The organism is Flavobacterium sp. 22659 (genome assembly GCF_052044235.1).
In the GTDB taxonomy this organism is placed as follows: Bacteria; Bacteroidota; Bacteroidia; order Flavobacteriales; family Flavobacteriaceae; genus Flavobacterium; species Flavobacterium johnsoniae.
On sequence record NZ_JBQEMU010000003.1, the window covers coordinates 288,358 to 386,043 of the forward strand.

82 protein-coding genes, 1 tRNA gene and 1 riboswitch (1 of these 84 only partly in view) are annotated in these 97,686 nt (G+C 32.9%); of the genes, 38 read left to right on the plus strand and 45 right to left on the minus strand.

Annotated elements, in window-relative coordinates:
* The 4 genes from ACTJIW_RS05045 to ACTJIW_RS05060 all read left to right on the plus strand — a co-directional run.
* A protein-coding gene (locus ACTJIW_RS05045; protein ID WP_440714595.1) for a SusC/RagA family TonB-linked outer membrane protein crosses the window boundary here: on the plus strand, positions 1–591 show its end. It extends 2,391 nt beyond the left edge of the window; 591 of the gene's 2,982 nt are visible here — the last part of the coding sequence; its start codon lies beyond the left edge, outside the window; it ends in the stop codon at positions 589–591.
* Positions 592–626: 35 nt separating this feature from the next.
* Positions 627–2,231, plus strand: a complete 1,605-nt coding sequence (locus ACTJIW_RS05050; RefSeq protein WP_121362500.1) for a RagB/SusD family nutrient uptake outer membrane protein — start codon at positions 627–629, stop codon at positions 2,229–2,231.
* A 19-nt stretch (positions 2,232–2,250) separates the two neighbouring features.
* A complete protein-coding gene (locus ACTJIW_RS05055) occupies positions 2,251–3,351 on the plus strand; it encodes a SusE domain-containing protein (RefSeq protein WP_121362499.1) in 1,101 nt (366 codons plus the stop codon).
* An 84-nt stretch (positions 3,352–3,435) separates the two neighbouring features.
* Positions 3,436–6,309 (plus strand): alpha-amylase family glycosyl hydrolase, encoded by a 2,874-nt coding sequence (locus ACTJIW_RS05060; RefSeq protein WP_440714594.1) that lies wholly within the window; start codon positions 3,436–3,438, stop codon positions 6,307–6,309.
* Positions 6,310–6,424: 115 nt separating this feature from the next.
* Here the strand turns inward: ACTJIW_RS05060 and ACTJIW_RS05065 are convergent, their stop codons facing one another.
* Positions 6,425–6,652: a DUF6814 family protein gene (locus tag ACTJIW_RS05065; RefSeq protein WP_044047562.1), complete on the minus strand. Its 228-nt coding sequence runs from the start codon at positions 6,650–6,652 to the stop codon at positions 6,425–6,427.
* An 11-nt stretch (positions 6,653–6,663) separates the two neighbouring features.
* Positions 6,664–8,160: an MFS transporter gene (locus ACTJIW_RS05070; RefSeq protein ID WP_440714593.1), complete on the minus strand. Its 1,497-nt coding sequence runs from the start codon at positions 8,158–8,160 to the stop codon at positions 6,664–6,666.
* A 241-nt stretch (positions 8,161–8,401) separates the two neighbouring features.
* Positions 8,402–8,593: riboswitch (cobalamin riboswitch) on the plus strand.
* Between the two features lie 279 nt (positions 8,594–8,872).
* On the opposite strand from ACTJIW_RS05070, the gene ACTJIW_RS05075 reads away from it, so the two are divergent.
* Complete coding sequence (locus tag ACTJIW_RS05075) at positions 8,873–10,192, plus strand: DUF5074 domain-containing protein (protein WP_440714592.1); 1,320 nt, start codon at positions 8,873–8,875, stop codon at positions 10,190–10,192.
* Positions 10,193–10,408: 216 nt separating this feature from the next.
* On the opposite strand, the gene ACTJIW_RS05080 is transcribed toward ACTJIW_RS05075, so the two are convergent.
* Positions 10,409–10,484 (minus strand) — tRNA-Phe (locus ACTJIW_RS05080).
* 103 nt (positions 10,485–10,587) lie between these two features.
* On the opposite strand from ACTJIW_RS05080, the gene ACTJIW_RS05085 reads away from it, so the two are divergent.
* The 7 genes from ACTJIW_RS05085 to ACTJIW_RS05115 all read left to right on the plus strand — a co-directional run bounded on the left by ACTJIW_RS05085 (position 10,588) and on the right by ACTJIW_RS05115 (position 17,554).
* Positions 10,588–11,322: a type III pantothenate kinase gene (locus ACTJIW_RS05085; protein ID WP_012023491.1), complete on the plus strand. Its 735-nt coding sequence runs from the start codon at positions 10,588–10,590 to the stop codon at positions 11,320–11,322.
* Complete coding sequence (locus tag ACTJIW_RS05090) at positions 11,315–12,544, plus strand: hypothetical protein (protein WP_440714591.1); 1,230 nt, start codon at positions 11,315–11,317, stop codon at positions 12,542–12,544. The genes ACTJIW_RS05085 and ACTJIW_RS05090 overlap by 8 nt, the downstream gene beginning before the upstream one ends.
* Positions 12,545–12,596: 52 nt before the next feature.
* The gene (gene lptC / locus ACTJIW_RS05095; protein WP_440714590.1) at positions 12,597–13,151 is read left to right on the plus strand and encodes an LPS export ABC transporter periplasmic protein LptC; all 555 of its coding nucleotides are present in this window, start codon (positions 12,597–12,599) and stop codon (positions 13,149–13,151) included.
* A 2-nt stretch (positions 13,152–13,153) separates the two neighbouring features.
* On the plus strand, positions 13,154–13,348 hold the full coding sequence (locus tag ACTJIW_RS05100) for a hypothetical protein (RefSeq protein WP_044047564.1): 195 nt from the start codon (positions 13,154–13,156) through the stop codon (positions 13,346–13,348).
* 2 nt (positions 13,349–13,350) lie between these two features.
* A complete protein-coding gene (locus ACTJIW_RS05105; protein ID WP_012023494.1) occupies positions 13,351–14,610 on the plus strand; it encodes a hemolysin family protein in 1,260 nt (419 codons plus the stop codon).
* A gap of 108 nt (positions 14,611–14,718) precedes the next feature.
* Positions 14,719–16,818 carry a peptidylprolyl isomerase gene (locus ACTJIW_RS05110; RefSeq protein ID WP_440714589.1) on the plus strand — a complete coding sequence of 700 codons (2,100 nt, stop codon included), beginning with the start codon at positions 14,719–14,721 and terminating at the stop codon, positions 16,816–16,818.
* Between the two features lie 289 nt (positions 16,819–17,107).
* Complete coding sequence (locus ACTJIW_RS05115) at positions 17,108–17,554, plus strand: hypothetical protein (RefSeq protein ID WP_012023496.1); 447 nt, start codon at positions 17,108–17,110, stop codon at positions 17,552–17,554.
* Positions 17,555–17,574: 20 nt separating this feature from the next.
* On the opposite strand, the gene ACTJIW_RS05120 is transcribed toward ACTJIW_RS05115, so the two are convergent.
* Entirely contained in the window at positions 17,575–18,489 is a 915-nt protein-coding gene (locus ACTJIW_RS05120) for a GYDIA family GHMP kinase (RefSeq protein WP_440714588.1), read from the minus strand.
* 92 nt (positions 18,490–18,581) lie between these two features.
* Positions 18,582–19,895 (minus strand): hydroxymethylglutaryl-CoA reductase, degradative, encoded by a 1,314-nt coding sequence (locus ACTJIW_RS05125; RefSeq protein ID WP_440714587.1) that lies wholly within the window; start codon positions 19,893–19,895, stop codon positions 18,582–18,584.
* A 180-nt stretch (positions 19,896–20,075) separates the two neighbouring features.
* On the opposite strand from ACTJIW_RS05125, the gene ACTJIW_RS05130 reads away from it, so the two are divergent.
* The 6 genes from ACTJIW_RS05130 to ACTJIW_RS05155 all read left to right on the plus strand — a co-directional run bounded on the left by ACTJIW_RS05130 (position 20,076) and on the right by ACTJIW_RS05155 (position 27,361).
* The gene (locus ACTJIW_RS05130) at positions 20,076–22,247 is read left to right on the plus strand and encodes a S9 family peptidase (protein ID WP_440714586.1); all 2,172 of its coding nucleotides are present in this window, start codon (positions 20,076–20,078) and stop codon (positions 22,245–22,247) included.
* A 37-nt stretch (positions 22,248–22,284) separates the two neighbouring features.
* On the plus strand, positions 22,285–23,961 hold the full coding sequence (locus ACTJIW_RS05135; protein WP_012023500.1) for a peptide MFS transporter: 1,677 nt from the start codon (positions 22,285–22,287) through the stop codon (positions 23,959–23,961).
* Positions 23,962–23,969: 8 nt separating this feature from the next.
* Complete coding sequence (locus tag ACTJIW_RS05140) at positions 23,970–25,454, plus strand: peptide MFS transporter (protein WP_012023501.1); 1,485 nt, start codon at positions 23,970–23,972, stop codon at positions 25,452–25,454.
* Between the two features lie 56 nt (positions 25,455–25,510).
* A complete protein-coding gene (locus ACTJIW_RS05145; protein WP_012023502.1) occupies positions 25,511–25,978 on the plus strand; it encodes a thioredoxin family protein in 468 nt (155 codons plus the stop codon).
* Positions 25,979–26,202: 224 nt separating this feature from the next.
* Complete coding sequence (locus tag ACTJIW_RS05150) at positions 26,203–26,655, plus strand: hypothetical protein (protein ID WP_012023503.1); 453 nt, start codon at positions 26,203–26,205, stop codon at positions 26,653–26,655.
* Positions 26,656–26,911: 256 nt separating this feature from the next.
* Positions 26,912–27,361 carry a hypothetical protein gene (locus tag ACTJIW_RS05155; protein WP_012023504.1) on the plus strand — a complete coding sequence of 150 codons (450 nt, stop codon included), beginning with the start codon at positions 26,912–26,914 and terminating at the stop codon, positions 27,359–27,361.
* A 7-nt stretch (positions 27,362–27,368) separates the two neighbouring features.
* On the opposite strand, the gene ACTJIW_RS05160 is transcribed toward ACTJIW_RS05155, so the two are convergent.
* Genes ACTJIW_RS05160 through surE form a run of 5 tightly spaced genes read right to left on the minus strand, consistent with a single transcriptional unit; the run spans position 27,369 to position 32,161 of the window.
* Complete coding sequence (locus ACTJIW_RS05160; protein ID WP_440714585.1) at positions 27,369–29,405, minus strand: ComEC/Rec2 family competence protein; 2,037 nt, start codon at positions 29,403–29,405, stop codon at positions 27,369–27,371.
* A 51-nt stretch (positions 29,406–29,456) separates the two neighbouring features.
* Positions 29,457–29,954 (minus strand): C40 family peptidase, encoded by a 498-nt coding sequence (locus ACTJIW_RS05165; protein ID WP_440714584.1) that lies wholly within the window; start codon positions 29,952–29,954, stop codon positions 29,457–29,459.
* A gap of 11 nt (positions 29,955–29,965) precedes the next feature.
* Positions 29,966–31,081 carry a lipid-A-disaccharide synthase gene (lpxB, locus tag ACTJIW_RS05170; RefSeq protein ID WP_012023507.1) on the minus strand — a complete coding sequence of 372 codons (1,116 nt, stop codon included), beginning with the start codon at positions 31,079–31,081 and terminating at the stop codon, positions 29,966–29,968.
* 35 nt (positions 31,082–31,116) lie between these two features.
* Entirely contained in the window at positions 31,117–31,389 is a 273-nt protein-coding gene (locus tag ACTJIW_RS05175; RefSeq protein WP_012023508.1) for a hypothetical protein, read from the minus strand.
* On the minus strand, positions 31,382–32,161 hold the full coding sequence (gene surE / locus ACTJIW_RS05180) for a 5'/3'-nucleotidase SurE (protein WP_073408040.1): 780 nt from the start codon (positions 32,159–32,161) through the stop codon (positions 31,382–31,384). The genes ACTJIW_RS05175 and surE overlap by 8 nt, the downstream gene beginning before the upstream one ends.
* Positions 32,162–32,373: 212 nt before the next feature.
* On the opposite strand from surE, the gene ACTJIW_RS05185 reads away from it, so the two are divergent.
* Positions 32,374–34,557: a carboxy terminal-processing peptidase gene (locus tag ACTJIW_RS05185; RefSeq protein ID WP_012023510.1), complete on the plus strand. Its 2,184-nt coding sequence runs from the start codon at positions 32,374–32,376 to the stop codon at positions 34,555–34,557.
* An 84-nt stretch (positions 34,558–34,641) separates the two neighbouring features.
* On the plus strand, positions 34,642–35,439 hold the full coding sequence (locus ACTJIW_RS05190; RefSeq protein ID WP_012023511.1) for a DNA/RNA non-specific endonuclease: 798 nt from the start codon (positions 34,642–34,644) through the stop codon (positions 35,437–35,439).
* Here ACTJIW_RS05190 and rpe read toward each other — a convergent pair.
* The 15 genes from rpe to ACTJIW_RS05265 all read right to left on the minus strand — a co-directional run bounded on the left by rpe (position 35,416) and on the right by ACTJIW_RS05265 (position 52,931).
* Complete coding sequence (rpe, locus tag ACTJIW_RS05195) at positions 35,416–36,078, minus strand: ribulose-phosphate 3-epimerase (protein ID WP_440714583.1); 663 nt, start codon at positions 36,076–36,078, stop codon at positions 35,416–35,418. The genes ACTJIW_RS05190 and rpe overlap by 24 nt on opposite strands.
* Before the next feature lie 366 nt (positions 36,079–36,444).
* Positions 36,445–37,308: a sigma-70 family RNA polymerase sigma factor gene (locus tag ACTJIW_RS05200; RefSeq protein WP_007804760.1), complete on the minus strand. Its 864-nt coding sequence runs from the start codon at positions 37,306–37,308 to the stop codon at positions 36,445–36,447.
* A gap of 163 nt (positions 37,309–37,471) precedes the next feature.
* The gene (locus ACTJIW_RS05205) at positions 37,472–39,199 is read right to left on the minus strand and encodes a hypothetical protein (RefSeq protein ID WP_440714582.1); all 1,728 of its coding nucleotides are present in this window, start codon (positions 39,197–39,199) and stop codon (positions 37,472–37,474) included.
* Complete coding sequence (locus ACTJIW_RS05210; RefSeq protein WP_121362482.1) at positions 39,187–40,359, minus strand: DUF4249 domain-containing protein; 1,173 nt, start codon at positions 40,357–40,359, stop codon at positions 39,187–39,189. The genes ACTJIW_RS05205 and ACTJIW_RS05210 overlap by 13 nt, the downstream gene beginning before the upstream one ends.
* A 79-nt stretch (positions 40,360–40,438) precedes the next feature.
* On the minus strand, positions 40,439–41,617 hold the full coding sequence (locus ACTJIW_RS05215; RefSeq protein WP_440714581.1) for a DUF4249 domain-containing protein: 1,179 nt from the start codon (positions 41,615–41,617) through the stop codon (positions 40,439–40,441).
* Positions 41,618–41,631: 14 nt separating this feature from the next.
* Positions 41,632–44,418: a TonB-dependent receptor gene (locus ACTJIW_RS05220; RefSeq protein WP_440714580.1), complete on the minus strand. Its 2,787-nt coding sequence runs from the start codon at positions 44,416–44,418 to the stop codon at positions 41,632–41,634.
* A 5-nt stretch (positions 44,419–44,423) separates the two neighbouring features.
* Positions 44,424–45,167 carry a hypothetical protein gene (locus ACTJIW_RS05225; RefSeq protein WP_121362479.1) on the minus strand — a complete coding sequence of 248 codons (744 nt, stop codon included), beginning with the start codon at positions 45,165–45,167 and terminating at the stop codon, positions 44,424–44,426.
* 187 nt (positions 45,168–45,354) lie between these two features.
* Positions 45,355–45,606 (minus strand): hypothetical protein, encoded by a 252-nt coding sequence (locus tag ACTJIW_RS05230; protein ID WP_073408031.1) that lies wholly within the window; start codon positions 45,604–45,606, stop codon positions 45,355–45,357.
* Between the two features lie 188 nt (positions 45,607–45,794).
* Positions 45,795–46,541 carry a LytR/AlgR family response regulator transcription factor gene (locus ACTJIW_RS05235; protein WP_440714579.1) on the minus strand — a complete coding sequence of 249 codons (747 nt, stop codon included), beginning with the start codon at positions 46,539–46,541 and terminating at the stop codon, positions 45,795–45,797.
* A 1-nt stretch (position 46,542) separates the two neighbouring features.
* Positions 46,543–48,198 (minus strand): tetratricopeptide repeat-containing sensor histidine kinase, encoded by a 1,656-nt coding sequence (locus tag ACTJIW_RS05240; protein WP_440714578.1) that lies wholly within the window; start codon positions 48,196–48,198, stop codon positions 46,543–46,545.
* 141 nt (positions 48,199–48,339) lie between these two features.
* On the minus strand, positions 48,340–48,744 hold the full coding sequence (locus ACTJIW_RS05245; protein WP_274252218.1) for a hypothetical protein: 405 nt from the start codon (positions 48,742–48,744) through the stop codon (positions 48,340–48,342).
* Positions 48,745–48,969: 225 nt separating this feature from the next.
* A complete protein-coding gene (locus ACTJIW_RS05250) occupies positions 48,970–51,114 on the minus strand; it encodes a polyribonucleotide nucleotidyltransferase (protein WP_274252219.1) in 2,145 nt (714 codons plus the stop codon).
* Between the two features lie 179 nt (positions 51,115–51,293).
* Entirely contained in the window at positions 51,294–51,560 is a 267-nt protein-coding gene (rpsO, locus tag ACTJIW_RS05255) for a 30S ribosomal protein S15 (RefSeq protein WP_012023524.1), read from the minus strand.
* A 185-nt stretch (positions 51,561–51,745) separates the two neighbouring features.
* A complete protein-coding gene (locus tag ACTJIW_RS05260; RefSeq protein ID WP_073408026.1) occupies positions 51,746–52,441 on the minus strand; it encodes a hypothetical protein in 696 nt (231 codons plus the stop codon).
* Between the two features lie 34 nt (positions 52,442–52,475).
* On the minus strand, positions 52,476–52,931 hold the full coding sequence (locus tag ACTJIW_RS05265; RefSeq protein ID WP_440714577.1) for a GAF domain-containing protein: 456 nt from the start codon (positions 52,929–52,931) through the stop codon (positions 52,476–52,478).
* Between the two features lie 71 nt (positions 52,932–53,002).
* Here ACTJIW_RS05265 and xrtF point away from each other — a divergent pair, with 71 nt between their 5' ends.
* The 6 genes from xrtF (at position 53,003) to ACTJIW_RS05295 (ending at position 57,774) form a co-directional block, all read left to right on the plus strand.
* Positions 53,003–53,539, plus strand: coding sequence for an exosortase family protein XrtF (xrtF, locus tag ACTJIW_RS05270; protein WP_121362477.1), 537 nt, complete (start codon positions 53,003–53,005; stop codon positions 53,537–53,539).
* Positions 53,529–53,975, plus strand: coding sequence for an exosortase F system-associated membrane protein (locus ACTJIW_RS05275; RefSeq protein ID WP_012023528.1), 447 nt, complete (start codon positions 53,529–53,531; stop codon positions 53,973–53,975). Before xrtF ends, ACTJIW_RS05275 begins: the two co-directional genes overlap by 11 nt.
* Positions 53,976–54,021: 46 nt before the next feature.
* Positions 54,022–54,420: an HYC_CC_PP family protein gene (locus ACTJIW_RS05280; protein WP_121362476.1), complete on the plus strand. Its 399-nt coding sequence runs from the start codon at positions 54,022–54,024 to the stop codon at positions 54,418–54,420.
* Between the two features lie 111 nt (positions 54,421–54,531).
* Entirely contained in the window at positions 54,532–56,538 is a 2,007-nt protein-coding gene (locus ACTJIW_RS05285; protein ID WP_121362475.1) for a TonB-dependent receptor plug domain-containing protein, read from the plus strand.
* Between the two features lie 82 nt (positions 56,539–56,620).
* The gene (locus ACTJIW_RS05290; RefSeq protein WP_012023531.1) at positions 56,621–56,965 is read left to right on the plus strand and encodes a heavy-metal-associated domain-containing protein; all 345 of its coding nucleotides are present in this window, start codon (positions 56,621–56,623) and stop codon (positions 56,963–56,965) included.
* Between the two features lie 128 nt (positions 56,966–57,093).
* A complete protein-coding gene (locus ACTJIW_RS05295; protein WP_012023532.1) occupies positions 57,094–57,774 on the plus strand; it encodes a DedA family protein in 681 nt (226 codons plus the stop codon).
* A gap of 249 nt (positions 57,775–58,023) precedes the next feature.
* Here ACTJIW_RS05295 and rodA read toward each other — a convergent pair whose 3' ends face one another.
* The 6 genes from rodA to purH all read right to left on the minus strand — a co-directional run bounded on the left by rodA (position 58,024) and on the right by purH (position 65,298).
* The gene (gene rodA / locus ACTJIW_RS05300; protein WP_121362474.1) at positions 58,024–59,259 is read right to left on the minus strand and encodes a rod shape-determining protein RodA; all 1,236 of its coding nucleotides are present in this window, start codon (positions 59,257–59,259) and stop codon (positions 58,024–58,026) included.
* Between the two features lie 15 nt (positions 59,260–59,274).
* On the minus strand, positions 59,275–61,248 hold the full coding sequence (gene mrdA / locus ACTJIW_RS05305; RefSeq protein WP_012023534.1) for a penicillin-binding protein 2: 1,974 nt from the start codon (positions 61,246–61,248) through the stop codon (positions 59,275–59,277).
* Positions 61,245–61,751, minus strand: a complete 507-nt coding sequence (locus ACTJIW_RS05310; protein WP_012023535.1) for a hypothetical protein — start codon at positions 61,749–61,751, stop codon at positions 61,245–61,247. The genes mrdA and ACTJIW_RS05310 overlap by 4 nt, the downstream gene beginning before the upstream one ends.
* Entirely contained in the window at positions 61,744–62,574 is an 831-nt protein-coding gene (mreC, locus tag ACTJIW_RS05315; RefSeq protein ID WP_012023536.1) for a rod shape-determining protein MreC, read from the minus strand. The genes ACTJIW_RS05310 and mreC overlap by 8 nt, the downstream gene beginning before the upstream one ends.
* Positions 62,575–62,685: 111 nt before the next feature.
* Positions 62,686–63,714: a rod shape-determining protein gene (locus ACTJIW_RS05320; protein WP_008466528.1), complete on the minus strand. Its 1,029-nt coding sequence runs from the start codon at positions 63,712–63,714 to the stop codon at positions 62,686–62,688.
* A 57-nt stretch (positions 63,715–63,771) separates the two neighbouring features.
* On the minus strand, positions 63,772–65,298 hold the full coding sequence (purH, locus tag ACTJIW_RS05325) for a bifunctional phosphoribosylaminoimidazolecarboxamide formyltransferase/IMP cyclohydrolase (protein ID WP_121362472.1): 1,527 nt from the start codon (positions 65,296–65,298) through the stop codon (positions 63,772–63,774).
* A 164-nt stretch (positions 65,299–65,462) separates the two neighbouring features.
* Between purH and ACTJIW_RS05330 the strand changes: the two genes are divergently transcribed.
* Positions 65,463–66,710 carry an ABC transporter permease gene (locus ACTJIW_RS05330; protein ID WP_121362471.1) on the plus strand — a complete coding sequence of 416 codons (1,248 nt, stop codon included), beginning with the start codon at positions 65,463–65,465 and terminating at the stop codon, positions 66,708–66,710.
* 165 nt (positions 66,711–66,875) lie between these two features.
* Here ACTJIW_RS05330 and ACTJIW_RS05335 read toward each other — a convergent pair whose 3' ends face one another.
* From ACTJIW_RS05335 to tamL, 4 genes are all read right to left on the minus strand, one after another.
* Complete coding sequence (locus ACTJIW_RS05335) at positions 66,876–67,418, minus strand: SMI1/KNR4 family protein (RefSeq protein ID WP_121362470.1); 543 nt, start codon at positions 67,416–67,418, stop codon at positions 66,876–66,878.
* Between the two features lie 322 nt (positions 67,419–67,740).
* On the minus strand, positions 67,741–68,595 hold the full coding sequence (gene accD, locus ACTJIW_RS05340) for an acetyl-CoA carboxylase, carboxyltransferase subunit beta (protein ID WP_026728501.1): 855 nt from the start codon (positions 68,593–68,595) through the stop codon (positions 67,741–67,743).
* Positions 68,596–68,706: 111 nt separating this feature from the next.
* On the minus strand, positions 68,707–69,774 hold the full coding sequence (fbaA, locus tag ACTJIW_RS05345; RefSeq protein WP_012023542.1) for a class II fructose-bisphosphate aldolase: 1,068 nt from the start codon (positions 69,772–69,774) through the stop codon (positions 68,707–68,709).
* A 60-nt stretch (positions 69,775–69,834) separates the two neighbouring features.
* Positions 69,835–72,390 (minus strand): translocation and assembly module lipoprotein TamL, encoded by a 2,556-nt coding sequence (tamL, locus tag ACTJIW_RS05350; RefSeq protein WP_121362469.1) that lies wholly within the window; start codon positions 72,388–72,390, stop codon positions 69,835–69,837.
* A gap of 37 nt (positions 72,391–72,427) precedes the next feature.
* Here tamL and ACTJIW_RS05355 point away from each other — a divergent pair, with 37 nt between their 5' ends.
* Positions 72,428–73,156 carry a TrmH family RNA methyltransferase gene (locus ACTJIW_RS05355; protein WP_012023544.1) on the plus strand — a complete coding sequence of 243 codons (729 nt, stop codon included), beginning with the start codon at positions 72,428–72,430 and terminating at the stop codon, positions 73,154–73,156.
* A gap of 9 nt (positions 73,157–73,165) precedes the next feature.
* Here the strand turns inward: ACTJIW_RS05355 and ACTJIW_RS05360 are convergent, their stop codons facing one another.
* From ACTJIW_RS05360 to ACTJIW_RS05375, 4 genes are all read right to left on the minus strand, one after another.
* Positions 73,166–73,879: a porin family protein gene (locus tag ACTJIW_RS05360; protein WP_012023545.1), complete on the minus strand. Its 714-nt coding sequence runs from the start codon at positions 73,877–73,879 to the stop codon at positions 73,166–73,168.
* Between the two features lies 1 nt (position 73,880).
* Positions 73,881–74,612: a bifunctional demethylmenaquinone methyltransferase/2-methoxy-6-polyprenyl-1,4-benzoquinol methylase UbiE gene (gene ubiE, locus ACTJIW_RS05365; RefSeq protein WP_012023546.1), complete on the minus strand. Its 732-nt coding sequence runs from the start codon at positions 74,610–74,612 to the stop codon at positions 73,881–73,883.
* 583 nt (positions 74,613–75,195) lie between these two features.
* A complete protein-coding gene (locus ACTJIW_RS05370) occupies positions 75,196–75,678 on the minus strand; it encodes a dihydrofolate reductase (protein ID WP_012023547.1) in 483 nt (160 codons plus the stop codon).
* Between the two features lie 12 nt (positions 75,679–75,690).
* Entirely contained in the window at positions 75,691–76,035 is a 345-nt protein-coding gene (locus tag ACTJIW_RS05375; protein WP_012023548.1) for a 2TM domain-containing protein, read from the minus strand.
* A 238-nt stretch (positions 76,036–76,273) separates the two neighbouring features.
* Here ACTJIW_RS05375 and ACTJIW_RS05380 point away from each other — a divergent pair, with 238 nt between their 5' ends.
* Positions 76,274–76,570, plus strand: a complete 297-nt coding sequence (locus tag ACTJIW_RS05380) for an isoamylase early set domain-containing protein (protein WP_012023549.1) — start codon at positions 76,274–76,276, stop codon at positions 76,568–76,570.
* 38 nt (positions 76,571–76,608) lie between these two features.
* Here ACTJIW_RS05380 and ACTJIW_RS05385 read toward each other — a convergent pair whose 3' ends face one another.
* The 4 genes from ACTJIW_RS05385 to ACTJIW_RS05400 form a co-directional block, all read right to left on the minus strand.
* On the minus strand, positions 76,609–77,460 hold the full coding sequence (locus tag ACTJIW_RS05385; protein WP_073408013.1) for a thymidylate synthase: 852 nt from the start codon (positions 77,458–77,460) through the stop codon (positions 76,609–76,611).
* A 119-nt stretch (positions 77,461–77,579) separates the two neighbouring features.
* Positions 77,580–78,203: a bifunctional nuclease family protein gene (locus ACTJIW_RS05390; RefSeq protein ID WP_012023551.1), complete on the minus strand. Its 624-nt coding sequence runs from the start codon at positions 78,201–78,203 to the stop codon at positions 77,580–77,582.
* Between the two features lie 164 nt (positions 78,204–78,367).
* Positions 78,368–79,336, minus strand: a complete 969-nt coding sequence (locus tag ACTJIW_RS05395; protein ID WP_012023552.1) for an electron transfer flavoprotein subunit alpha/FixB family protein — start codon at positions 79,334–79,336, stop codon at positions 78,368–78,370.
* Positions 79,337–79,474: 138 nt separating this feature from the next.
* Positions 79,475–80,221 (minus strand): electron transfer flavoprotein subunit beta/FixA family protein, encoded by a 747-nt coding sequence (locus ACTJIW_RS05400; RefSeq protein WP_012023553.1) that lies wholly within the window; start codon positions 80,219–80,221, stop codon positions 79,475–79,477.
* A 502-nt stretch (positions 80,222–80,723) separates the two neighbouring features.
* On the opposite strand from ACTJIW_RS05400, the gene ACTJIW_RS05405 reads away from it, so the two are divergent.
* The 6 genes from ACTJIW_RS05405 to ACTJIW_RS05430 all read left to right on the plus strand — a co-directional run bounded on the left by ACTJIW_RS05405 (position 80,724) and on the right by ACTJIW_RS05430 (position 90,033).
* Complete coding sequence (locus tag ACTJIW_RS05405; RefSeq protein ID WP_008466560.1) at positions 80,724–81,701, plus strand: pyruvate dehydrogenase complex E1 component subunit beta; 978 nt, start codon at positions 80,724–80,726, stop codon at positions 81,699–81,701.
* 70 nt (positions 81,702–81,771) lie between these two features.
* A complete protein-coding gene (locus tag ACTJIW_RS05410) occupies positions 81,772–84,273 on the plus strand; it encodes a DUF5686 and carboxypeptidase-like regulatory domain-containing protein (RefSeq protein WP_274252232.1) in 2,502 nt (833 codons plus the stop codon).
* A 252-nt stretch (positions 84,274–84,525) separates the two neighbouring features.
* The gene (locus tag ACTJIW_RS05415; protein WP_012023555.1) at positions 84,526–85,125 is read left to right on the plus strand and encodes a DNA-3-methyladenine glycosylase family protein; all 600 of its coding nucleotides are present in this window, start codon (positions 84,526–84,528) and stop codon (positions 85,123–85,125) included.
* Between the two features lie 133 nt (positions 85,126–85,258).
* Complete coding sequence (locus ACTJIW_RS05420; protein ID WP_012023556.1) at positions 85,259–85,789, plus strand: inorganic diphosphatase; 531 nt, start codon at positions 85,259–85,261, stop codon at positions 85,787–85,789.
* Between the two features lie 113 nt (positions 85,790–85,902).
* On the plus strand, positions 85,903–88,446 hold the full coding sequence (locus tag ACTJIW_RS05425; RefSeq protein ID WP_440714576.1) for a sodium-translocating pyrophosphatase: 2,544 nt from the start codon (positions 85,903–85,905) through the stop codon (positions 88,444–88,446).
* Between the two features lie 228 nt (positions 88,447–88,674).
* Complete coding sequence (locus tag ACTJIW_RS05430) at positions 88,675–90,033, plus strand: hypothetical protein (protein WP_440714575.1); 1,359 nt, start codon at positions 88,675–88,677, stop codon at positions 90,031–90,033.
* Between the two features lie 117 nt (positions 90,034–90,150).
* Here the strand turns inward: ACTJIW_RS05430 and ACTJIW_RS05435 are convergent, their stop codons facing one another.
* Positions 90,151–90,765, minus strand: coding sequence for a deoxynucleoside kinase (locus ACTJIW_RS05435; protein ID WP_012023560.1), 615 nt, complete (start codon positions 90,763–90,765; stop codon positions 90,151–90,153).
* On the minus strand, positions 90,765–91,568 hold the full coding sequence (locus tag ACTJIW_RS05440; protein WP_440714574.1) for a hypothetical protein: 804 nt from the start codon (positions 91,566–91,568) through the stop codon (positions 90,765–90,767). Before ACTJIW_RS05440 ends, ACTJIW_RS05435 begins: the two co-directional genes overlap by 1 nt.
* 232 nt (positions 91,569–91,800) lie before the next feature.
* Between ACTJIW_RS05440 and ACTJIW_RS05445 the strand changes: the two genes are divergently transcribed.
* From ACTJIW_RS05445 to ACTJIW_RS05455, 3 genes are all read left to right on the plus strand, one after another.
* Complete coding sequence (locus ACTJIW_RS05445; RefSeq protein ID WP_012023562.1) at positions 91,801–92,688, plus strand: GLPGLI family protein; 888 nt, start codon at positions 91,801–91,803, stop codon at positions 92,686–92,688.
* 59 nt (positions 92,689–92,747) lie between these two features.
* Entirely contained in the window at positions 92,748–95,435 is a 2,688-nt protein-coding gene (locus ACTJIW_RS05450) for a carboxypeptidase-like regulatory domain-containing protein (RefSeq protein ID WP_440714573.1), read from the plus strand.
* 93 nt (positions 95,436–95,528) lie between these two features.
* The coding region (locus ACTJIW_RS05455) for a hypothetical protein (RefSeq protein WP_440718440.1) at positions 95,529–97,686 on the plus strand (2,158 nt) is incomplete at its 3' end.

A 97,686-nucleotide genomic window follows, 5' to 3' on the forward strand; every position in this document is an offset into this window, starting at 1 on the left:
TTTGCTCCAAATTCATTTTTTGTTTACGAGCAATTGTATGATGCTAACAAAAAGCCTATTGCAGGTGCTTATGTAGACAGAAACGGAGATGGTAAAATTGATGCTAATGACCGTTACAGATATAAAAAACCAACAGCAGATTACACATTTGGTTTATTCTCTACTTTAAACTACAAAAAGTTTGATTTTACAATGAACTGGAGAGCAAGTTTAGGAAATTACATTTTTGACAACGTAAATTCTAATATGGGTTATTCAGATGCTGCTTTAAGAAGACAAACAGACTTGTCTAACGTAAGTTCAGATTACTTAAACACAGGCTTTACTTTTGAAGATAATGGAACACAACGTTATTTATCTAACTATTATGTTAAAGATGCATCTTTTATTAAATTAGATAACGTAACTCTGGGATATACTTTGGATAAATCTTTATTAAAAGATATTTCTTTAAGATTCTCTGCTGGTGTTCAGAACGTTTTTGTACTTACAAAATATGATGGGTTAGATCCGGAGAAATTCAACGGAATCGATGGTAACGTTTACCCAAGAGCAAGAACTTTCTTGTTTGGAGTAAATGCAAGTTTCTAATAGTACATTGAAAAACAAAATTTAAAACATACAAAATGAAAATATCATTTAAATATATATCTTATTTCTTCCTATTTATCTTAGGAATAAGTATGACGCTTACTTCGTGTACTGACGATTTAAACGTGACACCAAAAGATGACGATGAGTTTTTATCTGAGACCTTTTTCCAGGATCCAGCATCTTACAAACAAGTTTTAGCAAAATTATATGCTGGTTTATATGTTGGAGGTAATGACGGTGACGGACAAGCTGATATTGCAGGTCTTAGCGGAGATTTCAGCAGTTACTTACGTCTTCTTTTTGTAACTCAGGAATTTACAACAGATGAAGCTATTATTGCGTGGGCTGATGGTACTTTACCAACATTAAACACGCAGACTTGGTCTCCTCAAAATGAGTTTTTATACGGAACTTATTCAAGAGCATCTTATCATATCAGTTTAGCAAATGAGTTTTTAAGACAAACTACGGATGAGAAATTAAATGCTAGAGGTGTTGATGCTAATTTAAAAGCTGAAATTGCAACTTTTAGAGCTGAAGCACGTTTCTTAAGAGCTTTTTCTTATGTTAACTTAATGGACTTATTTGGTAATGTGCCTATTACTACAGAAGCAGATCCAGTTGGCTTCTTTTATCCAGTTCAAAAATCAAGAGCAGAAGTTTTTGCTTTTGTTGAGTCTGAATTAAAAGATTTAGACAGCAGTCTGCCAAATGCAAGAACTAATGAATATGGTAGAATTGATAAAGTTGCTGCTAAATTTTTATTAGCTCAGATTTATTTAAATGCTAAGGTTTACACTGGAACAGAAAAAAATAATGAAGTAGGTACTTTATGTACGGAAATCATTAACTCAGGATATACTTTTGCAAACGTTCCTTATGCGTATTTGTTTTCTGCGGATAATGACAAAAATGGAGCGCAAAACGAAGTTATTTTTCCAATTGTAAGTGATGGAAATGCTATTAGAGCAACTGGAGGTGGTATGAGTTTTATTCTTCATGCCTCTATTGGAGGAAGCATGGATGCCGCTTCAAGAGGAATGGATGGAGGATGGCAGGGTATCAGAACTCGTAAAGAGTTTGTGGCTCTTTTCCCTGATGCAACAGCAACAGGAGATAAAAGAGGAACTTTCTATACTGATGGACAGGCTTTAGATATTACGAATGTATCAACATTTACAGATGGTTATGCTGTAACAAAATATATAAATAAAAAAGCTGATGGTTCACCAGCACAAAGAACTGATATTCCTGATACTGATTTTCCAGTTTTTAGAATTTCTGATGCTTATTTAATGTATGCAGAAGCGGCAGTTAGAGGTGCTAGTACAGCAAATATTGGAACTGCAGTAAATTATATTAACCAAATTAGAACAAGAGCGGAAGCATCAACAATATCTGCAGCAAATTTGAATCTTGATTTTATCCTTGCAGAGAGAGGTAGAGAATTGTTTTGGGAATGTCACAGAAGAACGGATTTAATTCGTTTTGGTAAATTTACAGGAGGATCTAAAATCTGGCAATGGAAAGGCGGAACAATGAATGGTGTTGCGACAGAATCTTTTAGAGATTTAATGCCTATTCCTGCGAAAACAATTCAGGCTAATCCAACTTTAAAACAAAATCCAGGATACTAACACCTAATAGAACTTAAAAATGAAAAATATATATAAAGTTTTAATCGCATTTATTGGTGTATTGGCAGTGTCATGTAATGCAGATGCTGTAGACGAAAGACCAGTTCTTAATGTTGTTTCAACACCAGAAATTACTGCACCTGCAACAGGACAAAATTATGTTCTAGATGTTGAAAAAGCAGCAGAAGAGGCTGCTAAATTTACATGGTCAGCTGCAAAATATTCAACAAATGTTGCTGTAAAATACACCTTGTTAATTGATAAAAAAGGAGGTGATTTTAGTGCTGCAAAAACATTGCAGACTACCACAAACAGTATTACTGAAGTATCTGTACTTGCCAGAGAATTGAATCAGGCAGCGATTGATCTTGGAGGAAAACCTGAAGAAGCTGCTCAGTACGATGTAAAAATTAAATCTGATGTTTCTGGAGGATTTCCTCAGGTTTCTAAAGGTTTAATTACAATTACAGTTACTCCTTACACAGGAAAAGTTCCTTATGATTTTAACGACTGGTACTTAGTTGGAGACGCAACCGTTTCTGGATGGGATAACAATAAAGGGAACCAAATTTTATTTAGAAGCGCTGCAAATGCTAATGAATATAAATTTACAGGATTCTTCAAAAAAGGTGTATTCAAGGCTATCAAAAACCTAGGAAGCTGGGCTCCAATGTATGGAGGGAAAGATGGATCTTTAGCTTATAGAGCAACAGAAGGAGATCAAGATCCAGCAAGTTTTGAAATTCCTGCAGATGGATATTACACTTTTGTTATGGATGTTCAAAAATTAACCTACACATTAGCTCCATATGCAGCAGGTGCCGGAGCAACAGTTTATAACACAATTGGTATTATTGGAGATGCAACTGCTAAAGGGTGGGATGCTTCAACGCCAATGGTTAAATCTGCTTTTAATGCTCACATCTGGACTTTAGGCGTGACATCTCTAAATGATGGAGGAATGAAATTTAGAGCTAATGATGCTTGGGATGTGTCATGGGGAGGCAAAACAGCTTTCTCAGGTGGAGGAACTGGTGATAACATACCAGTTGCAAAATCTAAATATGTTATCTATTTCAATGATTTAGACGGAAGTTATTTGATGATTCCAAATCAATAATAAACTTTCTTCATAATAAAATGGGGCTATCTGCTAGATAGCCCTTTTTTAATCAGACTGACTAACCGAAATAACCACACTATTATGAAAAAAACTTTACTATCAATATTTTTATTGATGGCAGTAACTGTTTTTGCCCAGCAGCAAACCGTTACTTATTCAATAAACCCTCCCGCTTTTGAAGATACTACGCCAATTACAATAACAATTAATGGTACCAGTATTAATGAAAGCACTTGGGGAGTTACAGGTAATGCATTGTATCTTTGGTCATGGTCTTATGATGTAAATGATACCAACCAAATGGATTCTCCGTCTAACGGATCATGGACTTCTTCAAATGAAGCTGCAAAGTTTACCTATAATGCAGGTACTGATACTTATACTAAAACTTTTACACCGTCTGTATATTTTGGACGAAATGGAATTGGCAGAATAGGATTTTTGGTTAAAGCAAAAGACGGAAGCGGCAGCAAACAATCTCAGGATATTGTTGTCGAAGTTGGATCTTTTCAGGTAAACCTAACTTCACCTGTAGAAAATAGCGCTTCAATTATAGCGTCTGGTTCCAATTTTAATATTGCAGCCACAAATACAAACGGAGCGGCAAGTTATTCATTAAAAGCAAACGGAACTGTTATAAATACCAATGCAAGTACTGCAAGTTATTCTTATTCTCATATAAATGTTACCAATAATCAAACGTATGAATTGAGTGTAACTCAGGGATCGACTACAATTGTAAAAAAGTTTTCAGTTGTGGTAAATCCAAACACAGTTTCTCAAACAATGCCTGCAGGATTAGTTGATGGAATTAATTATAATTCCAATGATACTTCAAAAGCAACATTGGTTCTTGATGCTCCTTTAAAAGATTTTGTTTACGTTGCCGGAAGTTTCAATAACTGGCAGCCAACTTCGGCGTATGCCATGAAAAAAGATCCTGTTTCGGGAAAATTTTGGTTAGAATTAACCGGATTAGTTTCGGGAGTAAATAATACCTATCAATATTGGGTTGTAGATGCTTCACCTCTTGCCGGTTCTCCGTCTTTAGTAAAAACAGCCGACCCTTATTCTACTTTGGTTTTATCTCCGTATGATGATCCGTGGATTCCAGCATCTTCTTATCCAAATTTACCAGCTTATCCAGCAGGACAGCAGTTTGAAGTTACGGTTCTTAAAACTGGTCAGACTCCTTATAACTGGCAGGTAACTAATTTTACAAAGCCCGAAAAAGAAAAACTGGTTATTTATGAAGTTTTGGTTCGCGATTTTGATGCAGCAAGAAATTACCAAAGTATAATTGATAAAATCGATTATTTCAAAAACCTGAAAATTAATGCTATCGAATTAATGCCGGTAATGGAATTTGAAGGTAATGAAAGCTGGGGTTATAATACTTCTTTTCACATGGCGTTGGACAAATTTTATGGAACATCGGATAAATTAAAAGAACTAATAGATGTATGTCATCAAAACGGAATTGCTGTTATTCTTGATGTTGCTTTAAATCATGCTTTTGGAAGAAATCCAATGGTTAGAATGTGGATGAACGATCCTGACGGTGATGGTTTTGGCTCGCCAACAGCCGAAAATCCATACTTTAATACAGTTGCAAAGCATACGTTTAGTGTTGGAGAAGACTTTAATCATCAGTCTACAAGAACACAATATTATGTAGAGCGCGTAATTAAGCAATGGATTCAGGAATATAAAATTGATGGTTTTAGATGGGATTTAACAAAAGGTTTTACACAGTCTTGTACAGCCTCAGATCAATCTTGTACAAATGCATACCAGCAAGACAGGGTAGATGTTTTAAAGAAATATGCTGATTATTCTTGGAGTCTGGATCCAACGCATTATACCATTTTTGAGCATTTAGGAACTGAAGCCGAAGAAAAACAATGGGCAGATTACAGAGTAACAGAAACTCCAAGTAAAGGTGTTATGATGTGGGGTAAAATGACAGATCCTTACAATCAATTGTCTATGGGGTATGCTTCTGAAAGTAATATTTCGAAAATGTCAAGTGCCAATCGTGGTTTTGCTGCAAACCGTTTAATAGGTTATGCCGAAAGTCATGACGAAGAACGTTTGATGTATAAAAATGTGCAATACGGAGCCTCAAACGGAGCTTATAATGTAAAAACATTAAATACGGCTTTATCAAGAATGTCGGCAATTGGAGCAGTTTCATTATTAGTTCCAGGGCCAAAAATGATTTGGCATTTTGGAGAACTGGGCTGGGAGAGTTCAATTTTTACCTGCAATGATAATTCAGTAAATACTGATTCAGATGCCACAGGAGGAGATTGTAAACTTGATACCAAACCACAGCCTCAGTGGGTAGATAACTGGTTAGGAAATTCAAATCGTAATAAAATTTACAACGATTGGGCTAAGATGATTACACTAAAAAAGGCCGAACCTGTTTTTTTAGGAACTTCAACAATTCCAGATTCTAATTCGCTTACAGTAAACATTAAAATAACCAATGCAGGTTTAACTTCGGCACAATTAAAAGAGGTTTTGATTTTAGCCAATTTTGATGTTACGGCGCAAAACGTTTCGACAGGTTTTCCGTATGCAGGAACTTGGTACAATTTAATGGACAATACTGCAATAAATGTTACCGATGTAAATGCTCAGATAAATTTACCTGCAGGTGAATATAGAATTTATGGAAACAAAACAGCCAATTTAGCTATTGAAGATTTTGAAAAAGGAAGTACGGTGAATTTATATCCAAATCCGGTTTCGAATCATTTCACTTTAAGTACCGCAGTTTCAAAAGTTCAGATTTATTCAGTTTCAGGACAATTGGTAAAAAGCTTTGCTTCAAACGGAAATGTTGATTTTCAATTTGGCGTAAGTGAATTACAAACAGGTTTGTATATCGTAAAAGCTTCAGATGAAAATGGTAAAACACAGGTAATGAAGTTTATCAAAAAATAAACATTGAAAATATATCTCTAAACAGATTAAAAATTTGGTTTGGTTAGTAATGTGAAAGGGCTGTTCTATTGAAAAATAGACAGCCCTTTTCTGGTTTAGTTGTTTATTGTTTCTGTTATTTCTTTTTATGGTTATACTCTCCAATAACAGCAAAATAACCAAATGTTCCTAAGCCTAAAACAATAAGAGGCGTGAGGATAAAAAGAATAATAATACCAAAGACTAAATCATCTTGCTGATCTGATAATAATTTAGGTAAGCCAAATTCAAACACGCAGAAGTAAGCGGCCGCAACTGCCAAAATAACCCATAAAACGCCTAAAGCTTGTTTGATTGTATTCATGTTCTTAAATGTTAAAGATGATTAATTTTGTTTTTGTTGTCTATGTAAATCATTCCTATAACGAAACAGATCGACGCAATAATAATAGGATACCAAAGTCCGTCAAGATAAAAATCGTTTTTTCCGGCTGCTTTTGCATGAGTTACAAAATAAGTCGAAATTGCCGGCAGCAGACCTCCAAAAATTCCATTTCCTACATGATAAGGAAGTGACATAGAAGTATATCTGATTTTAGTTGGAAACATTTCAACTAAAAACGCTGCAATTGGACCATAAACCATTGTAACAAATAAAACCTGAATGAAAACTAAAAAAATTAATGTCCATTTATCGCCAGAATTGATATTTATAGTAACACTGCTTTGAGATTTTTTCTTATCAGCAAAATCTGTTTTCTTTTCGATATACGTAGTTCCATCAGTATAGGTTTTTGAAATAGTGGTAATTACGTCATTATTTTTTGCTTTTTCGATCTTTTGAGAGGTTTGTTCTACAATTTCGGTTTTGTAACTCACATCAGTTGTGTTGTACATCATTTTATATATAGGCCTGTAGAATAAAATAGCGAGTAACATACCGAACATCATAATGTATTTACGGCCGACTTTGTCACTCAGCCATCCAAAAACAATAAAAAACGGCGTTCCTATCAATAATGCAATTCCAAGTAAACTGTCAACCTGAGAAGAATCTACATTCATAACCGTTTTCATAAAACTCATGGCATAGAATTGTCCGGTATACCAAACAACACCCTGTCCCATTGTTGCGCCAAATAATGCCAAGAGAACAAACTTTAAATTGTATCGGTTTCCAAAACTTTCCTTTAAAGGATTTGCACTTGTTGTTCCTTCCTTTTTAGCTTTTGCAAATACAGGTGATTCGTCCATATTTTTTCTAATTAAATACGAAACTCCCACCATTACAATAGAAACCCAAAAAGGAACACGCCATCCCCATGAATCAAAAGTTTCGGCCGAAAGCACATTTTTGGTAGCCAGAATAACCATCAAAGAAATAAATAAACCAACCGTTGCAGTAGTCTGGATCCACGATGTCCAATATCCTTTTTGCCCAGCCGGAGCATGTTCGGCAACATAAGTCGCTGCACCGCCATATTCTCCGCCAAGAGCCAAACCTTGCAATAAACGCAGAATCAAAACTAACAGAGGCGCGAGAAAACCAATAGTTTCATAACTTGGGATACAGCCTATTAAAAAAGTAGAACCTCCCATTAATAATAAAGTAGCCATGAAAGTATATTTTCGGCCGATAATATCTCCCAATCGTCCAAAAAATAAAGCGCCAAAAGGTCTGACAACAAATCCGGCAGCAAATGTGGCTAATGTGGATAAAAATGCTGCAGTTGGATTATCACTCGGAAAGAATTTAGTTGAAATTACAACGGCCAAACTCCCAAAAATATAGAAATCGTACCATTCAATCATTGTTCCCATAGAAGAGGCCGAAATTACTTTCCAAATGCCTTTAGTAGAAGTTTTGCTCATAAAACGTTCTGTTGATTTAATAATGAATAAAAAATTAAAATACGATTTTACGAATATATAAGATATTTTTTTATTTAGTTGATACTTTTTTAACAAAAACTAATTAATTGTTGATAATACATTTTTAATCAGTCAATCCTTAATAATTCGGAATATATCACAGAATGCAGATGTGCCTAAACCCTTATATAGTTTAAGTATGCATGGATTTCAAAAAAGAAAACACTAGTTTTGCAACTCAAAATTTAAATCAGAAAATGGTTGTCATGTTTGATTAAATATGACATTAAAAGGGAATTTGGTGCAAATCCAAAACTGTCCCGCAGCTGTAAGCTCATTAACTGAAACCCTTTAATATGTCACTTTTCAATTCGAAAGGGAAGGCTGGGTGTAGGGAGCAAGTCAGAAGACCTGCCATTTTTATAGTAATAACAGCTTTCGGGGATTGAAGCTTGAATTAAGAATAATACTTTTTCACTCTAAGTGAAATGGTATTGTTTTATCATTCTATTCTCGTAAGCTAAATAAGTTTATGAGATTTTTTTTCTGTAAATGCGATGTCTTAAAAACAGTTTCTTTTTGGGTGTTTTTTCTTCTTGACGTTTCCTTTTCTCTATCAAAAAATCATTAAACATGTCATTGCTCCAGAAACGTAGTTTTAGTGCGCTGGATTTAAACATTTAAGTAATATAATTTTTTTAAATATTTAATAATGAGAAACAATTTTTTTTCCAAGCAATTAATCGCCATTGCTTCTTTAATGATGCTGGCAACTTCATGTAATAATGATGATGATTTTACGGCGCCGCCTGTTATCAAGGGCGAACAGCAGTTAAAAGATACTTTGACAATTGGAAAAACACTTCAGCTGAGTTCAAAAATAAAAGACAGAAATAATGTTTCATTTGAATGGGCAGTAAACGGAAATGTTGTAGGATCTGATTCGACATATACTTTTAAACCAGAAACAAGAGGAGATTTTAAAATTACGATGACTGCCAAAAACAATGGCGGAAACGTATCTCTAACTTACGATATTCACACATTTGGAGCTTATGAAAACGGATTCTTTATGATTAATGAAGGATGGTTTGGACACGGAACAGGAACAGTTGGGTTTTACAGATACGATACAAAAGCAATAGAAGACAGTGTTTTTGTAAAAGTAAATCCAGATAAAGATCTAAAACCAGAATCATCAACTTTAGAGTTTGGAACTGTCTTTAATAAAAAGCTATTCTTGGTGTCTAAAGTCGGCGGACCAGTTGTAGTTGCAGATGCTTATTCGCTTAAAGAAGAAAAAAGAATTCCGGCTCAGGGCGGAAACGACTGGCGTGCAATAGTTGGAATTGATGAAAATCAGGCTTTGCTTACTTCTGGAAAAGGAATATTCAAACTTAATTTGAATACAATGGAATTAAACGGACAAGTTGAAGGAATTACAGGTCAGGTAGGAGACATTGTAAAAGCTAACGGATATATCTTTGCATTGTCGGCATCAAAAGGGGTTATTGTAATTAACGCTTCAACATTAGCAGTCGAAAAAACAATTTCAGGAATGGTTCTGGGATTTGCTGTTACTGATGATAAAAAAGTATGGGCTGCAGGCGGAACAAAACTTATCAATATAGACTCTAATACTCTTGAGGTAAAAGAAATCGCATTAGGTTTTCAGGCTTACGGAAGCTGGGGAGCCTGGCATCCGGGATCTATTACAGCTGCAAAAAATGCTGTTTTCATTGCCAAAAATGGAAGCTGGAGCGGTGGTAAAGAAATTTATAAATATAACGGAGATGTTTCTTCATTAGCTTCGCCTTTTGTTACATTAACAGATTCTAATATATTATATGGAGCAGGAATTGGTTATGATAAAAAGAAAAACACTTTAGTAGTTAATACAGTAAACGAAGGATATGGAGTAAATTTTGCGATCAACAACCTTTATTTATTCAATGCAGATTCTGGAGCTAAAACAGGAACAGTAAGTTTTTCAGGATATTATTTCCCGGCGGTTTCTGTATTTCATCAATAAGATTTTAGACTAGGTTTTTTAACCGCTAAGACCGCAAGGTAAAAACGCAAAGTTCGCAAAGCTTTATCGATATAAAGTCTTGCGAACTTTTTTTCAGCCACAGATTAAAATGATTTTTAAAATCTGTATAATCTGCGGGTTATTCTTCTTTATTTTTGATTAAAAATTTTCCGAAAATAATAAAAACAAAAAGCCCGAATATTGCTATTCGGGTTTTGGTGGTACCTCCAGGGATCGAACCAGGGACACATGGATTTTCAGTCCATTGCTCTACCATCTGAGCTAAGGTACCGTCTTGTGCTCAATGCGGGTGCAAAGATAGAATCATTTTCCGTTTATCCAAAACATTTTAGAAAAAAAATCAATTCGTATCTTCGCAAAAACAAAAAAGAAAAATGATTTTAACTGTCGATGTTGGAAATACCAGAATTAAAGCTGCTGTCTTTGAAGGGAGTAGTGTTTTGGAGTATTTCGTTTTTGAAAAAAATGAGCTTGAAAAAAGAATTGAAAAAATTTTAGAAAAATTTCCAAACTGCTCAGATTTGGTTGTTGCCTCGGTTGGGGATGTCGAAAAACAATCTTTTTTGAGTTTTGAAAAACAGTTAAATGTTCATTTTTTTACACACGAAGATATTTTCCCGTTTCATAATAAATATGCAACACCAAAAACTTTAGGAATCGACAGAATGATTTTGGCTGCCGGAGCAACACTGCAGTTTCCGAAACAAAATCGATTAGTTATAGATGCCGGAACCTGCATTACCTACGATTTTATCGACGAAAACGATAATTATCTGGGGGGTGCAATCTCTCCAGGGCTTCGTTTGCGTTACGAAACCTTACACAATTACACTGCCAGACTGCCTTTGCTTACTTTAGATCAGCCCCATTCTTACATTGGAGATTCAACCGCACAGGCGATTCATTCTGGTGTTGTGAATGGTTTCGTCTATGAGATTGACGGTTTTATCGATGAATATAGGTCGAACTTTTCAAATTTTATAATAATTTTAACGGGAGGCGATGCAGAATTTTTGGCTAAACGATTAAAAAATACCATATTTGCCAATTCAAATTTCCTTTTAGAGAGTTTGAGCCAAACATATCAATATAAAATCGACAATGATTAAAAAAATTATAATAAGCGCTTGTTTGCTTATATCGTTCGTTTCATTTGCTCAGCAAGGTACTGCATCGCCATATTCTTTTTATGGAATTGGAGATATCAAGTTTAAAGGAACTTTAGAGTACAGATCTATGGCGGGCGTTGCTGTTGAGCAGGATAGTATTCACTTGAATATTGAAAATCCAGCAAGTTATGCCAGTTTAATGCAGACTACTTTTACAGTAGGAGGAACTTTTGGAACTTCGACATTAAAATCGAATACTGGATCTGCAAAAGCACAAAGAACAACTTTTGATTATTTAGCTGTTGGAATTCCAGTTGGAAAATTTGGAGTATCGTTTGGTTTAATTCCATTATCATCTGTTGGATATAAAATTTTAGATGATAATACTGCTACAGAAGGAGCTGTAAGTTCTCAGTTAAGCGGAAAAGGCGGTATTAATAAAGTATATTTTGGTGTAGGTTATAAAATTAAACCGCATTGGACTATTGGAGCTGATGTTCAATATAACTTTGGGAAAATCACAACAACAAGTATAGAGCAGGTAACCGGTGTTCAAAATGGTACATCAGAATCAAATGCTTCAACTTTATCCGGGGCTAATTTTGATTTAGGTACAATGTATCAGACAAAGATTTATAAAAAAGTAAACCTGTTTACAAGTTTGAGTTATACATTTTCAAGTAATTTAAATTCTGAAAATGTGAGAGAAATTAATGTAAGCGGTGATCCGGACCCTTATGCATATCCTGCATCAACTACTAAATTAAAACTTCCGAGCAGAGTAATTATTGGAGCGGGTATTGGTGAGTCAAGAAAATGGTTAATAGGTACTACATTAGCTTTTCAGGGAGAAGGGCAGCTGGCAAACTATTACAATTCAATGGATAACGTTCGATACGAGAATTATGCTAAATATGCAATTGGAGGTTACTACATTCCAAATTACACCTCTTTTACAAGTTATTTAAGCAGAATTACATATCGTGCTGGTTTGAAATACGAGAAAATTGGTTTAATTGTTAACAACGAATCAATTAAAGATGTAGGGATGACTTTAGGAGCAGGAATTCCAATTCCGGGATATTTTTCTAATGTAAACATAGGAATCGAATTTGGTAAAAAAGGAACAGTTTCTTCAAACCTGGTTCAGGAAAATTATGTAAACTTTAGCGTAGGATTCTCATTTAATGATAAATGGTTTGTGAAGAGCAAATTCAACTAAACATAAAAATATATGTTTTTATAAGCTCATTACAATTTATTACATTTGGCAAATGAATTTACCAAAGAGATATATTAGCGTTGTCACAGTTATTGCTGTGACACTGTTTTTTGGATGCGAAAGTAATTTTAAAGAAGTTCAAAAAATTAACTTCTCAGAGTTTGTTCCGGCAAGTGATGCCGATACTGTGAATATCAAATACACAGATTCTGGTAAAATAACAGGAGTTTTGATAAGCTCAAAAATGCTTGATTATTCTAATCTTGAATTCCCTTTTACAGAATTTCCAAAAGGAATTGATGTTACTTTATACGACAAAAAACAAAAGCGTACCTTTATTAGATCAAATTATGCTGTATCTTATAAAAATACAAGTATAATAGATTTACAGGGAAAAGTTAAAATTACCTCAGAAGCAGGACAGGTTTTGGAAACAGAACAAATGTTTTTTGATCAAAAAAATGAGTGGTTTTATACAGAAAGAAAATTTAAACTTACAGATGCTAAAGGAGTTTCTTTTGGTCAGGGAATTGATTTTAGCAAAGATTTTAAAGTGATTAATTCGCAGCGAATAAGCGGTGAATTTGAATCAGACGAAGAATTATAATTATGGGATATTTAAAATACACACAATACGTTTACATCTTATTTGCAGTTTACTTTATCTATGATGGAGTAATAAAGCTTACCGAAAATAACGAAGCCTACCCTTTAAGTTTTGTTATTGCAGGAATGGCTGTTTTTATGTTTTTCTTCAGGAGAAGGTTTCTTAATAAATATAACGATCGAAATAAAAAACAGTAAAAATGGAAATTAGTATTATAATATTGTGTTTAATACTATCAGCATTTTTTTCAGGAATGGAAATAGCTTTTATTTCCTCAAATAAAATTTATCTTGGAATTGAAAAAAAACAAGATAATTTTCTGTCTCAAATTCTAACAAAACTTACCGAAAATCCTTCAAAATTTATAGCTTCAATGCTTATTGGAAACAATGTAGCACTTGTAGTTTATGGATTTTATATGGGAGATGTTGTCCTGAAATGGATAACAGGTCTTGGATTTCATTTTTCAGACGTAACCACTATTTTAGTTCAAACTTTAATTTCGACTTTTATAGTTCTGATTACAGCAGAGTTTTTTCCGAAAGTTTTTTTTCAAATCTATGCCAATTCCTTAATTAAGATTTTTGCCGTTCCGGCTTATCTTTTTTACAGGCTGTTTTACTACGTCTCTACGTTCTTTATCTGGATATCTGATTTTATTTTAAGGAAGTTTTTTAAAACAGAAGGCGATCAGGTACAATTGTATTTTAGTAAAGTTGAACTTGGTAATTATATTACAGAACAAATGAGTTCAGTTGAAGATGATGATGAAGTCGATTCTGAGATTCAGATTTTTCAAAATGCCTTAGAGTTTTCAGGAGTAAAAGCGCGTGATATTATGACACCGCGAACAGAACTTGTAGCAATAGATTTATTTGACAGTGTTACAGATTTAAAAGAGCTTTTTATAGAAACCGGATATTCAAAAATTGTAGTAAGTCAAAACTCCCTTGATGATATTGTAGGTTATGTGCATTCATTCGATTTATTTAAAAAACCGCAGACCATAAAATCTGTTTTAATGACTGTTGAATTTGTTCCGGAAACGATCTTAATAAAAGACGCTTTAAATATTTTAATTAAAAAGCGAAAAAACGTTGCAGTAGTTTTAGATGAATATGGAGGAACTTCCGGAATTGTAACAATTGAAGATATCGTTGAAGAGCTTTTTGGTGAAATTGAAGATGAGCACGATTTAGATGAAGAATTGATAGAACAGGATTTAGGTGAAGGTAAATATTTGTTTTCTACACGCTTAGATGTCGAATATCTAAATGAAACCTACAAACTCATGATTCCCGAAGAAGATTCATATGGAACATTAGGAGGCTTTATTGTAAATTCTACCAAAGAAATACCCCAAAAAGGAGATAAAATTGTGATTGACAGGTTCCATTTTAAGATAGAACAGGCTTCAAACAAGAAAATTGAATTGGTCAAAATGACAATAAAAGAGTAAATTTTTAAATAATTAAAAAAAATTGTGTAAAATAAAACGCTAGTTGTATTGTTATTAACTAGATAATTGTATTTTCGCAAACTGAATATAAAATTAACGATAATAAAAATGGCAGTTTTAGCAAAAATTAGACAGCGTTCCGCTTTATTGATAGGAGTTATTGCACTTGCATTATTTGCATTTATAATACAAGATCTAATCGGTAAAGGAACATTTAGTCAAAGTTCAAAAGATGTAGGAAGCATCGATGGAAAAGATATTTCATTTGAAGACTTTAGAGTTAAAGTTAGTAATCTTGAAAAAAGTGGTCAAGGAATTACTTCCACTGAAGCTGCAAACAGAGTTTGGGATCAAGAAGTTTCAATCGCATTATTATCAGCTCAGTTTGATAAATTAGGATTGAGAGTTGGTGAAAAACACTTAATTGAAGTTTTAAAATCAGACCCAAATATTGGTAAAAACCCTATGTTTTTAAACGCAGCAGGAGTTTTTGATGTAGTTAAATTTAAAGACTACTTTAAAGCAAATCCTGAAGCAGCACAATATATTTCTGATAAAGAAAAAGATGCTGAATTAAACGCAAAATTTCAAATCTATAATACTTTAGTAAAATCTGGACTTTACACAACTGCTAGTGAAGGAAAGTTAAAGTATGAAATGGAAGCTAACAAAGTAAACTTTGCTTACGCTGGAGCTTTATACTCTTCTATTAAAGATAGTGAAGTAAAAATTTCTGATTCAGATATCGTAGATTATATGAAGAAAAACGAGAAAAAATTCAAAGCTGATGAAACTCGTGAAATTCAATACGTTTTAGTTGAAGATAAAGCATCAAAACAAGATGAGGCTGATATTAAAGCTAAAATTACTGCCTTATTATCTGGAAGTGTTGTTTACAATGCAAAAACAGGTAAAAACGATACATTACCAGGATTTAGAAACGCAACAAACATTGCTGAATTTGTAAACGCAAATTCTGATGTTCCTTACGATTCTACTTATGTTCCTAAAAATGCTCTTCCAGCTGTAGATGCTGATAAATTATTCAGCTTACCTGCTGGTGCAATTTACGGTCCTTATGTTTACGGAAAATACTATGCAATTTCTAAATCTTTAGGATTTAAAGCTGGTGTTAACGCTAAAGCAAGTCATATCTTAATTGGTTACGAAGGTTCTCAAACACCTAACCAAAAAGAAAAAAGAACTAAAGAAGAAGCTAAAGCTAAAGCTGAAGAAATTTTAGCACAAGTTCAGTCAAACCCTGACAGCTTCATGATGCTTGCTTTTACAAGTTCTGATGATTCATCTGCTCAGCAAGGTGGTGATTTAGGATATTTTGGTCAAGGCCAAATGGTAAAACCATTCAATGATTTTGTATTCAACAACGGAATTGGAAAAGTTGGTTTAGTAGAAACTCCATTCGGTTTCCACGTTATTAAAATTACAGACAAACAAGACGGAATTCGTTTAGCTACAATTGCTCAAAAAATTGAGCCTTCTGAAGCTACTTCTGATAAAGTATTTACATTAGCTACTAAATTCGAAATGGAAGCTGCAGACAAAGACTTTGCTGCTACTGCAAAAGAATTAGGTTTAAAAGTTGAAGGTCCGGTTTCTGCAAAAGCTATGGACGAGCAGTTTGGACCATTAGGAGCTCAAAGAAACATCGTTAGATGGGCATTTGATAAAGAAACTGATAAAGGTGATGTTAAACGTTTTGAATTAGCTAATATCGGACACGTTATTGCTCAATACAAAGGAGAAAACAAATCTGGTTTAGTTTCTGTTACTATGGCAAGACCTTATGTTGAGCCAATCTTGAAAAACAAGAAAAAAGCAGAAATCTTAAAAGCTAAAATGACAGGTTCAAGCATCGAAGCTATTGCTAAAAGTGCTGGTGTAGCTGTACAACAAGCTGCTGATGTTACTTTAGATAACCCTGTTTTACCAGGCGGAGTTGGACAAGAGCCACAAGTTGTAGGTACTGCATTTGCTTTAGCTGCTAACAAACTTTCTGCTCCAATTGAAGGAAATACAGGAGTTTATGTAGTAAAAAATATCAAAACTGTAAAAGCTCCGGCTCTTACAAACCATGCAGAATATGTTGCTAAAGTAAAAGCTCAAAGCGCATCTGATGCAGGAAGAATTTTACCAGCGTTGAAAAACAATGCTAAAATTGAAGATAACAGATTACAATTTAATTACTAAGCGAAAGTTTTAGTAAAATAAATAAAAAAAAAACCCGAAACGTTCAATTGAATGTTTCGGGTTTTTCTGTATATAATGTTTTTGTAAAGTGCTTTTGTAGTAAATGTTTTATGTAATTTATCTAACTATATGGGAATTATGGAAATATAACCTTAAAAATTTGTGATTATAAAAATATTACAGTTAATTTGTCGGAATTTTTGTTCTAACAAATCTAAATTTTAACAAACATTTGTTAATGCAAGTTCTAAGAGAATTATAAACAAGTACTTTAATAATCAAACATTTAATGTTTTATAAGTTTAAATTTTTAAGAAGAAAACCAAAAGTATATTCTAAAATTGAAAATCACATTTTTGGAATAATTACGGAGCTTTTAAAAGTTAGCACTACCGACATCAATGTTGATGAATTGGGTGGTAAATATTATTTAAGTAACGAAGAACAACACTTTAAGGTGACAATTTTAAGTAACGATTACGTTATCAGGCTAACCAATACCCGTGACTCTGTAGCTGAAAAATACGATAAGGTTTTTGTAGAAGATGTTTTGAAAGCTGTAAAAGAAGAAAAACACCGCAGAATGGAGCTGGTGTACGACTCTATTACAAACAGTATTGAGAAAATGGCTGAACGTCTGCATAATACACTTATAGAGTCTAACGAACAGGAAAATGAAAAGGTAAGACGTTTAGAATCTGAACCAGTTGAAAATGATCAAAAAGTAAATTTTTAATTGTGCTTATTGATTGATAACTACTCCTGCAAAATCATTTCATCATAAGAGAGAATAACATCATATCCTTTTGATGTAAAATAATCCTTAGGATTTTCTTTTGAAACCACCATTACAAAGTCTCCTCCCCAAGCACCCAGACTTTTAACAGTACCATTAAAATCAGGAAACGCAATTTCTTTAATTGTTTTTATCTCCATAATGTTACTTAAATGAATTTCATGCTTTTCTACTGCATAAGCAAATTCTTTTAAGGTTTTAGCATTCAGGATAGCTTTAGTTATTTTATTGTTTTCGGCAACACTCTTTGCTAGATTTTGGTCTTTGTGTCTGTTATAAGCTTGTATAGCGGTTTTGCTGTTTTGTTTTTTGTTGAGATAAACAAAGTGAATGTTTTCTGTAAAGTCCGGATTGAAAATAACCGGTTCAACAAAATTGTTTTCTATCCTATATAAAATAGGAGTATTGTTCTGTGCGCAGGCTATATCATAACCGCTGCCTCCAAAGCTGTTTTTAAGCAGTGTAAAAGCATTAATTTTGGTCCACTGCGCAATATTATTAATCAAGGTCGAAGATGTTCCCAATCCCCAATTTCTCGGAAAAGTAAGATTCGTTGTTATTCTATATCCTTTTGACTGCTTGATAAATTCAGGATTTAAAAGATAAGCTTCGTGCAGGATATTAATTAAAGTGGTTTTTACAGTTTCAACTTCAGAATCTGCATTGTTTATGACTTCATCAAATGAAATTACATTTTCAAACCAAAGCTGTTTGTCGTAGTCATAACTTTTCCATTCTATGATTTGGTTTTCTCCTTCTGTTACAACTAAATCCTGACCAAACTTTGTTGGCAGTGCAAAAGCATCTGCGCCATCTAATACTAAATATTCTCCAGAGATGAATAATTTTCCGTTACTGTAAAAGGTTGTTGACATACGTATTTTTTAGCCCCGATAGAAGTGGAAATCCTTTTGCTTTTTTCTTTAAAAAGGAAAAGATTGCAGCGAATAGCGGGATCAGCTTCTAATTATTTTCTTAAACTTTCAATGAATTCAACTACGGCACTATGCGAAACGGCAGTTTTCTTAAAATGTGCTTTTATCAAATGACGTTCTTCGTCTGTAGCTTCAAACTGGTTGATGATATTATTTAAGTGCATTTTCATGTGTCCTTCCTGAATTCCTGTTGTGGTTAAAGAACGCAATGCTGCAAAATTTTGTGCTAAACCTGCTACGGCAGTAATTTCCATTAACTCTTTTGCAGAAGGTTTTTCAAGCATTTCCATGCATAATTTTACTAATGGATGCAGCGAAGTCAAGCCGCCAACGGTTCCTAGTGCTAAAGGAATTTCAAGCCAGAATGTAAAAATTCCATCCTCAATTTTAGCATGTGATAAACTTGCATATTGACCGTTTTTTGAAGCATAAGCATGAACTCCGGCTTCTACAGCTCTAAAGTCATTTCCTGTAGCCAGTACAACAGCATCAACACCATTCATAATACCTTTATTATGTGTTACAGCTCTAAAAGGCTCAATTTCGGCAATTTGAACAGCCTGAACAAAGCGTTCTGCAAATTCCTGTGGATTTTGGATATGTTTTTCTGCTAAATCTTCAATTGGGCATGAAACTTCGGCTCTAACTAGGCAGTTAGGTACGTAATTCGATAAGATACTCATGATAACGGTTAGTGTATCCTCTTCAGAAAATAAATCAGAATGCTGAAATTCTTCTTTTAAAGTAGATGCGAACTGCTCTAAGCATGAATTGATAAAATTAGCTCCCATGCTGTCTTTAGTTTCAAAAGTGGCATGAAGCTGATAGTAATTCTCAAGTAAATTTCGTTTGTCTTTTAATTGAATATCTAATACACCGCCGCCACGTTCCTGCATGTTTTTGGTAATGCTTTGTGTTTCAGAAAAAAACTTAGGTTTTATCTGCTGGAAAAACGATTGTAATTTTTCGGCATCACCATTAAAATTAAAATGAACCTGACCAATTTTTTCGGTATCAATTATAGTGGCTTTAAAGCCTCCGCGTGAAGCCCAAAATTTGGCTGCTTTTGAGGCTGCGGCCACAACAGAACTTTCTTCAATCGCCATTGGTATCGTTTTATACTTCCCATTAATCAAAAAATTTGGAGCAACCCCAAGCGGAATATATAAATTGGTAATCGTATTCTCAATAAATTCATCATGCAGCTGTTGGAGCTTTTCGTCTGAATTCCAGTAATTTCTTATAATATTTAAGGCTTCTTCAGGAGTCGAAAAATATTCATTGGCGATCCAGTTAATTTTTTCTTTTTTGGATAATTTAGAAAATCCGGCAACAGCGTTGTTCATTCTCAATATATTAAATAATAATGTTGCCGCAAAGATACTATTTTAAGAGTTTTGATTGCAATCTATTTCAGACATGAAAGTACGCAATCGTTATTTTTTTTAACATTTAACACTTAAAATGTGTATTATGTTTATTTTTTTTATTAAAATTGGGCTCTTTTTATATTTAAAATAATTCTAATGAATACAAGTAAATTTACTGCAGTACTTTTATTTTTAACTGCGGTCGTTTTTGGACAGCAAAAAATAACTGTCGAAAATGTTTTTGGCGGTACTTTCCGGGCTAAAGGGATGGATGAACTGCAATCGCTGAAAAATACAAATCAATATACTGTTTTAAATGTTGACCAGGCGAGCAGAAGTATGCAGATTGATTTATACGATTTTGCTACGCTGAAAAAAGTATCGAATCTTGTTGATACTAAAAACCATAAAGAACTTTCCGACGGAATTGACAGCTACACCTTTGATGCTTCTGAAAAAAAGATCTTAATTGCTTGTAATTCTACTAAAATCTTCCGTCACTCTTTTACTGCTGATTATTACCTTTACGATATTGCGGCAAAATCTCTGATTAAACTTGTTGATTTTCAAATTCAAGAGCCAACTTTCTCACCTGACGGAACAAAAATCGCTTACGCAAAAGAAAATAACTTATATGTATATGATGTAGCATCAAAAAAATCTACACCAATTACTACAGATGGAAAGAAAAATGCTGTAATTAACGGTATTACTGACTGGGTTTACGAAGAAGAGTTTGCTTTTGTGCGTGCATTTGACTGGAGCAAAGACAGTAAAAAAGTAGCTTACATTCGTTTTGACGAAAGTCAGGTTCCTGAGTTTTCAATGTCAATTTTTCATAAAGATTTATATCCAAAAATTGAAACTTTTAAATATCCTAAAGCTGGAGAAAAAAACTCAGAAGTTTCATTACATATATATGATGTAGCTGCAGGAACTGCAAAAAAAGTAAATTTAGGGAACTACAATGATTTTTATATTGCAAGAATGCAGTGGACAAATGATGCAAATGTACTTTGTGCACAGGTTTTAAACCGTCACCAAGACAATTTGGATTTATTGTTTATTGACGGAAATACAGCGACAGCAAAAGTAGTTTTGAATGAAAAAGATAAAGCTTATGTAGATGTAACTGATAATTTAACTTTCTTAAAAGACAACAGTTTTATCTGGACCAGCGAAAAAGACGGTTTTAATCATATCTATGTGTATGATAAAAACGGAAAACTTAAAAACCAAGTTACAAAAGGAAACTGGGAAGTGGTTTCATACTACGGTTTCGACGAAAAAACAAAAACGATTTTCTATCAGTCTACTGAAAATGGTTCTATTAACAGAGATCTTTACAGAATTGGTTTAGATGGAAAAAATAAAGTGCGTTTGTCTTCAAAAACAGGAACAAGTGAGGCTACTTTCAGTCCAAATTTCCAATACTTTATTACAACTTACTCAAGTAATACACAGCCTACAACTTATACTTTAAACGAGGCTAAAACAGGAAAAGAAATTCAGGTTATCGAAAATAATCAGGCTCTTGCTGATAAATTAAAAGCATATAACCTTCCTTCAAAAGAATACTTTGTTTTAAAAACAGCAAAAGGAAATGAATTGAATGCTTGGATTTTAAAACCAAAAGATTTTGACCCTTCAAAAAAATATCCAGTTTTTATGTTCCAATATTCAGGTCCGGGATCGCAGCAGGTAGCGAATCAATGGAATAACTCTAATGATTATTGGTTTCTTTCATTAACGCAGCGAGGTTATATTGTGGCTTGCGTTGACGGAAGAGGTACAGGTTACAAAGGGGCTGATTTCAAAAAGGTGACTCAAAAAGAATTAGGAAAATACGAAGTTGAAGATCAAATCGATGCAGCAAAAGTAATTGGTGCTTATCCATATGTTGATGCTTCAAGAATTGGAATTTTCGGATGGAGTTATGGTGGTTTCATGGCATCTAACTGTATTTTCCAAGGAAATGATGTGTTTAAAATGGCAATTGCTGTCGCTCCTGTAACAAACTGGAGATTCTATGATAGTGTTTACACCGAAAGATACATGCAGACTCCACAAGAAAATGCAAGCGGATACGATCAAAACTCTCCTATAAATCACGTTGATAAATTGAAAGGAAAGTTCTTATTGATTCATGGTTCTGGCGATGACAATGTTCACGTTCAAAACACAATGCAGATGATGGAAGCTTTAATTCAGGCAAATAAACAATTTGATTCTCAAATCTATCCAGATAAAGATCATGGTATTTATGGCGGAAAAACAAGAGTTCAGCTTTACAATAAAATGACCAATTTTATCAAAGAAAATTTATAATCTAAAACAATATTAACCTAAAAATAATAATGAAAATATGGGAGAAACTCAAGTAAAAACTGCGCATCCAAAAGGTCTTTGGGTACTATTCGGAACGGAGATGTGGGAGCGATTCAATTTTTATGGAATGCGCGCTTTATTAACTTTATTTCTTGTGAATTCATTATTGATGAAAGAAGAAGAAGCGTCTCTAATTTATGGAGGTTTCCTTGGACTTTGTTATTTAACACCAATGCTGGGTGGTTTTGTTGCTGACCGTTATTTAGGAAACAGAAATTGTATTCTATTAGGCGGATTATTAATGGCAATAGGGCAAATGCTTTTGTTTACCAGCGGAAGTGTTTTTGAGTCAAATTTAGATCTGGCAAAAATTATTATGTACTCTGCATTAGGAGTAATTGTTTTTGGAAATGGATTTTTTAAACCAAACATTTCTAGTATGGTTGGAAGTTTGTATCCAAAACAAGAAAAAACAAAATTAGATAGTGCTTTCACTATTTTCTATATGGGGATTAACATTGGGGCATTCTTAGGTCAGTCTATTTGTCCTTTGTTAGGAGATGTCAAAGATGCGGGCGGTATTAGAGATATCCATGCTTTTAGATGGGGATTCATGGCGGCTTCTGCAGCAATGTTGTTAGGTACAATTCTTTTTTACTTCTTAAAAAATAAATATGTAGTTTCTCCGGAAGGAAAACCACTAGGAGGACTTCCTTCAAAAAATGATGCTTCAGATTTTGAAGAAGGAGAATCACAAAAAGCAAACTTTTCTAATAAAGCTCTTGCTATGGCAGGAGTAGCATTTATTGCTTTAGGATTCTTTTTCCACTATGTTGTAGGTCAAAACTTAATTTATACTTTGATTTACTCAAGTGGTCTTGCATTGGCAGGATTGATCATTTCTGATACTTCTTTGACTAAAGTAGAAAGAGACAGAATTATTGTAATTTACATCGTATCGTTCTTTATTATCTTCTTCTGGGCGGCGTTTGAGCAGGCAGGTTCATCTTTGACTTTTATTGCTGATAACCAAACAGACAGACATTTCTTTGGCTGGGCAATGCCGCCATCGATGGTTCAAATTTTTAACGGTATGTTTGTTGTGTTTTTAGCAGTTCCATTTAGTGTTCTTTGGGATACTTTAAGAGCTAAAGGCAAAGAGCCAATCTCACCTGTAAAATTAGCTGCTGGGTTAGTGATAATTTCTGTGAGTTTCTTTATGATTGCGACTCAGGTTTCTTATATCGGAACTTCAGGACTTTTATTAGTAAAATGGCTTATCTTATTATATTTCTTAAATACATGTGCTGAGTTATGTTTATCTCCAATTGGTTTGTCGTTGGTGGGTAAATTGTCTCCAAAACGTTTTGCATCATTGTTATACGGAGTATTCTTTTTGTCTAATGCATCAGGTTATGCTTTAGGAGGAACTTTAGGTTCTATCTTGCCGGCAACCGGAGATAAATTTGCAAAAGCAAAAGAACTTGGAATAGATCTTCAGGCGGTTTTAGATAAAAAAATCACATTGACAGCAGATCAGTTGTCTTTATTAGATCATCATCAAATTAGTGCTCAAAACCCAATTTTTGCAGGATTTGAAATCCATAATTTATATGAATTCTTTATGGTTTTTGTTGTCCTGACAGGTATTGCAGCAATTTTATTATTTGCTTTAACGCCACTATTGAAAAAATTAATGCACGGTGTTAGATAAAATATAAAATGGAAAACAATATTACTTTAGAAGAAATTCAAAATTTTAAAGGCAAGTACCCAAAACAATTGTGGTACTTGTTTTTGGTTGAAATGTGGGAACGTTTCTGTTTCTACGGAATGCGTGGTGTTTTAGCTTTCTTTATGGTAGACCAATTAGGTCTGGTGGAAGGAAAAGCAAATTTGCAATATGGAGCAATTCAGGCTTTTGTATATGCATTTACTTTTATTGGTGGAATTTTTGCTGATAAAATACTAGGTTTTAAGAAATCACTTCTTTTTGGAGGTATCGTCATGATTTTGGGGAACTTGCTTATTGCAGCTTCGCCGCATGATTTCTTTTATTACGGAATAACACTTTCTATTATTGGGACAGGTTTTTTTAAGCCGAATGTTTCTTCAATGGTAGGTGAGTTGTATCATGAAAATGATGGCCGCCGTGATGCTGGTTACGGATTATTTTATGCAGGAATTAATATAGGAGGAATGCTTGGGGGAGCGATTCCTATTTATTTAGGAAAGAACTATTCTTGGAGTCTTTGTTTCCTTTCTGCAGCAATTGTAATGATTATTGGTGTTATAACTTTTCTTTTAACAAAAAAGCATTTAGCGCCAATTGGGAATTCTCCATTAGAAAATCATACGCCTAAAAAACGTAATCTTTATGAGATCGCAGTATATGTAGGTTCTTTTATTGTTATTCCATTGGTTTATATAATGGTAATCAACTCTGATTTTACGGAGTATTTCATGTATACAATTGGAGCGGCGGCAGTAGGATATTTTCTATTTGAATTGATACAAATAAAAGACTCTAAACAACAACGCAAACTTTTAGCGGCATTTGTATTTATTTTTGGATACTTTATGTTTATGGCAATCTCAGAGCAATCTGGAGGGTCATTATCTTTGTTTGCTAAAGATAACTTAACAAACAAATTGTTATTCTTCAATATTGATCCAAACGTGGTAAATAATAGTATAAACTCGCTTTATGTTATTATTTTCAGCCCATTAGTAGGATTGTTGTGGATTTTCCTTTACAAGCGAAAAATTGAACCAAACACTGTTATTAAATTTGGTTTGTCATTTATCTTGCTTGCAGCTGGTTTCTTCATTTTTTACAGTGCCAGATTTTTTGTTGATGCAAATGGGTTGAGCTCTCTTGATGTATTTGCTTTAGGGTATCTTTTGTATACACTTGGTGAATTATGTATTGGACCAATCGGAATGTCTGTAATTACAAAATTGTCTCCTAAGCGTTTGTTTGGAATGATGATGGGATTATGGTTTTTATCGAGTGCGTTCGGACAGTTTGCTGCAGGGAAATTAGGTGCTGAAATGTCTGATGCCAATACAGGAACTACGTTAATGTCTAAACTTATTGCTTACACAGACGGATATTATCAACTAGCATTATATTCTTTAATTGCGGGTGTTGTCTTAATTATTACAACGCCGTTAATTAGAAGATTAATGCAGGAAGTAAAATAAGCAGAAACTGTTTTTTCAATACATTTTTTGTTTAAATTTGCGAAAAATAATACATTATGAAAAGAATATTATTAATAGCCTTTTTTGTAGTTGGAGCATTTGCTGGACAAGCTCAGGAACTAAAGTGGTATACTGATGTTAAAGAAGCAATCACAATAAGTAATAAAGAACAAAAACCAATGTTAATGTTCTTTACCGGAAGTGATTGGTGCGGATGGTGCATTCGTTTGCAAAATGAAGTTTTGAAAACGGCAGAATTCAAAAAATGGGCTGCTGATAATGTTGTTCTTGTAGAGTTAGATTATCCAAGAGGCGTGCCTCAGACTCCGGAATTAAAGAGTCAAAACAATGAATTGCAGCAGGCTTTTGGAATCCAGGGATTTCCAACAGTATTCTTTACAAGTGCTGAAGCAAAAGACGGAAAGATTAACTTTAAAGGCCTTGGAAAAACAGGATATGTTGCCGGCGGGCCATCTGCCTGGTTAACAGTTGCAGAAGGTATTGTTCATCCTAAAAAGTCTTAAAAAAGATATTTAAACTATAAATTCATATATAAACTCCTTACAGCAATGTAAGGAGTTTTTTTGTTTAGTAAGAAAAGGTTTTCATATAATGTTTTTGAAATTGTTATTTATATATTTATTTATGTATAAAAAAACATATAATGTATTTTTTAATGTGATATAATTTGGATAATTAAAATATTGTGTTAATTTCGTCATGCTATACTAACCAAAACCAATATAATATGACTAAAAAACTACTTATCCTACTGTTTTTTTTAGGTTCATTTTTCGTTCAGGCACAAACTCTTGCGTGGAGAACTAATATGACTGATGCAATAGCCATTAGTAATGAACAAAAAAAACCAATGTTAATCCTATTCACTGCCTCAGGTGTACCAGAAAATCTTCAAAACGAAATCTTTAAAACTCCAGACTTTGCTGTATGGTCGCGCGACAATGTTGTACTGGTAAAATTAGACTTATCAGATGAAACGGCTTCAGATGGAGATAAAGAGCAAAATGTTAGATTAAAAAATGCCTTTGGAGTTCAGGATCTGCCGGAAGTATGTTATGCTATTGCTTCGGTAAGAAAAAATAAAACGACTTTCAGTGCTCTTGGAAAAATCTCGTATAAACCAGGAGGAGCAAAATCGTGGATTGCAGAATCAAATAACATTCTGCATCCGAGTGAGTAATAAATTTAAATTAAGTTTCTTAGTTTAATTTGTAGAATCCCTTTTCAATGTATGTTGAAAAGGGATATTTTTTTAAATGTATATTGTACATTTAATATTTTAACAGGGTAATTTTTCCGATTTTTTCAAATATTAAACCTTAAAAAGAGAATTTCATTTTAATGTGTTTTTTTGTAACTATTTGTTTTAAAGACTCTTGTTTCATGTTGGTTTTATGTTAATTTAGTTCCTTTAACCCAAACCAAAACCAATATATATGAGCCGAAAACTACTTACCCTATTTTTATTTTTAACTGCCTGTATAGCAGAATCGCAAAATCTGGAATGGAAAACCGACATGACAGAAGCAATCAATCTCAGCAATGAACAAAGAAAACCAATGTTGATTTTATTTACATCAGCAGGTGCTTCAGATGCATTGCAAAATGAAGTGTTTAAAACTATAGATTTTGAGAAATGGTCTAGAAAAAATGTGATTTTAGTGAGACTTGATTTGTCTGATCCAAATATTGCCAGCGAGGTTCGAGAACAAAACATAAGATTAAAGAACGCTTTTGGAGTTGAAAATGTTCCCGAAGTTTGTTATGCAAGTGCCACTATTAGAAAAGAAAAAACCAACTTTAATACATTAGGAAAACTTACATATAGTTCAGGAGGTGTCAAAACCTGGATCACAAATTCAGATCTAATTTTAAATCCAGAATAAAAAAGATTTAATTTAATCGATAAAATCCCTTTTCGGCTGTGGCATGAAAAGGGATATTTTTTTTCTCACAGCTTATCTGCCAAATTCTTTGAAGTGTATATGAATTAGAACCGTCTGCAATAATAATTTTGGGTTGCAGCTGTGTTAAAACGCGATCCAGATTTATTTTGGGAGATTGAGTTAAAATTAAAATTTCAGGAGATATACTGTTTGCATAAATTCCGGTGCTGTCAATTATGGAAATTTTATGGCCTTTGAAAAACAATACGTTTTTAAGTTTTTGAGATTTATTTAAAACACTAAAATTACCAACTAAGTAAGAGTTAAAAACATTGCTTTTTGTGCTTTTGTTGCTCGTTGTATCGCTCGCAAAAAGCGTAATGGTATTTCCATTTCTTGAAGAAATTAAAGTGTTTTTTTTTACATTATAAACGATTAATTCCTTCTGATTTGAAATTTCTCTTTTAGTATAAATCAATGCAGATTGAAATAAAATTATTGATATAAATATTGCAATGAGTTTGTTGTAACTTGGTTTTTGAGACCACATTGTGGCGCTTATTATTACAAGATACAGCGTTATCAAGTGATAAAAATTAAAGCTGATGCCTTGAATGACAAATGATTCAAATGAAGCTACATAATGAATTAGTTGATTTAGAATGAAAATGCTTTTTTCAAAAATATAAACCAATATTTCGGGCGGACTTTTGAAAATGGCAAATATCATAACGATAATTCCTGCAATCATTATAAAAGACAAAACCGGCAGAATTATAATATTGGTTACAAAAAATAATCCCGGAAATTGATGAAAATAATACAGGCACAAGGGCAATGTGCCAATTTGTGCCGCAAAAGAAACCGTTAATGCATTCCAGATATATAAAATAAATTTATTTTTTGGTTTCCAGATTTTGTTTAATTCCGGCTGAAGCCAAACAATAAAAAACAAAGCTAAATAACTCAGCTGAAATCCAACATCAAATAAAAAGTACGGTTCAAAAAGCAATATCAATAAAAGGGAAACTAATAAAGTGTGATAAATATTACCGCTTCGTCGTAAATGATTTCCTATTGCTACAAACGAAAACATTACAACAGAGCGTAATACAGAAGGTGATAAACCAGAAATAACAGCAAAACCGGCCAGAGAAATTAAAATAGTAATTAATTTAATTGCAGAGCCTTTTCGGGTATTTGGAATTGGTTTTAAGATAAACATTATAAAAAGCATTATAAAGCCAACATGCAGTCCCGAAACAGAAAGTACATGTGTAGCTCCCGAATATTGATAATCTTTGATTATATCTGCTGAAATTTCCTGCTGCTGTCCTAAAATCAGAGCCAGAGCAACATTCATCTCGTCTTTATTAAAATGAGCGCTTTCTAAATTTTTGAGAATAGTAGAATGCAAACGTCCGGAATAATACCAAATATCTTTTGTAATTGTCCTGCTGACTTTTATTTCTGATTTTTTGCAATATAACTGTGCGTAAATCTGTTTGTCTGATAAATACTTTGCATAATCAAACTGATTTGGATTTTTGCTCGAAACGGTTCTTTGCAAAGTAGTTTTAACTCTAATTGTGTTTCCAATAATAAGAGGATTTTTTAAACTGTCTTTTTGAATATTGACAATAATTCTGCCTGAATAAACTTTGTCACCAATGCTGTTTATAAGGCCAATATATCGGTCATTATAATCATTGCTTTTGAGTTTTTCTCTTAAAGTAAAAGTGATGAACTGCTGGTTTTCAAAAACAGTTTTTGAGTACGTATAATTAGATTTGTCGAAAGTATCGGTGTGGAAAAGCAAAACGCATATCCCAACAAAAAAGGATATAAGAAAACTGTTGATGCTAAAAAAAGTTTTTGCTTTTTTATTTCTTTTTGAAATAAAATATAAAGCACAAAACAGGATTGTTGAAAAACCAAGAAAAATGAGAGATGCTTTTAGCGGCGGCTGGCAATAATAGGAAACTAAAAGCCCAAATATAAAGGGAATTGTTATTTTAACTAAAGGAAAATCTAATACTTTCATCAGGTAAAAGTATTAAATATTTGTAAGAAAATAAATATATTTTAGATATGATTATTCTAAAACCCTGTTTACTTGTTCAAACGAATTTTTATAATAAGGTTCCTTTGTAGAAGATATTATAACCCCTTTTGAAGTAGAAGAATGTACAAATTTTATTTCGTCTGAATTTACTTCCGTGATAAGTCCAACGTGATTAATCTGTCTGCTTTTGTTGGTTTTAAAGAAAATTAAATCTCCTTTTTTTGCATCATTAAGCGGAATAACTTTTCCAATTTTTGCCTGTTCAAAAGAACTTCTTGGCAGTTTTATATTTTCAGATTCAAAAGTAGTATAAACTAATCCGGAACAGTCAAAACCGCTTTTTGTAGTTCCTCCGGCCTTGTATTTTACACCAATATTATCTGTTGCAGTATCGATTAAATTCTTTACCAGAGATCTGTTTTCTTTTTTTGATTCACTTTTGCTCGTGCTTTTGCCTGCAACAGTTGAAGTCGATTTACAAGAAACGAATACGATCGATAGAAGAAGGAAAACGAATATTTTTTTCAAAACAGAAATATTTAAGATTTTAAATCGGCAACAATAAGTTTTGCAGTTTTTTTGCTTGCGCCTACACCACCAAGTTTTTGTTCTAAAATATCATAGTTTTTTAGCAGTTTTTCACGGTGAGAAGGTTCAAGCAGTTTGTTTAATTCTTCTTTGATGCGTTTTGTATTGCATTCGCCCTGAATTAATTCAGTTACAACTTCCTGATCCATAATTAAATTAACAAGAGAAATGTATTTTAAAGTAATAATTCGTTTGGCAATTTGATATGAAATGGCGCTTCCTTTGTAACAAACCACTTCGGGAACTTTAAAAAGTGCTGTTTCTAAAGTTGCTGTTCCAGAAGTAACTAAAGCTGCAGTTGAAGAACGCAGTAAATCATACGTTTTATTCGATACAAATGCGATGTTTTTGTTTTTTATAAACTGCTGATAAAATTCGTAATCCTGACTTGGTGCGCCCGCAATAACAAATTCATAATCCTGAAAATCATCAACAACACTTAACATTACGCTCAGCATTTTGGTAATTTCCTGTTTACGGCTTCCTGGTAAAACAGCAATAATAGGTTTTTCTCCTAATTTATTTTCTTCTCTAAAAGCTGCTTCATTAAAAGCGGGCTGATTTTGAATAGCATCAATAAGCGGATGCCCCACAAAATCTACAGGGAAATGATGTTTGTCTTCATAAAAACCTTTTTCAAAAGGCAGAATTACAAACATTCTGTCAACATCCTGTTTTATGGCGTTGATGCGATTTTCTTTCCAGGCCCAGATTTGAGGAGAAATATAATAATGAGTTCTGTAATTCAGTTCTTTGGCCCATTTTGCAATACGCATATTAAAGCCAGGATAATCAATAAAAATTAAAACATCAGGTTTAAATTCTGAGATATCTTTTTTGCAGAATTTTATATTGTTTAAAATGGTTTTTAAATTAAAAAGCACTTCAACAAAACCCATAAATGCAAGATCGCGATAATGTTTTACCAAAGTTCCGCCGGCTTTCTGCATTAAGTCACCACCCCAAAATCTAATTTCGGCCTGAGGATCTTCCTCATATAAGGCTTTCATTAAATTTGAACCGTGTAGATCTCCAGAAGCCTCGCCAGCTATTATGTAGTATTTCATATCAACAAATTTTTATTGCAGCACAAAGATAGGATTTAAATAATTATGGTTGAAACTGCCAGAACAATCACGGCTAAAATCACGCCTCTGGCCATCATTTCTTTATTTCGGTTTAAAAGAATTAAGAAAACAGCAAGATCTAAAGTGGTTCCAATTGTAATTATTTTTCCCAAATATCCCATTTCTTTTATAGTTCGAATTCCGGTAGAAATATCAAAATTTGTAAAGAATTTGATAAACAAATAACTGCCCAAAAGAGCTGTAAAGATTCCAACAAGAAACCCAATAATAAATTCTTTTTTATCCATTTAATTTCCATGTATTAAGTTGCTGCATAGTATGATGTGCCGTTAAATCAAACTGAACTGGAACGACAGAAATATATCCGTTTTCTAAAGCCCATTCGTCTGTATCTTCGCCATTGTCTTCATTTGTAAATTTGCCTGTCAGCCAGTAATAATCTTTGCCAAAAGGAGTTTGTCTTTTATCAAATTTTTGAGCATAATAAGCCTTAGCCTGACGGCAGACTTTTATTCCTTTAATTTCTTTTTCACTCAATTTTGGGAAATTGACATTTAAAACAACGCCGGGAGGCAGTTTATTTTTAAGCGTTTCTAAAGCTATTTTTTTTACAAATGCTTTAGCCGGTTCAAAATCGGCATTCCAGTCAAAGTCCAAAAGTGAAAAACCAATGGCCTGAATTCCTTCAATTCCTGCTTCGACAGCTGCACTCATAGTTCCGGAATAAATAACATTAATTGAAGAATTTGATCCGTGGTTAATTCCGGAAACACATAAATCTGGTTTTCTTTTTAAAATTTCATTTACTGCCAATTTTACACAATCAACAGGAGTTCCAGAACAGCTGTATTCTGTAATTGTGTCATCATCTTTAGAAATTTTATCTAAAAATAAAGTGTTATTTATGGTGATGGCATGACCCATTGCGCTCTGAGGTTTGTCTGGAGCAACTACAACAACATCGCCAATAGTTTCCATAACGCTTATTAAAGCTCTAATTCCCGGAGCCAGAATTCCGTCGTCGTTGGTTACTAATATTAAGGGTTTTTCGTCTTTCATGATAAGATTGCTATTTTTGATTTTTCAAAATTAAAGCTTGTAAAAGCAAATGTAGTAACAGATTTTGGTAGAATACTAACAAATAAATAAAAATTGTAAACTAAATTCAGGAACACTTTTGAACGATAAACATTTTTATATCTTTAACAAAAAATTATACTGATCTTGGCATGTTGGCATAGTTTTTACCGTAACTTAGATTAAAAAATTTGATGAATGCTATTATTAAGTTTATGAAAAGAAATTATAAAATACTTATAGCCGTATTATGCTTGTCTTTAACCCTGTTTGCTTTTAAGATAAATGCTGACAAGAATGATGATCCGGATCCAAATAGAGACAAGACACTTTTAGAATTACTGGCTTTTGTTATTGAAAAAGGGCACTACAGTCCAGCAGAAATAAATGACGATTTTTCAAAAGGTATTTTTAAGGATTATATCGATGCATTAGACCCTTCAAAGAGGTTCTTTCTGCAGTCGGATATTGATGAGTTCAAGCAATATGAATTAATGCTTGATGATCAGTTTTTAAACAAAGACTTAACATTCTTTAATTTAACTTATACAAGATTAATGAAAAGAATGGAAGAGAGTAAAAAACGTTATAAAACTATTTTAGCGCAGCCTTTTAATTATAGTACAGATGAGACTTTTAATGCAGATTATGAGACAATTCCGTATGCAAAGAATTTAAATGAAATTAATGAAAGATGGAGAAAACAAATTAAACTTTCGACTCTTTCTTCACTTGTAACAAAACAGAAAATTGAAGAAGAGAAAAAGAAAAAAGATCCAGCTTACAAAGAAAAATCATTTGAAACTTTAGAAAAAGAAACTCGTGAAAGTTCTTTAAAATCATTAGATGACAATTTTAGTGTTATTAAAGATTTAAATAAAGATTACTGGTTTTCTGTGTATTTAAATTCTATAATGGCTCGTTTTGACCCGCATACTAGTTATTTTGCACCAGAAGAAAAAGATCGTTTTGATGTAAATATCAGCGGAAAATTAGAAGGAATTGGAGCAAGATTAACGAAGAAAAATGACTTTACTCAAATTGATGAGTTAATTTCCGGCGGACCTGCATGGAAAGGAAAAGAACTTGAAGCAGGAGATTTAATTCTTAAAGTTGCTCAAGGTAATGAAGAACCGGTTGATGTAGTTGGAATGCGTCTTGACGATGTTGTTAAAAAAATCAAAGGACACAAAGGAACTGTAGTAAAACTTACAGTTAAAAAAGTTGACGGAAGTATTAAAGTAATTTCAATTGTAAGAGATGTGGTTGAAATTGAAGAAACTTACGCTAAATCTAGTATTGTTGAAAAAAACGGATTGAAATACGGCGTTATTTATCTTCCTAAATTTTATATCGATTTTGAAAACAAAGACGGTCGTGATGCCGGAAAAGATATTGCTCTTGAAGTAGAAAGACTGAAAAAAGAAAATATAAACGGAATCGTTCTTGATGTTCGCGACGATGGAGGAGGATCTCTTTCTACAGTTGTTGATATTGCAGGTTTATTTATTGAAGAAGGACCAATTGTTCAGGTAAAATCTGCTGGAAAAAAGAAAGAGGTTTTATACGATAAAGATAAAAAAATAGAGTGGGACGGACCATTGGTAATTATGGTTAACAGTTTCTCTGCTTCGGCTTCTGAGATTTTAGCAGCAGCTATTCAGGATTACAAACGCGGCGTTATCATTGGAAGTAAACAAACTTATGGTAAAGGAACGGTACAAAATGTACTTGATTTGAACCAATTTGTTCGTAACGCAAATTATGGAGATTTAGGTGCTTTGAAAATTACAGGTCAAAAATTCTATAGAATTAACGGTGGTTCTACTCAATTAGAAGGTGTTCACAGTGATGTTGTAATGCCGGATCGTTATGCTTATTTAAAAATGGGTGAGCGTGATATTGACAACGCAATGCCTTGGGATAAAATTGATCCTGCTGATTACAGTACGTGGACTTCTAACCAGAATTTTAGTAAAGCTATTGAGAAAAGCAGAACCAGAATTGCAGAAAATCCTCAGTTTAAATTAATTGAAGACAATGCAAAATGGATTGATGTTAAGAACAAAGAAAATACATACAGCCTGAACATTAAGAGTTTTAAAGAAACTCAGGAACAAGTTGAAAATGAAGGTAAAAAATACAAACCAATTTCTGATTACAAAAATAATCTGGTTTTTAAATCATTACCTTATGAAGTGCAGGAAATGAACAATGATGCTACATTAAAAGAGAAAAGAGAAGCTTGGCACCAAGCTTTATCGAAAGATGTATATGTTGAGGAAGCATTAAATGTTTTGGATGATTTACAGTCTCCTTCTTATGTAAAAACTACAGTTTCACCTAAAATGAAAAAGGAGAAATTAGTAAAATCTTAATTTTAGAAAATTTAATTTGTTATTCAAAAACGCTTCTTAAATAGTAATTTATGGAGCGTTTTTTTTAGATAAAATATAGTATTTATGAAGAATGCTTTAATTTGTTTTTTGGCTGCATTTATGGCCTTTTCTTGTAAAAAAGAAAATAATGTAATACATACAGATGATAAAGAAGAAATAGGGCAGAAACAAAGTTCATTTGTTTCTGATCAAAGTAATAATACAGGCTCATTGTATTCTGTTTCTTATGAACCAACTTCAACCACCAATCAAATCGTTAAACATAAATATTATACACTGTCTTATAATGAAAAATTTGAACAGGCAGAATGGGTTGCTTACGAATTAAAAAAGGAATATTTGAAAAATGGAAATTTTAAACGTCCTTATTTTATCGAAGATCCAAAAGTGACAACAGGTTCTGCTGATTGGAGAAATTATAAAAAATCGGGTTACGATAAAGGCCACCTTTGCCCGGCAGGCGATATGGAATTTAGTGAAGAAGCATACAACGATACTTTTTATACTTCGAATATTTCTCCTCAAAAACATGATTTCAACAGCGGAATCTGGAATAGAATAGAACAAAAAACACGTTATTGGGCAGGTAAATACAATGATATTTATGTTGTTACAGGTGGTGTTTTGAAAGATACAGATAAAAAAATAGGAACAGAAAAGGTTTCTGTTCCTAAATATTTCTATAAAATTGTTTTGGCAAAATCAGGAAAAGAACACAAAGCAATTGCTTTTTTAGTTCCAAATAAAGACAGCGACAAGTCTATTTATGATTTCGTAGTTCCTATTGAAACGGTAGAAAAAATGACAGGAATTGACTTCTTTCCGAATTTAAAAAATTTAAAAAACAGTAAGGACTTTTAAATCTGCGATTGTTTCAATTGGGTTTTCTGCTTTAAAAACAAAGCTTCCGGCAACTAAAACATCAGCTCCTGCTTCTACTAATTGTTTTGCATTTTTGTTCGTTACACCACCGTCAATTTCGATAAGAGTGGATGCGTTTTTGCGTGTAATTAAATCTTTTAGTTTTTTAACTTTTGCATACGTATTTTCGATAAAAGACTGCCCGCCAAAACCAGGGTTTACACTCATGATACAAACCAAGTCAATGTCGTTTATAACATCTTCTAAAAGATCAATATTGGTATGCGGATTTATGGCAACACCAGCTTTCATTCCTTCGGCTTTTATTGCCTGAAGAGTTCTGTGTAAGTGTGTACAGGCTTCGTAATGAACTGTTAATCCATTTGCTCCTAAATCGGCAAAAGTTTTAATGTATCGATCGGGATCAATAATCATTAAGTGCACATCGATATATTTTTTTGCATGTTTTGAAATGGCTTCTAAAACCGGCATTCCAAAAGAGATATTTGGAACAAAAACTCCGTCCATAATATCAATATGAAACCAATCAGCCAGACTGTTGTTTATCATTTCGACATCGCGCTGTAAATTGCCAAAATCGGCAGCAAGAACTGAAGGAGCAATAAATGTATTTTTCATTGTAGTGTGTGTTGTTTTTTTACAAAGATAAATTTTTTATACACTGCATGGTAATTTAACCGCAAAGCACGCAAAGATTTTTGGCTTCTAAGGTTCTTTAAAAAAACGCAAAGTTCGCAAAGCTTTGTTTGCTTAAAAAAACAATAAAAAAAACTTTGCGGACCTTGCGTAAATTTTAGCGTGCTTTGCGGTTAAATTTTCAAAATGCAAAATAAAAAACTCCGGTAATCAGCCGGAGTTTCAATCATCAATCAAAAAACGAACAGTCAATCAAACTGTTGTTTGCTTTAATATCCAAATTAAGAAATTTTAAATTAAACTCCAAGTAATTGGAATTTGTAATTTCTTTTGTCGGAATTTTGGTGATTAACCAAGATAAGTTTTAAGAATTTTACTTCTAGAAGTATGTTTTAATCTGCGGATTGCTTTTTCTTTAATCTGACGAACACGCTCACGAGTTAAGTCGAAAGTTTCTCCAATTTCTTCTAAAGTCATTGGGTGCTGATCGCCAAGTCCAAAATACAAACGAACAACATCTGCCTCTCTTGGCGTTAATGTTTCTAATGAACGTTCGATTTCAGTACGTAATGATTCGTGAATTAACTCTCTGTCTGGGTTTGGAGATTCTCCAGAACGTAATACGTCGTAAAGGTTAGAATCTTCACCTTCAACAAGAGGTGCATCCATTGATAAGTGACGACCAGAGTTTTTCATAGACTCTTTTACGTCATTTACAGTCATGTCAAGTTCTTTTGCAATTTCTTCAGCAGAAGGCGGACGCTCATTAGACTGCTCTAATAATGCATACATTTTGTTGATTTTATTGATAGAACCAATTTTGTTTAATGGTAAACGTACAATACGTGATTGTTCTGCAAGAGCCTGAAGAATCGATTGACGAATCCACCATACGGCATAAGAAATGAATTTAAAACCACGAGTTTCATCAAAACGCTGTGCTGCTTTGATAAGTCCTAAGTTTCCTTCATTAATTAAGTCAGGAAGAGTTAATCCTTGGTTTTGATATTGTTTAGCAACCGATACAACGAAACGTAGGTTGGCTTTTGTTAATTTTTCTAAAGCTCTTTGATCACCAGCCTTTATTCTTTGTGCTAATTCTACCTCTTCATCAGCGGTAATTAGGTCAACTTTTCCGATTTCTTGTAGATATTTATCTAACGATGCAGTTTCACGATTGGTTACCTGCTTGGTGATTTTAAGTTGTCTCATCTTATTTGTCTCCTCAATTTTTTAAGTGTACAAGTAGTTATACGTATGAGGTTTCAAAAAAGTTACAATTTAGGTCAAAAAAATTTTGTTTTTTTTCAAAAAATAAAAAACCTGTCTAGTTATAGACAGGTTTCTAGTAAGTTATGTTTTTTACAATTGTAAATTAATTTGCGCTTGTATTTTGAATTTCTATATTTTCTTTAATAGAAACCGGGATTCCGCTTCTCGTAAATCCTTCCAGTCTTATTTCAAAAGTTCCGGAAAGATCAGAAGTATAAAATGAAGTTTCTGAATCTTGATTTAGCTGTACATCAGGATTCCAAAACAACTGATTTCTAAAATCAGGGATTCTTTCGTTGTCAGCCATATTTTCGTATTTAACCTTGTTGTATATCTTTTTTGGCTGTGGTCTTAAAATAGTTGGTTTTGCAATAAAAGAGCCTGTTTGTGTGCTTTTGAAATCTTTATCAAATGTTGTAAAACTAATTAACCCGTTAAATGACTTTGCGCCAACATAATATCTTCCCACAATAATTTCAATTTTATATACATTCTTCATGTTATAAGTCAGCAGGTCATTTTGGTTTTCCAAATATAATCCGTCTACTAAAACAAGTGCAGGATTTGGCAGCTGAGGGAAAACACTTGGGTCGTTTACATGTAGATAAAGTTTGTCATCTTTTTGTTTAGAATAAGCTTCTACTGCAACCTCTGTTATAGTTTCTTTTAAGGTTTTAAATCGGGTATAATCATCCAGAATGTATTCTTTAGTCAGCGGGTAATAAAAAGGTTCCACTGTTGGAGTTTTCTCGATGTTATCTACTTTTTTATGGAAATAAGCATTTTCTACTTGACTTGAAATAGATCTTTCTAAAAGACTTTCTTTTATTGTATAAGACAATTTTGCATCTTTTTCAAAAGATACTTTTGTATAATCTATTTCTGGAGCGTTGTTTACAGTAAGCTCATAATTGTTTGCTTTTTCGTCTATAATTTGAAGAATTATATTTGGACTGTAAAATGTTTGATTAACGTTGAAAATGAAATTTCCGTTTTTATCAGTTTGCACAACTTTAAAAGCGAAAGATTTTCCTGGAATTGATAACCCAACAGAAATATTATCAATTTTATCGCTGTTGTTTTTTGCACTTATTTTTCCTGAAATTATTTCTCCTCTAACTTCTGGCAGGATTATTTTTTGATTTTCATTTTTTAAATCCAATACTACAGGATAAGCAGTCGCTGCAGCAAAATTTACAGCCGAAATTTGATTTTGAGCTGGAATGTTATCTAATTTTCGGACAGAAAGTGAATAGGTTCCGTTTGTATAATTTGCGTTTGAAGACTTAATTTTTAAGTCAACTAATTCACGATTTGAAAAAATCTTTTTGTTTAGATTTAAAGTTATATTTTCGTTTTTTAAACTTTCTGCTGTCGTATTTGTGTTTCCTGCAAAAATATTCTGAGAAGCCGTTTTCTCATCTACTTTATACGGATTGACAATATTAATATTTAACTGAAACAATTCAGAAAATGGTTTGTTCAGCATCCAGTTTGTATAGCCAATTAGTTTATACGTACCTGTTTTTAAAGTTGTCGGAATAAAATAATCGCCTTGCCCTGAAGCGTTTTCAAGAGCAATTTTTGTTTTAAAAATAGATTTTTTATTATCATCTACAAGTTCTACATAGGCTACTTTACTAATACCGCTTGGTGTTTTGTCGGATGATTTTAGACAATAAACTTTATATAATAAAGTTTCACCCGAAACAAGTGTTACTGCATTAGTATGAATAAAAATAGTTTCATCTAATGTTACAGTTTGTTGTGCGTTGCTTAATTGTGTATTAATTAATACAAACAATAATAATATGTGTTTTATTCTGTCCAAAATGAAGGTTTTACGTTAGATGAAAAAGATGTGCAGTCTCCGCATACAGCATCGACTAATATGTAATCTATACCGGCATTTGATATATAAGTCATGAGTTTACCGTTTACGTTATAAATCATGCTTTCTCCTGAGCAGTCATCACCTCCAAAACAAAATTTAAAAGGAATGTCGTCGCATGTACTAAAATAGGGCACAGGCTCGAAAGGGAAAAAATCATCGTAATTAAAAAACAATCTCATTTCTGAGTAAGATGCCACTTCAAAAAAACCAATGACTTTTGTGCTGGAGTCGTTGATGCATTTTATATTTCCTGAAATTAAACCAGGTTGTTTTGGAGATAAAATGCCAGATGAACTAGACATATCTCTAAGTGTTTTATTAAAGGTATATGCATCAAGGCTTTCTATATATTGTTTTACTAATATGCTGTAACGATGACCAATGATATAATTATTTTTTTCGATAAATCGGATAGGGAAATTTACACGATCTTCAGAAAGGTCGTTTGTGTTTACTAAAAGGATCTCTGTTGATTTTTTAGTTGAATAACAGGTTTTTGTAGTTGGATCGTTATTAATTAAAGCAACAGATTGTGGACTGGTTGAAATAAGTTTTAGACTGCTCCATCTCGGCACTACAACTTTATAGGTTTCGTCATACTCATATCTATAGTAGTTTGATGATTTTTGAGGGTCGTAATTGTTTACATTAATTTGAACTCCTGTTTCATTGTCCTTATTTGTTACAAGCGAAGGAACAACGCTTTTAATTGGGTTAACAGTAGTTAAAGTCTGTGGTGTAGACTGGTAAATTTTTCCGTCTTTAGTTTTTACTTCCAGAGTATATTGTTTATCAGCTTCAGCCTGAAAAGGAGTCACTGATTTGTAAACATTTCCATTTTCTTCAAATGGATACTCGTTATTTTGATTGTCTTTAACAACTACAACAGCACCCGTTTCAACTTTTACTTCTTCATCTTCAAACTTTGAAGTTTTAGTGATTTTTATTTCCTGATTTTTTAATTCATTAGTCAAAGTTGCTTCGATAACAATTATCTCTTCGTATGTATTTGTTAAAAGAGGAAATGTTTCTGTACAACCGCTAAAAAGGATTGTGAGAAGCGTTAAAAGGATTGTATTTTTTATATAGAGTTTCATTATTTAAAATTGCTTCATTTTTAATTTAGATAAATTATATTTTCCATTTCCCGAAAATGAAAAACCGTTTATCAGCTTTTTAATCTGTCCAGAATGTTGGTTTTATGTTCGAGGCTATCGTGGTGCAGTCTCCGCAAGGTGAGTTTACCCAGTAAAGGTATCTCCCAGTTAAAAAATATCGGACTTTATTCAGCGTTATATCATCTAATAAACCAGAAGGAGAATGTGTGCAGGGATCAGGATTGTTTGGATAATCATCATAGCAGTATTCTTGACAATCTGTATAATACGGGGGCAATACCTCACCATAAAATAATTCTGCATAATTAAAATAAATTCTTTCGGTTGATACTGATGCTACATCAAAATATCCAATAATCTTATCGCCTGAATTTTTTATAGATCTTATATTACCTAATACGATTCCGGGTTGTTTTGGAGATAAAATATTTTCGGTCCCAGACATTTTTTTTAATGTACTGTAGTAATTATAAGCCGCTAAACTTTCGACATACTGTTTTACTAATATACTGTATCTGGTGCTAATAATATAATCCTGATCACTTATAAAACGAACTAGGTAATTAATTTTATCTTCGCTTAAACCATTTGTATCTGTTAAAAGTAAAGTTGAGCTTTTTTTACTGCCATAACAAACTTTAGTGTCAGGAGAATTAGGGATAAATTTAATAAATCCGTCGTCACCTACGACTGCTTTAGTGTCTACCCATTTTGGAGTTAAAACTTTATAGGTTTCTTCATATACATACCTGTAAAATTTTGATTTGTTATCCGGATCAAAACTATGGGCTCTAATAGAGACTCCTCTTTCAGTATCGATTGTTTCAATTTCTGCTGTAACGCTCTGCATTGGATTTACAGGTGTAAGTGTTTCTGCAGATGATTCAAACGATCTTCCATCTTTTGTGTTAATATGCAGCTGATATTGGATTCCGGGTGCAGCCTGAAATGCAACGATTGACACATATCTGTCTGATTGGTCTTCAAAATCATATCTGTTTCCCGAATCATCAGTTATATAGACTTCTGCACCGTTTTCTGGTAAATAAACTTTATCCTCAAATCTGGCAGTTTTAACAAGTTTAATTTCCTGGTTTTTCAATTCATTTGTTATTGTAGTTTCAACAACCAGGGCTTCTTCGTAAGTATTTGTCAATAGCGGATACGTTTCCGTACAGCTGTTCAAAACAAAAGCTGACAAGAAAAAAATAATACTATGTAGTTTAAAATTTTTCATCCTATATATTGGGATTAAAATTTAAAATTATAAGTAATACTTGGTACAGGAATTGAGAAAATAGAAGTTTTGTATCCTTTTACTTTTCCGCTTTGATCTGTTACAAAATAAATTGAATAAGGGTTGTTTCTTCCTAAGACATTATAAATTGAAAAGTTCCAGAAGCTGTGTGCCAGTTTTTTAATTTTATGATTTCCTTCAATATTGATTCCAATATCTAAACGAATATAATCTGGGATTCTATAGGCATTTCTGTCGCTGTATAATGTATATTGTCCGTTTCCATACTGAAATGTTCCAATAGGATATGTTATTGGTCTTCCGGTTTGGTACATGAAGTTTGTTGATAAACTATAGCGTTTTGTAAATCTATAATTTAAAATAGCACTTAAATCATGTGGTTTGTCAAAGTTTGCCGGGAAAAAACTTCCATTGTTTACCTTTTCTGAACTGAATTGACTGTCAAGTTTAATAAAAGTACGGGAATAAGTATAACCAATCCATCCATTTAATCTTCCGGTTGATTTCTTTAACAATAATTCAACACCATATGCTTTTCCTTCTCCCTGTAATAATTCAGTCTCAACATTTTGATTCAATAAAAGCTGTGCTCCAACTTTGTAATCTAAAATGTTTTTCGATTTTTTGTAATATCCTTCAAGACTTATTTCATATTCTTCGTCTTGTAATGTTTTAAAAAGACCTAATGAAACCTGCTGTGCACTTTGAGGTTTTACATTTGAATCAGATAATTTCCAAGTATCAGTTGGAGACTGTGTTACATTGCTTGATAATAAGTGAATGTATTGACGAGTCATATCGTAACCTGCTTTGATAGAAAGATCTTCGGTAATGAAATAACGTGCTGCTAAACGAGGTTCAATTCCGCCATAAGTTTTTACAACTTCATTTTTGTCATAATGATTTGTTCCGGTTATAGTTTCGTTGCTCAAAGGTAATCCAGCCTGATAAGTATTTACATTAGCTTCTCCTAATGAAGCATAAAAGGAATACCTTAACCCTAAATCAAACTGTAATTTGTCATTAAATTTATAGCTGTCAGATAAATAAACAGCAGATTCAAGTGCTCTTTCTTTTTCAATATCAGTTGCAATTAAAGTTGCATCAGGATTTGTTGGGTGCTGATATCCAGGAGAAATATTGTATAATTTACTTGCAATACCATAAGACAAATTATGTTTTGGAGTCAGCTGGTAGTTCAATTTTGCTTGAAGCTGCGATTCGTTTACTTTGTATCCAAAATCAAATGAATTTACATCATCAGAATGGTAGTCAATATTGAACTTATATTCACTGTTTGTAAAAATTAAGGCTCCTTTGCTCTTTTTGTTAAAAGTATGATCCCATTTTAAAGAAGCCAGTCTGTTGCTGTATTTGTAAACAGAATCTGAACTAAGGCTGAAACGGTCATGGCTGTAGTAAGCAGTAGCTTCTAAGTTATTGTTTGCATTAATTGCATTATTATATTTAATGATTCCGTCATAAAAACCTGCCTGACTGTTTTTTAAATTTTCATCGTCAAGCGCTTTTAAGATCCAGTCAGAATAAGTTGCTCTTCCTCCAACAATAATACTCGATTTATTTTTTTGGATTGGCATGCTTAAGGTAAGATTTGAAGTTATAGGTCCGATAGCACCTTCACCTGAAAACTTTTCTGGATTTCCATTTTTTGTTGCAATATCAAATACAGAAGATAATCTTCCTCCAAAATCTGCAGGAATACTTCCTTTGTAAATATCAGCTTTCTTTGCTGTATATGGGTTAATTGCAGAAAAGAAACCTAAAAAGTGCTGCGGATTGTATAAAACAGCGTTGTCTAAAAGAATAAGATTTTGATCGTCTTTTCCTCCTCGTACGTTAAAGCCGGCAGATCCTTCTCCGGTAGTTTTAATACCAGGAAATGTTGTGGCTACTTTTAAAATGTCTCTTTCTCCAAGAATTAGCGGAACATTTTTAATTCCTTCTATATCAATAGAAACTAAACCAGAAACAGTCGTTTCGGTAGTTTTTTGTCCTTTCTTTTTAATTACAACTTCATCTAATTGATTTGATCTTTCATTAACATTGATATCAAAAGTTCCGTCATCATAAACCATTAAAGTTCTTACGACTTCTTTATGGCTTAACGATTTTATCTCAATAACATTTATTCCTCTAGGGAGTTGTAAAGTATAGTTTCCATCAGGATCACTTGATGTGCTGATGTTTTTGTTTCTTACTTTGATAAAGATGTTTGCTTCTGCTTTTCCTGTTTCTTCATTTTTAACAGAACCGGTAACAGTATAATTTCTTTTGACATTGTCTTTATTTTCTTTACCTATAAAAACTATCGAAGCTTTTTTGGTTACACTATAACTATTTAGAGAATCGTACTGCTGATAAAACACAGGATTGTCAGAATGATCATTTCCGTTGTTTTGATTCGTTTCAACAGGCGCATCAGTAAAATAATTTGATGGTAAAGTATTGTGAATTGTACTATTAAGGGTTAAAATTATTTTGTTTTTTATAATAATATAATTCAAATCAGTTTTACTGAAAACCGAATTAAGGATATCGTCAATTTTAGCATCATTGTAAACGCCGGAGATTAATCCCTTGTTAGAATTAACCCAGGTTGGGTCAAAATAAAATTTGTATGATGTTGCCGTTTCAATGCGTTTTAAGGCATTTTCTAAGGTTTCATCTTTAAATGTAATAGATAGTTTCTCACCTGCAGTTTGTGCTATAGACAATTGAAATGAGAATAAAATTATAATTGATAGTAAAATTTTTTTCATTTGTCTTATTTAGTTTGAATTAGAAGAGAATTAGAAATGTATTTCATCAAATTTTTCATAAATTGATTTAAATCAGATTGTTTTAACTCTCTATTCAGTAAATAAAACCCATTGATTTGCTTTTTTTGTTCCGGGAACAGTTTGATGATGTCATTTTTTCCTTTTATCAGGGAAATGTTGTTTTTGAGGTCAATAAAAAATAAACTGTTTTCTTTAAAGGAATATAATATTCCATTTTCTGAAACTGTTTTTTGAATGTCCTTGTGGTGTTTGATGTAAAATGTAAAATCTGGAGCAATTTTGCTTACTTCATAATATCCTGTTGCAAATTCAGGAATCGTCTCAATCTTTTTTTCAATTTTGACAAAATTCTTGTCCTGAATTGAAAAAGACTCGACTTTGTTTTGAGTAAGGTTTATGCCAATATTTTCAGGCTGTCCTGAAGGGTTTAAAACTAAAATATCTCTGTAGATATCGTATTTTAGTTTTACGTTGTAATAGTTTTGACCTTCATAACTAAGTTTTCCTAATTCATACTGATTAATTAAGTATAAGTAGTTGTCTTGCACACTTCTGTAGAGATTCGTGTGCGGTATTCCGTTGTTTATATCAAGATTATCTTCTCCAACTGTTTTATCATACCAGTTGTAAATATTAATATCGTTATTTGTTTGGGCTTGAATAACATAAATGTTTAAGAATAATCCAAATAAAATGAGGAAAATGATTTTTTTTTGATAATTTTTCAAAGGATTCGATGGTTTTTGATGATTGTTTTGGAAGCTCTAAAATTATCAAAAAAAGATTATAAACAAAGGGCAAAATTGTTAAAATGTAATAAAAAATTTATTTTTTGTGATAAAACCCCTATTCCATTAGTATGAAATAAGGGTTTTAGGTGAAATGTTTTTGGGCAAAAAGAGTTTCTATGGATACTTACTCAAAAGAATCATCTGAACTGTCTAAAATTTGATCAAATATTTTCTTTAATGATTTTATGTATAAAGGGAAAAAGATGGCAAGTAAAACATATTCTATTCTTAAAACAGTAACATCATCCAGAATTTTATATAAACTCGGAATTATTATAGCTAATGAAACTGCAACGCCAACCCAGGGATTGTTTATTATTTTTTTGAGAATTGGTAAAATTTTCATTTCTGGTTGTTTTATCGTGGCTGTTTTCATCTATCATTGTTTTGATTTAGGTAGGGTAAAAGTAAATTTCATCTAAGCAAATTGTTATGAAAATGTCATAAAAGCTCTTTTTTGTGTCATGAAAGATGTTGAAGACTCTGCCGCTTAAACTTTTTCTTTCAAAAACAAAAAAATCCCCTTATAGAAAGAGGATTTAGTTTTGTGTGTATTTTTTAGTATTATGACAAGATGTTCATGTTTTTTATGAAATCCTTATAAGTGTCACTTAGATTTATTCGATGGTTTCCCTTTAATATAATAAGATTGTCAGTAAGGAAAATTTCTTCAATTTTAGCAGAATTTACTATAGTGTTGCGATGTGTTTTTATGAATTTGTTTTTATCCAGCAGTTCACTAATTTTTGTCAATGAAATTAAGATTACAAATTTTTCTTTCTCAGTGATGATGTTACAATAACGTTCTTCAACTTCGATATAAAGAATATCTTCCAGGGCAACTTTCTTTAAGGAATTTTTCTTTTTGATAAATAATGAATCGTTGCTTATAACTGTGTTTTGTTCTTCGCTGAGAAATACATTGGTTTGTTCATAAAACTTTTCGACAGCCATTTCTATGGCATATAATATTTCCAGTTCATTAAAGGGCTTCATTAAAAAGCTAAATGGTCTGGTGAGTTTTGCTCTTTCGAAAATCTGCCTGTCTTGAGAACTAGTTAAAAACACAAAAGGCTTTGATGCCTGTGGAATTATATTAATAGATTCAGCAAAGGTTATCCCTTCTGGTTTTCCGTCTAGAAAAACATCTATAATTATTACATCAACAGCAGTCTCATAAAATAACTTTAGAGCATCTGTAAAGTTAACGGCAACTCCGGCTATATTATAATTGTTTTCGAGTAATACTTTTACAAGAGCATCACTTTGCTCCGGAGTATCTTCTATAATTAAAACATTAATATTATCCATTTCATTTTGTTTTTGGAAAAGTTAATATCATTTTAGTTCCTTTATTGAGTTCACTTTCTATTTCAAATGTACCGCTGTTTTTCTTAATCATCTGCTTGCATAACTGTAAACCCAAACCGGTTCCAATAATTTCTGAATTGCCTTTTTTAGCCAGTAATTCGCCTTCCTGGAGCAATTCATCGATGGTGTTTCTGCTCATTCCAATTCCTGTATCCTGAATTATGACCTGACAATAATCAGAATCGATTTCATTTGCAGAAAAGGTAATTTGTCCATTTTCTTTCGAAAATTTTATCGCATTGTCTAATAAATTTCTAAATACAATTTTTAGTGAATCAAGGTCTACAAACAAAAAGATGCTTTTTGAAACCAGATTTTCAAATGTAATGGCTTTTTCCAGTAATAAAGGTTTGTAATTGTATTCGATTTGTTGAATTACTGAATGCAGATGAATCGATTCTTTATGAAAATACAATTGCTTAGTCTGCAGTAATGCCCAATGTAATAAATTATCTAAAAGGCTGTAAGTGCCATTTGCAATACTGCTGTTTTGAACAATTAATTGATTTAATTCATCATAGTTTTTGGTTTCAAGCGTGGCAGATAATTTCGAATTACTGGATTTTAAAGCATTTACAGAGGAACGTAAATCATGGCTCACAATAGAAAATAATTGATCTTTAGTGGCATTTAATTCGTCAAGTTTGTTTTTTTGGCGTAAAATAATTTTACTGCTTTTTACTCTTTGTGCATATAAATAAACACCGCCGGTTAAAATTAATAAAAGGCCAATTGCAGAAAAAAACAAAGCATTGCGTTGCGTGTTTTTTAATTTGTTTTCGACTTGTAATACTTTGATTTCTTTTTGTTTTTGAGCTACTGTAAATTTTTTCTCAAAATCAGCAACTGCCCAAATTTTGTCCTGATTATTAATTGAGTCTTTCCATTGATCAGATTCTTTTCTATATAGTAATGCTTTTTTGTAATTGCCCCTGTTTTCTTCAACAACAGCCATATTTAGAGAAGTGTCCCATTTTTTATTAAAATCGCTTACTTTTTTTGACAATGCATATGATTTTTCAAAATAAGGAATAGCTTGATCATCTTTATATTGAAGATAATACAAATTGGCAATATTCATATATAAATTGATTAACGAAACGTTGTCATTTTCTTTCTCTTTTAAATCTTTGCTTTTAAAAAGATAAGTTTCGGCTTTTTTAAAATCATTTAAATGTAAATAACTAACACCTATGTTTTGGTAAATTGCACTTATTTTAAATCCTTGTTCTTTTGCTAAAGGAAATTTTTCTATTTCATTAAAATATTCAATTGCTTTTTTGAATTCTTTTAATTCAAGTGAAATTTCTCCAAGAGTTTTATTTACTAAAGGGTAGAAAGCAAATCCTTTCGAGATTAAATTTAATTCTGATTTAGCTTCTTTAAACAACTTTTTTTTCTTGAAACTAAACCCTCTAAAATAATGACAATAATCATTTAGTTCTTTGTTAGTACTAATATTCAAATGTTTCATTGAATGGACTAAAGTAGAATCCCAATTATTTGTTTGAAAATAATATTGAGCATCCTTAAAATGTAACTCTTTATTGAAGGCTAAAGCTTTTTTTTTGCTTTCAATATTCAACAAAGAATTCACTGTTTGATTTTGAGAATAAAAAAAAACAGGGTAAAAAAAAAGCAATAAAAAAATATAAAAAGTAATTTTATGCATCATTAAATTAAGGTTAAAAACATCATTTCTAATTTAATAGTAAATGATGTTTTTTAGTTATAGGTCTTATTCGTCAACTCCTGTTCTGGTTCCTCTAGAGGTTTCAGGATCAACATTTCTAAGATAAGTGATAACATTTTTTACCTGAGTTACGTCTGTAGAGTAGTAATCTATTTCGATATACCAAACATCACAAGTTTCGGGTGTATCTTCGGTATAGTCATAATCAAAGAAAACTTCAAGTGAAGAATCTTTTAAAGTAGGAACTGATACGATTGGTTTTTGAACGAATTCTGAGTTTATATATAAAGTAACTCTGATTTTTAATGTTGGCAGACCTCCAGGGCTGATGAAGTTTTCAACTGAAGCTAAAGGAGGAAGGGGATGCTGAAGATGTTTAGTGTCTTTAAAAACAAATGCTTTACTGTTGATTTTGGTGTTTTGGATAACTTTGTAACGTGTTAAGTCCATAGATAAGGTTTTTAGGGTTAATAATTTTATTTTTGGAGGTCTAAAGATATTTCATTTCTTTAAAAAAATGTAAGTTTCATCCTGTTTTTTTACAATTTTTACATTTTCTTTATCAAAGAATGTGTAATATTAAGATTACGCTATGATTTGGAAAACGAAAAACCCCAACTCAAATGCATGAGCTGGGGTTTTCTATGAATAAACCTTTAGTAAACTAAGATCTGATTACTCTTTTTTATCCTCACGCGGAGGTCTTGGAACAAGTGCTTTTTTAGACACTTTTTCTTTTTTAGTTTTAGGGTCAACTCCTAAGTATTTTACTTCGAAAATATCTCCCATTTTAACTACATCAGCAACGTTCTCAGTACGTTCCCAAGCTAATTCAGACACGTGAAGCAATACCTCGTTTCCTGGTGCAGCAGTATATTCTACAACAGCTCCAAAATCAAGCATCTTAATTACTTTTACTTCGTAAGCTTCTCCAACCTGCGGTTTGAAAGTTAATGCATCAATTTTAGCTAATACAGTTTTGATACCTTCTGGATCAGTTCCTAAGATTTCAACCACACCTTGCTCATCAACTTCGTTAATTACGATAGTAGTTCCTGTAGCTTTTTGTAATTCCTGAATTACTTTTCCACCAGGTCCAATTAATGCTCCAATGAAGTTTCCAGGAATAGTTCTGGTAATAATTTTTGGTGCATGAGCTTTAACATCTGCTCTTGGCGCTGCGATAGTTTCAGTTAATTTACCTAAAATGTGTAAACGTCCATCACGAGCCTGAGCTAAAGCTTGTTCCATGATGTCATAACGTAAACCATCAATTTTGATGTCCATTTGACAAGCTGTGATACCGTCAGCAGTTCCTGTTACTTTAAAGTCCATATCTCCTAAGTGATCTTCGTCTCCTAAGATATCAGACAATACAGCAAATTTCTCACCGTCAGTAATTAATCCCATAGCAATACCAGAAACCGGTTTTACCATTTGAACTCCAGCATCCATCAAAGCCATTGTTCCAGCACAAACTGTTGCCATAGAAGAAGAACCGTTAGATTCTAAAACCTCAGAAACAACACGAATTGTATAAGGACAATCTGCAGGAATCATATTTTTTAAAGCTCTTTGAGCTAAGTTACCGTGACCAACTTCTCTTCTTGAAGTTCCTCTTAATGGTTTTGCTTCACCAGTAGAGAAAGGAGGGAAGTTATAGTGTAAGTAGAATTTTTCTTCACCTTGTTCAGATGGAGAGTCGATTTGGTTAGCTTCTCTAGAAGTTCCTAAAGTTACTGTAGCCAAAGCCTGAGTTTCTCCACGTGTAAATAAAGAAGAACCGTGTACAGATGGTAAGTAATCAGTTTCACACCAGATTGGTCTGATTTCTGTAGTTTTTCTACCATCTAAACGAATTCCTTTTTCAAGAATTACGTTACGAACTGCTTCCTTGTTTGTTTTGTAGAAATATTTTCCAACTAAACCTGCAAGATCTGCATTTTCAGCATATTCTTCTTCTGTAAACAAAGCTTTTGCTTCTTCTTTTACAGCTGCAAATTTTTCACCTCTTTCTGCTTTTCCAGAAGCTTCTTGTGCAATTGCATAACATTTATCGTAAGCAGCAGCTTTTACTTTAGCATAAACAGCTTCGTCTTCAACTTCACCTTCATAAGTTCTGTATTCTTGAGAGCTAAGTTTTGCTCTTAATTTTTGCTGAGCATGAATTTGAACTTTAATAGCTTCGTGTGCAAATTTGATAGCCTCGATCATTTCAGCTTCTGAGATTTCTTTCATCTCACCTTCAACCATTGCAACAGAATCCAGAGAAGCACCGATCATCATATCGATGTCCGATTTTTCTAATTCAGTTCTGCTTGGGTTGATTACTAATTTTCCGTCGATACGTGCAACACGTACTTCAGAGATTAAGTTGTAAAATGGAATGTCTGAAACTGCTAATGCTGCAGATGCTGCTAAACCGGCTAATGCATCTGGCATAACATTGTCATCATGAGACATTAATTGAATCATAACCTGAGTTTCGGCGTGGTAATCGTCTGGGAAAAGCGGACGTAAAACACGGTCAACTAATCTCATTGTTAATACTTCGCTGTCGCTAGGTCTGGCTTCTCTTTTGAAAAATCCTCCTGGGAAACGTCCTGCAGCAGCAAATTTTTCACGGTAATCTACCGTTAATGGTAAAAAGTCAACACCTGGGTTAGATGTTCTTGCAGAAACTGCAGTTGCTAATAGCATACAGTTTCCTAAACGTACAACAACTGAACCATCGGCTTGTTTTGCTAATTTACCAGTCTCGATTGAGATGCTTCTTCCATCTCCTAAATCGATAATTTCTTGTGAAACTTGTGGAATCATAAATTTTTCCTTTTTGATTATACAATGGGTTTTAGTTGTGTTGTAGTTGTTGTTGTGTGTAGTTGTTGTTATCTAAAACCCAATGAAAAACCAAACTTTTTTTCTTGTAAAGTGCTTGTTATAAACAGCTGTAATGTAAAAACAAAAAGAGGCACTTTCGCACCTCTTTTCTATATTGATTATTTTCTGATATTCAATACTTTGATAATCTCACGATATCTGTTGATATCTTTCTTTTTCAAGTAGTCCAACAAAGCTCTTCTTTTACCTACTAATAGTACAAGAGAACGCTCAGTGTTGTAATCGTGACGATTTTTTTTCAAGTGTTCAGTTAAGTGAGAAATTCTGTAAGTGAACAATGCGATTTGACCTTCAGCTTTACCAGTGTTTTTTGCATCACCGTGTTGTGCGAAGATTTCTTCTTTCTTTTCTTTAGTTAAATACATTCCAATATTGTTTTAATGATTTTTATGTATGTCATACAACTTTTGTAAGACGGGTGCAAAATTAGATTAAAAAAACAGAAAAATCAAAAAAAAATAAAAGAATCTAAAAATAAGACCTAAGAAATTCTTTTTTAATGATTTAGATGTGTCTTTTTCTATAAAAAACAAAGCAGATTTTGATATAATTACTTCAATTTTTGGGCTTTTTTCCCGTTTTGTTTCTCGTTTAAAGACGAATAAGTCAATTGTATGTTGTTTTCATCTGTACTTACGCCAGAGATAAGGATTCCTTTATCGTAATTGTCAACAAATGTGATTTTTCTCAAACTATCGCTTCCTTCCCAAGAACCTTGTTTTAATCCGTCTTTAATAATGCCTTTTTGTGTTATGAATTTATCTGTTTCTTCAAACTCACCGTTTCCATCTGTTACAGTCTGGTTTTTGTTTTCATCCCAGCAATTAAGAATCAAGGTCTGCTGCTTTTTTGTTTTAGAATCCCAAAGGTTCTGTTTTTCGCACTTTTTACTCTGATTTTCATACCATGTAATCTCTTTGCCGTTTTTATGGTCGTCAGTATAATTAATAACAGATTCTTTTGCTCCGTTTTTATAATAACAAATAAACTCGCCGTCTTTCTTCAAAATATCACGATCTAGAGTAGCACCTGTCATTTTTTTTCGACCGTTTTTATAAAAATCTGTTACAACATAGCGTATGCTTTTTTGAGAATAATTTGTAATTACTCTTGTATAACTGTAATTATCGGGTGTGCATTCACGATTTAATGAGTCTAAAAAAATCTTTTTAGACATCATGCTAATTTGTGCAGACAGATTAACTGAAAGTATCAGAAGCAAAAAGATAAAGATGTTTCTTTTCATTCAGTTCTATTTTTTTATCTTAAAAATAGTTCTTCTAGAATAATTTAGCAACTTCTTGATTCACAAATTCTAAAAATCTTTCGTCAGCTTCTGTAAAAGGGTCGATAACATGGCTGTCAATATCAATTTGCCCAATGTTTACTCCATTTACAAATAAAGGAACAACGATTTCAGATTTAACGGTTAAACTGCAGGCAATATAATTGTCTTGAGCTTTTACGTCTGGCACTACAAAATTTGCATTGCTTTCTGCAACCTGACCACAGATTCCTTTTCCGAAAGGAATAACACTATGATCAGTTTCGGCACCCACATAAGGACCTAAATGAAGTGTTTTGTTTTCGTGGTTGGCAAAATAAAATCCTACCCAGTTGTAATATTCTACATTTTCATTTAAAAGCTGGCAGACAGCTAATAGTTTTTCGTCTCTAACTTTATTATTGTCAGATATTATAGCGCTTATTTTTGGTTGTAATTCTTGAAATGTCATGATTTGAAAATTTTATACAAAAGTATTTAAAGCTAAACTCAAAAAATACATAAATTTGAAAAAAAAATCTGTTGAGAAAATATCTAGTTCAATTCAAGCCGTTTTTAATTTTTATAGGTACTTTTTTTGCTGCTTATATAATCCTTACGGTTGTATATAAATTTTATTTAAACAGCCTTAGGCCAGATGAAGTAGATGCGGTAACTAATTGGGTTGGTCATAATGTAGAGCAGCTGCTTTTGATGTTCAATTATGATATTAAAGTTCAGCAGGGTTTTGCTTCTCCATGGTTAGAAGTTTGGTTTAATAATAAATATGGTGTTCGCATAGTTGAAGGCTGTAATGCCGTAAGCGTTATTATTTTATTTATTTCATTTGTACTCGCTTTTTCGGGTAAGTTAAAAGTTACGCTGCTTTATATTTTGTTCGGAATAGTGTTTATATACATTTTAAATGTAGCTCGTATAGCATTGCTAACCGTTTTGTTATTTCATTATCCTGAAAAATCACATCTTTTACACGGGGTTTTATTTCCGCTGATTATTTACGGGTCTGTATTTATTTTATGGGTTTTATGGGTTAATAAATTTTCAAAATATGCTAAATAGAATAGTAGAGCAAAAGAAGAAAATTTTTATCTCCATAATTATTATCTTCTGTTTTGGCTTAATTAGAGCTTTTGAAAAATCATTGTTTTATGATCCCTTTTTGGTGTATTTTGAATCTACTTTCAAAGGTCTGCCATTGCCGGATGTTGATTTGTTTAAGCTCTTTTATAATCTGCTGTTTCGTTTTGCGCTTAACACAATCCTGTCACTTGTTTTAATTTACACACTTTTTAAGGACAAAGGAATTCTAAATTTCAGTGCTTTTTTATACCTCTTTTTTGGATTAATACTTTTTATAATGTTTTTTATAATTCTAAGATATTTTCCTGAAAACAGCTGGCTTCTTTTTTATGTCCGACGTTTTATAATCCAGCCTATATTTGTGCTTTTATTTATTCCTGCATTTTATTATCAATTTCAAAATTTAAAAAAATAACATTTTATTAGATTTTTATTCAAACCATTTTAGGTATTTTTGCCGTATGAGTATAAAGAAATGTACAGTCCTGTTTTTAGCTTTCCTCCTGTTGGTTTCCAACACAGGATTTGCTTTTGATGTACATTATTGCGGCGGAAAAATAGCCTCGGTTTCTTTAAATACTTCTGTCTCGGCGTCTCCTGAAAAAAAATGCTGCGGCGATAAAGAAGGAAAATCCTCTTGTTGTAAAGACAAAGTTGTTCATCTTGAAAAAAAATCAGATGATGCAACTTTTAAGATTTTCTTTTTTCAATTAGCCTTTCCTGCTGTAATTCAGGAATACAAGCCAATTGCGTTTTTGTCTGTTCCAAATTTCAAAAACAATCAAATCATTTCGTATTATTCTGATGCGAATGCACCCCCGCTCTTCAAGTTATACAATCAATACATTTTTTATTCCTGATTTTAATATTTAGAATCAAGCTGTCTTTGCATGGCTTGCAATTTATTGTTTAAAGTTTCTAAGTTTCGAAACTTTAAATGTCATTTCTAAATACTATTAAAATCTTTTTTTATGCAAAAAAATATCATGCTTTTTGTGGTGTTTTTGCTTTCGATTTCTGTGTTTTCTCAGGAAGATTTAGAGGAAGTAAAAATCACAAAAAAGCAAAAAGGAATTAAAAAATCTTATACGCTTACTTCAAATACATCTCTAATTACCAGTAAAGAACTTTTAAAAGCCGCTTGTTGTAATCTGGCAGAAAGCTTCGAAACAAATCCATCAATTGATGTTAATTTTTCTGATGCTTTAACAGGAACAAAGCAAATTAAAATGCTTGGGCTGACAAGTCCGTATTTAATGATTACCGAGGAAAATATTCCTTCGGTTCGCGGCGCATCTCAGGCTTATGGTTTGTCTTTTACGCCTGGAACCTGGATCGAAAGTGTACAGATTACAAAAGGTGCCGGAAGTGTTATTAATGGCTACGAAAGTATTTCGGGACAAATAAATACCGAGCTTTTAAAACCATTAAGTGATATTCCATTTTTTCTAAATGCCTATGGTTCTACCGATTCCAGATTTGAGCTGAATACCCATTTCAATAAAAAACTGTCTGATAAATGGGCAACAAGTTTGTTTGTACATGGAAATGCGCGTGTGGCAAAAAATGACATGAACCATGATGGATTTTTGGATAATCCGCTGGGAAAACAAATAAACGTTTTAAACCGTTATCAATATTATGATCCGGAAAGCGGTTTGGTAAGTTTTATCAATTTCAGATATATGAATGATAAAAAACAAACCGGAGAAGTTGATTTTGATAAAGACCGTGACCGTGGTACAACAAATCATTGGGGATCTGAAATTAATACAGAGCGTTTTGATGTTTCAACAAAAATTGGTTACGTTTTTAAAGATATGCCTTATCAAAGTATTGGCTTTCAAAACGCTTTTAACAGTCATAAACAAGATTCGTATTTTGGTTTGAATTTATATGATATTAAACAGAATAGTTTTTATTCTAATTTAATTTTCAATTCTATTATCAATAATACAATGCATAAGTTCACAACGGGTTTGAACTTTTCATACGATCAATATCAGGAATTTGTGAATGCTGATGATTACAGCCGAATCGATAATTCGGTTGGTGCGTTTTTTGAATATACTTATGACAATACAGATAATTTCAGTATTATTTTAGGCGGAAGAGTCGATAACCATAACCGATTAGGCTTTTTTGCGACACCGCGTTTACATGTGCGGTACAATCCATGGAAAAATGGAGTACTTCGTTTTTCTGCCGGAAGAGGAAAACGTTCGGCTAATATTTTTGCAGAAAACCAACAGCTTTTTGCAAGTTCTAGAACGTTCTCAATTTTGGATAAGAATGGAAAAATCTACGGCTTAAATCCTGAAATTGCATGGAATTACGGAATCAGTTTTTCGCAGAAATTTAAAATTTTCAATAAAAATGCCGAAGCAGGATTTGATCTATACAGAACCGATTTTCAAAATCAGGCGATTGTTGATATAATGCAGAGTCCGCAGGATGTTTTGTTTTATAATTTAAAAGGAAGTTCTTTCGCAAACAGTCTTCAGTTTGAGTTTAATTATGAACTTATTCATAATTTAAATTTAAGAACAGCTTATAAATATTACGACATCCAGACTGATTATTTAAGAGGAACTTTTCAGCGTCCGCTTCAGGCAAAACATCGTTTTCTTGGAAATTTAGAATATGAAACGACTTTAAAAAACGATAAACAATGGAAGTTTGATTATACTTTTAACTGGTCGGGAAAACAGCAATTGCCTTATACAGCTTCGAATCCGGCAGAAGATCAGTTTCCTGATTTTTCACCTTCTTATGCTGTTATGAATGCACAGGTAACAAGAGTTTTTTCACCTGTTTTTGAAGTATATGCAGGCGGAGAAAACATTGGAAATTATAAACAGCAAAAAGCAATACTTGGGGCAAATGATCCTTTTGGGCCAAATTTTGATGCCTCTGTAGCATATGCGCCAATTTTTGGGCAGATGTATTATGCAGGATTACGATTTAAGATAAAATAACGGATCAATATCAATAACAATATCAATAACAATATCAATAACAATATCAATAATAAATTTATAACACTAAATATATAGACAAATGAAAAATTTGATTTTAATCGCGATGATTACTTTTTTAGGATTTTCGGCTCAGGCTCAAACCAAAAAGAATAAAAATTTAAAATATACTACTGAAGTAAACGGTAACTGTGAACAATGTAAAAAGCGTATAGAGAAAGCTGCATATGGTGTTCCGGGTGTAAAAACAGCATCTTGGGATATCAGCTCGCATCAATTGGCTGTAATTTTAAATGAAGAGAAATCTTCGCCAAAAGATTTAAATCTGGCAATTGCAAAGGCAGGGCATGATACTAAAGATGCTAAAGCAACAGATGCCGATTATGAAAATTTGCATTCTTGCTGTAAGTACGAAAGAGAAAAATAATTTTTTAAGCCCGAGTTACGAACTCGGGCTTTTTTAATAGTTAATTTATCTTTAAAATATGGCTTTTAATTGTGGTTAAAGCAAATTATTGTTAATTTCACGAACTTATAAATAAACCAAATACATTTATGACTAAGTTTGATTGGACCCAGTTAATAAACCCTGAATTTTACATAACTTTAAGTATCGGAGGTTTTGAAATTGGGCTGTTTATTGTTCTGTTTATTGTTTTTGCAGAAACAGGACTTTTTGCAGGTTTTTTTCTACCAGGAGATAGTTTGCTTTTCTTAGCTGGTATTTACAGCCGCGATTTAATTCAAAATGTAGTTTATATCCCAGGTGATTTTATAAATGTGTTTTTGCTTTCGACTGCTGTTGCTATTATGGGAGTTTTAGGAAATATGACAGGCTACTGGTTTGGAGCAAAAAGCGGTTATTACTTATTTAAAAAAGAAGACACATTTTGGTTTAAGAAAAAATATCTTTTACAGTCAAAAGATTTCTTTGAAAAATATGGCGGAAAAGCAATTATATACGCGCGTTTCCTTCCAATCTTTAGAACTTTCGCTCCAATTATTGCAGGGATTGTTTCAATGGACAAAAAGAAATTTATGTTTTTCAATATCCTGAGTTCTTTCTTGTGGTCATTTATCTTAATTTTTGCCGGACATTATTTATACGGAGTGTTCTTAAAACAAGGAATTGATCTAAAACACCACATAGAATATATCATTATTATAATTGTTATTATATCAACTTTCCCGGTTCTTTTAAAACTTTTAAAGAAGAAACCAGTTGAAAAAATATAATTTACTATAAAAAGCTAAAAAGTCCGAAGTTCTAAACTTCGGACTTTTTTTATGTCTATTGTCTAAGGTTTGAATTTTGGTTTAATAGATGTCTCGGCGGTTTCAACTGCTGGCAATATTTATGAAATACATTGAGTTTGAAATGCAGAATAATAAAAAAAGAGAAAAGCTTCAACTCAGTTTTTTAAAAATCTGAATCAAAGCTTTTTTAAATTATTTATATAGTTGGAATTCGGAATTTAAAGTCCCTTACCATTCATTTACTTTATTCGCATCCATTTTTAAGAAGATAAACAGCAAAATAGTGAATCCCCAAAGTCCGGAACCTCCATAAGAAAAGAAGGGCAGAGGCACTCCAATTGTTGGGAAAATTCCAATTACCATGGCAATATTTACAAAGAAGTGTATAAATAAAATTCCGGCAACACAGTAACCGTAAACCCGGCTGAATTTGGTTTTTTGCCTTTCAGCTAAATAAATTACTCTTAAAAATAAACCTGTAAAAAGTAAAATAACAACTAATGAACCGGCAAATCCCCACTCTTCTCCAACAGTTGTAAAGATATAGTCGGTATGTTGTTCAGGAACGAAACCTCCTTTGGTTTGTGTTCCTTCTAAAAATCCTTTCCCAATCCATCCTCCAGATCCAATAGCAATTTCAGATTGATTCGTATTGTATCCAATACCTTTCATATCAACCGTTTTTCCAAGAAGGATATTAAAACGGTCTCTGTGGTGTTGTTTAAAAACGTTGTCAAAAACATAATCTACAGAAAGAACAAATCCCGAAATAAGTGCTAGTAAAATGGCACTTAAAAGAATATTTCTGTCAACAGCCCTGCCTTTAAAATGTATAATAATTAATACGCCAAGTGCTATTAAGATTACTACATAAGGTTCTAATATCAGGGTTAATACAAATAATAAAATAGTAATAAAACCAGTCCACACATACCATGATGGCAGTCCTTCTCTAAATAAAACCAAAATGAAAACACTGTAAATTAAAGCACTTCCAGGATCGGGCTGAGGTAAAATAAGCATCACAGGCAGAAAGACAATTGCTAGTGCTTGTATTTGCCTGTTGGTTTCTTTTAGGTTAATTTGTGTATCACTTAAATATTTGGCTAACGCCAATGAAGTAGCAGCTTTTGCAAACTCAGAAGGCTGAAGTGTAAAACTTCCAATTGCGTACCAGCATCGCTGACCTGCAATTGTTTTACCAAATAAAAACAAACCGGCCAAAGATAAAAGAGCAACACCAAAAATTATACTGGCATATTTTTCATAAAATTTTCCATCAACAAAAAGCACAACAAAAATTAATGGAATTGTACATCCAATAAAAATTAATTGTTTTTGATAGGTTCCATCAGTTGATAATAATGATGATGAGTAAATATTCAGCCACCCTAATACTACCAGCGCAATGTAGATAAAGACACTTATCCAGTCAATATTATTTTTTACACTTTGATTTTTCATTTGAAATAATCTTTGTTAGTTTTTCTTAGTGGTGTCTACCGCTGTTTTTTTTACTTCAGTTGCTGGTGCCGTTGTAACGGGTGCTTTTGGTTTTATGATTTTTGCCTGTAAAACAGAATCTTTTGGTACAGACTCAATTTTAAGAGCTTCGCTTATTCCGCCTAACTTAGCATATTCAGAAACTAAACTTTTATTTAATACTCTTACTTCAAGATCTGTTCTGGTAATTTTGTGTCGCAAGTATTTTTCGATCATTAAACTGGCTATCGGACCTGCAACTGTTGCTCCAAAACCTCCATTTTCAATCATAACCGCAATAGCAATTTTTGGATTGTCTTTTGGTGCGAACGCAACAAATATAGAGTGGTCTTTAAGTTTTTCTCTTTTACCATTTATTTTAGCATAATTTTCGGCAGTTCCTGTTTTTCCGCAAATATCAATTCCCTCTACTCTAAGAGCGTAAGCAGTACCTTTGTTATAAACATCAAATAAACCGCTGATAACCGGAGGAAAATACTTTTGATCAATTGTAGTCACGTGTTTTGTAGTGAACTTTTCATCAATTTTTTCGCCCTCAATTTTCTTAATGATGTGAGGTGTATAATAATAACCCTGATTAGCTACTGTTGCCATCATGTTGGCTAATTGAATAGGGGTCATTAAAACCTCTCCCTGACCAATTGCATTCGATACAATGGTTGAACTTCTCCATCCTCCGTTAGGATAGATTTTTTTGTATGTTTTTGATGTTGGAATATTTCCTCTTCTACCGATTGGTAAATCATATCCCATAAATTGACCTAAACCGAAACTTTTTACGTGGCTGCTCCAAACATCAACAGCTTGTCCCGGATCTTTATACTTATTGATAGTCAGCATGTATGCCTGACCAAAATAAGTGTTACAAGAATTGTAAATTCCGTTATGCAATTGATGAGGTCCAAAACCGTGGCATTTCATGAAACGACCGCCTCCATAACTAAATCCGTGGTGACACATAAAAGTAGTCTGTTCATTAATAACACCTTCTTGAAGAGCAACAAGACCAGTCAAAATTTTAAATGGAGAACCTGGAGGATACTCGGCTAAAAGTCCTCTGTCGTATAAAGGTTTTGCAATCGAATCGTGATATAAAAGCGTATAGTTTTTAGATTTTTGTCTTCCAACCAAAATCCCCGGATCATAAGATGGTGCGGTTACTAATGCCAGAATTTCACCCGTTTTAGGTTCGATAGCAACAATTCCGCCTCGTTTATTAATCATTAACTCCTCACCGTATTTTTGAAGTTCGGCATCAATGGTTAGGTTGATATCTTCTCCGGCAACGGCGATCGTATCGTATTTTCCTTCTTTATATGGGCCGATTTCTCGGTTGTATTTGTCTTTTTGAATGTATTTTACACCTTTTACACCGCGTAAAATTTCTTCATAGCTTTGCTCTACACCTTGCTGTCCAATTAAATCTCCACTGTTATAATATGGATTTTTTTTAATTAAGTTTTCGTTTACCTGAGTAATAAAGCCAAAAATATTAGCGCCATAATCTACCTCGTAATCGCGAAGAGAACGTTTTTGGAAATAGAAACCTTCATACTTTCTGATTTTTTCCTGAAAAGCAGCAAATTCATTTTTGTTTAACTGCGATAAGAAAACAGATGGAAGTCTTGGGCTGTAAACTTTTGCCTTTGCAATTCTTTTGTCATATTCTTCACGAGTGATATTTAACAATGCGCAAAATTCTTCAATGTTTATATCTTTTCCAATTTCTCTTGGAATAACCATGATATCATATGAAGCCTGATTGGCAACTAATAATTTACCATTTCGGTCATAAATATAACCGCGTTCAGGATAGTCATAGACTTTTTTAATTGCATTATTTTCTGATTTCAATTTGAATGAATCGTCAATAATCTGCAGATAAAAGATCCGAATCACTAGCAAAGATGCTGCAATAATAATTAAAGAGGGCAGCAGAACTTTTCTCATCGTTTATTGGGCTTAATAATGTAAATTATTATAATTGAAGTGATTATTGTAAAAATGGTGCTAAACAGAGTTCTTAGTAAAATATCTATTATGAACTTAAACTGAAAAGCTTCCAGCGTAAAAAGTACGATGTGATGCAGCAGGACAGATACTAATATAAATGAGAACCGCTCAGGAGTTAAAGATTCATTTAGTTTGATAGTTTGATATTCATAACTTAATCCAAATGAAAATTTAAAGAAATAAGGTCTGTAATATGCTAATATAACGCAGGCTGTTGCGTGAATTCCACCTGAGTTGCAAAACATATCCATAACTAATCCTAATAGAAAACTCGAAACAATGAGTCCAGCTCGATTACTGTTTACCGGATATAAAATAATATATAAGATATATGGGAAAGGACTTATGTAGCCTAAAAAATTCATGTTGTTAAAAATAACAACCTGAATTGCCAGCAGCATAATGAATCGAAAAATATTTACCAACAAAGCACTACTCATCTTTTTCTTTGCTTTTCTTTTCTAAATTAATAAGTTCTTCTCTGTCCTTACTTTTAATAATATATACGTGTCCTAAGTTGGTCATATCATTAAATAACTTAACGTTTATGACATAGTAACTTGTGTTCTTTTTAATGTAAATTTTGTCTACAGTTCCAATGTTTATTCCTTCAGGGAAAATTACAGATTGTCCTCCGGTAACAATAGTGTCGCCTTTTCTAATTGAAGCTAATCTAGGAACATCTTCTAATTGAACAAATCCTGTGCTTTTTCCATCCCAGGTTAAAGAACCAAAGTGATTTGATTTTTTTATTTTAGCATTAATCTGTGATTTCATATTCAAAATACTTACCACAGTCGAGTAATTTGCCGAAGTATTATCTACAACTCCAATAATACCTAAACTATTTATAACCCCCATATCTTGTTTAACTCCTTCCTTTTTTCCTGAGTTAAGTGTGATAAAGTTTTCGTGTGTATTGTAAGAGTTGTGAATTACTTTTGAAACTATGATATCGGCAGGTTTAACTCCTCTAATGCTGTCTGGAAAAGGTGCCTTTGTAGTGTCTTCTTTATTAAATAAAAGACTTTTTAACCTTGCGTTTTCAAGTACAAGCTCGTCATTTTCAGCTCTTAAATTCAAATATTCGTTTACACGGTTGATTCTCTCATAAACACCTCCGCTTAAAAAATTAGCCGAACTGATTACTCTGCTTCTATGATAGGAATGCGATTGAATTGTAAGAGTCAACGAAATACCTAAAAGCAGCAAAAACAGTAACCGATTACTGTTTCTTATAATGAAATTAAAAATTTGCTGCATTTCTTGTCTGGTTATTTTGTTTCAGGATATGCTTTAAGGTTTCAGAATTATTAGAGTCAAATATTAAAAATTTGACTCTAATAAAAGTATATTGGTTGTTATTTTTTGATCTTATTTGATTAAGATACTTTTAAATTTTGCAATGTTTTTAAGAGCCATTCCTGTACCACGTACAACTGCTCTTAAAGGATCTTCAGCAATGTAAACAGGTAAATCTGTTTTTTGTGAAATACGTTTGTCAAGACCTCTTAACATAGATCCACCACCAGCTAAATAAATACCAGTGTTGTAAATATCTGCAGCTAATTCAGGCGGAGTCTGCGATAATGTTTCCATTACAGCATCTTCGATACGCTGGATAGATTTGTCTAAAGCTTTTGCAATCTCACGGTAAGAAACATCTACTTGTTTTGGTTTACCTGTAAGCAAATCTCTACCTTGAACTGACATATCTTCCGGCGGTCCGTCTAAATCTTCGATAGCCGCTCCAATTTGAATTTTAATTTTTTCAGCAGTACTTTCTCCCACAAAAAGGTTGTGTTGTGTACGCATGTAATAAACGATATCATTTGTGAAAACGTCACCCGCAATTTTTACAGATTTGTCACATACAATTCCGCCTAAAGCGATAACAGCAATTTCTGTTGTACCACCTCCAATATCAACAATCATGTTTCCTTTTGGCTGCATAATGTCGATACCAATACCAATTGCTGCTGCCATTGGCTCGTGAATCAAATAAACTTCTTTTCCGTTTACTCTTTCACAAGATTCTTTAACCGCCCTCATCTCCACCTCAGTAATACCAGAAGGAATACAAACTACCATGCGCAGTGCAGGAGTAAACATTCTTTTTTTCAATGCCGGAATACTTTTAATGAACATATTGATCATTTTTTCCGAAGCATCAAAATCTGCAATTACACCATCTTTCAAAGGCCTTATGGTCTTGATGTTTTCATGCGTTTTACCTTGCATCATGTTGGCTTCCTTACCAACAGCAATGATTTTGCCTGATACTCTATCACGTGCTACGATAGATGGACTATCAATAACAACTTTATCATTATGAATGATTAAAGTGTTTGCGGTTCCAAGGTCTATCGCAATATCCTCGGTCATGAAATCAAAAAATCCCATAAGTTTTTTAGGGGTTTAAAATGTTATAAAATAATTTATCGAACAAAGTTAAACAAATTAATGTTTAAAATGACGTGTTCCTGTAAATACCATTGCAAGATTATTTTCATTGCAATAATTTATGCTTAATTCATCTTTTATCGAACCTCCAGGCTGAATTACAGCAGTTATTCCTGCTTTTTTAGCTAATTCAACACAGTCAGGAAATGGGAAAAAGGCATCACTTGCCATTGAAGCACCATTTAAATCAAATCCAAAAGCTTTTGCTTTGTCAACAGCCTGAATTAAGGCGTCAACTCTTGAAGTCTGACCTGTACCTGATGAAATTAATGTCCCATTTTTTGCAAATACTATGGTATTTGATTTTGTGTTTTTGCAAATTTTCGAAGCAAAGATTAAATCTTCGATCTCCTGAGCAGTAGGTTCTGTAACTGTAACGGTTTTTAAGTGCTCTTTATTATCCGTAATATTATTTCTGTCCTGAATTAACAAACCATTAAGACAAGTTCTTACTTGGCGAGATGGTAATTCAACTTCATTTTGAACTAAAATAATTCTGTTTTTCTTCTCTTGTAAAATTGTAATTGCTTCATCGTCATAAGCTGGAGCGATTACTACTTCGCAGAATAACTTGTTGACTTCCTGAGCTGTTTCTACATCAATTTTAGTGTTTGCAATTAATACACCTCCAAAAGCAGATGTTGGATCACATGCCAAAGCCGCTAAATATGCTTCGCTGATTGTTTTTCTTGAAGCTAAACCACAAGCATTGTTATGTTTTAAGATAGCAAATGTTGGTCCGTCAGTTTTAAACTCAGCAATTAAATTAACTGCAGCATCAACATCTAATAAGTTGTTGTAAGATAACTCTTTTCCGTGAACTTTTTTGAACATAGCGTCAAAATCTCCAAAGAAAAATCCTTTTTGGTGCGGGTTCTCGCCATATCTTAAAACTTGACCATCTGCAATACTTTCTTTGTAGATTGTTTCGTCTGTATTGAAGTAGTTAAAAATTGCTCCATCATAGTGAGATGAAACATGGAAAGCTTTTGAAGCAAATAATCTTCTGTTTTCAAGAGTTGTGCTTCCGTTTTGTTCTGTAATGATGTCTAAAAGTAAGCTGTATTCGTTAACTGAAGCTACTATTACAGTGTCTTTGAAATTTTTTGCACCAGCACGAATTAATGAAATTCCGCCAATATCAATTTTTTCAATAATATCTTGTTCGCTTGCACCAGAAGCAACTGTTTTTTCAAAAGGATACAAATCAACAATTACTAAATCAATTTGAGGAATGTCAAATTCTTTCATTTGCTGCACATCACTTTCATTGTCCTGACGATTTAAAATTCCGCCAAAAATTTTCGGGTGTAAAGTTTTTACTCGTCCGCCAAGAATTTCAGGAAATGAAGTAATATCTTCAACAGGAACTACCGGAATTCCAAGGTTTTTAATAAAATCCTGAGTTCCTCCAGTTGAATAAAGTGTTACGTTTTGTTCGTGTAATTTTCTAACGATTGGCTCTAATCCATCTTTCGAAAAAACAGATATTAACGCTGATTGTATTTTTTTAGTTGTGCTCATTGTGTAGTTATGATTTTCAGACTGCAAAAGTAGTTTTTTTATATATTATTTTAAAAGATTTAGTGTAACAATCTCGTAAAAAAATCTACTGATGAGTAAGTTAACTTTTATTAGGTTTTTGTTTTTAAATTATTGAATTTTACTTTATTGAAAAATACTACTATATGCTTCTTTATCTAAGATTATTAAAAGAAAGTCTAAGCTTTGCCGTAAACGCTTTACGAAATAATAAACTTCGTACTTTGTTGTCGTTATTGGGTGTTACAATTGGTATTTTTTCAATAATTGCCGTCTTGGCTGCAGTTGATTCTTTAGACAAAAAAATCTCTAAAGATTTGAGCAGTTTAGATAAAAATACGATTTATTTAATGAAATTCAGTTTTGGGCCTTCAGAAATTCCACAATGGAAGAGAGAACAGTTTCCAAATGTGAAATATGATGAATATGTTAACTTAAAAAATTCTCTTAATAATACAGATCAGGTTGGGTATCAGCTTTGGGTTAATAAAGAAACTTTAAAATATGATTCTAAAACTGTAGCCGATGTAAGGATTAATCCATCTTCATTTGAAATGGGGGATATTGATGGTTTAAGTTTTGAAAAAGGACGATTTTATAATGAATCTGAATCGAACTCAGGAACTGCTGTAATTGTTTTGGGATACGAAATTGCTCAGGGACTTTTTGGGGATATTGATCCAATTGGTAAAAATATCCGATTGTACGGCCAGCGTTTTACTGTAATTGGTGTAATTGCCAAACAAGGTGCGGGTTTTTTTGGAGACAGTAATGATACATCAGTTTATCTGCCGGCTAATTTTTTACGCCGAATGTATGGCGACAGCGATGCAATGACTCCAATGATTATTTTAAAACCTACTAAAGGTGTTGATATGGAAGCTTATAAAGCTGAAGTTTCCCAAAAATTAAGAGCAATTCGCGGAATGAAAGCAGGAGAAATGGATAACTTTTTCATAAATGTGCTTTCTGGTTTTACTGATTTTATCGACGGAATTTTAGGCCAGATGAATGTAGTAGGGTGGATTATCAGCGGATTTTCTCTTTTGGTCGGCGGTTTCGGAATTGCCAATATTATGTTTGTATCGGTTAAAGAAAGAACCAATTTAATTGGTATTCAAAAATCATTGGGAGCCAAAAACAGATTTATATTATTTCAGTTTTTATTTGAAGCTATAATTCTCTCTGTAATTGGCGGAATTATTGGTTTATTGATGGTTTGGGGAATTGCAGTTATTTTAACCAAAGCACTGGATTTTGAATTTGTATTGAGCTTTGGAAATATAATTTTGGGAACAACTTTAGCGGCGCTTATTGGATTGATTTCGGGTATTCTGCCGGCTATTTCTGCAGCAAATCTTGATCCTGTAGAAGCAATTAGAACAGGGATGTAGTTTTTTTGGAAGATTAAAAGGGGCTTGGATAATAAGGTTCTGAGTTTTTTGTAAATGAAAAATATTTTAAAGTGCCATAAAGTTTTTCCCTGCTTTGTCTTTATTTGAACAGACTTTTCAATTTTTTATGTAGATTTGAAGTTCAGAGATATGAGGCAAGCATATTTATAAAGATTCTTCTCCTTTTGTCTTTACAACCTTTATAATCCAATCTTCAAAGCTCCTCCAAGATTTGAGTTCATTAGAAGTTTCTGCATATTCGTAGATAGGGTATTCATGACAATAGACATCAAAATTATTAGTGTCTTGTTTTGTTGTGCAAAAACCAATCCAATCACCCATCGATAAATGACTGCCAATCATGAAATAATTGTCTTCTGACGCCTCATCTTCTCCTTCGATTTCTTGTTGTACTAGCGCATTGTAATTTTTCAATTGTTCCAGATTATAAAGTTCGAATTTAGCAAAATATTCACCAATAAAGAACTGGCCGGTTCCTATTTCTTGTAAGAAGTAATAATATGAATCTTCTAAATTGTTATTTGTTAAACTTTTTATATCTTGTAGTTCTTCGGTTGAAATATTTTGAATTTTGAAAGTTTTGATATCAGCTTTCTCATTTCTGTAAGATGTATCTTCAATTATTACCTTATTGTTGAGAATCCAGTTTTTTAATTCATTAACTGCATTAAAATATTCAGTTTTCATTTTATATAAATGTTCAGTAATTAATTTAATTATTTATAGTTAAATATTAAACTAACATAGTTAAGGAGCAAAGATAAACAAATATATTTTTATATAAGATTTTTCCTTCTTTTTTATATGAAAATTTTGAAGTTTTCAAAACCATACAGATGTTATTTAAGGTTTTAATCGATAATATGTGTAGTTTTAAATTTGAGGTCTACAAGGTTTTAAAACCTTGCAAGAGAATTAAAATGTACTTATAAGACTTATGGTTTAAAAATAAAAAAATCCCATCAGCCGAAGCGAATGGGATTTTGTATTTAATTTAGAAAGTTTAAAACTATCTAATATCATTATTTTGAATCAAATCGATATATAAGTTGATCTTATCTTTCAATTCTTTTCTTGGCGTGATAAAGTCTAAGAAACCGTGTTCTAAAAGAAACTCAGCAGTTTGGAAACCTTCTGGTAAATCTTTTCCTGTAGTATCGCGAACAACACGCGGACCAGCGAAACCAATCAAAGCGCCCGGCTCAGAGATGTTGATGTCTCCTAACATTGCGTAAGATGCAGTTGTTCCACCCGTTGTAGGGTCTGTACAAAGAGAAATATAAGGTAATTTAGCTTCTGCTAATTGAGCCAGTTTTACAGATGTTTTTGCTAATTGCATTAATGAATAAGCAGCTTCCATCATACGAGCCCCGCCAGATTTTGAAATCATAACAAAAGGAAGTTTGTTTTTGATCGCGTGATCAATACCTCTTGCAATTTTTTCACCTACAACTGCTCCCATAGATCCACCAATAAAAGCAAAATCCATACAGCAAATTACAAGTTCTCTTCCTTTAGATTTTCCTACTCCCGTACGTACAGCGTCTTTAAGATGAGTTTTTTCCATTACATCTTTTAATCTTTCTGCATATTTCTTTGTATCCACAAAATGCAGAGGATCTTTTGATGTCATGTTTTTATCTAACTCAACAAATTCGTTGTTGTCGAATAAAATTTCAAAATAGGTTGCGCTTCCAATTCGAACGTGAAAATCATCTTCAGGGCTTACGAATAAGTTTCTCGCTAATTCGTCTGCGTCAATAATTTTTCCAGTAGGAGATTTGTACCACAATCCTTTCGGAACGTCCATCTTATCTTCTGTCGCGGTCGTAATCCCTTTTTCTTGTCTTTTAAACCAAGCCATTTTTTTAATTTTAGAATGTAGATTTTAAATTTTAGATTTTTCAATCTGAATTCAAAATTTAAATTTCAGGCTTCTTTAGAAATCTGAAATCTAAATTCAAAAATCTAAAATTTAAAGTGTGTTTACGTTATTTAAATCAGCAAAAGCTTGTTCAAGTCTTGCGTTGAATGTTACTTCGCTTTCACGAACCCATCTTCTTGGATCGTAATATTTTTTGTTTGGAGCATCCGGACCTTCTGGGTTTCCAATTTGAGATTTTAAATAGTCAAGATTTTTAACCATATAATCACGGATTCCTTCAGTGTATGCAAACTGTAAATCAGTATCGATGTTCATTTTGATAACTCCGTAGCTGATTCCTTCTCTAATTTCTTCAAGTGTAGAACCTGAACCTCCGTGGAAAACGAAATCAACTGGGTTGTGGCCAGTGTTGAATTTGTTTTGTACGAAATCCTGAGAATTTTTTAAGATTTTTGGAGTTAATTTTACGTTTCCTGGTTTGTAAACACCGTGAACGTTTCCAAAAGCAGCAGCAATTGTAAATTTAGGACTTACTTTAGATAATTCTTCGTAAGCATAAGCTACTTCTTCTGGCTGAGTATATAATTTTGAGCTGTCTACGTCTGAGTTGTCAACGCCATCTTCTTCACCACCTGTAATACCAAGTTCGATTTCTAATGTCATTCCCATTTTGCTCATTCTAGCTAAATATTCTTTGCAGATTTCGATGTTCTCTTCGATTGGCTCCTCAGACAAATCGATCATGTGAGAACTAAATAATGGTTTTCCTGTTTCTGCAAAATGTTTTTCAGAAGCATCTAATAAACCATCAATCCAAGGCAATAATTTTTTTGCGCAGTGGTCAGTGTGTAGAATTACAGTTGCACCGTAAGCCTCTGCTAATGTGTGAATATGTTTTGCTCCCGCGATTCCTCCTGCGATTGCTGCTTTTTCACCTGCATTAGATAATCCTTTTCCAGCGTTGAATTGTGCTCCTCCGTTAGAAAATTGAATAATAACTGGCGCGTTTAGTTTTGCTGCAGTTTCAAGAACTCCGTTAATTGTGCTAGATCCAGTAACGTTTACTGCTGGAAGAGCAAAACCCTTCTCTTTCGCATAATTAAAGATCTCTTGAACTTGATCTCCTGTAGCTACTCCTGGTTTAATGTTGTGTGCCATTGTAATTTTTTTTATAGTTGTTTTTAGTTTTTAGGTTGCAAAAATAAGAATTAATTAGCATTAGAACGGATAATTTATTCCAAAATTTAAAACCGAGTGACCAAAATTGTATTCTTTAAACCATCTGTCTCCCTTGTCATGCGCCGGATTATAGGTCTTAAAGCCTAAATCTAAACGAATAACAAAAAAGCTTAAATCGTATCGTAAACCAAATCCTGAGCCCAAAGCAATTTCATCTAAATCGTTTAAGTTGTTAAATCTTGCCTTGTCATCAATCACATTATCGAGCACATTCCAGATATTTCCGGCGTCTGCAAAGAGTGCTCCTTTAACATCTCCGAAGATTTTAAAGCGATATTCTGCACTAAGGGCAATCTTCATATTTGCCTCGTTAAAATCGTTTAAAGCATTTGTGCTTCCGGGACCAAGTGAGTAAGGCTGCCATGCTCTGTTGTCGTTAGAACCTCCAGAATAATAACTTCGTGAAAACGGAATGTAATTTGAGTTTCCAAACGGAATTGCGATTCCAAAAAAGCTTCTTACTGCTAATACTTTCTCTTTTCCAAAATCCCAGTGTTTAATGTAATCGAACTCTCCTTTAATGTATTCAGCATATTCTAAGTTGAAAATCTCATAATTACCGTTTGCATTTTTGGTTAAATTTCCAATACTTGATACTGCAGACAATAAGGTTCCCGCAGATTCTATTTTGGTTTTAAACTGATAAAAAGTATTGTCTGCTAAATCAGTTTTAGTGGTTTTGGTAAAAGTATAGCTTGTAGATAAAATGAAGTCATTTTCAGTCAATCGAATTCTTCTTTCTTCAATACTTTCTACATCTTTATATTGCGGATTATCAGGTGTTAAAGCTGTTTGATTGGTTAGTACTTGATTCGTGAAATTTGTGGTTCCTTCCGGAATTATCAAGTTTCCGTTATCATCAAGATTTGTTGTTGTAGTATTATAGTTTTGCGCAATACCGTTTAACTCATTGTAAGAAGATTTATAAACATTGAAATAGTTATTCGGATTTAGATTTCGAACATATTGCGCGTTTAATAAATCAAATTTTACGGTATTACGTCTTTTTGGAGTCCAATTATAAGAGATACCTCCGGTAAAATTTTCCTTATCTAAACCAATATTCTGCTGCTTGGAAAAACCAGCTGCGATGGAAGTAGAAGGAATCATTCTCTTCGGAATAATTTTTTCTGTTCCAAAAGGCATCAGGATTCTTGGGAAATTCAGTTTTAAATCCAATCCATATTCCGAAACGTTGAAAAAATTATCATTTGGGTTTGCCATGTCTTTAGATGAACCAATATTGGCACGTGCCGAAATTTCTAATGTTTCTGCCCTGTTAAAGACATTTCGAATTGTTTCTGAAATACTGGCTCCAATACCAAAATCCTGAATGTTAGAGTGCGTAACATCTAATGTAGCACCAAAACTGTATTTTTTTCTTGGCGTTAAATATACCTTTGCAATCAAAGACTGCGCTGTAGAATCTCGTTTATCTACCTCGTATTGTATCGATGGATAATTGAATATTTTAAGGTTATTCAAATATCTGGAAGAAAGCGTGGTTCTGGTATCAGAAAACGTACTTCCTTTCGTGATAAAAATAGCATCTGTAATGGCGCGGGGTTTGTATTTCAGCTTTTTATAACTGTACAAATTAAAGTTATTATAAGTCGTACTGTCATTGATCTTGCTTTTTGAATTAGCAGGAGAATAATCAGTATAGATATTTACATCGCTGATTTTGTATAATTTAAAAGGTTCAGTTCTGCTGGAATCTCTTTCCTGGATGTTATTGTTATTGATGATTAAAGTTACATCGGCTTTGTTTTTTTTGCCAATTGTATCAATGTCAAAAGTTACATAAGTAGGCTGAAAAAAGTAAGCTCCGTGATTTCTGTAATAGGTTGTAATCCTGTTTTTTTCTTCTTCAAAATTAGAAGTTTTATATTGATCACCTGATTTTAAAAACGAAGGTTCTGTGCTCGTTTTGTATAATGAGTCCAGAGCAGGTGTTAATATTTTGGTTTTAATAGTATCAAGCGTATAAGCCGGGCCGGTTGTAATGTTGTAGTTTACCTGAGCTTTCTTTTTGGCAATGCTGTCTATTGTGTAATCAGTAGATACATTAAAATATCCATTATTGAAATAATAGAATTTTAATCGAAGTAATGATTTTCTGGTTTTTGCTGTATCAATAATTACCGGCGGTTCTCCAGTATTTTTTAAGAATTCATGAATTCCTTTATATAAAAACGACTGCCCAAGTCTGTCTACTTGTTTTGCAGATAAAAATTTAGCCTGACGTTCGTATAATCCGGGATTATTTTTAAACTTAGCCTGGTAAGTTGAGTCCGGATTTAAATTGGCTAAATTGTATAAGTTTAATCTAAGTTTGTAACCCAGCAGTGTACCATTTGGTTTTTGGTACATTTGATTTGTTGCATTTTCATCATTTGTAGACTTTCCGTTTACAATAATATTGTTTTTTACAAGAAGATTTTTTCCATCAGGAACTCTTTTTACAGCATTACAGGCGCAAATAAGTATTGCTATTAGAATAAATGCTGTTATTTTTGTGGAATTATTTTTCAAGTGTTTTTTAATATTTAATTCAAAAGTACATTATTTTATGGTTAGTAAAAACCAAATAAAACTTATATCAAGTTTACATCAAAAAAAGCAGCGTTTTGCAAATCAATTATTTTTTGCCGAAGGAGTAAAAGTAATTCAGGAATTGCTGCAATCCAATTTTGAATTAGAACATTTATACACTACGTTAAATGATTTTGAAGAAGTTCAATCTTCAAAACGAACTCTTATTAATGAACAAGAACTAAAAAAAATAAGTGCTTTAACAACTCCAAATTCTTGTCTGGCAGTTTTTAAAATGCCTGTCGAAAATCAAATTATAAATTCTGGTTTAATTCTGGCTTTAGACGACATTCGTGATCCGGGAAATCTGGGCACAATAATGCGTCTCTGCGACTGGTTCGGGATTAAGCAAATTGTTTGTTCTAAAGAAACAGTCGATATTTATAATCCAAAAGTGGTTCAGGCCACAATGGGATCTATTGCCAGAGTAAACGTAAATTATGTTGATCTTAAAGCTTTTTTAAGTCAGACAAAACTTCCTGTTTTTGGAACATTTATGGATGGAGATACAATTTATCAATCTAATTTACCTCAAAATGGAATCATTATTATGGGTAATGAAGCCAATGGTATCTCGGCAGAAATTGAAAAAATAGTAACCACCCGGCTTACAATTCCAAGATTTGGAGAGCTGCAAAAAACCGAAAGTTTAAATGTAGCTACTGCAACAGCAATTATTCTTAGTGAATTTAAACGAAATAGTTAATATTTTGTTTTAATGAAATGTGAAATTTATTAAAATTGCTCTTGATTTCATTGAATCAATGTTATCTGTCCACGGACTTGGACCATTTATAGGTTTATCACGAATTAATTCATCGGTTATACCAAACATTCCTCTTATAGAAGGAGAGAAGATGAAATATTCGGTAAAGAAGTCGACTCCAAAACCTAGTTCATAAGCAGAAGTCCATTGTTTTACTCTAAATTTATTCTCGAAGTTATCGTCTGTAGATTTTGAATTACTTGATAAATTTAAAGTAGTAGACAATCCTCCAACCAAATACGGGCGAATATTTCCAGTTCTAAGAGCTGAAAATTTAAGCAGTAACGGAAAGTGTATATAAGTACTGTTTACTTCGCGTAAATAATCTTTTTCTTGAGCAAAATTAGGATAATACAAATCACGTTTTGTGTAGTACAAACCTGGTTCAAAACGCAGGTTTATATATTCCTGCAGTCTTAAATCGGCTACAACACCAACATTAAATCCAGTTGTTTTTTTTACCTGAATATCCTGCTGAACCGGAGTTTTGTAATCGAATTTAAAGTCGAAACTGTTAAAACCTAAATAGTAGCCAAAATAAAGGCGTTGTTTCTGCCAGTTTTCCAGGTTAATAATAGGATCTTTGCTAAACATGCTTTTAGCAAATTGAGAATATCCTTTTGTCGTTAAGACCAATAAAATGACGATTACAATTTTTCTCATACTATTTTTTAGATGCTGAATAAATGGTTGCTACACCAAAAGTTTGCGGCATTGCTACAACATCTATAAACCCAGTTTTTCTTAAAATATTGTTTAAGGCTTCACCATAAGGAAAAGCAGCAGCAGATTCAGATAAATATCCGTAAGCTGAATTGTCTTTCGAAAACAATTTTCCAATAAGCGGTAATATATTTTTGCTGTAAAATTTATATCCTTGTTTATATGGTGTTTTATCCGGAACAGAAGTTTCCAGAATTACAAAAATTCCGTTTGGTTTTAAAACTCGTAAAATTTCAGCAAAACCTTTTTCTAAATTTTCAAAATTACGCACACCAAAACCTACCGTAATGGCATCAAAGTAATTGTCTTCAAAAGGAATATTTTCAGAATCTCCTAAAACCAGATCAATTACATTAGAGAGTTTTTTTTCCTCAACTTTCTTTTTTCCCACTTCAAGCATTCCGGCAGAAATGTCAAGACCTATAATTTTTTCTGCTTTCGTCTGCGCCATTAAAATAGCTAAGTCCCCGGTTCCTGTAGCAATATCCAGAATTACTTTTGGTTTAGAATCAGAAACTAATTTCAATACTTTTTTTCTCCATTTAGTATCAATACCAAATGAAATTACACGATTCAAATTATCGTAGTTCCCAGAAATGTTATCAAACATTTGAGCGACCTGCTCTTTTTTACCTAAAGAAGAGTCTTTATATGGAGTTATTTTTTCAGACATTATTATAATTTACGCAAATATAAACAATCTAGTTTAACTGTAATTGAGTTTTTTAAAATGTCAATTAAATGTTTTGATACAGAGGCTTAAATCAGCTTTTGAAGTCTTTTTTCTGGCATCACCAAAAGTGGGTATTTTTAAAAAATCACCAAAAGTGGGTATTGTCTTGTGATGATATTATGCACAACTTTGCTGAAGTAAAAATGATTAAAAGTTTTAAATGATTGATCGTTTTCATTGACTTAATCAAATGGCTGCTTTTTTGCACTGGTAATCATTTGTTCAGGTAAGTAGTTTTTAAAAGTGTTGTTCTTGGGGGAATACTATTTTTAAAAGTGCGAAGTACGTTCTTAGGATTAAATTTGTTTTTGGAAATTTTAATTTTCTTTGCCTTTAATATCTTAGTGGTATTTGTTATTAAAGGCTTTTTTTGAGATTTATCTCAATTAACATTAAATGTTATTCAGTTATTTCAAATGTTACTTTGACATTTGTGATTTTACAAAAACTATTTTCTTGAGCGAGTCAATACTAAATCAATCGTTTTTTAAAAAACATCCTTCAAAAGAGGATGTTTTTTTATTTATTTTCTAATGTAAGTTTCATAAGTATAATCATAAAGATGTTTTTCATCTTTAAAATTTTCTTCAGATTCTACTAACTGCCATTCGCTTTTGCTGATTTTTGGAAAAAAAGCATCGCCCTCAAATGTGTGATGTACTTTGGTGATTTCAATTATATCGGCATAAGGCAGGCCTAAATTGTAAATTTCACCGCCTCCAATAATATACGAATCTTCATTTTCTGGACAGGCAGCAATGGCTTTTTCCATACTGTCAACCACAATACAGCCTTCCGGATTATAATCGGTTTGGCGTGTTATAATAATGTGTGTTCTGTTTGGTAAAGGTTTTGGGAAACTTTCAAAAGTTTTTCTTCCCATTATAATATGGTGATTAGTCGTAAGTGACTTAAATCTTTTAAAATCATTTGGCAGATGCCATACTAACTCATTGTTTTTTCCAAGAGTATTGTTTTCGGCAACAGCCGCTATCATTATAATCATGGTATGCTGTAACTAAATTTTATTCTCAGTGTCTTCGTTTATTTTTGATTCTAATTGACTAATTCTTTTTTGCTGCAAAGCAACAAGTCTGTCAATTTGTTCTCTTTCCCATTTCTTATTCATAAAACGGTCTGTTATATAGACTTTTATAAAGTGCAAAATAAAGATAAAGAGCCAGGCAGTAATGATCCAGATACACCAGTTTTGATTTGTTCCTTCGCCAAAACCAAAAAATCTATTAGCAACAAATAAAAATAAACTTCCTAAAAGGAAAAGAACAAAATGAAAATATAAGACCTTTTTTTGTCTTAATCGTCTTCTAGCATACTCGTATTGTTCGTGCACTTCTTTTTCCATAAGATAAAAATGAGATCATAAAGTTAAAATTTATTTTTGAAAGACAATATTTTGGATATAGAATATTTGCCTGAAAATCAAACAACAATTTGAAATACAAAATTTTAAGTGCCTTAAATTATGGATACAGCTAAAAAAATATAGTGTTTTTAGTATTATCGTAAATCGAGTATAACTTCATTACTATTTGACGGAATTTACTTAATTTAGGATCTATAAATCTAAAAACGAAATAGTTATGTCTTTGAAGAAACAATTTATCAAAACGAAGCCGGTTGTTAAAGTTACATTTTCAATAGATGCCAAAGATGCTGATTCGGCAGCAGTCGTTGGAGATTTTAATAACTGGAACGCTTCAGAAGGTGCTTTAAGCAAGTTGAAGAACGGAACTTTTAAAGCTACTTATGATTTGGTTAAAGATGCGATTTACGAATTTAAGTACGTAATCGACGGAACGTATGTTAACGACCCAGAAGCCGATTTTTACAAATGGAATGACTATGCCGGAAGTGAAAATGGAGTTTTAGTTGTATAAAAAAATCCGCTTAAATATTTAAGCGGATTTTTTTATAATTATACAGCAACACTTCCTTTTATGGCAGGATGCGGGTCATAATCTACTAAAGTGAAATCGTCATAATCAAAATCAAAAATGTTTTTGATCTCCGGATTTAAAATCATTTTTGGTAATGGTTTTGGCTCACGCGATAATTGAAGTTCTAACTGCTCAAAATGATTATTGTAAATGTGTGCGTCACCAAAAGTGTGAATAAATTCACCAGGTTCTAAGTCGCAAACTTGGGCAATCATCATAGTTAATAATGCGTAAGAAGCAATATTAAAAGGAACTCCTAAAAATATATCAGCACTTCTTTGGTATAACTGGCAGGATAATTTTCCCTTAGTTTCTCCTTTTTCTAAGTCTGGACTTGCTACATAAAACTGGAAAAAAGCGTGACATGGAGGCAAAGCAGCTTTGTTATTGGCTACATTTTCTTCAAAAGATTTTTTAGTATCTGGCAGAACCGAAGGATTCCATGCAGAAACGATCATTCTTCTGCTGTTTGGGTTTGTTTTTAATTCGGTAATCAGCTCAGAAATCTGATCTATTTCTTCACTGTTCCAATTACGCCATTGGTGTCCGTAAACAGGACCTAAATCGCCATTAGAATCTGCCCATTCATCCCAGATTTTTACTCCGTTTTCTTTAAGGTATTTAATATTGGTATCACCTTTTAAAAACCAAAGCAATTCATAAATAATCGATTTTAAATGAAGCTTTTTTGTTGTAACCATTGGGAAACCTTCACTTAAATCAAAGCGCATCTGGTAACCAAAAACACTTTTAGTTCCAGTTCCGGTACGGTCTCCTTTTTGATTGCCGTTTTCTAAAACGTGTTTTACTAAATCTAAATATTGTTTCATTTTTGCTTTAAGCTTTAGGCTTTAAGCTTTAGGCTGCTTTTTTCCTAATGCTTAAAGTTTGTTTTTTTATGATTATGCTTTAAGCTTACAGCCTACAGCTTACGGCTTATAGCCTTAAATTATCTTCTAGAGATTTCGTCTCTAATTTTTGCTGCTTTTTCATAATCTTCCTGAGAAACGGCTTGATCTAAAAGCTCGTTTAGTTCTTGTAAACTATGTTTTGCGTAAACATCTCCAGATTGGTTTGTTTCTTCCTCGTGTCCAAAAGTTTCCGGGTTAGAAAGTACATCGTCAATTTCCTGAGATCCCTGATCAGAATCTGCAGTATTTGATTTCAAATAAATTCCGGCTTTATCTAAGATGTTTTTATAAGTGAAAATTGGAGCATTGAAACGCAGAGCTAATGCAATAGCATCAGATGTTCTCGCATCAATAATTTCTTCAATTTTATCTCTTTCGCAGATTAGGCTTGAATAAAAAACGCCGTCAACAAGTTTATGAATGATTACTTGTTTTACCACGATATCAAATCTTTCTGCGAAGTTTTTAAACAAATCGTGTGTTAAAGGACGTGGTGGTTTTATTTCTTTTTCTAAGGCAATAGCTATGGATTGGGCTTCGAAAGCGCCAATAACAATAGGTAATTTTCTTTCACCATCAACTTCATTCAAAATTAAGGCATAAGCGCCATTTTGAGTTTGACTGTATGAAATTCCTTTTATAGATAATTTTACTAGACTCATATATGTTTGTAAAAAAGGCACTTAGCGCCTCATTTTGTTGCTTTTTTTGATAGGAAAATAACGCTGCAATTTTAGTCAAAAAATATGGAACAAAAAAGCTGCCTATAAACAAAGATACAATATCTTGTTTTTAGGCAGCAAATATTTTTATGAGAATTCTCTAATTAAGAATGCTGAGCTTTAAAAGCTTTTAATTTCTCTGTTAATTGCGGTACAATTTCAAAAGCATCACCAACAACTCCGTAATCAGCAACTTTAAAGAAAGGAGCTTCAGGATCGTTATTGATCACTACTTTTACTTTTGATGAGTTGATACCGGCAATGTGCTGAATAGCTCCAGAGATGCCTATTGCAATATATAAGTTAGTTGCAACTGGTTTTCCTGTTTGTCCAACGTGCTCGCTGTGAGGTCTCCATCCTAAATCTGAAACTGGTTTAGAACATGCAGTTGCAGCGCCTAAAACAGCAGCAAGATCTTCAACTAATCCCCAGTTTTCCGGACCTTTCAATCCGCGTCCTCCTGATACTACGATATCAGCATCGGCAATAGAAACTTTTCCAGAAACTTTTTCAACAGAATCTACTTTAATTCCAAAGTCGTTGTCTCCAAGTGTCGGGTTAAAATCTTCTGCAGCTGCAGCTCCGGCACTTTCGAAAATTCCGTAAGAGTTTTTAGCAAGACCAAGAACTTTTACATCTGTATCGATTTGTGTAATGTTGAAAGCTTTGTTTGAGAAAGCATTTCTTTTTACCTGAAATGGAGAAGTACTAACTGGTAATCCCACAACATTTGATGCAAAACCTGCATTTAAAGCTACTGCAACTAATGATGAAAGGTAAATACTGTCTGTTGTAGAAGAAAGTAAAACTACTTTTGTTCCTTCTTTTTCAGCAGCTTGTTTAATTACATCGGCATATGCCTTAGCAGTAAAACCAGCTAATTTATCGTTGTTTACTTTTAGTACTTTATCAACTCCGTATTTGCCTAATTCGCTTACGTCGCTGATGTTTACTGTCAAAGCTGTAACAGTTGTTCCTAAACTTTCGGCTACTTTTTTTGCATAAGAAGCTAATTCGAAAGCTACTTTTTTAAATTTTCCTTCTGCAGATTCTGCATATATTAATATTGACATAACAATTTTAGATTTTAGATTTTAGATTTCAGATTCTTGAAAATGAAATCCAAAAAGATTATTGATTTTAGATTTTGAAGTGAATCAAATGTTGATTTTAGATTTAATATTGCAGTTTGCAATCTAAAATCTACAATCTTAAATCACCTTAGCCTCGTTGTGTAATAAGTTGATTAACTCATCTAGATTATCTGCAGAAACTAATTTCACTGCTGATTTTGGAGCTGGTTTTTCAAATTTCACTGCTTTTGTATTTACTGGAGCATCAACTGGCTCAAGAATAGTTAAAGCTTTAGTTCTTGCTGTCATGATTCCTCTCATGTTTGGGATACGTAAATCTTTTTCTTCAACAAGACCTTTTTGAGCACCAATAATTAAAGGCAGAGTAGTGCTTACAGTTTCTTTTCCGCCGTCAATCTCACGAACTGCTTTTACATTATTTCCGTCAACTGTTAAGTTTGTGCATGAGTTTAAGAAGTTAGAACCTAAAATACCAGCAATCATTCCAGGAACCATTCCGCCATTGTAGTCTAAAGACTCTTTTCCAGCAATAACTAAATCATAACCGCCATTTTTAATAACTTCTGCTAATTGTTTTGCAACAAAAAAACCATCAGTAGGGTTTGCATTTACACGAATTGCTTCGTTTGCTCCAATTGCCAATGCTTTACGCAATGTTGGTTCAGTATCAGGACCTCCAACGTTTACAACTGTTACATTTGCACCTTGCTGTTCTTGGAACCAGATAGCACGTGTAAGGCCGAATTCGTCGTTAGGATTAATTACATATTGTACGCCGTTGGTGTCAAATTCTGAGTCACCGTTGGTGAAGTTGATTTTTGAAGTAGTATCAGGCACATGGCTGATGCAAACTAGTATTTTCATAAGTATATATTTTGAATTTATAATATGCTTTTACAAATTTAGAATTTAATTTGGAATAATTATACTATGCATGCATAATATTTTTTAAAACTATTACGATTTCGCAGATTGTATGGTTTTAGATGATTTTAATCGGAATTTAAAAATAAAAAAATACTCATTTTGTCTGATTGTTAGGAATTTTGCAATATTTGTAAAAGGAAGGTGAATATGTTTTTTGTCCAAAAAATACTAATTTTTGAGTTTTTCCGTTTTGATGAATGAATTTGATGAAAATAAGAATTACACAAATTGAGTAAAGTTTGTCTGAAAAATGATTTTGGCATTTTAAGTGTGAATTATACGTCTATTATATCGATTTCGTAAATATCACAATATTGCTTAAAAAGTTAAAACCTAAAGAGAGAAAGAACTTCATGCGATTTTAAATTCAATTTATGCATTTAAGTTATTTAAAATATTTATTTTTGCTCTTCAGAAAATTCAACATACAATAAAAAATATGAGAACAATACAATTTAGAGAGGCCATTTGTGAAGCAATGAGCGAAGAAATGCGCCGCGATGAATCCATATATTTAATGGGAGAAGAGGTTGCAGAATACAACGGAGCTTACAAAGCTTCAAAAGGAATGCTTGCTGAGTTTGGTGAAAAGAGAGTGATCGATACTCCAATCGCTGAGCTTGGATTTTCAGGAATTGCAGTAGGTTCTGCAATGAATGGAAACCGCCCAATTGTAGAATATATGACATTCAACTTCTGTTTAGTTGGTATTGATCAAATTATAAATAACGCTGCTAAAATGCGTCAAATGACAGGAGGACAGTTTAATGTGCCTATCGTTTTCCGCGGACCAACGGCTTCTGCTGGTCAATTAGGAGCTACTCACTCACAAGCTTTAGAAAACTGGTTTGCTAATACTCCAGGTCTTAAAGTTGTTGTTCCTTCAACTCCTTACGATGCAAAAGGACTTTTAAAATCAGCAATTCGTGATAATGATCCGGTTATTTTCATGGAATCTGAGCAAATGTACGGAGACAAAGGTGAAGTGCCAGACGGAGAATACACAATTCCTCTAGGTGTTGCTGATGTTAAACGTGAAGGAACTGATGTAACTATCGTTTCTTTTGGAAAAATCATCAAAGAAGCTTTTATCGCTGCTGATGAATTAGCTAAAGAAGGAATTTCATGTGAAATTATCGATTTAAGAACTGTTCGTCCAATGGATAAAGATGCGATCTTAAAATCGGTTAAAAAAACAAACCGTTTAGTAATTCTTGAAGAAGCTTGGCCGGTTGCCAGCCTTTCTTCTGAAATTTCTTATATCGTTCAGGAGCAGGCTTTTGATTTCCTTGATGCGCCAATTCAACGTATTACAACTGCAGATACTCCTGCGCCGTATTCTCCAGTATTGCTTAAAGACTGGTTGCCAAATGCAGGTGATGTAGTAAAAGCAGTTAAAAAAGTGTTATACAAATAGTATATATTTAAAATACTCACAAAACTTCATCATTCATAGTTAATTGATGAAGTTTTTTTTTGCCCAGACAATGAAAAGAACAATTTTACTCAGCCTATTTTTTGTATTCGCATTTGCGGCTATTGTTACTGCACAAACAAAAGTGAGTGGAATTGTTTTGGACAAGTCTAATCAGCCGATACCATTTGCAAATGTTGTTTTTAAAGGTTCAAATATTGGAATTGTTTCTAACGAAGACGGTCGTTTTTATTTAGAATCATCAGAAACTTATACAGCATTATTGGTGAGTTCTGCGGGATTTTCAGATAAAGAAGTTCCTTTGGAAAAAGCAGTGAATTATAACTTTAAAATCGTTTTAAGCGAACCAGAAGCATTAAGTGAAGTTGTAATTTATACGGGTAAAACTTCAAAAAAGAATAATCCGGCATTGGATATTTTGAGAAAAATATGGGAGAGAAAGCGTAAAAACGGGCTTTACCAATTTAATCAATATCAAATGCAGAAGTACGAAAAAGTTGAGTTTGACATGAACACAATTGACAGTGCTTTTATGAAAAATAAACTCTTTAAAGGAATGGAGTTTGTTTTTAATCATGTTGATACTTCAGAAGTTACAGGAAAAACCTATCTGCCTATTTTCATTAACGAATCGGTTTATGATGTTTACGGAGATAACAGAATAAAGAAAGTAAAAGAAAACCTTACCGGAAATAAAATGTCTGGTTTTAATGGAAACCAACAGATTTTAGCTTTCGTAAAAGACCTTTATTCAGATTATAATATTTACGATAATCACCTTAAATTTTTTGATAAAAGTTTTACCAGTCCGCTTTCAAGAACCGGAATTGATGTTTACAATTACGTATTGAAAGACAGTGCTTATATTGATAAAAAATGGTGCTTTAATATTGTTTTTTATCCAAGACGTAAAAACGAATTAACTTTTAAAGGAGATTTCTGGGTAAACGATACCACTTTTGCGATCAAGAAAATTAATATGGGCGTTACTAAAAGTGCCAATATTAACTGGGTAAAAGATATTTATATCGAGCAGGAGTTTGAAGTAGAAAACGATTCTGTTTTCCTTTTAACCCGCGATTACATGATGTCTGATTTTGCTTTGAATAAAAAAGAAAAATCAAAAGGAGTTTATGGAAAACGAACGACCTTGTATCGTAATCATAAATTCAACATTCAAAAACCCGAAAAATTTTATAAAGAAGAAGTCAATTTCATAGATAATGCGGTCTATGAACGACCGCCGGAATTTTGGGAAGAAAATCGTTTTGAGAAATTAAATAAAGACGAAGCGGGTATTTATAAAATGCTCGATACACTGCAGACGGTCAAACGATTTAAGCAGCTCTATAATCTCGTCTCCATTTTAGGAAGCGGTTATATCGAATTTAAGAACTTCGATTACGGTCCTATTTATTCTACATTTGGTTATAATGAAGTCGAAGGTTTGAGGCTGAGAGTAGGAGGAAGAACGTATTTTGGACCTAACGATCCTTGGCGTTTGCAGGCCTATACAGCATACGGATTTGACGATAATAAATTCAAATACGGAGTTTCTGGTAAATGGATGATCGACAAGAAAAAACGTATTATTATTTCTGGAGGAAACAGGCGGGATATTGAACAAATTGGAGCCAGTTTAACCACAACAAATGATATTTTAGGACGAAGTTTTGCATCGTCGGCCTTGTTTACAACCGGAAGCAACGGAAAGCTCACAAATATTAATTTGAGCAACATTTCTATCGAAATGGAGCCTAAAAAGAATTTTCTTGTTTCGGCAGGATTCTCTTATCGAACATTAGAATCGGCTTCAAAGACATTTAGTCTGGATTATTATACCACTTTGCCAAGTGTATCAGATCCGATGGGAGTGATAAAGAGTGATGTAAAACAATCAGAAGCCAATATCCAATTTGAGTATATGCCAAACCGAAAAACAATTGGTTATGGTGTCGAAAGAGATTTAGTTGACAGTCCTTTTAGTCATTTCTTTGTAAATTTCAGTTATGGTCTTAAAGGAGTTTTAGACAGCGATTTTGCTTACGAAAAAATTCAGGTTTTCTACAAACAGCCTATCATAATTGGACCTTTAGGAAGATCTAATATTATTTTGGAAACAGGAAAAACATTTGGAACAATTCCGTTAGGTTTAATGAGTGTAATTCCGGGTAACCAGACTTATTTTACAATTGAAAATACGTTTAGCAACCTTAATTTCTACGAATTTGTAACAGATCAATATACTACTTTGCAGTGGAATCATGATTTTGGAGGAAGATTATTCGCGAGAATTCCGTTTATGAGAAAATTAAACTGGAGAGAGTTTGTAGGAGTTAGAGCGGTTCATGGAACTATTTCTAAAGCAAATCGCGAAATAAACGCTTCTGGACTTCCTTATAATGCACCAGAAAATGTATATTGGGAATACAATGCCGGAATTGGAAATATCTTTAAAGTCTTCCGTCTTGATTTTTCTTGGAGAGGAAACTATTTAGATATGCCGGATGCTCATAAATTTGCTATCAAAGGATCTTTCGGGTTCTATTTTTAATTATAAAAGACGCAAAGCTTCAAAGTTACATAGTCGCAAAGGTTTAAAATCTTTGCGGCTTTTTTTATGCTTAATTTTTTTTGCCCGCAGATTCTACAGATTTAAACCGGTCGAAGCAGATTTAATTTTTCAATCTTTAATTTTTCAATTTGAGCTTATCAGTCTAAATCTGTAAAATCTGCGGGCAAAAAAACTTTACAAGAATTAATTTCATTTTTAATTAATTTTGAAATTGACTTAAAAGTAAAAGTTATGCAGGAAGCTATCGATTTTCTAACCAATAAAAATCCAATCTTTCGGGAGATAATCGAAAAATATGGATTGCCGCCCATTCCAAAACGGCCTCAGGGGTTTGAAACTTTGGTGTTATTAATTTTGGAACAGCAGGTTTCTATAGATTCGGCGAAAGCCACATTCTTAAAAATAAAAGAATATACAACCTGCAATCCTGAAACGATGGTCATTTTACCTGATGAAGAATATCGAAATCTTGGAGTGAGCCGTCAAAAAACAAAATACATTAAAATTTTAGCCGAAGCAATTTTGAACAAAGAGTTAGATGTTGAAAGTTTAGCTTCAAAACCAGCAAAGCAGGTTCGTGAAGAACTTATTAAATTGAAAGGAATTGGAAACTGGACAATTGATATTTATTTAATGTTTTGTCTTCAGGAACCGGATTTGATTCCGTTAGGCGATATTGCAGTTGTAAATACCATTAAAGAACTGCTGGATATTCATGATAAACAAGAAATGGAAATACATGCAGAACAGTGGAGTCCGTATAGATCTTATGCGACCTATTTGCTCTGGCATTATTATTTAAATAAGCGAAATAGGAAAATTACATATTAACTGTCTGTTATATAAAAAGAAAAGTATATTAATTAATGTATATATATACAGATTAATATACTTTTTTCATTGTAAAAAAGGATTGTTTGGTTACTTTTGCAATCGAAATTATAGATATAATAATAAAACAAAAATGACCGCAGACAAACTAACAACTTTCGATGTATTAATCGAAATACCAAGAGGAAGCAGAAATAAATATGAGTACGATTTTGAAATCAAAAGAATGCGTTTCGACAGAATGTTATTCTCTTCAATGATGTACCCTGCAGATTACGGATTTATTCCAGAAACTTTAGCTCTTGACGGTGATCCTCTTGATGTATTGGTTTTAGTAAATGAACCAACTTTCCCTGGATGTGTTATGGAAGTAAAACCAATTGGTGTTTTCCATATGGCAGATGATAAAGGACCAGACGAAAAAATTATTTGTGTACCAGTTTCAGATCCAATCTGGAATTCATTAAACGATCTTTCTGATATTAACCCTCACTTAGTAAAAGAAATCGAGCATTTCTTTCAGGTTTACAAAGATCTTGAAAACAAAAAAGTTGATGTTGAAGGATGGGGAGATGTAAAAGAGGCTTACGAAATTATTGCAGAGTGCACTAAGCGTTTTGATGATATTGAAAATAAACCAGCAGGATTATTTAGTATTAAATAATTTAAGCATTCATAATTTATAAAAAAAGCAATACTGCCGTCAGGAGTATTGCTTTTTTGTTTAAATTCGTTTTAGTTAGTTTGTTGACTATTAACCAAAACCAATAAAATATTATGAATGCATTTATGATTTACCTGCCAATTGTCATGGCAGTTTTAGGATTACTTTTCATGGGAATAAAAAGGACTTGGGTTTTAAAACAAGACGCTGGAGACGGTAAAATGAAAGAGATTTCAGATTACATCTACGAAGGAGCCTTAGCCTTCCTAAAAGCCGAATACAAACTGTTAACCATCTTTGTAATTATTGCCAGCTTAGCTTTGGCAGGAATCACTTTTATTCCGGGAGTAAAAACCCATTTATTAATTGTAATTGCCTTTATTTTTGGTGCATTATTTTCTGCTTACGCCGGAAATATTGGAATGAAAATAGCAACTAAAACAAACGTAAGAACTACTCAGGCCGCGCGTACAAGTTTACCGCAGGCATTAAAAGTTTCTTTTGGCGGCGGCACCGTAATGGGTTTAGGCGTTGCTGGATTAGCAGTATTAGGTTTAACAGCCTTTTTTATAATTTTCTTTAATTTATTTTCTGGCGGAGTCTGGAAAGATACCGAAACAATGACCGTTGTTTTAGAAACTTTAGCGGGATTTTCGCTTGGTGCAGAATCAATTGCTTTGTTTGCCAGAGTTGGAGGCGGAATCTACACAAAAGCAGCCGATGTTGGTGCTGACTTAGTTGGTAAAGTTGAAGCTGGAATTCCAGAAGATGATCCGCGTAATCCTGCAACAATTGCAGATAACGTTGGAGATAACGTAGGTGATGTTGCCGGTATGGGAGCTGATTTATTTGGTTCGTATGTGGCAACCGTTTTGGCCGCAATGGTTCTAGGGAATTATGTTATAAAAGATATGGGCGGCAGTATTAATGACGCTTTTGGCGGTATTGGACCAATTTTACTTCCAATGGCAATTGCCGGTTTCGGAATTTTATTCTCAATTATTGGAACAACTTTAGTGAAAATTTCAGATGATAATGCCAAAGAAGCACAAGTACAGAAAGCATTAAATATAGGAAACTGGGTTTCAATTGTTTTAACAGCTGTAGCTTGTTTCTTTTTAGTACAGCACATGCTTCCTGAAACGATGCAGATGAGTTTCTTTGGAGAAGGATCAAAAGCCATTTCATCAATGCGTGTTTTTTACGCTACTTTGGTTGGATTAGTTGTTGGCGGTGCTATTTCATCAGTAACTGAATATTATACAGGATTAGGAACAAAACCAGTAATGGCTATTGTTCAAAAATCATCTACAGGAGCAGGAACTAACGTAATTGCAGGTTTAGCAACAGGAATGATTTCGACTTTTCCAACGGTATTATTGTTTGCTGGAGCAATCTGGATTTCATATGCTTTAGCAGGATTCTACGGAGTAGCTTTAGCAGCTTCGGCCATGATGGCAACAACAGCAATGCAATTGGCAATTGATGCTTTCGGACCAATATCTGATAATGCGGGAGGAATTGCCGAAATGAGCGAATTACCAAAAGAAGTTCGTACCAGAACTGATATTTTAGATTCAGTAGGAAACACAACTGCAGCAACCGGAAAAGGATTTGCGATTGCTTCTGCGGCCTTAACTTCATTAGCCTTATTTGCTGCTTACGTTACTTTTACAGGAATTGACGGAATTAATATTTTTAAAGCACCAGTTTTAGCCATGTTATTTGTGGGTGGAATGATTCCGGTAGTTTTTTCCGCTTTAGCGATGAATTCTGTTGGAAAAGCCGCAATGGATATGGTTTACGAAGTACGTCGTCAGTTTAAGGAAATTCCGGGAATTATGGAAGGAACCGGAAAACCGGAGTATGGCAAATGTGTTGAAATTTCTACAAAAGCAGCTTTAAGAGAAATGATGCTTCCGGGAATATTAACTATTGGTTTCCCAATTGCAATTGTACTTTTAGGAAAATTAGTTTACTCAGATAATAACCAGTTAATTGCTGAAATGCTAGGCGGATATATGGCTGGAGTTACAGTTTCCGGAGTTCTTTGGGCCGTTTTTCAAAACAATGCCGGAGGTGCATGGGACAATGCTAAAAAATCTTTTGAAGCCGGAGTTATGATCAATGGAGAAATGACATACAAAGGTTCTGATGCGCATAAAGCGGCGGTTACAGGTGATACCGTTGGAGATCCTTTTAAAGATACTTCAGGACCTTCAATGAATATTTTAATAAAATTAACGTGTTTAATTGGATTGGTAATTGCGCCAATTTTAGGAGAAGGACATTCTCCATCAGACATTGCAGGAAAAGCGTCTTGCTGTGCAAAAACAGAAATGCATGCAGGAATTTCTAAATGCGGTGATATGTCTGGAATGACAAAAGAAGAATGTATTAAAATGTGTAAAGAAAAAGGCTGTTCACCAGAAGAAACAGCAAAATGCCTGGCTCATTTTGATACAAGTGGAAAATATCAAAAAACAGACTGTTTTGATACAAGTAAATATGAGAAAAAATCTGTAAACGTTGAGGTTAAAAATATAAACGGAAAAACAACCGGAACTGTTACTAAAACAGAAAATGGCAAAACAACAACCGAAGTTTTTGAAGGAACAGAAGAAGAAGTTCTGGCAAAAGTGGAAGCTGCGAAATAATAAATTTGTCAAATTTTCTTAAAATAAAAAATGCCTCTAAATTTTAGAGGCATTTTTTATTTGTGTTACTTAAGAAAAGCAAAAGAACATATTTTTTCTGATTAAATAAATGTCTTAAAATGTTATTTTAAAAACTTTTTGCGGCTGTTTTCAATCTATTTTCAATCTAATTTCGTCCCTTATAAATCTAGGAGATTGAATTTTAGGAATTTGTAAAAAGATTAAGAAATGAAAAAAATTATACACATATTGCTATTACTGCAAAGTGGGTTTATTATGGCTCAAACTGAAACAGTTGTTTCACCAAATGGGAAAAAAGTGCAGGTTAATCCTTATGCTAACAATGGATTGCAGGCCAATAATGGTTATGTTCAGTTAGGCGGGCCATTAGTACAGCCATCTGTTCTAACTACTGACAGTAACTTTACACTGGGAATAGCAGGACTAACAGCAGGTGCTGCTACAGATGATATTTTAGTATTAGATTCAAATAATATCTTAAGAAAAGTCAGCGCTTCTTCATTAACGTCAGGGTATTGGAGTTTATTAGGAAATGCGGGTACAAACTCTGCGGTTAATTTTTTAGGAACTACAGATAACACACCTCTTGTGTTTAAAGTTAATAATCAATATGCAGGTAAACTATCTTCTACATCGACGGCTTTTGGTTACAATGCTTTAAATTCTGTTACTGCATTACAAGGTGCAGGAAATACAGCTATTGGTGTTTCTTCAATGGCTCTTACTACCAGCACTGGTATGTATAATACGGCGTTAGGGGGGAATACTTTAGCAAATAATACTACAGGCAGCAATAATATTGCAATTGGATACCAGAGTGGTAATACTATTACAACAGGCAGTAATAACATTACAATAGGGGCATCAACGACTCCAGTTGGTCCAAGTTCAGCAGCAGCAAGTAATGAGATGAATATTGGTAATACTTTGTACGGTACTGGGGTTAACAATAGTAATGCAGGAAAAATAGGGGTAAACACCAATGCGCCAACCGCAGAAATGGACGTAAACGGTTATGCCAGAGTTCGTTCAATGAATGTGGGAGATCTAACTGATAACGTAGTAACAGCAGATGCAAATGGTAATTTGCGTCAAAGGGCAGCAATAGATGTTTCAGCAACTACATTGGGCTTTGCAAAGTTAGGTTCGGGGGTTAACTTTACTGCTTCTGGATCATATTTTTATACAGGGACTGTGCTTACTTTGGGGCCTGGTAAATGGCTGGTAACTGTAAATATGTTATTATCAAAATCATCAGGAACATTAGTTGCAACAGGTGCAACTGAAACCTGGTGGGTGCGTTCTGGTTTCAGTAACAGCTCTACTGTTTTTGCTACTAGCTCGGATATTATTTCTACTAATACACTTATAAGCGGTTTGCTGCCATCCAGCAGCTATTATGCGATGCTTTATGGAACCGTAATTATTAACAATACTTCTGGAGCTAATAAAAACTATTATTATTGGGGCGGAAATGTAGCAGCTGTTAATCCTGCTGGTACAATGTTAAATTTTGGTGGCAACAACTGGTCTGAAGATTATGTCACATTTCAAAAAATCAATTAATAAAGGAATATCCATTAATATAAAAAAAGGCTGTCTAAATCTAGACAGCCTCTTTTTTATTTAAAAGTGAAGTAAAAAAACTAACACAATTTTATTTGGTTTTTGCAGCGACAGAGACTAAAACAGCCCGTTCAATTCAGCATCAATTCTATTAATGATGTCTCCCAAATCTTCAGGATTATCAACAAAATTAATGTTGTCAACATCAATAATTAGTAACTTTCCTTTTGTATAAGTCTGAATCCAGGCTTCGTATCTTTCATTTAAACGGCTTAAATAATCGATAGAAATAGAGTTTTCGTATTCGCGTCCGCGTTTGTGAATTTGTCCAACTAAATTAGGGATAGTGCTTCTTAAATAAATTAATAAATCTGGTGCTTTTACCAATGATTCCATTAATTCGAATAAAGACGTATAGTTTTCAAAATCACGGCTTGTCATTAATCCCATTGCGTATAAGTTGGGAGCAAAAATATAAGCATCTTCATAAATCGTTCTGTCCTGAATGATTTTTTTTCCGCTTTCGCGGATTTGCTGCACCTGACGAAAACGACTGTTTAAGAAATAAATCTGCAAATTAAAAGACCAGCGTTCCATTTGATGATAAAAATCGTCTAAGTACGGATTATCAACTACATCTTCATAATGAGGCTCCCATTTAAAATGTTTGGCTAATAATTTAGTTAATGTAGTTTTTCCTGCGCCTATATTTCCTGCTATTGCTATGTGCATTACCGTGTTACGATTTTATAATTTAAAATTTCTTTAGCTGTAAAAATAGATAAAATTTGGTCTTTGTAATAGTATTTGTCAAACGTTTTTTCTAAAATTTCAATTTCTGAAATTGTGTTTGTATTTTCTCTCAAATACAGTGTGTTAGCTTTGCTGAAAATATATTTTTGAGGAGAAATTATTTCAATTTTATCAAAATCGGGAACGGTTCCCAAACTCGAAATTTTACCGAAAATATCACAAGAAAACCAATTGTTTTTTTTATCAATCCAAAAGAAAGTATTAAAGTCGGTTTGGTAATATTTTATGCTTTCTGTAAGCGGAATTGAAACTGTTTTGTATTCATTTTTTAAATAATCAAAAAGCCCGATCTGCTGGTTTAAAGTATTAAAAATCCAAAGCTGGTTTTGAGTCGACATCCCAATAGCGCTTACAACAATAGGAATGGTATTTTGCGAAAAATTAATTTCGGTCATTTTATTTAGTTGATTATCCAGAAGAACAACGCTGTTAAAGTCTTCGTAGAACAATACAATTTTAAGCGGATTCTGAATGTCGACTTTTGTAATATTTCCCAAAGAGACATTTTTATATTCAAAAATTTCGTTTCCTTTTATTTTAGAGAAAATATTGTTTTTTATCTGATAAGAGTACCCAAAAGAGTCATAACCAATAAATTCATCGGCATCAGTTTTGAATTTTGAAATTAAAACAGGATTTACTTTTTGGCTTTGCCCAAATATAATTGAGGAAGAACATGCGATAAACAGCAATACTAAAATTTGGCGCAGCGTTTTACTCATAAATTAATAATTTCGAGTAGCCAAAGTACAAAAAGTGCAGTAAAGAACGCCTTTAAATTAGCATTTTAGGCCAGATTTGGATTTAAACCTTTCTAAATTCTGATAGTCTTACAAAATTGCTGTTCTGTCGATAGCATTTTGGCATTAATATATTTAACTTTCAGTATCTTAAAATTAATAATAAATTTGAATGTAAGTTTGACCAACTTTACAATCTATTAAACATTTACACATGAAAAAACTAACCTATTTGCTTTTAGTATTGGCTTTCAGTCAGGTTCAGGCACAAAAAGATTTTCAGGGAATGGCGGTTTACGAATCTAAAACTCAGGCTCCTAAATTTGAAGGAATGAGAGCAGGAAATCGTGATATAACGCCGGAAATGCAAAAATCAATGGAAGAGCGAATGAAAAAAATGCTGGAGAAAACTTTTATTTTAAATTTTGACAAAACGGCTTCTATTTATAAAGAAGAAGAAAAATTAGATACTCCCGGACAGCAGGGCGGAGGGATGCGAATGATGATGAACTCTATGATGGGAGGCGGAGGCACTTTTTATAAAGATGTTAAAACCAAATCCTATACAGTTGATAAAGAATTTATGGGTAAAGAATTTCTGGTTGTAGATTCTCTGCCAAAATTAAACTGGAAACTGGAACAGGAAACCAAACAAATAGGCGGGTACAATTGTTTTAAAGCAACAGCTGTAAAAGAAGCCAGTAAAACCGATTTTAGAAATTTCAGACCTAAAAATAATGATGATAAAAAGGATGAGGTAAAAAAGACTTCGGGAGATACAAAAACGAATTTTGAAGACAATTTTGAAATTCCGAAAGAAATTGTTGTTACAGCTTGGTATACGCCGGAGATTCCGGTTAATCAGGGTCCGGAAAACTATTGGGGACTTCCGGGTTTAATTTTGGAAGTTAACGATGGAAAAACGACCATTTTATGTTCTAAAATTGTTTTAAATGCCAAAGATAAAGTCGAAATAAAACCATCTAAAAAAGGAAAAGTAATTTCTCAAAAAGACTATGATGAAACGGTAATTAAAAAAATGGAGGAATTTAGAGAAATGAACCGCGGACGTGCCGGAGGACCGCCGCCAATGGGAAGATAAAATTTATACAATTCCAAAAAAAATCCCGAAGCTTCGGGCCAAATTCCAATATTCTGATAATGAATAAAACACTTTTTATTTTTGCCTTATTTTTTACTTCTATATGCTTTTCTCAAAGTGTTCGTTTTGATGGTTTTATTCAGGATGAGCAGAAAAATCCGTTGGAAATGGCCAATATTATGGCGGTTAACAATACCACAAAAGCAATGGATTCTTATGGAATTACCAATGATAAAGGAAAATTTCAGCTGACTTTAAAGCCTAATACTTCTTACACGGTTAAAGTAAGTTATCTGGGAATGAAGTCTAAAGAAATTGCCGTTTCGACCAAAACCGAAAACATTGCCCAGAATATTGTTATGGACGGCGCAGGAATAGAACTCGAGGGTGTTGAGATTGTTCGTGAAATGCCTGTTTCTATAAAAGGCGACACGATTGTTTACAATGCCGATTCTTTTAAATCTGGAACCGAAAAAAAACTCGAAGATGTCCTGAAAAAACTTCCGGGCGTTGAGGTAAATGCTGATGGTGAAATTGAGGTTGAAGGAAAAAAAGTAAGTAAATTAATGGTAGAAGGAAAAGACTTTTTTGACGGCGATACCAAACTCGGCGTTAAGAACATTCCTGCAGATGCCATTGATAAAGTCCAGGTTTTAAGAAATTATAACGAAATAAGCCAGTTAAAAGGTCTGGAAAACGATCAGGAAAATGTGGCAATGAACATTAAGCTGAAAGAAGGTAAAAAGAACTTTTGGTTTGGAGATGTAACCGCCGGAACCGGAGTTGCAGAATTAGACAGCCGTTATATTATTAATCCGAAATTGTTTTATTACAGTCCGAAGTATAGTATAAATTTAATTACCAATTTTAATAATATTGGAGAACTGCCGCTTACGGCTCAGGATTATTTTAAGTTTACAGGCGGATTTAAAAACATGATGAAAAAGGGTGGCAGCAGTTTTAATGTTTCATCAAATGATTTAGGAATTTCGGTTTTAAGAAATAACAGGGCCAAGGAAATTGAAACCAAATTTGGGGCAACAAATTTCTCTTATTCTCCAGCAAAAACATGGAATATAAGCGGTTTTGGAATCCTTTCGACTTCAAAAACCGATTTAGAAACTAAATCCCAAACCACGATTCTAGATTCTGGAGATCAGCAGAAACGAGATGAATTAACACATCAAAAAAATAATTTAGGACTTTTTAAATTAAGTTCGACGTATAAACCAAACGATAAATTTCAGTTTGATTATGACATCTTAACTAAATTGTCTAAACAACAAGAAGACACTGATTTACTGCGTGAGTCTGTTGTAAACAATGTGGCGGATGCAGAAAGTATTTTTACGAATAAAAAGCAGGATCCAACATCGGTAAACCAAAATTTAAGTTTGTATTATACACAAAGTGCCAAAAATATTTTCGCCTTTGAAATGCAGCATTTATATCAGGATGAAAATCCTTTTTATAATGCCAATTTGCGAACACAGCCTTTTGACTTAGCAGGTTACACAGTGGGACAGAATAGAAACGATTTAAACCAGGATCGTTTTGTAAAAACCAATAAACTCGATGCAAAATTGGATTACTATTATATGGTAACACCAAAAAGCAACATCAATATTACTTTAGGGAATACATATTCATATCAAAATTTTAATTCTCATATTTTCCAAATTTTGGATAATGGAGACCGAAATGACTTGGAAACACCTGAAAATAATAATGATGTCAATTATAACTTTGATGATGTTTTTCTGGGATTTCATTATAAAATCTTAACCGGGAAATTTACTTTCACGCCAGGTGTCAGCGTACATTCTTATGCAATGAAAAACACGCAGTTAGGGACATATTATTCTCAGAATTTCGTAAAAGTTCTGCCGGATTTCTTTGCTTTGTACCAAATTAAAAAATCGGAAACGCTGACTTATAATTTTTCGCTGACAAATGATTTTACAGATATCAACCAATTAGCAGCTGGTTATGTTTTGTCAGATTACAGCAGTTTATTCCGTGGAAATCGTTTCTTAGAAAACGCAACATCACAAGTGCATTCGCTTCGTTATTTTAAATACAATATGTTCAATTTTGAGAACATTTTTGCCAATGCAACCTATACCAAAAAAGTAGATGCGATTAAAACGCAGGCAGATTTTGAAGGAATTAATCAGTCATCAGTTCCATACAATTCAAATTTAGCCGATGAGACTTTCAGCGGAATGGGAACTTACGGCCGTTCTTTCCTGAAAAACTATAAAGCATCGGCAACAGCAAGTTTGAACTGGTCAAAATTCAACAACATTCAAAATGATAAATTAGCCACAACAGAGAGTTTTGTTCAAAATTATACCATAAGAGCTTCGACTAATTATAAAAACCTGCCAAATATTGAATTTGGTTATAACCTTTTGGTTAATAAATACAGCGGTTCTACATTTTATACCGATAAGCCTTTTGCCAGATTAGACTATTATTTTTTAGATAGTTTTTCTTTTGTTTCAGAATATGAATTCTACCATTATTACAACGGAAATAAAACAGTAGATAACGAATACGACTTTTTGAGTGCCAGTTTAATCTACCAAAAGAAAAACAGTAAATGGGAATACAAAGTCTCGGCAACCAATTTGCTCAACACGAAATATCTTAACGATGACAGCTTCTCACAATTTTCAACAAGAGTCTCTCAATACACCGTACAGCCTCGTTATATCATATTTTCGATGAAATATAATTTGTAGTATTTTGATTTCAAATATTATAGTTTTTTATGATTTGTTTAGGCAGGAATCAAATATCTTTGTGCTATATTATTAACAACAAAAAATGTAGTTATGCGCAATTTTATTTGGAGTTTATCACTCTTGTTTGCCGGAATGTCTGTTTCTTTCGCTCAAACAAAAGGTATCGAAAAAGGAACCTATTTATCTACAAATAAAGGAGAAAAAATAAAACTAAATTTATTAGACGATAATAAATACGAATTGGTTTTTTATACCGGAGATTACGAAATTAAAGGTGATTCGCTGGTTTTTTCTAAAAAAGAAAAATCAGAAAACAGATTCGATCTTTCATTTAAAAATGATAAAAAAGCTAAAAAGGTCAAAATTAAGTTCTTAAATCCTTCTTATTATTCATTTTATATAGGAACTCAAAAAGGTTCAGAAGCAATTCAATACCAAAGAGTTTCTGATATTAAAACAAAAGTAGATCCAAACTGGACATCAACAGATTTAGATTTTGAAATAGACAAAACAGATTTCCTATATCTGGTTTATGAAGATTATGACGGAAAAAGTGATGTTAGTAAATATGCACTGCCAAAAGATGTTTCAGAAGTAACCATTGATTATCAGCTGCAGCTTTTGGGAAGCATGAATATTGCCGGATTTTACGATAGAAAAACAAACGAGCTGAAAGTTTCTGAAAGATCAGGGAAAGATCCTTTGGTTTTTATGAATGAAAAAGATGTACAGCCGGCTAAAGCTCCAACAGTTGTTCCATTAGAAAATAATATAGTTACAAACTGGACTTATCCGGGCAAAAGCTCTTATTATGACAGCTATGGAGGTGCAGCAACAGATAGTATATATAATGGTCTTGCGGTTGACAGTACAGCGGTACCTGCAGCAGATTATACGATAGATACAGCGAGTTCTTACTCTCAGTACAATTTCAAACTAAAAATTGAAAGTAGTTTAAGCAAGGCATTAGCAGCAACAAAAGAAGCTGCCAGCAATAAGTTTTTAGTAGTTTATCATGACAGTAATAAAACAGCAAAAGAAACTTTTAGTGCTTTTGTAAAAGATCAGGAAACACAAACTGGTTATAATATGTATGACAAATATTATGCTCAGTATGATATTTATAATTATTATCTGGCTGGGGCCGATGATAAAAAATGGCTGAAAAACAATAAAATAACAAACGATCCAAGCGTATTTGTTTTAAATAAAAATGGCGATGTACTGGCGCTTGCAAAATCAGATTTAACTTCAAAACAATATCAATTTAGTTATTACGGAGATTTTTACCGTAAACTATTGCGTGCAGATGCTTTCCTGGCTATTGATAAGACTTTGAAAAATAAAAAAGCATCAGATGCAGATTTAATAAGCGCATTTAATAAGGCAGCTTTACTGGAAGTGTCTTATGATTATGATTCAGATTATACTGTAGATGATCCTAGTGAATTTGTAATTTCAAAAACAGCATTAGATAAAAAAGAAGTTACTCAAACCTGGAAAAAATTGATTGAAGCGCATCAAAAGGATAAAAAACCAGATATGACTTTGGTAGAAACAATCATAAGAGAAATCAAAAACCAAGGATTTACAAAACAGCTTTTTAACGAAGACAAAATCTTAAACGATACAGATTTCCTTGCAATTGATTACCTATTAAAACATTCTGATGAAATAGAAAGCAATCGTGCAGCATTTAACAGCAATGTACCAGAAATTCATAACATAGGTAATCCAGTTTCTGAAGTTTCTAATGCGTTGCAGACAAATGTATATGCTTCTCAGGATGGAGTGACTGGAGATATGAATAAAGAGAAAATCAATTCTGTTTATAAAAAAATCATTGCTTCTGGAAAAGGAAATTTTGATGCCTACAGAAATTATTTTTATTACTTAGCCCAGCTGGAAGATAACGACGGATCTAATACAACGTACTTAAAAGAGTTTAATACTTATTTTGATAACACGTTAGCAGGACCAAGTCCAATTGAAAAATTAGACGCTATTTTTGAAGGATTAGATTCAAGCTCTAGTTATTCGTATGACGGATGGAATTCATTTAAATTATACCATTCAGATATTTGCAATAATGCAGCCTGGACTGTTGTACAGAAACCGCAAAACTCAAACTTTATTAAAGATGCCATAAAATGGTCTGAATATAGTTTGGTAATATCTAAAAACAATCCATATTATTTAGATACACTTGCACAGTTGTATTACAAAGACGGACAAAAAGATAAAGCTG

Excerpts from the sequence above, each read along its gene's own strand:
- ACTJIW_RS05175 (WP_012023508.1), bottom strand. The coding sequence starts at position 31,389 with ATGGATAAAAAAGAATTTATTATTGGGTTTCTTGTTGGAATCTTTACA.
- ACTJIW_RS05355 (WP_012023544.1), top strand. The coding sequence starts at position 72,428 with ATGGTTAGTAAAAACCAAATAAAACTTATATCAAGTTTACATCAAAAA.
- ACTJIW_RS05415 (WP_012023555.1), top strand. The coding sequence starts at position 84,526 with ATGCAGGAAGCTATCGATTTTCTAACCAATAAAAATCCAATCTTTCGG.
- ACTJIW_RS05380 (WP_012023549.1), top strand. The coding sequence starts at position 76,274 with ATGTCTTTGAAGAAACAATTTATCAAAACGAAGCCGGTTGTTAAAGTT.
- lpxB (WP_012023507.1), bottom strand. The coding sequence starts at position 31,081 with ATGAAATACTACATAATAGCTGGCGAGGCTTCTGGAGATCTACACGGT.
- ACTJIW_RS05050 (WP_121362500.1), top strand. The coding sequence starts at position 627 with ATGAAAATATCATTTAAATATATATCTTATTTCTTCCTATTTATCTTA.
- ACTJIW_RS05330 (WP_121362471.1), top strand. The coding sequence starts at position 65,463 with ATGCTTCTTTATCTAAGATTATTAAAAGAAAGTCTAAGCTTTGCCGTA.
- fbaA (WP_012023542.1), bottom strand. The coding sequence starts at position 69,774 with ATGGCACACAACATTAAACCAGGAGTAGCTACAGGAGATCAAGTTCAA.
- ACTJIW_RS05375 (WP_012023548.1), bottom strand. The coding sequence starts at position 76,035 with ATGGAAAAAGAAGTGCACGAACAATACGAGTATGCTAGAAGACGATTA.
- ACTJIW_RS05420 (WP_012023556.1), top strand. The coding sequence starts at position 85,259 with ATGACCGCAGACAAACTAACAACTTTCGATGTATTAATCGAAATACCA.
- ACTJIW_RS05115 (WP_012023496.1), top strand. The coding sequence starts at position 17,108 with ATGTTTTATAAGTTTAAATTTTTAAGAAGAAAACCAAAAGTATATTCT.
- ACTJIW_RS05335 (WP_121362470.1), bottom strand. The coding sequence starts at position 67,418 with ATGAAAACTGAATATTTTAATGCAGTTAATGAATTAAAAAACTGGATT.
- ACTJIW_RS05390 (WP_012023551.1), bottom strand. The coding sequence starts at position 78,203 with ATGAGTCTAGTAAAATTATCTATAAAAGGAATTTCATACAGTCAAACT.
- ACTJIW_RS05370 (WP_012023547.1), bottom strand. The coding sequence starts at position 75,678 with ATGATTATAATGATAGCGGCTGTTGCCGAAAACAATACTCTTGGAAAA.
- ACTJIW_RS05360 (WP_012023545.1), bottom strand. The coding sequence starts at position 73,879 with ATGAGAAAAATTGTAATCGTCATTTTATTGGTCTTAACGACAAAAGGA.
- rpsO (WP_012023524.1), bottom strand. The coding sequence starts at position 51,560 with ATGTATTTAACTAAAGAAAAGAAAGAAGAAATCTTCGCACAACACGGT.
- mrdA (WP_012023534.1), bottom strand. The coding sequence starts at position 61,248 with ATGAGAAAAGTTCTGCTGCCCTCTTTAATTATTATTGCAGCATCTTTG.
- ACTJIW_RS05185 (WP_012023510.1), top strand. The coding sequence starts at position 32,374 with ATGAATGCTATTATTAAGTTTATGAAAAGAAATTATAAAATACTTATA.
- rodA (WP_121362474.1), bottom strand. The coding sequence starts at position 59,259 with ATGAAAAATCAAAGTGTAAAAAATAATATTGACTGGATAAGTGTCTTT.
- ACTJIW_RS05135 (WP_012023500.1), top strand. The coding sequence starts at position 22,285 with ATGGGAGAAACTCAAGTAAAAACTGCGCATCCAAAAGGTCTTTGGGTA.
- ACTJIW_RS05275 (WP_012023528.1), top strand. The coding sequence starts at position 53,529 with ATGCTAAATAGAATAGTAGAGCAAAAGAAGAAAATTTTTATCTCCATA.
- ACTJIW_RS05260 (WP_073408026.1), bottom strand. The coding sequence starts at position 52,441 with ATGAAAAGAAACATCTTTATCTTTTTGCTTCTGATACTTTCAGTTAAT.
- ACTJIW_RS05065 (WP_044047562.1), bottom strand. The coding sequence starts at position 6,652 with ATGAATACAATCAAACAAGCTTTAGGCGTTTTATGGGTTATTTTGGCA.
- ACTJIW_RS05060 (WP_440714594.1), top strand. The coding sequence starts at position 3,436 with ATGAAAAAAACTTTACTATCAATATTTTTATTGATGGCAGTAACTGTT.
- ubiE (WP_012023546.1), bottom strand. The coding sequence starts at position 74,612 with ATGTCTGAAAAAATAACTCCATATAAAGACTCTTCTTTAGGTAAAAAA.
- purH (WP_121362472.1), bottom strand. The coding sequence starts at position 65,298 with ATGAGCACAACTAAAAAAATACAATCAGCGTTAATATCTGTTTTTTCG.
- ACTJIW_RS05200 (WP_007804760.1), bottom strand. The coding sequence starts at position 37,308 with ATGAGACAACTTAAAATCACCAAGCAGGTAACCAATCGTGAAACTGCA.
- ACTJIW_RS05100 (WP_044047564.1), top strand. The coding sequence starts at position 13,154 with ATGGGATATTTAAAATACACACAATACGTTTACATCTTATTTGCAGTT.
- surE (WP_073408040.1), bottom strand. The coding sequence starts at position 32,161 with ATGAAAGACGAAAAACCCTTAATATTAGTAACCAACGACGACGGAATT.
- ACTJIW_RS05290 (WP_012023531.1), top strand. The coding sequence starts at position 56,621 with ATGAAAAATTTGATTTTAATCGCGATGATTACTTTTTTAGGATTTTCG.
- ACTJIW_RS05160 (WP_440714585.1), bottom strand. The coding sequence starts at position 29,405 with ATGAAAGTATTAGATTTTCCTTTAGTTAAAATAACAATTCCCTTTATA.
- ACTJIW_RS05215 (WP_440714581.1), bottom strand. The coding sequence starts at position 41,617 with ATGAAAAATTTTAAACTACATAGTATTATTTTTTTCTTGTCAGCTTTT.
- ACTJIW_RS05250 (WP_274252219.1), bottom strand. The coding sequence starts at position 51,114 with ATGATTCCACAAGTTTCACAAGAAATTATCGATTTAGGAGATGGAAGA.
- ACTJIW_RS05235 (WP_440714579.1), bottom strand. The coding sequence starts at position 46,541 with ATGGATAATATTAATGTTTTAATTATAGAAGATACTCCGGAGCAAAGT.
- ACTJIW_RS05430 (WP_440714575.1), top strand. The coding sequence starts at position 88,675 with ATGAAAAAAATTATACACATATTGCTATTACTGCAAAGTGGGTTTATT.
- ACTJIW_RS05425 (WP_440714576.1), top strand. The coding sequence starts at position 85,903 with ATGAATGCATTTATGATTTACCTGCCAATTGTCATGGCAGTTTTAGGA.
- ACTJIW_RS05090 (WP_440714591.1), top strand. The coding sequence starts at position 11,315 with ATGATTAAAAAAATTATAATAAGCGCTTGTTTGCTTATATCGTTCGTT.
- ACTJIW_RS05440 (WP_440714574.1), bottom strand. The coding sequence starts at position 91,568 with ATGAGTAAAACGCTGCGCCAAATTTTAGTATTGCTGTTTATCGCATGT.
- ACTJIW_RS05295 (WP_012023532.1), top strand. The coding sequence starts at position 57,094 with ATGACTAAGTTTGATTGGACCCAGTTAATAAACCCTGAATTTTACATA.
- ACTJIW_RS05385 (WP_073408013.1), bottom strand. The coding sequence starts at position 77,460 with ATGAAACAATATTTAGATTTAGTAAAACACGTTTTAGAAAACGGCAAT.
- ACTJIW_RS05055 (WP_121362499.1), top strand. The coding sequence starts at position 2,251 with ATGAAAAATATATATAAAGTTTTAATCGCATTTATTGGTGTATTGGCA.
- ACTJIW_RS05280 (WP_121362476.1), top strand. The coding sequence starts at position 54,022 with ATGAGTATAAAGAAATGTACAGTCCTGTTTTTAGCTTTCCTCCTGTTG.
- ACTJIW_RS05230 (WP_073408031.1), bottom strand. The coding sequence starts at position 45,606 with ATGAAAACAGCCACGATAAAACAACCAGAAATGAAAATTTTACCAATT.
- ACTJIW_RS05210 (WP_121362482.1), bottom strand. The coding sequence starts at position 40,359 with ATGAAACTCTATATAAAAAATACAATCCTTTTAACGCTTCTCACAATC.
- ACTJIW_RS05405 (WP_008466560.1), top strand. The coding sequence starts at position 80,724 with ATGAGAACAATACAATTTAGAGAGGCCATTTGTGAAGCAATGAGCGAA.
- rpe (WP_440714583.1), bottom strand. The coding sequence starts at position 36,078 with ATGAAAAATACATTTATTGCTCCTTCAGTTCTTGCTGCCGATTTTGGC.
- ACTJIW_RS05075 (WP_440714592.1), top strand. The coding sequence starts at position 8,873 with ATGAGAAACAATTTTTTTTCCAAGCAATTAATCGCCATTGCTTCTTTA.
- accD (WP_026728501.1), bottom strand. The coding sequence starts at position 68,595 with ATGGCTTGGTTTAAAAGACAAGAAAAAGGGATTACGACCGCGACAGAA.
- ACTJIW_RS05435 (WP_012023560.1), bottom strand. The coding sequence starts at position 90,765 with ATGCACATAGCAATAGCAGGAAATATAGGCGCAGGAAAAACTACATTA.
- ACTJIW_RS05400 (WP_012023553.1), bottom strand. The coding sequence starts at position 80,221 with ATGAAAATACTAGTTTGCATCAGCCATGTGCCTGATACTACTTCAAAA.
- ACTJIW_RS05140 (WP_012023501.1), top strand. The coding sequence starts at position 23,970 with ATGGAAAACAATATTACTTTAGAAGAAATTCAAAATTTTAAAGGCAAG.
- ACTJIW_RS05285 (WP_121362475.1), top strand. The coding sequence starts at position 54,532 with ATGCAAAAAAATATCATGCTTTTTGTGGTGTTTTTGCTTTCGATTTCT.
- ACTJIW_RS05310 (WP_012023535.1), bottom strand. The coding sequence starts at position 61,751 with ATGAGTAGTGCTTTGTTGGTAAATATTTTTCGATTCATTATGCTGCTG.
- ACTJIW_RS05145 (WP_012023502.1), top strand. The coding sequence starts at position 25,511 with ATGAAAAGAATATTATTAATAGCCTTTTTTGTAGTTGGAGCATTTGCT.
- ACTJIW_RS05245 (WP_274252218.1), bottom strand. The coding sequence starts at position 48,744 with ATGGACTTAACACGTTACAAAGTTATCCAAAACACCAAAATCAACAGT.
- ACTJIW_RS05445 (WP_012023562.1), top strand. The coding sequence starts at position 91,801 with ATGAAAAAACTAACCTATTTGCTTTTAGTATTGGCTTTCAGTCAGGTT.
- ACTJIW_RS05125 (WP_440714587.1), bottom strand. The coding sequence starts at position 19,895 with ATGAACAACGCTGTTGCCGGATTTTCTAAATTATCCAAAAAAGAAAAA.
- ACTJIW_RS05190 (WP_012023511.1), top strand. The coding sequence starts at position 34,642 with ATGAAGAATGCTTTAATTTGTTTTTTGGCTGCATTTATGGCCTTTTCT.
- mreC (WP_012023536.1), bottom strand. The coding sequence starts at position 62,574 with ATGCAGCAAATTTTTAATTTCATTATAAGAAACAGTAATCGGTTACTG.
- ACTJIW_RS05320 (WP_008466528.1), bottom strand. The coding sequence starts at position 63,714 with ATGGGATTTTTTGATTTCATGACCGAGGATATTGCGATAGACCTTGGA.
- ACTJIW_RS05110 (WP_440714589.1), top strand. The coding sequence starts at position 14,719 with ATGGCAGTTTTAGCAAAAATTAGACAGCGTTCCGCTTTATTGATAGGA.
- ACTJIW_RS05120 (WP_440714588.1), bottom strand. The coding sequence starts at position 18,489 with ATGTCAACAACCTTTTACAGTAACGGAAAATTATTCATCTCTGGAGAA.
- ACTJIW_RS05150 (WP_012023503.1), top strand. The coding sequence starts at position 26,203 with ATGACTAAAAAACTACTTATCCTACTGTTTTTTTTAGGTTCATTTTTC.
- ACTJIW_RS05395 (WP_012023552.1), bottom strand. The coding sequence starts at position 79,336 with ATGTCAATATTAATATATGCAGAATCTGCAGAAGGAAAATTTAAAAAA.
- ACTJIW_RS05450 (WP_440714573.1), top strand. The coding sequence starts at position 92,748 with ATGAATAAAACACTTTTTATTTTTGCCTTATTTTTTACTTCTATATGC.
- ACTJIW_RS05155 (WP_012023504.1), top strand. The coding sequence starts at position 26,912 with ATGAGCCGAAAACTACTTACCCTATTTTTATTTTTAACTGCCTGTATA.
- ACTJIW_RS05265 (WP_440714577.1), bottom strand. The coding sequence starts at position 52,931 with ATGACATTTCAAGAATTACAACCAAAAATAAGCGCTATAATATCTGAC.
- ACTJIW_RS05220 (WP_440714580.1), bottom strand. The coding sequence starts at position 44,418 with ATGAAAAAAATTTTACTATCAATTATAATTTTATTCTCATTTCAATTG.
- ACTJIW_RS05085 (WP_012023491.1), top strand. The coding sequence starts at position 10,588 with ATGATTTTAACTGTCGATGTTGGAAATACCAGAATTAAAGCTGCTGTC.
- ACTJIW_RS05105 (WP_012023494.1), top strand. The coding sequence starts at position 13,351 with ATGGAAATTAGTATTATAATATTGTGTTTAATACTATCAGCATTTTTT.
- ACTJIW_RS05070 (WP_440714593.1), bottom strand. The coding sequence starts at position 8,160 with ATGAGCAAAACTTCTACTAAAGGCATTTGGAAAGTAATTTCGGCCTCT.
- ACTJIW_RS05130 (WP_440714586.1), top strand. The coding sequence starts at position 20,076 with ATGAATACAAGTAAATTTACTGCAGTACTTTTATTTTTAACTGCGGTC.
- ACTJIW_RS05410 (WP_274252232.1), top strand. The coding sequence starts at position 81,772 with ATGAAAAGAACAATTTTACTCAGCCTATTTTTTGTATTCGCATTTGCG.
- lptC (WP_440714590.1), top strand. The coding sequence starts at position 12,597 with ATGAATTTACCAAAGAGATATATTAGCGTTGTCACAGTTATTGCTGTG.